This is a genomic window from Candidatus Hydrogenedentota bacterium (genome assembly GCA_019637335.1).
Lineage (GTDB): Bacteria > Hydrogenedentota > Hydrogenedentia > Hydrogenedentales > JAEUWI01 > JAEUWI01.
Map to the genome: position 1 here is coordinate 56,409 of JAHBVV010000008.1, position 115,343 is coordinate 171,751.

The window sequence follows — 115,343 nt, forward strand, 5'->3', positions numbered from 1 at the left end:
TGCGAGGAAGCGCGGCTAAGGATCGCGGACATTCTTGTCCGCGGCAAAGTGAGCTCGGGACACAAAGAGACGTAATTCCTCTGGAACAGAAACCCGGCGGCCCCGGGGAGCGGTATGGATTGGGGGCCGGGGCCTCTTCACTTACGCATCGATTACGAAATGTCTTGCGCTTGTCTTGCCACGGACAAGAATGTCCGCGATCCTTTGCGGCTTGACGGGGCGGTACAATCACAGGCAGGCCGGAGGTGCGCCGTGGCGGAAATGTTTGTGCCCCTGCCTTATTCGAGGCTGTCGAGGATGGCGCGGCAGTTGATGACTTTTTCCACGAGGTCGAGGGGGAGGTAGAAGTACTGGCAGGAGGGCTCGAAGCCGATGCGCGAGTCTTCCTTGACGAGGGTGTAGAGTTCTTTTGCGAGCGCGATCTCGTCGCGGGCGGCCTGGCGCATGGTTTCGGTGAGTGCGGCCCGCTGTTCGGCGCTGTGTTCGGCGGCGGGGTCCGCCAGGGCGTCGCGGGCGGCGACGAAGCGGCTCTGGTTGGCGACGGCCTGGAAGTGGTTGGCGGCGGCGCGGGCGAAGCGCAGATCGGTCGCCACGTCGGTGCGGTTTGCGGGCGGGGCGAGCGCGGCGGCGCGCTCCAGCTGCGGAATGCCCTCGCGGAAACCGGCCGCCACCTTCTCAAACTGCGCGGCGAACACATCGGGCGGATAGGGGCCGCGCCAGCCGTCGAGGTTGTCGTAGGGGAGGCCCCACATGGTGGCGCTGTAGCCGGTGCGCTCGGGATAGAGCGGATTGGCGGAGCCCCACTGGACGGGGCAGGTGTAGACGACGCTGATGTGGAAGGGGTACTCGCGGAAGGCCTCACTCATGGCCGTCCAGGCCTGGCGCGCGAGCGGGGCGCCCTCGGGGCCGAAGCGCTCGGCGGCGATTTCGTTCAGGACGGTGTCGATGGAGGGCGCCGGCTTGCGGCTGAGGCGCTGGGCCAGATCGATGTTGGGCGAAGGGTGGCCGCCCATGGTCCAGCCGATGAACATGGCGTTGAGGTTGGCGTCGCGGAGCAGGTTGTTGCAGTGTTCGGCGACGAGGTCCATGACGGGAAGGTAGGGGACGGTGGCAATTTCGCAGGTGTTGTTGAACTGGATCTCCGTACCGGTTTTGAGGCCGCGGGCCTGGGCGGCGCGCCAGTGCGGGACCGCGCGCGGGCCGGGGCCGACGGAGGAGATGGAGTATTCGCCGACGGTGGATTTCACGCCGCCGCGCTCGATGGGTAGATGCCACTCGCTGACGGACATGAGCCAGATGTGGTCCGGGAGTTTCTCGATGATGTCCGGGGCGTCGCCGTGGCCGCGCCAGCCCCAATCGGAAATGAGCACGTTGGCGTCCGGGTTGCCGCGGTGCACGCCTTCCTCCTGCACCGCGACCACCTCCGCCAGGATATCGGCGTCCGTGCGCTCCTTGCAGCGGGGACATGCGGACCAGCCGCCGTGCGAGGCGCAGTTGGTGAGGTTTTCCGAGGCGGAAATGGAATAGATGCCCGCGAGGCCCGGGACTTCGCGGAAGACGTGCGCCAGGGCGTCGCCCATCCACTGGCGGACTTCGGGCACCGAAGTGCAGAGGGCGGTGAGCTCGCCGCTCTGGACCCCGGCGATGCCGGCGCGTTTCTCGAAGAAGGCGTGGGGCATGCCGCGCGGCTCGTTGATATAGAGGTAGATGCCCACGCCGAATTGTTGGGCGCGCTCAACGAGGGTCCGCAGGTTGGCGAGGCGTGTTTCCCAGTTTGCGCCGAACTCGGGGAAGTGCTCGCCGCCGGGGGCCAGGTCGCGCAGGACGGCGTGAAGCCATACGCCGTTGACGCCGTTGTTGGCGAGGCGCTGGAGGAAGCCGTCGGGGTAGGGGTTCAGCTCGGGGTTCATCAGCGGATCCCCGAAGACGGCGACATAGGAGTGCACAATGCGGAGGAAGGGATCTTCGGCGGCCGGGGGCGGCGTGAAGTCCGGCAGCGGCGCGGCGAGCTTGCGCGCGAACTCGAAGCGCGGCTCGCCGGAAGTGTTGAGAGCGTCGCCGAACTCGGACTCGACCACGGCGCGAATTTCGGTGGCGCGGGCTTTCGCGGCGTCGTTCGGTTCGATGTAGCGGACGGGATCGCAGGCGGGTTTCGTGCGGCCGAGCTTGATCCAGAGGAAGTCTTCCTCGCGGAGCATCTCGTCGAGGCGCTCCGGAGTCATTTCGAGGAGCTGGAGGAGCTGTTCGTAGGGTAGGAGGTGCCAGTTGCGGCGGATGAGGGAGACGTAGCCGCGCTCGCGCATGGCCGGCGGCACGCTGGCTGTGGCCGGGAGCCCCATGGACACCGCAACGGCCGTGATGTCTGCATCGGCGGCTCCCAGGATTTGGGCGATTCTGGCGGGGGGCACGGCGTTCCAGTTACGCCAGATGAATTCGTGCATCCGGTCGGGGAAGTGCGCGCTGACAATCGCGGGTTCGCCGGGGCCGTGCGGCAGGATGGAAAGATCGGCGGGCGCGTGGGTGGACGCGATGAGAGCGAGGGGGAAAAGCAGGATGCGGGACAACGAAGACAACATCAAAGCGGTACTCCAGCGGCGGGCCGATTCCGGCGCGCCAGGTGCGGTTTGCGAAATTATTTGCCTGCGGGCTTCTTCATGAGCCAGGCTTCCGAGACGAGGGTGCCCCAGCCGCCGGCGTTGCGCCACTGCTCGCGGGACACGCGATCGCCCCGGGCGACATCCGCAGCACGATCGAATCGAATGACGAGCTTGCCGTCCGCCGTGGCTTCCTTCGGGATATCCCACGCGAAGAAGTCGCTCATTTTCAGCGGCAATTCGACATCCTGCGCGAGCACGGCGTCGTCGGCGTAGATGGTCTGCGATTTCTGATTCATGCGCATGGCGTAGCGATCCTGGTACCAGGGCCGCACGAAGGTGAAGCGAATGCGGTACTCGGCGTCGGGGTCCAGGTCGCGGTATTCGATGGTCACGCCCTGGTCCTCGTCCTGCGTGAAGTGCATGGAGCGCTGGCTGGGACGGTTGCCCTCGTCGAGCATCTCCGGGAGGTAGGGCTGGCCGTGGTCGTAGGGGTAGCCGAAGACGGCATTGGGCGCGTGATTCGCGGTGCCGAAATTGTCGTAGTGGCCGCCTTCGCCCGGGTCTTCGTAGGCGGTGATTATGCGCAGCAACTCGGCGCGCGCCTCGCCATCGGCGTCGCGTGCGCGTTCGAGCTGGCGCCGGAGCCAGCCGAGGCCCACGTAGTCGTGGTCGAGGTTGAAATAGCCCTCGCTGCGGAGCCCCATGATCTCGTTTTGCGCCTCGCCCAAGGTGCCGGCCTCGTCGCGCAGCCGCTTCATTTCCGCCGTCTCTTCGAGGGCGTCCAGGGCGTCGAGCGCGCGCTGTATATCGAATTCGGCGCGGTCGAAGGCCAGGGCCTCGATGCGCTTGAGCAGATCCAGTTGCTGCGTGGCGGCGAGCTGAACGTAGCGGTCGAGCGCGGCCTTTTCCATGTAGGCGCACCAGAGCCAGTTGTCGCGCATCCAGTGGGCGGGCATGCGGCGTCCAGCCTCGCGGACGAGGTCGTAGTAGCGCTGGACGCCTTCTTTTTCGCGGATGGTCTTGCCGGGGATTTCTTCGAGGTTTTCCTCCAGCTGGAAGAGGGCCTCGGCCATGTACGGGGCGGCCTCCGGCCCGAAGTACGCGCGCGCGTAGCTTTCGACCACCTGCTCCACCGTTTGCCGCGGCGCCCAGAGCAGGCGCATCCACATCCACTGGTTGAAATGGTCGTGGTGGCCGCTGGAGTGCGTGATATCGCCGACGCCGTAGTGCATCAGATCGCTGAAGACGCGGTGGTAGTAGCGTGGCCAGGCGTAGAACGTGCGGCGGTCGTAGACCATGGTGAGGAACTGGTCCGGGCGGCGCTCGTAGATCTCGTGGCTCCACCAGGGCGGCAGGTTCCCGTCCTTGTCGGCGCGGGGATACATCTGGATGTAGGCGTGTTGCGCGTAGCGCCAGTGGGTGATCTCGTTGAAATAGACGAGCTGGTGTTGCGGCGGGATCTGGCGGATGATCTCGCGGGGATAGGTGGTGTAGGGACCGAATCCGGGGTATTCGAAGAGGTCCATGCGGTGGTTCTGGCGGTGGCCGGGTTGCCAGGTGGTGGCGTCGGAGCCGGGGCCGTAGCCGAAGGCCCAGAGCCAGTCGCGGGGCTCTTCCCGCAGGTATGCGAAGATGGCCTCGTCGTCCGCGTTGTCGAATTTCTGGTTGACGATGAAAATGCGCGTTTCCGGGTGGTGTTTGTGAATAGTCGCCGCCATTTCCTCGACGAGCTCGATGAATTTCCGGCCATACGGATCGCAGCGGTCGCACTCGCAGCCGCCGCCATCGCCCCCCTTGAACTTGACGAGATCGAAGAAGGGGCTGTTTGCGAACTGCTTCTCGCACTGCTCCAGCATGTACTGGCGGCCTTCGGGGACGGACAGGCAGACGTAGCCGCCTCGGCCGATGGACTCCGCCGCTTCCCAGGCGGCGGGGATGTCGCCCATGGCGCGGTTGGCGTTGCCGTTTTCCATGGCCATGAGCCCGTAGGACTTGATGAAGTCGTACATGGGCCCCGGATCGGTGTCGAAGATGTTGGCGCCGGCGAGGGCGTAGTCGAGCACGACTTCCTGCGCGTCCGCGTCGGTCCAGGCGCGGACACCGGGCAGGTTGGCGGGGAGGCCCTGGCCGTATTGCGTGCCGCGAATCTCGAAGGCCGGCGCCATGCGGATGTTCAGGTCCTCGGGGAGGGAGAATCCGTCGCCGGTCCAGTTTGCCTGGCGGAGCAACTCGCCGATTGCGTACAGACAGCCGCGATCATCCACGCCCGCGGCGAGGAGCGTGTTTTCCTCGGGAAAATAGCGGAGGAGATAGCCCTCGGCGCCCGGGGCCAGGCGCGTGAGCGGCGGAATGCGGTGGGTCTCGAACACATCGGCAATGGCGGCGTGGCGATCCGGGACCCCGAGCAGGATTTGGAGGCTTGCTTCGCCCGATTCGAAGCCGCCCACGCGCGCGCTGACGCCGCTGTGGCGCTCGATCCGGGCAGCGAGCAACTCGCCCACGCGTTTTTCCACGGCGGACGCGCGTTCGCCGGTCAGGACGACGGCGTCGGTGTAGACGGGCGCATTCGCGGCGGCGCCGGCGGCGAGCAACACGGCGATCAGGGCCAGCGTGGACCGGGAGATTAATGCGTGGTGAGGCGTCATGATACAGCCTGCCTTCCTGGAGCATTTTCAAAATAAGGGAACGGCTATTGTGTGCCCGGTCGGGCGCCCTGCGCAAGTTGCGCTCGGTGGCGGCGGGAGACGGCGCTACAGGGTTTCGGTGTAGCTGTCTTTGAGGGTTCGCTGCATTCGCTCACGCAACGCGCTGGCAAGCGCTTTGAGGCTTTCCGCCCTGGGATAGGTCCTACGGTAAACCAGGGCGATATCTCGGCGGGGCGTTGGATTGCGCAGCGGGCGGATGGCGATGGGGGATGCGGCGGCGAAAGGGCCGATGGTGCTGAGCTTCGGGAGGAAGGTGCAGCCCATGCCCGCGCTGACCATCTGCCGGAGCGATTCGATGCTTGATGCCCGGTAGCCTTCCGGGTCGGCGGGGGCGGCTCCGCGGCAGAGGTTCAGGGTTTGATCGCGCATGCAGTTGCCTTCTTCGAGGAGGAGGATTGGGTCGTCCGAAAGATCCGCGACGGTCAGGGACTTTTTCCGGGCGAGCGGGTGATCGAGCGGGAGGCCGGCCACGAGCTCTTCGCGGAAAAACACGGCGTGATCGAGATCGGGCGCATCGAGGGGGAGCGAGAGAATGGCGGCGTCGAGCGCGGATTGCTGGAGCTGCTCGACGAGGCGCCGGGTCATGTCCTCGCGCAGGTAGAGCTTGACGTTGGGGTAGATGGCCTTGAGTTCGGGCAGGAGGTGGGGCAGGAGGTAGGGGCCGACGGTGGGGATGACACCGAGGTAGAGTGGGCCGGCGAGTTCCCGTGCGGCTCCGCGCGCGAGTTCGCGGATTTCGTGGACGCCGTCGAGCACGCTCCCGGCGCGCGCGAGGATGTCGCGCCCGGCGGCGGTGAGGCCGATCCGGCGCTTGCCGCGCTCGAAGAGGGGTGTGCCGAGTTCCTGCTCGAGCTTGGCGATCTGCATGCTCAGGGTTGGCTGCGTGACGTGGCAGCGTTCGGCGGCCTGGCCGAAGTGGCGGGTTTCGGCGAGGGCGATGAAGTATTCGAGGTCGCGGAGGGTCATGGGGGGTAGGCTTTAGGCTTTAGGCTGGAGGCTTTAGGCAGGGACGAATAGCAGTTGACAGTTGACAGTTGACAGTTGACAGTTGACAGCTGACAGCTGGCGGTTGGCGGTTGGCGGTTGGGGTGGTGGAATGGGTGGTTGACCGGGGTGTTTGGGTGGCTATGTCGGGCAATCGAGGGAATCTATGGTTTGAATCTAAATTATTGATTGGACGAATTGCAAGCGGGCTGGTATGGTAAGGGGAAAACGTGGCTTAGATGCGCCTGTTCGTCCGTGGGATCATCGCTTGCGCGGGCAACCGCCAGGGCGCGCGAAGCCAGCGGTACATTGGGCTTATTCCAATCAGGAAACATAAGGAGAGCTAACGTGTCAGAAAATCCGAGCAAGTGCCCCGTGATGGGCGGGGCTGATCCGCATACCGTGACGGGGTCGACCGCGAACAAGTACTGGTGGCCAAATCAGCTGAATCTGAAGATGCTGCATCAAAACCCGCCCGCCGGGAACCCGATGGGCGAGGAATTCGATTATGCGGCGGCGTTCAAGTCGCTCGACCTGGAAGCGCTGAAGAAGGACATGTACGCGCTGATGACGACGTCGCAGCCGTGGTGGCCGGCGGACTGGGGGCACTACGGGCCGTTTTTCATCCGGATGGCGTGGCACAGCGCGGGGACGTACCGCGTCAGCGATGGCCGCGGTGGCGCGGGTTCGGGGACGCAGCGATTTGCGCCGCTGAACAGCTGGCCGGACAACGCGAGCCTGGACAAGGCGCGCCGGCTGCTCTGGCCCTTGAAGAAGAAATATGGCCGGAAGATCTCGTGGGCGGACCTGATGTTGTTTGCGGGCCACTGCGCGCTGGAGTCGATGGGCCTGAAGACGTTCGGGTTTGCGGGCGGTCGCGAGGACGTCTGGGAGCCCGAAGAGGACATCTACTGGGGCCCCGAGGGCGAGTGGCTTGCGGACCAGCGCTACAGCGGTGATCGCGAGCTGGAGAACCCGCTGGCGGCGGTGCAGATGGGCCTGATCTATGTGAATCCGGAGGGGCCGAACGGGCAGCCGAGCGTCCTGGCGGCGGCGCGCGACATCCGCGAGACGTTTGCGCGGATGGCGATGAACGACTACGAGACGGTGGCGCTGATCGCGGGCGGGCACACGTTTGGCAAGGCGCACGGCGCGGCGGATCCGCTGAAGTATGTGGGCCCCGAGCCCGAAGGCGCGCCGCTTGAGGAGATGGGCCTGGGCTGGAAGAACACGTACGGCTCGGGCCATGGCTCGGACACCATCACCAGCGGCCTCGAAGGCGCCTGGACGCCGACGCCGACCCAGTGGGACAACAGCTACTTCGAGACGCTGTTTGGCTACGAGTGGGACCTGGTTAAGAGTCCGGCGGGCGCGTGGCAGTGGACGCCGACGGATCCCGCCGCGAAGGACGCGGTTCCGGACGCGCACGACCCGAACAAGCGGAGCGCGCCGATGATGTTCACGACGGACCTGGCGCTCCGGCTGGACCCGATCTACGGTCCCATCTCGCGGCATTTCTACGAGAATCCGGACGAGTTCGCCGATGCGTTCGCCAAGGCGTGGTACAAGCTGACGCACCGCGATATGGGCCCCGTGTCGCGCCTGCTGGGCCCCTGGGTTCCCGAGCCGCAGCTCTGGCAGGATCCGGTCCCAGATGTGGATCACGCGCTCATCGACGCGCAGGACATCGTGGGCCTGAAGGGCAAGCTGCTTTCGTCGGGGCTGTCGATCGCGCAGTTGGTATCGACCGCGTGGGCGTCGGCTTCGACCTTCCGCGGCACGGACAAGCGCGGCGGCGCGAACGGCGCGCGCCTGCGCCTCGCCCCGCAGAAGGACTGGGCCGCAAACGATCCCGCGGAGCTCGGCAACATCCTGCAGGCGCTGGAGAAAGTGCAATCCGAGTTCAACGGCGCGCAGTCCGGCGGGAAGCAGGTTTCCCTTGCGGATCTGATTGTGCTGGGCGGCTGCGCGGCGGTGGAGCAGGCGGCGAAGAACGCGGGCCACGCCATCACGGTCCCGTTCACGCCGGGCCGCACGGACGCGACGCAGGACATGACGGACACCGATAGCTTTGCGGTGCTCGAGCCCGCCGCGGACGGGTTCCGCAATTACTATGGCAAGGGCGTGACGCGCCCGGCGGAGGAATTGCTGCTCGATCGCGCGCACCTGCTGACGTTGAGCGCGCCGGAGATGACGGTGCTGGTGGGCGGCCTGCGCGCGTTGAACGCAAACACGGGGCGGTCGCCCCTGGGCGTGTTTACGGCGCGGCCCGAGACCCTGACCAACGATTTCTTCGTGAATCTGCTGGACCTGGATCTGGAATGGAAGAAGTCGGAGCGCTGCGCGCATTTCTACGAGGGACGCGATCGCGCCACCGGCGAGGTGAAGTGGACCGGCACGGCGGTTGACCTGGTGTTTGGGTCAAACTCGCAGCTCCGCGCGCTCGCGGAAGTGTACGCGTGCGACGACGCCGGCGAGAAGTTCGTGCGGGAATTCGTGGCGGCCTGGGACAAGGTCATGAACCTGGACCGTTTCGATATTGGTGGGTAAGGGCTCTTTTACTTCATACGACGGTACTGTGATTCCCTTTGCTGGCCTGTGCGAATATTCATTCGGCAGGCCAGCCTTCGTTCCAATTGCTCTTGATTTTCGGCTTGGTGTAGCCGCTTCCGGGTAATTGGGCCTCCGGAAAGTCCTCCCCGTCGAGTAACGCTCCAGCTCACGCCTTGGCAAAGCACCTCCTATCGGGGCGGTGCGCTCGGAGCGAAATGTGGTGGGAGCGGTTGTCTGTGATATAGAATGCAATCAAGGCTCAGCAACGGGAGAATGTATGGCGGGCAGAAACGCGATACTTAGCGCGTACGAACTGTCGGCGTTGACGCGCTTGTTTTCATCGTCCGTAATTCAGGAGTTAGCCCGAAAAGGCCGTTCGCCATTGTTGCGACGGCTGTCCTCCGCCTCTCGACTCGCGCTGCGCTGTTCTACCTCCGCACGCGTCCGTGATCTATTTGAGACTGCATTCACCATACTTAATTCCGCGGGCCGACGCGACGAGTACATTTACCGTTCCGCGCTCACTCACAAGGTGCTTTTGGGTAAGCATTCACTTCGAACCGCCGCGATGCTAAGCGAGTTCCGGGTCGGCAATTGCAGGGCCGATGCCGTCATTCTTAACGGCTCTTCCGCTGCCTATGAAATCAAATCCGAACGGGACTCACTATTTCGTCTTGCACAACAGGTTGAACAGTACCGGCGGGTTTTTGCATCGGTAAATGTAATTGCCAGCGATTCACATATTGGTGCAATTTCCACGGTGGCGCCAATGGATGTTGGTATCTTGCGCCTGAACGCTCGTTATCAGATATCGACGGAACGCGAGGCGCATGTCCGGCCTGATGGAATATGTCCAGTTGCTGTCTTTGATTCGCTGCGCTCCGACGAAGCGATACTGATTCTGAGCGGTCTTGGAATTGAGGCGCCCAACCTCCCCAATACTCAGCTCCGAGGCGCTATGCGAGCGCTCTTCAGCGATCTTGAGCCTGTCGCCGTGCACCAGCAAATGGTGGAAACGCTAAAGGTTACGCGTGACCTTACTCCGTTGTGCGAGCTTGTTGAGCGGCTGCCGAAATCTCTGCACGCCGCGATACTTTCCACCCCGATCCGGAAGGCTGACCACAAACGGTTGACGGACGCTGTGCACACACCGTTGAGCGAGGCGGAGAAATGGGTATAGCGATGTATCGACCTTACTTTCGCGGCAAACAATTCGAACTGATTGCGATACGTGAGCGGGCCGGGTTATTTGCCGAATGCGGATTTGTGCCAATTATAGAGCCAGTCAAGGAATCCATCGCCGGACTCACGAAGACTCTGGACGCAATTCGCGACGCGGAAGGGCGAGCGATCCTCATCGTGAACCCGTACCACGGTGACCATAGCGGCGGCGATGCAATTTCCACAATACTACGTGAGGTTTATAACAAGGACGATTTCGTATCCGCTGGCGTTCTATTGCGAAGCGAGATGGCGCTGAATGAGGCGCTTGCCGTCTGCAAATCTCATGCAGCACATGATTTGACCATCATACACGCGGGATTCACAGATCCGAAGGGGTTGGCTGCCCATCTCTCCGCAGAAAACGTGGCGGTATCAGAGCACATTTTCATCGACAAGTTCACGGGCCATCTCTACCGAAGGCATTTTACTGGCCCGACGCGAATTCTCGTCGGAGATGGATTCGAGCGCCGGCGCAACGCGGACTATCCCGAAACCGAGGAATTTTCCGAACTCCACGTGACATACTCCGAACTGAAAATGGATGGTTTTGGCGACTTTTTGATCGTTGGTGATGATTACTCGGAGACGGGCGGGCCAGCGTATGCGGTAGCGATTCACTTGACCTTCATCGACGATGAGAAAGATGACGTGATGTACGTCTACCATTTCGTCTCGGATACGAACGACACGCCGACCGATCCCGCGGGAAAGTTTGCCCAGGCACTTCGAAAGCTCGTCTTGAAGCTCGATTCAGGGGCCTCGAAGCTCTATGACACCACAGCAATCGAGGAATTCAGGGCATTGCATGACAAGGGACATTTTCCGGGCCTTGGCTACGTGAAGAAACTCTCGATGATTCATCATTTAGAGACTTTGGCGACTTTTCTGAGGCTCAAGCCTGAAGGACGGGAATGACAATGCTCCCGAAGTGCTGCTGCCCGGAGTGCTTCGATGATCGGGGGCTTCGCGAAAAAATATTTCCGACTTTGAAACCTGAATTTGGCACATGCAGCTATTGTGGGTCCGTGAAAGTGCAGTTGGTCGAACCAGGCGCTCTCCGCAATCTATTCGAGATTCTGACGAATGTTTATGAGTCAGATGGAGAAGGCAAGACGCTGGTTGAGTGGATGAAGGAAGACTGGCGGCTCTTTCCCGATGACCGCCTGGACGTAGCTCACGCGAAGGAGCTCCTGGCGGAAATATTGGACGATGGCGAGATTGTCCGGCGTTCGTTCAGTCCTTCATCGGCTTATCGGAGTGTGGGGCTGCTTCAGTGGGACGCGTTTCGCGACGAGCTGATGACCAGGAATCGCTGGTTTCTGGATGAGACTCTGGACATTGATCGTCTCCGCGAACTGCTTAGTCACGTATTAATCCGTGGGCTCTCGGACAGGTGGTACCGTGCCCGAGTTTGTAAAGGTGGCGACGATTTTCCGTTGAGCAAGATGGGCGCGCCGCCCAATCAGCTGGCCTCGCACGGGCGCGCGAATCCCGCCGGAATACCGTACCTCTACCTTGGCTCGGATGCGGTCACCGCCGTCGCGGAAGTGCGCCCTCACACGGGGGATAGAGTTTGTGTCGCGGAATTCGAAGTCCCAGGGGTGGTGGCCGTTGATCTTCGTGACCCCCGGAAATGTGTTTCGCCATTCTTCCTCGCAGGAGCGGACGAGATCGGCCAGCTGCGCGCAGACCTGCCCTTGTTGGAGCGGCTCGGCGCGGAGTTGACCCGACCAGTACTGCCGGACAGCGCGGCAATCGATTACATTCCGAGTCAATACCTGTGTGAGTTCATCAAGAAGTGTGGTTTCGACGGTGTTGTTTACGGTAGCTCGGTAAGTGACGGTATCAATCTTGCCTTGTTTGATCCTGTCAGAGCCACTCCCAAGTCGTCGGAATACTACCACGTGACGAAGGTTGCCATAGAGACTGTCAGGGCATAGAACCGGGTCCGGCGGTCTTCTGTTGTCTGGCGCATTGCGGTTGGTTTGCCCGCGGGTTTGCGCTCCGCGTAGACTGTGCGGCGAGGCAGCAGCCGGCAGAATGGAGTCACCTCATGCAGCATGGGCCTTCTGAAGACGAACAGCGCCGTTTGCGGAAGCTCCGGGAACTTGGAATACTGGATACGTTTCCCGAAAAGGCGTACGACGATATCACGTTTCTTGCGGCGCAGATCGCGCAGACGCCGATGGCGCTAATTACGTTGCTGGACGCGGATCGGCAGTGGTTCAAGTCGAAGGTGGGTATCGATATTGACGAGACGCCCCGGGACCACGCGTTCTGCGCCCGGGCGATACTCAAGCCGCACGAGCTGATGGTGGTGCGGGACGCGTCGCGGGATCCGCGTTTTGCGGGTAATCCGTTTGTGACGGGCCCGCCTTCGATCCGGTTTTACGCGGGGGCGCCGTTGGTCTGCGACGATGGTTCGGCGCTGGGGACGCTTTGCGTGATCGATGTGAAGCCGCGCACACTGAGCGAGTTGCAGGAGACGGCGCTGCGTGTGCTGGCGCGGCAGGTGATGGCGCAGATCGAGCTTCGCGAGGCGCTGGCGCAGGTGAAGCGCCTGCGGGGGATGTTGCCGATTTGCACGAACTGCAAGAAGATCCGCGACGATTCCGGGTACTGGGAGCGCGTTGACACGTATGTGGCGCAGCACTCCGAGGCGGTGTTCAGCCACGGCATTTGCCCCGAGTGTATGGAATCGCTTTATCCGGAGGCATCCGAGGCGATGCATCGGGGGGAGCGGCCCTGAATCAGCCCGGGGGTGGCGCGGCGCCGTCCCAAAGCGCGGCGACGAGCACGCTGAGCGCGTCGGGGTTGGACGCGGCGGGCAGATCGCGTGCGCCGGCGGGGAGATCGGCGCACTCCGGATTCCACAACACCACCTTGACGGCGCGGTAGCGTTCTTCCGCGTTCAGGCCGCGTAGGAGGCTATCGAGATCCATGTCGGGCAGATCGGGCGCGAGTACGAGGCAATCGGGAAGATGGCTCCCGATTCCGATACAGGCGGAGACGCCGGTTGGGGCGGTGGCGCAGCGCGCGCCGGGCCAGGTGGCGAGAATGGCGCTGGAGACGCCGGTCACGTCCTCGGGGCCGGCGATGGCGAGGAGAAATGAGGGGGCTTCCCTTCGCGCGGCGGCCCGCCCGGCAAGCTGCCGCGTGATGGCGCGGCCGAGCTGCCTGGGGTCGAGCGGTTTCGCCAGGTAATCGTCCATGCCGGCGGCGATGCAGCGGTCCCGGTCTCCCTGCATGGCGTTGGCGGTCATGGCGATGATGGGCACGCGCTCGCCGTGCGGAAGTTCCCGGATTCGGGCGGTGGCCTCCAGCCCGTCCATGACGGGCATCTGAACATCCATGAAGATCAGATCGTAGGCGCGTTCCCGGACACACTCCACCGCCTGCTGGCCGTCGCTGGCGATCTCCACGTCCAGCCCCAGCCGTTTCAGCATGCCCGTGGCGACTTTCTGGTTGACGATGTTGTCCTCGGCGAGCAGCACGCGCGCGTGGTTTGTGGAAGCCGCGGATGGGTTGGGATTGTGGCGCGGGATTGTGGACGGGGGTGTATCCGGCTTCACCGGGCCCTGGTCGAGCAGGCCGGCAATGGCGTCGAACAGACGTGAGGGCGTCAGGTAGGCTTCCAGGAAGGCGTTGATACCCAATTTTCCGAGGCGGGCGCGGTCAAGCGGGTTCGCCTGCGACCCGAGAGCCAGGACGGGCGGGCTGCTTTCGGGATCTCGCTCGCGGAAGGCTTGCAGGGCGGCAATCGCCCGATCGCCGCCACCGGGGTGAAGCAGTATCAGGTCCGGCGCCGAACCGGGGTGGGCGCTCCAGTCGGGCACGGCGGGATCGAGCGCGATGGCGGTGACACCCCAGCTCCGCAGGGCGTCGACGCAGAGCGCGCGTGTGACCGGGTCTTCGCAGATCACGCAGGCGCGCGCCGGCGCCATCATGCGCGGCGGGGGGCATTCGCCCGCGACGCCAAACAGCATGGAGAACCGGGCTGTGGAGCCCTCCCCCGGTACGCTGTCCACGCGAATCTCGCCCCCCATCAATTCCACGAGACTTCGTGTGATGGCGAGGCCGAGCCCGGTTCCGCCGTATTTCCGGGTGGTGGAGGCGTCGGCCTGGGTGAAGGTTTCGAAGATGGCTTCGAGCTTGTCCTGGGGGATGCCGACACCGGTATCCTCCACTTCGAACTCGAAGCGGACGGATTCGGAGTCCGGCGATCCGGCGGCGCGTGCGCGGATGGTGATGCGGCCTTCCCGGGTGAACTTGACGGCATTGCCGACCACGTTGTTGAGGACCTGGCGGACGCGCCCCGCATCTCCGACTACCTGCCTTGGCGCGGCGGCGTCGAAGTGGGAGAGCACCTCGACGCCCTTGCTGGCGGCGGTGACGGAGAGGAGTTCGCCGACGCCGTGGACGATGGCTTCCAGGTCGAAGGGGCGCGCGTCGAGGTCGAGCTTTCCCGCCTCGATCTTGGAGAAGTCGAGGATGTCGTTGACGATATCGACCAGTGCGGCGGTGGAGTAGCGGACGAGGCCGACGCGCTCGCGCTGCTCTTCGGTGAGGGGGCTGTCGGCGAGCAATTCCATCATCCCGGAGATGCCGTTGAGGGGCGTACGCAGTTCGTGGCTCATGGTGGCCAGGAACTCGCCCTTTGCGCGGGACGCGGCCTCGGCCTCCTCCTTCGCAGCTTCCAGTGCGCTGGTGCGCTCCTGAACGCGCGCTTCGAGGAGGTTGTTCGCCTCGCGCAGGGCGCGGTCCTGCCGCTGTATCTGGTCCAGCATCTCATTGAACTGGGCGGCCAGATCGCCGAGTTCGTCTCCCGTGCGGATCTCGGCGCGGAGCGAGTAATCCTGGCGCTTTGAGATGGTGCGCGCGGTGTCCGCGAGGCGCTGGACGGGCTCGGAGATAAAGCGCTGTAACCGGACGGAAAGGAGGAGTGAAAACAGGCCGATGCCGAGGAAGATGGCGGCGCCGGCGGCCAGATTGCGGCGGGTTCGGGCATGGAGCTGGCGCATATCCGACACCAGCACAATGGTTCCAATCCGGGCTCCGGCGGCGATGATGGGTTCCGCCACGCCAAGGTTTGCGCCGGCGTCGAAGGGGCCGTAGCTGCCGGGCGGGCGGCGGAACAGGGCGGCCTCCGCTTCGTCCCGCAGGTAGGTGGCGAATAGATCGCCTTGCGCGTCGTAGATGGCGGCGCCGATGATGTTGGGGTGAACGCGGAGCGCGCGCAGGCTTTCCGCGGCGTCATCGGGGCTGTCGAACTCGATGGCGGCGGCGGTGTTGAAGGCGAGAAAGCGCGCGTCGGAGGCGAGCTCGTCTACGATTTCATGCCGGTAATCGATCCGGCTGTACGTGTAGCCAATGGCGGCCGCGAGCAGGAGGGACGCGGCGGTGGTCGCCATGGCGATCAGCACGAGTTTGGCCTTGATGTCGAGGTGGAAGGCGCGTTTGAGCGATTCCGGGCGGCGCAATGTCATCGGCCGACGCGCCATTAGCGGAACACCTTGACGGCGAGCCTCAGCAGCCGCGCGCTCAGGTTCAGCGAGGCCCGATTGGCGCTCTTGAGATTGACTTCGAACTTTACTTTGGCGTCCTGGCGGACGAAGTTGATCATGCCGCCGCGCTCGGCGAAGCCTTCCTGTTCTCCGACGGTGAGGGCGCGGGAATCGCGGAGGGCCTCGATGGCGTCGGCGGCGCCGGCGTCCATGGCGAGCGCGGTATAGACGACGTGGCAATCGTGAAGATCCGCCGGGTCGTCCGATGAGACGAGTACGGCGGGGCGCCCGTGGAGTTCCAGGCCCCGGAGGAGTTCTCCGAGGACATCGCCAAAGGGGTTTTCTCCGAGAATGCCGAATTTGAAGGGCGCTTCGGGATCGGGGAAGGCGTCTTCCGGCCAGTCGATGTATTTCGGGAAGTTGACGAGGTACCCGGCCTTGATCTCGTATTCCTGGAAGCCGCCGGTTTCACCGCCGGCCACGGCGGTTGGCGCAAGTGCGCACCAGGCGGCGCAGGCGATAGCGGCGAAAAGCGCGGCGGCGCGCGCGGGATTTCGGATCAGAAGCGCCATGTCACCTTTCCGTAGACACCGCGCTGCGCTTGTGTCGGGGCTGTATTAACAAAGGAGGAGTCATATTCGAGGCGGCGGGATTCCAGCAGGTCGTGCCCCACAATCTCAATCTCGAAGGAGTCCGACGGGCTCCACGTCAGCCCGGCGTCCAGGCTTACGTATTCGTCGATGTCGAGCGCGGGCAGGCGGTCCACGTAGCGGAGCGCGAGATTGATCTGGAAGGATTCGCCGAGATTCATCCAACTTTCGACGCGGGCCTGGTGTCGCGGCTCGCTTTTCTCCATCGGCGCGGAGACGAAATCGATGCTTTCGGGGTTGATGTCGAGGTCCATATGGAGATAGGAATAGGTTGCGCGCAGGCGCCACCAGGACGTCGCCTGCCAGGCCACGTCGATTTCCGCGCCATAGGCGGTGGCGTCCATGTTGTTGCGGCCGATGGCCGGAATGGCGATGTGGAGCGGGCGCGGGCCGGCGGCCAGGTAGGGGAATCCGATTTCGGTGGTTCGGAGGTTCTGGTATCGGTTGTGAAAGAGGGCCAGGTCGAGCGTGAGAGCCTGTGTCAGCGCGGCGCGGTAGCCGGCCTCGATGGCGAGGAGTTCCTCGGAATCGAAGCCCGAGTCGCCCTCAAAGGTGAGGATAAGCCCTGGGATTGCGAAACCGGCGACGTTTGTGGAGTCATCGGTCACCGAGGGCGTTCGCACGGCGCGGGATATGGCGGCCCAAAGGGTATGCGTATTGTTTGGCGTCCAGGCGATGCGCGCGCTGGGCTGAATCTCTAGGCCGGTAAAGTCGTTGTATTCAAACTTGGAACCGAGCGTCAGGATCAGCCGTTCGTCGAAGAATGCGATCCGGTCCTGTATAAACGCGCTGTAGAGGCTCCGTGACTGCACGGGCGGGTCGTAGAACACAAGTTGCGAGCCGCGGGTGCGGTCCTTGTAGAACCGGGCGCCGCCGCCCCACAGGATTTCGTGACGCCCTCGCGCGGGCAGGAGGTACTGGATCTGAAGATCGAGCGTTTCGCGGTCTTCGTCCAGCAGAAAGTTGTTGGTGTCCGCCCGATCATAGTAGGCCTGGAGTTGTAGCTTTCCGCCGCTTTCCGCGGTGCGCGCCCAGCGCCCGAGCAGGCTGCCGCCGGAATAGAGGGAGTCCTCGACCCGCGTATCCGAAATGGGGAGTGGAATGAGGGGGACATCGTAGGCCTGGGTCGTTTCGGCTCCGTACAACTCGCCAATGACGGTGAGTTGCGATTCGCCCCAGTCCCAATCCCATCGGGCGCCGCCGCGCGCGTATTCCGCGTCATCGGCCGCGATGCGCCCCGGGACCGGCGCGCGGTTGTCCTGCCCGAGATAGCGCAGGTAGAGGCGGTAGTGGCCGTGTTCGCCGGCCTTGCCGCCGTATCGCATGAAACCGAAGCCGGGGTATTCCGTACCGGCGCCGGCGCTGATAAGGCCCCCCTGGGTGTTGGCGGCGTTGCGCGTGATGATGTTGATGACGCCGTTCACGGCGTTGGCCCCCCAGAGGGAACCGCCGGGGCCGCGAATAACCTCAATGCGCTCGATATCTTCGAGCGGAATGTCCTGCGCTTCCCATACGACGCCCGAGAAGAGTGGGGTGTAGATGCTGCGCCCATCCACGAGGACGAGGAGCTTTGTGGCGTAGCGGCCTCCGAAGCCGCGGATGGAGATGGATCGGACGCTGGCGTCCAGGCTGGCGACGTGTACGCCGGGGACGGTGCGCAGCAGCTCGGGAAGCGTTAGCGCGGGGGAGTTTCGGATATCGTCTCTGGTGATGACGTGGATGGCGGCGGCGGCGGCGGAGCGGCGCTCGGTTTGCTTGGAGACGGTGGATATTTCGAGGTCGGCGAGGTCTTCCAGGCTCATCTCGGCGAGCCGCGAGATGGGGCGGGAGGAATCGACGGTTGCGGCGCCCGGGGCGAGCGCGAGCCCCAGACAACCGAGCAGGAGCAGCGCGCGCGGGCCGCGCCCCGGGCGGGGCGTTCTTGCAAGTATGATGCTGCTCACCGTCAGATGCATGGCGGAGGACTCACCTCAGGTGTCGGAGCGGCGCCCAATCCCGCAGCGTCCGAAATAGCCGTATACCCGGAAGGGTACTGCATGGGCGGCCGAATTGCAATGGGGGGAAAGGGCAATCGCGTTTAAACTTCCAACTCGAGCCGAGCGCCATATGTACCACCTTCAATGTTAAGAAGGGCGCTTGTTGGAGCGCTGGCATTTCGTCTGCGGCGAATCCCTGACCTTGGCGGCAGAGATGCCGGCGCTCCAGACCGCTCACTTTCGTTGATTCAAGGCTCCATATCGACTCAATTTTACGCCCATATACCGAGAGCGTATAAATGTGATTGCCCTGCAATGGGGGGATAGGGCGGTGCTGCGCGCTCAGAATCGCCACGTCAGTTTTCCATATACGCCGCGCTGGACCTGGGTGGGTACGGTGTTGATGAACGTGGCGTCGAATTCGGTATGTCTTGCGTCGAGCAAGTCGTGCCCCACGATGGCGAGTTCGAAATCCTGGTGTGGCCTCCAGGCGAGCCGGATGTCGAGCGTGATGTATTCCTCGACAGCGAGGGCGGGCAAGCCGCTCGCGTAGCGGAGGGCGGCGTCGAGATCGACGTTGTGTCCGAGGTTCATGTAGCTCGCCAGGTAGGCCTGGTGGCGCGGGTAGCTGCCGGATACCGATCCGGAGACTGGGTCCAGCGTCCGGGCGTTCAGGTCGTGGCTTATCCGGAGGAGGGAATAGTGGGCCCGCAGGCGCCACCAGCCGGCGGGCCGCCAGTCGGCGGCGAGCTCGACGCCGTAGGTCTCGGCGTCGTGGTTATTCCGCGCGTGGAATGGGATGGCGATGTGAATCGGGAGGGGGTAGACCTCGACAAAGGGCAGCCCGAGTTCGAGGGAGCGGAGGTTTTCGTAGCGGTTGTAGAAGACCGCGAGATCCAACTGGAGCTTTTCGGCGGGCCGCACGCGGTAACCGGCTTCGAAGGCCAGGAGATTTTCCGAATCGTAGTCGCGATTGCCATAGAGCGCGGCGGTGACGCCGGGAAACTCCAGCGCCTGCACGCGGGCGGCTTCCTCGGCGAGCGAGGGGGTGCGCACGGCGCGCGAAACGGCGGCCCAGAGGGTGTGGCGGTCGTTGGGGGTCCAGGCGAGGCGCGCGCTGGGCTGAATTTCGAGGCCGGTGAAGTCATTGTGCTCGAATTTTGCGCCGAGGGTGAGCGTGAGGGCGTCGCCGGCGAGCGCGATGCGATCCTGAATGAAGGCGCTGAACAGGCGCTTTCGCTGATCGGCGGGAGAGAAGGAAGTGGTAAGCGATCCGCCCGTGCGATCATCGTAGTAGCGGAAGCCGCCGCCGAACATGAACTCGTGGCGTCCCAGCGCGGCCATGCGATACTGGATCTCCAGGTCGAGGGTGTCGCGGGTCTCGTCCAGCTCGAATCCTGTGGAATGCCAGTGATCGTAGTAGGCCTGGACCCGGAGCTCGGCTCCCCCGCTGTAGGCGCGCGTCCAGCGCCCGAGAACGTCCGCGCCGGTCACCCGGGTGTCGTCGTCGCGGAATTGGGGCAGGGGAACGCGCCGGGAGGTGACTTCGAAGGTCTGGCCCGTGATGGAGCGGTTGAGATTGGCGATGAGGGTGAAGCGGTCGTCGTCCCATGCCCAGTCCCAGCGCCCGCCGCCGCGCGCGTTCAAGGCGTCGTCGGCAGCGCGATCGCCGCGCTCGAAAACGGCGTCATCGCGATCCAGGAGGCGGAGATAGAGGCGGTAGTGGCCGTGTTCGCCGGCGGCGGCCCCGTAGCGGAAGGCGCCGAAGCCGCGGTACTCCGTGCCGGCGCCCAGGCTGAGCAGTCCGCCCTGGGTGTCCGAGGCGGGTTTGGTGACGATATTGATGACGCCGTTGACCGCGTTGGCCCCCCACAGTGCGCTTCCGGGACCGCGGATGACCTCAATGCGATCGATATTCTCCAGCATCAGGTCGTAGGATTCCCATTCGGTACCGGAGAACAGGGGGTTGTATATGCTGCGCCCGTCGATCAGAACGAGCAGCGCGTTGGCGTAGCGCCCGCTGAAGCCGCGGGCAGAGACCGAGCGTTTGTTGGCGTCGAGGCTGGCGACGTGCAAGCCCGGGACTGAGCGCAGGAGGTCGGGGAGCGTCACGGCGGTGGAGCGCCGGATATCTTCTTGCGTAATGACGAAGATGGCGGCGGCCGCGCCGGTGCGCGGCTCGGCGCGCTTTGAGACGGAGGAGATCTCTAGATCCGCCAGTTCTTCGAGGCTCATCTCGGCGAGCCTGGAGACGCCGCGGGGGGGCGTTTCGGGCGCGCCGGCGCCGGCGGAGGAAGCGCAGGCCAGCGCACACGCGATCAGCGCCGGCATCCACCGGCGGAGGCAACGTCTCCACTGCGCCATGATGACGACCTTTCCGGGAAGCGAAATCGCTCTTGTTCGCACTCTGCGGGCGCCAGCGTGACGCCTGATGGAGCAGGCGGACCGTGATCGCGCCGGGCGTCTGGAAACACCTGCCATGGGAAGGGTACTTCAATCGCGCGGCCTATGCAAAACGGGCCGCGATCACGCGGATAGGCGGCGTGAAATAAGAACTTGTTCATATGAATACATTTTCATATATAATTCGGGGCGTGGCCTGAACCGCGCCAGCTCGCGGATAAACACAGGGCAGCCTTGGGCGAAAACAAAGGGATAATCACCACGAAGTGCACTGGGCAGCCTCTGGCCGCAACCCAAGGAATTGATCACCACGAAGGCACGAAGAGAAAGAGAGACGAAGCATTGACCGCAGAGAACGCAGAGAGCACATAGGGTGATTTTTTTACGCAGATGGTGTGGGTGGGTGGTTGAGTGACGGCGCGTTTTTTTAACCACGAATGAACACCAATGCACACGAATACATTGGGAGCAGCCGCGGGCGGCGCTCAAGAATTGTGCCCACGGATTGCACTGATGACACGGATAGAAAATGAATTCGGTCGTTGAGGCGTGCCGGCGGCTGCGTGCGATTTTCGACGCAGCCTGTTCGGATTGTTCAGCATCGGAATTGTAGCGGGGTTGATCGGGTGGCGGGCTGCTTCTTCTCGTTTGGTTCGAGTTTCGCTTCAATCCGTGTCATCGGTGTAATCCGTGGTCAATAGAAGAATACCGGCCACGATATTCATGGGACGGCCCGGAAATTCTCCTTGGAGTTTCCAATTCGTAAACGCATTTACAGCAAATTGTCAAGGAGATATTGCGCGCAAGAACTTGGAGAAAGAACAAGAAAATGACGGATAGAGGTACGAAGGAAGAAAGTTGGAGAAGGATTGCTATTCACGCGAAGGCGCGAAGGAGATGATCGAGGGCGCGATGCGCGGTCACGGCGTGCGGGGGATTGGATTTGGAGCCACAAAGAGCGCAAAGAGCACAGAGAAATGCAATGATGACGATGGCGATCAACGAGAATCTTCGTCCCGATGGGCCAGCGCGGTTTTTTTAAGCATTTTGATACGAATATTCAGGGACGCGTTCTTCCCGCGAACCATGGGTAGTAGACCTGAAAAGCCAGAGGACCGAATGTTATGAGAACAACCTTGAAGGTAAAACGTGGGGCGGCACGGGGGGATCGGGGTTTTACCTTGATCGAGCTGCTGGTGGTTATAGCGATCATCGGTATCCTTGCGGCGATTCTGCTGCCGGCGCTTGCGCGGGCGCGGGAGGCGGCGCGGCGGGCGAGCTGCGCGAACAACCTGAAGCAGATGGGCCTGGTGTTCAAGATGTACGCGAGCGAATCGCGCGGGGAGAAGTTCCCGGCGATGGCGGACGGTTTTTCCTACGAGGCGCGGGATCTGAACCCGCTCGACCCCGCCGTTCCACCGGACTACAGCAATTACCGCGCGCCGGTGAACGGCGAGTGTTTTTACAACAACCCGTTCGAGCCGACGCCCGGCGCGGGGGGGCAGGGGGCGGTGGCGTTTACGATGGATTCACCGGCGGTGTACCCGGATTATCTCACGGATCCCGCGACGCTGCTGTGCCCATCGGATTCGAATCTGACCTCGGCGGCGGACGGGACCAGCGGCCTCTGGTACAACCAGGAGGTACTCGCGGCCACCGGGGAGGCGCAGTGGGATCCGTGCGCGTTTACACCCGAGTCGTACATCTACATGGCCTGGGTATTTACGGACGATCCTGGGCGGGACTATCTGGCTCCGGGCGCGAATCCCAATGACAGCAGCGTCAACGCGGCCAATATTGTGGGGAATTTTGTGAGTCTGGACTTTATCACGGCGTTCACGACGCAGACCGTGACGGTGGCCCTGGGATTTGGGGACTACGACACGGATATTTCCGGCGGTTCGGTGCGCGTCCCGCGCGTGCGCGAGGGGGTGGAGCGCTTTTTGATCACGGACATCAACAATGCCGGGGCAAGCGTCCGCGCGCAGAGCCAGGTCGCGGTGATGTATGACTTCACGAGCACGGTCCCCTCGGACTTCAATCACATTCCGGGCGGATCGAATGTGCTGTATATGGACGGGCACGTGGCCTTCGTGAAATACCCGGGACCGTTCCCGCTGTCGAGGGTATACACGACCTTCGTGTCACTTTTCTAATGACATCCGCCGGTTCGCGGCGGACCAACCCCGTGGAGTGGATGCCGATGTTATCCGGTACGGACACCGAAACAGGCGCGCTGGACGCGCTCGATCTCAAGGTTGCGCTGATCCAGGGGGGGGTACAGTATCCGGAGCGCGTCTACGAAGCGGTGGCTGGCCGCGCGCGGCTGGCTCCGCCCTCGAACCCGTTTGCGTGCAATTGCCTGATCCTGCCGGGGGAAGTTGCGGTTCATCTGAACGCGAACCCCTCGTCCCGGTATGCGCTTGACGTGGATGACTCGGGCGATCCGGCGCTGTACCGGGACGGGGCGCGGGTGTGCGCGATCCGGTTTCCGCGCGCGTCGGCGTATTACGAACAGGCGACGTCCTCGGGGATCCCTTATGGCGGGCTCGCCGTATTGGAAGGCGAGGGGCTGCTCGCGTTTTTCTATATGTGGGCGTGCGAGTACGTGAAGACGGGCGAGACGTGCAATTTCTGTTTCCAGGTGCGCGCGGAGCAGATGGGCATCACGTTGCCGTCGGCGACGCCGGACGATGTTGCGGAGATCATCGGCTGGTCGGTGGAACACGCCGGGGTGAAGGAAGTACAGCTGACGGCGGGGAGCCGCTTTGCAACGGAGAAGGAGTGCGCGCAATACGCGGCGGTATTGCGCGCGGTGGACGAAAAAGTGGGGCTGGACCGGATCGCTTCGGAGATCTACTGCTACATGACGGCGCCAAAGGACCCGGAATGGACCGATCGGGTTTTTGCGGCGGGCGCGGACCGCGTTGCGCATGACCTGCATGTCTGGGATCCGGAGTTGCATGCGCGGATCGCGCCGGGGCACGCGCGGGCGGTTGGGCGCGAGGCGCAATTGCGGTCGCTGGAGTACATCGCGGGAAAGCACGGCCCGAACAAGGCGTTCAGCGCGTTCGTGGCCGGTCTGGAGCCGCTGGAAAGCATGCTTGAGGGCGCGGAGTACCTGGCGCGGCGCGGCATCGTGCCGGCCTTCTCCGTGTGGATGCCCCCGGCGGGCACGGCGGGCGCGGACCGCGAGCCGCCGGGCGCGGACTACTACCGTGCGGCGCGCCGCGAGTTTGCGCGGCTCTACAGGGCGTACGGGCTGGTCCCGCCCGGGATACCGAGCGGATCGCACGTGTCGATGTGCCGCGATATACACCGGAATATGGAGGCAATCCTGGCGGAGGCGTGAGGCGGGGCTGTTCCAGAATCGGCGCGCGTTTGTGCTAGCATATAGCGCGACGAACAGGAGTATCTGGAGCGACGACATGGCAACGGGCGCGGACAACTGCGCGGCGATTCTAAAGGTGCTTGCGGACGACACGCGGCTTGCGGTGGTGCGGCGGCTGATGTCGGGGCCGCAGCAGGTGAGCGAGATCAACGCGGTGCTGCACCTGGAGCAGAGCCTGCTTTCACACCATTTGCGCGTGCTGCGGGATGCGGGCCTGGTGGAGTCCGAGCGGGATGGGAAAGCGGTGCGCTACCGTCTTGCGGAGCAGGTGTTCGCGGATGCGCGGGCGCGGGACTCGATCAACCTGGGCTGTTGCAGCATTTCATTTGACGCGCGGTAGAGGACACCGATCCGGCTTGCGTGTGCGGCCCCGAATGGCTGGGCGTTCCTTCCCGACGCAAGGGGCTGTCGGATTACTTGACTCACGCTCCACTATAGAAGGAATGGGCAGATCCGCCATCCCCGCGAACGCGGGGATCCAGCGATGCGAACGAACAAACTTCCGAATTCCACTGGATTCCCGCTTTCGCGGGAATGACGCCATAGGGCGTCAGTACAGAATTGTAGGAACTGCGCTCACCGCACACGTTAAACCGACAGCCCCCCAAGCGGTGCGGCAAGCGCCCGCAATAGCGGATCGCCCGCTTTTCCGGCATCAGCCCGGACGGTCCGCGCCATCTCCTCCGTCCCCGTCGAGCGCCCGGCGGACCTCGCGCAGCAATTCGTCTCGCGAGTAGGGCTTTTTCAGCAGGGCGAGGCCCTTGTCGAGCACGAAGTTTGTGTGGATCGCGTTCTCGCTGTACCCGCTCGCGAACAGGGCCTTCAGTCCGGGCCGGATCGCCGACATCGCGTTGAAGGCGTCGCGCCCGCCCATGCCGGGCATGACGACGTCGAGCAGCACCAGATCGACCCCATCGGGATCCTCGCGGAAGCGATCGACCGCGCTGCGCCCGTCGCCGGCCTCCCGCACGGTGTAGCCGGCGCGCTCCAGGATGATCCGCGTGAGCGAGCGCACCGAATCGTCGTCCTCCACGACGAGTATGGTCTCGTTCCCCAGCGGCGTGACGCCCTGGATCTTCGTGCCGACATCCTCGGCCTTCCGCTCGGACTGTGGCAGATAGACCTTGAATGTTGTGCCCTTGCCCACCTCGCTGTATACGTTTACGATGCCATCGTGCTGGCGGACAATGCCGTAGACCATCGAAAGTCCCAGCCCGGTTCCCTTGTGCGCCGGCTTGGTGGTGTAGAAGGGCTCGAACACGCTTTCCAGCTTGTCCCTCGGGATACCGCAGCCGGTATCGGTGACGCTGATGAGCACGTAGCGCCCCGGGCTCGCCCAGAGGTGATCCTCGCAGTACGATTCGGTCAGCATGACATTTTCGGTCTCGATGATGAGCGATCCGCCTTCCGGCATGGCGTCCCGCGCGTTCACACACAGGTTCACCAGCACCTGCTCGATCATGGCGGGATCGGCGTATACCCGGGCGAGGTGGGGGCTCAGCATCATCTCGAAATGAATGTGCTCTCCGATGAGTCGGCGCAGCATGCTGCCGAGGCGGCCGATCACCTCGTTGAGGTCCACGTTCGCCGGTTGCATCACCTGCCGCCGGCTGAAGGCGAGCAGCTGTGTCGTGAGCGCCGCCGCGCGATCGCCGGCCATGGCGATCTGCTCCAGTTCGCCCTGGTGCGGGCTGTCCTCCGGCAGGGTCGCGCGGAGGATTTCCGTGAAGCCGTTGATCACCTGGAGCAGGTTGTTGAAGTCGTGCGCCACGCCGCCCGCAAGCTGGCCGATGGCCTCCAGGCGCTGGGAGTGCGCCAGTTTGCTCTCCAGGCTCTTGATCTGGGTCAGGTCGATGATACTGCCCACAAAACTCGGCGCCTCGGGCGGGCCCATCCGGCCGACGGCCACGCGGATCGGTATTTCCCGGCCCGACTTGTGCACGCCGGTCTCTTCGCGAGTGATCCCGATTACGCGCGCTTCGCCTGTCTGCAAATAGCGCCGCAAATAGCCGTCGTGCCGGCCTCTGTGCGGCTCCTGCATCAGCACCGAGACATTCTGGCCGATCATTTCTTCCGCCGTGTAGCCAAACATCTCCTGCACGGCGGAGTTGGCCAGCCTGATCCGCCCGTCGCCATCAATGATGATATTGCCGATTGGAATGTTCTCAAACGCCGCCTGGAAGCGCTCTTCGTCCCGCTTTTCACGCGTAATATCGATCATTACGCCGACGAGCCGCGCGGGCTGGCCGGCGTCCGAAATGACGTTCACGATATCCCGGAGCCACACGGCGCGCCCGTCGGAGCGAAGCATCCGGTATTCGAAGGTATGCGCTTCGCCGCGCTCCGTGTGGAGCTGGCACGTCCGCACGACCCAGTCCCGGTCCTCGGGGTGGATGTGGTTTGGCCAGAAGTCGTGTTCCTCGATCCACTGGGAGGCGGGATAGCCCAGCACCGCCTCCGCCTCGCGGTTGACGAAGGTGAACTGAAACGTAACCGCGTCGGCCTCCCAGAGGATTGCGGATGTGGACTCGACCAGGGTCCGGTATCTCGTTTCCTGCGCGCGCGCGCGCTCCTCGCTGGCCCGGAGGGCCGCCTGCTGGGCTTTCCGCTCCGTAATATCGAGGACAATCGCGACAAAGGCCTGTTCCTCGCGGAAGTGGTGCGACTGGAGAAAGGCCTCCACCGGATAGACGCTGCCGTCCTTCCGCCGGTGTCCACCCTCCGCCCGAACGACGGCGGCCGCCCCACGGCGCAACGGCTGGAACAGGCGCTCCAGTTCCGGAGCGCCGGGCGATTCCAGCAGGTTGAAGGGCGTCATGCGCAGCAATTCGTCCCGCGTATACCCGAGGTTCTCGCACGCCGCGCGGTTGACTTCCAGAAAGCAGTAGTCGTCGGCGGAGAAGACATAGACTTCATTGCGGGATTCATCGACAATGCGCGCCAGATCCGCCTCGCGCGCCTGCAGCGCCCTCGCCTCGCTGATGTCGACGCGCTGGCCGAGGATCCGGGCGGGGTTGCCCTCGGCGTCGCGCTCCACCACGCGCCCGGTGCTCCTTACCCAGCGGTACGGGCCGCCGTCCTTGCCGCACATCCGGAATTCCGCTTCGTAGCGGTCGTTGCCGGGTGTGTTGAGCGCCCGAATTTTTGCGCGCACTTGCGCCTGGTCATCGGGGTGAACCCGGCTGATCATCGCGCGCGTGTCTTGTGGGGCCTCGGTCGGCTCGTCCTCGAACATCGTAAAATACTGCGCGTTCGCATAGATGGCGTTTCCTTCCCGGCGCCACTCCCAGACGCCCGCGCCGGCCGAATCCAGCGCAAGCTCGAGGCGCTGGGCCACCTCCTCGCGTTCCACCAGGCCGCGGACCGACTCCCGGAGCAGCGACGAAACCCGCCCGATATCGTCGAGCAGCGGATCGTCGAAAAGGCCTTGTCTCTCGCCGTCCCGGAAGCGCTCGACGTCATTGGCCAGGTGCTGGAGCCGCCGCGTGATCCGGCGGTAGACGAACCACTGGATCGGGATGGCCAGGAGCAGGACGAGTATCGAGGAGACGAGCATGAAGTTGCGCGAGGAGGCCACCACCGGGCGCACGGCGGGTTCCAGGGTGAAGCGCTGGTGTAGAATGCCGTAGTGCAGGCCGCGGAGGAAGGGTCCCTCTTCGTTGAAGGATATGCTGGCCGCGATGTCGACCCGGTCCGAATAGGGGGCGCGTTCGATCCGCGGCGCGAACGACGCGTTGAGCTGGCCGGTCAGACCCGCAAGTTCGGCCTGGCCGGCCTGCTCGATGGACTGGCCTTCGAGGGCGATGTCCGAGGAGGCGAGCACGATGCCGCGCGGGTCGACCAGGGTCATGCGCTCGAGCCCCGGGACCGCCGCGCTCGCGGACACGAAATCTCGTATGGCCTCCACGGCTCCGAGGAGCACCTGCGATTGGATGAACACGATATCGCGGGTCAGCTGCCCGCGCAGCGAGTCGGCGGCCGCCTCCCGGGCGCTCTCGACCTGGCGCGGCTGCAACACGAGGCCCTGCACGCTCACGAGCGCCAGGACCACGACCACGGCGGCAAGCCACGGCACATGGACAATCCATCGGCCGCCCATTTCACCCGGTCTCCGGGAGGACGGCGTCGATGGCGGGATCCAGGGGATGCGCGATGAGTCCACGGTCCACCATGAAGCGCCGGACCCGGACCATCGTTTCCAGGCGGAACGCCTCGGAAGTCAGCAATTGGACGCTGGCGCGCAGATCCAGCAGGTTCAGCCTGCTGTAGGCGCTCCGCGCGCCGTCCAGATCGAGCCCCATGCGGCGGCCGAGCATCGAGTAGGCGTTTTCCGGCTCGTCGGCTATGTAGGCGAGCGCGGCGTCCCATGCGGCGCCGATATGCCGGAGCGCGTCCCGGCGCCTGTCCAGCGCATCGTTCCGGATTGCGATGAGATCGACGATTTCACCCGGGATGTCGTTGCTTGTAAACACTTCTTTCCCCCCCAGCGCGAGCAGTTTAGAGCGGGTCGGATCGAAACAGACGGACGCCGCGATTTCGCCGGATTCGAAACTGCGGACATGCCGAGACACATCCATCCGTACGGCCTCAATTTCCTCCACCGGCAGGCCCGCCTGCTCCAGCGCGCGGAGCAACACATAGGCGCCCAGGGCGGTATTCTCCACCGCGATCCGCCGCCCGCGCAGGTCCGCCATGCCAGCGAGCTCCGGTTGCACGATGATGCAATCGGCGCCCGCGGAAATGTCGAGGGCCATGACGAGCGTCAAGGGGACGCCGCGTCCGGTCACGGTGAGCACTTCGTCGAGGGTCAGGGCGCCGCCATCGATGGCCCCGGTTTCCAGCGCGTGCATCACCTGCGTCGCGGAGCGAAACTCCACCAGTTTCACCCGCGCGGGATCCAGATAGCCGCGATCGCGGGCCAGGTAAAGCGGCTCGTAGCCCGGCCAGACATTGGTTCCCAGGCGAAGGGGCTCCCGCGCCGGGGCGCCCGCCGGCAAGAGGGCGGCAAGCAGCAGCCCGCACATCGCGGCGAGTCGATTTGCCTTCATAGCGGAGTTCTGTGCATTGCGCCAGCCTTTCCCCCCACGCGCACCATCCGCACGGGTATCGAGCGGTCGCGCCGGTTGCGGTGACCCCCCTCATTTTGGGGCATTGGCGCACAGGTAGTCAACGGGCGGCCCAAAAGCTTGCCGGACGCGTTGGCTATACTTTACACTGGCGGGCAGGTAGCGGTCGCAGTTGCGCGCTTGCAGGAGTCTTTCGTTGTGTCTTACCTGAGCAATTCGCCCGTACGCGTGGCCTTGATTTTATCGGCGGCGGCCGGAACATGCGCCGTCCCCGCCGGCGCGCCCATCGATTTCAACCGCGATATCCGCCCGCTGATCTCGGACAAGTGCTTCGCGTGCCACGGCCCCGACGCCAACAGCCGGAAAAGGGACCTCCGCTTCGACACGCGCGAAGGGCTGTTTGGCCAGACGCGCGGCGGCGATCCGGTTATCGTGCCCGGAGACACAAGCGCGGGCGCCTTTCTGGCGCGGATCACCCACGCCGACCCGGAAAAGCGCATGCCGCCCGCGGACGCGAATCTTGAGCTCTCCCCCGCGGACATTGACCTCCTCACCCGCTGGATTGCGGAGGGCGCCCCGTGGGCGGGCCACTGGGCCTTCGAAAAACCCGTCCGCCCGGAGCTCCCCCCGGTCAGCAACAGCGCGTGGCCCAAGAACGAGATCGATCGCTTCATCCTCGCACGCCTGGAAGCCGCCGGCCTCGCGCCAAGCCCCGAGGCCGACCGGGAAACCCTCATTCGCCGCGTCACCCTCGATCTCACCGGACTTCCCCCCACCCCCGCCGAGGTGGACGCCTTCCTGGCCGATACCGGCGACGGCGCCTACGAAAGTCTCGTCGACCGCCTGCTCGCGTCGCCGCACTACGGCGAACGCATGGCCTTCCCCTGGCTCGACGCTTCCCGCTACGCCGACACCAACGGATACCAGCGCGACACCAAGCGCTTCATGTGGGCCTGGCGCGACTGGGTCATTCAGGCCTTCAATGACAACATGCCCTACGACCAGTTCACCATCGAGCAGCTCGCGGGCGACCTCCTGCCCAACGCCACGCTGGCGCAAAAAGTGGCCACGGGGTTTAACCGAAACCACCGGATCAATGGCGAGGGCGGCATTATTCCCGAAGAATACGCCGTGGAATATGTGGTCGACCGCGTGGACACCACCAGCACCGCCTTCATGGGCCTGACCATGGGCTGCGCCCGATGCCACGATCACAAATTCGACCCCTTCTCCCAGAAAGAGTTCTACGAACTCTACGCCTTCTTCAACCAGGTCCCGGAGGAGGGCAAGGGCCGCGAACGCGGCAATGATCGCCCCTTCATCGCCGTCCCCACGGAAGAAGAAAAGGCGAAGGTCGCGGCGCTGGACGACAAGATCGCCGCCGCGGAAAAAGCGCTCGCCGGGCCCGACGAGCGGCTCGACGCGCTCCAGCGCCAGTGGGAGACCGAACTCTCCGATACCTTTAACACCCTCGCCTGGACCGAACCGGGTGAAGCGGCGCTCGCAACCGAAAACGGGACCGTGCTCGAACGTAACGCGGACGGGCTATTCCTCGCGAGCGGCCCCAATCCCGCGCGCGAGTCCTACGAGATCTCCTTCCAGGCGACCGGCCCGATCCGCGCCTTCCGCCTGGACGCCCTGCTGGATCCCGCGCTGCCGGAAACGGGACCGGGCCGTTCGCCCAACGGCAACGTGGTGCTCTCGGAATTCGAAGTCGAGCGCGCCCCCGCGGACGCGCCCGATCAGCGCGAGAAGCTCCCGCTCGCCGACGCCCTGGCCGATTTCCACCAGGACCGCGACGACTACCGCGTCCAGTTCGCCATAGATGGCCAGGAGGAGACCGGCTGGGCCACGGGCTCCCACGCGCGCCGCGAAGACCGCACCGCCATCTTCGTCACGGGCGAAGCGCCCGCCATCCAGGCCGGCGACTGGGTCACGGTCCGCCTGAAACACACGTCGTCCTACGAGCAGCACGCCTTCGGGCGTTTCCGGCTGCGCTTTTCCGCCTCGCCGGAAATCAGCGCCTGGGCGCGTCCCGTCTACGGCCCCTGGCGCCACATCGGCCCCTTCCCGCTGGAAGCAACCGATGTGAAGGAGTTGATTCACATGCCGCTGCCGCCGGAAGAGGGCTTCGATCCGGAGGCCGCCTATGGCGATGGCGATCTGCGCTGGACCGAGCAGCCCGAATGGATCGACGGCCAGGTCCACCAGCTCACCCGCAGCAATCAGGGCGCGCAGTTCTTGCACCGGACCATCGAATCCGCCATCCCGCAGCAGGTCACCCTATCGCTGGGCAGCAACGACGCCCTCAAACTCTGGCTCAATGGGGAAGAGAAGCTGGTGGTCAATGAAGGCCGCACCACGGCCCCGGATCAGGACCGCATCGAGCTGCTCCTGCCCGCCGGAAAGCACGAGCTACTGCTCAAAATCGCCAACTACGGCGGCGCCACGAGCTTTTATTTCAAGTCGATCGATGATTCGGGCAAAGCCCTCCTGGCGACCATGAAGACGCTGGAGACCCCGCCCGAACAGCGGGACGACCCCGCGCGCGATCGGCTGGCGCTGGCTTTTCGCGGGCAGGACCCCGCCTGGCGCGCATCCCGCCATGAACTCGATTCCCTGCTCCAGGAGCGCCGGGATCTGGAAGGCACCATCGCCACGACCATGATCATGGAGGACATGCCGGAGAAGCGGGACACCTTCCTGCTCAAGCGCGGCGTCTACGACGCGCCCGACACCACCGAGAAGCTCTTCCCCGGCGTCCCCGAGCGCCTCGGCGAAATGGACCCCGAACTTCCGAAGAATCGCCTCGGATTCGCGCAATGGCTGGTCGACCCGGATCACCCGCTCACCGCGCGCGTCCGCGTCAATCACTACTGGCAGATGTATTTCGGCAAGGGCCTCGTGACCACCCCGGAAGACTTCGGCACCCAGGGCGTCGCGCCGAGCCACCCCGAATTGCTGGACTGGCTCGCCCTGCGCTTCATCGAAACCGGCTGGGACGTCAAGGCCATGCAGAAGTACATCGTCATGAGCGCCACGTACCGCCAGCAGTCGGTGCAGCCCGAGGAGCACCGCCAGAAAGACCCCGAGAACATCCTCCTCGGCCGCGCCCCGCGATTCCGCCTGCCGGGCGAGATGATCCGCGATCAAGCGCTCGCCGCGAGCGGCCTGCTCCATCCCGCCATCGGCGGGCCCTCCGTCTACCCCTACCAGCCCGATGGCATGTGGTCGTCCCTCTCCTTCCAGAACATGGACGAGTTCGACACCAATTTCTACCGCGAGGACACCGGCCCGAACCTCTACCGCCGCGGCCTCTACACCTACTGGAAACGCACCATCGCCCCGCCGCGCATGCAGATCTTCGACAAGCCGGACCGCGAGCAGTGCTCCATGCACAAGCCGGCCACCAACACCCCGATGCAGGCGCTCGCGCTTATGAACGACCCCGCGTTCGTGGAGGCGGCGCGCCACCTTGCCCAGCGCATGATCCGCGAGGGGGGCGATCGCGCGGCGGACCGCGTGCGCCACGGGTTCCGGCTGGCCCTCGCCGCCGATCCGGAAGCCGAAAAGCGGGAAATCCTGATTGGCGGCCTCAGCGACTACCAGACCCACTTCGCCGCGCGGCCGGAGGAGGCCCAGGCGCTCCTTGGCGTCGGCGCATCCGACTACGACACCAACATTCCGGAAGCCGAACTCGCGGCCTACACCGCCCTGGCCTCCGTCATGCTCAACCTCGACCAATTCGTTAACCGGGAATAAGCAGTATGAACCCGATACTCGAACAAAAACTCCACATCAACCGCCGCCAGTTCTTCGGGCGATGCGCCACCGGCATCGGCGCCGCCGCGCTGGCCTCACTCGTCAACCCCGATCTCTTCGCGGCCACGCCGGACCACCCCCTCGCGCCGCGCGCGCCCCATTTCGCGCCAAAGGCGAAGCGCGTCATCTACCTTTTCCAGTCCGGCGCGCCCTCCCAGCTCGACCTCTTCGACTACAAGCCGCAGATGGCGGCCTACTTCGACAAGGACCTGCCGGACTCCGTGCGGATGGGGCAGCGCCTCACCGGAATGACGTCCGGACAGGCCCGCTTCCCAATAGCCCCCACCGTCTTCAAGTTCAAACAGCACGGCGAAAGCGGCGCCTGGGTCTCCGAGATCATGCCGCACATCGCGTCGATCTCCGACGAACTCTGCTACATCAAGACGATGCACACCGAGGCCATCAACCACGACCCGGCGATGACCTTCTTCCAGACCGGCTTCCAGCTGGCGGGCCGCCCGAGCATGGGCGCCTGGGTCACCTATGGCCTCGGCGCCGCCAACCGCGACCTCCCCGCATTCGTCGCTCTCAGCTCCCGCGGCTCCGGACGCCCCAGTTGCCAGCCGCTCTACGATCGCCTCTGGGGCAGCGGGTTTCTCCCCACCGTCTACCAGGGCATCAAGTTCCGCGGCGAGGGCGACCCGGTGCTCTATCTCACCGACCCGCCCGGCGTCGACAAGTCGCTCCGCCGGAAAATGCTCGACGACATCGCCGCCATCAACCAGCAGCAGCACGCCGCCTACCAGGACCCCGAGATCGTCACGCGCATCGAACAATACGAGCTCGCCTACCGCATGCAAACCTCCGTGCCCGATCTCACCGACCTCTCCGACGAGCCGGAAAGCACCTTCGAAATGTACGGCCCGGACGCCCGCACCCGCGGAACCTACGCCGCCAACTGCCTCCTCGCACGGCGCCTGGCCGAGCGCGGCGTCCGCTTCATCCAGCTCTACCACATGGGCTGGGACCAGCACTCCACCCTGCCCAAAGAGCTGCCCGCACAATCCCGCGACGTCGACCAGCCCTCCGCCGCACTCATCCGCGACCTCAAACAGCGCGGCATGCTCGACGACACCCTCGTCATCTGGGGCGGTGAATTCGGGCGCACCATCTACAGCCAGGGCACGCTCACCGAGTCCGACTACGGCCGCGATCACCACCCCAAGAACTTCACCATCTTCCTGGCGGGCGGCGGCATCAAGCCCGGCATGACCCTCGGCGAAACCGACGACTTCTCCTACAACGTCGTACGCGACCCCTTCCACGTGCACGATCTTCAGGCCACCATCCTCCACCAGCTCGGCCTCAACCACGAGCGGCTGACCTACAAATACCAGGGCCGGAACTTCCGCCTCACCGATGTTCACGGCGTGGTGCGCAACGAAATACTCGTGTGAGCCGGAATGGGTTCGTGGCGGTAGAGACGGCCTTCAAGCCGAAGCGCCCGCTCAGGCGCGGCCGGAGACGCACGGATAGCCCGTTTTCGCGGAGGCCTGGCGTCCAACGGCATGGAATAGCCCTGGAACGCCGGTTTAGCCAGATACCGCTTGACTCCGCGATCTGTTCGCACGGCGGGCTGCGGAAGCGGGGTTGACGGGCCGCTAACGGGCGTGTACTATGGCGGATGCTGGGAGGCGTTTCCCCTCCGGCAGTGTTCGACGCAGTGGCCCCGCGGTAGCGCGCCCGCAACTTGGCTGGGCGGCGCCGCCAATGAACTGACTGGCAAATGGACAGCGCACCCAGGCATGTGACAGGTCGGCCCCGGCGGCCGTTTCCCATCGGCGTCCGTACGCTTCCGGACCCCCGAGCGGTACTGGGCCCGCTGGGGTGGACTGGTTTTGTATTGTGGTTCGCTGCCGCCGCATTGGGATTTGCCAGCCTGGGCGCCTACGACTTCAGCGGTGGCCCTCCGCCGATCGGCGCGGTGAAATGGCGGCTCAATGAGGCCATCCCACTCGGTTCGGACCGTCCCACGCTGGTGTACTTCATTCACCCGCGATGCCCCTGCACCGCCGCGGGCATCGCACAATTGGATCGCGTTTTGAGCCGGTTTGCGGGCGCGTTCCGGCCCCATGTAGTGATTGTATTGCCGGACGATGTCGGCGAAGGTTGGGAGCGCGGGCGCAATCTCGACGCCGCAGCGCAGCTCCCCGAGGTGGCCGTTACCATTGATCGTGGCGGCGGCGTGGCGCAGCTGTTCGGGGCGGAACGATCGGGGACGCTGCTGGCTTTCGCGCCCGATGGCGCGCGGCTCTTCGCGGGCGGTCTCACCGCGTCCCGCGGGCATGGCGGCGACAGCCTCGGTAGCCTGGCGCTGCACGACCTTGCCGTGGGAGCCGTGCCGCGGCGTGATGCCACGCCGGTCTTTGGATGTCCGCTCTTGGGGGTTGGCGGGCCGGGGGACGGAGCGCGACGGCGATGAGTTCCCCTATAACGCGTACGACCGAGGAGACGATCGAGACCAGGGCCATCGAGCTGAATGCCCGCGCACACATCGAACTCTGCCGGCGCGTGGACGGCGCCTTTGTCTTATTGATGCCCCTACAATGGGCAGCGGCGATTGCCGCCGCCGTCTTCTTGACGCCGCTGACTTGGGGCGGCGCCGATAGCCGTGTACACCCGCATGTTTTTGCGGCGGTTTTTCTGGGCGGCCTCGTAACGTTGGTCCCGGTGTGGTATGCGCTTCGGCGGCCCGGCGCCACACTCACGCGTCACACTATCGCGACCGGTCAGATGCTGATGGGGGCATTGCTTATCCACCTCAGCGGCGGCCGGATCGAAACCCATTTTCACGTCTTCGGGTCACTTGCGTTCCTGGCGATGTACCGGGACTGGCGGGTGTTGATTACGGCGTCCGCGATAGTAACGGTAGACCACGCGGCGCGAAACTATTTCTGGCCGCAATCGATTTTCGGCGTGCTCACGGCGCCGCAATGGCGATGGCTCGAACATGCCGGGTGGGTCGTGTTCGAGGATGTTTTTCTTGTTTGGCAGTGTGTTCGGGGCCGTCTGGATATGCGGGCGGATGCCCGGCACCGCGCCCATCTAGAGCAGACCAATGCGATGATCGAATTGGAGGTGCGCGCGCGCACGCGCGAATTGGAAGCTGAGCGCAGACTATTGCGTGACGCGCAGGCGGACCTCGAGCGGCAGAACGAGCGCCTTGTCGAGACTACGCGCCGCGCCGAGGAGCTGGCCGAGGAGGCCGGGGCCGCGAACCGGGCCAAATCGGATTTTCTCGCGACGATGAGCCACGAAATCCGGACGCCGATGAATGGCATAATCGGCATGACGGAGCTGTTGGGAGAAACGCGGCTGGATGCGGAACAGCGGGAGTTCGCCGGTATCATCCAGCGCAGCGGCGAACGGCTTCTGGGCATTATCAACGACATACTCGATTTTTCGAAGATAGAATCTGGAAAGCTGGATTTCGAGATGATCGATTTCGATGTCCGGACGACAGTGGAGGATTGTGCCGATCTCGTGTCCGAGGCCTGTTCGGCGAAGGGGATCGAACTGATATGTATGTTCTGCGAGCCACTGGGGCACCGCGTGACGGGCGATCCGGGCCGGCTCCGGCAGGTGATCCTCAACCTGCTCTCAAATGCGTTAAAGTTTACCGCCCAGGGAGAGATTTTATTGCGGACAAAGATCCTGGAGGAGTCCGGGGGGGAGATCCGGTTGCGCATCTCGGTCGAAGACACCGGAACCGGAATTCCTCAGGACAAGTCTGCTCTAATCTTCGAGCGCTTTTCGCAGGCGGATGCCTCAACGACCCGGCATTACGGGGGCACGGGGCTCGGGCTGGCGATTTGCAAGGAACTCGCCGCGCGGATGGATGGTGATATTGGCGTGATTTCCGAGGCGGGCAATGGGTCGGAGTTCTGGTTTACCGCGCGCTTCCCGGTGGCATCGCGCGCGCACACGAGTGTTGAATTGCCACACTGCGACATCGCGGGGAAGCGCGTGATCGCGGTGGACGACAACGACACCAACCGCCTGCTCATCGATATGCAGGTGCGCCGGATGGGCATGCTCCCGCATGTCGCCAGCACACCAGACGCGGCGATCGCGGCCGTAAAGGCGGCGCGGCTGCGCGGCGAGCCCTTCGACCTGGCCATCGTCGATTTCCAAATGCCGGACATGGACGGCCTGCAATTGGGCCCGCTGCTCCTGGAGGCGGCCGGAGACACGCCGCTCCGGATGTTGTTGCTAACGTCCGTGAGCGCACGTGGCTACGCAAACCGCGCGGAAGCGGCTGGTTTTTCCGCGTACCTGAACAAGCCGGTAAAGGAGCGGCGCCTGCTCGAGTGCATCCGCGGCATGCTCATCAATGCCCCGCCCGCGCCGAATACTCCGGCGGCCATTATCACCCAGCATTCCGTTAGCGAGGCTGAGCGCGCGGCGATGCGGCACGTGCTTCTTGTGGACGACAATATCGTCAATCAGAAAGTGGGCGCGAAAATGCTGGACAAGCTGGGGTTCCGGGTCGATGTGGCATGTGGCGGCGCGACCGCGGTCGAGGCATGCGCCCGCCATTGTTACGACTTGGTGCTCATGGATTGTGAAATGCCCGAGATGGACGGATTCGAAGCTACGCGCGCCATCCGCGAGCTTAAGGAGTATGAATCGCGCCCGATTGTTGCGCTCACGGCGCACGCGGTTCACGGGACTCGTGAACGCTGCATCGACGCAGGCATGGACGATTATCTGAGCAAGCCGCTCCGGCTCGATACGCTTCGTGATCTCATGGACCGGCTGCTACCGGAAGCTGGCGCATGAGCCGATCCGCAAGGCGCTCTCGCACTCGGTAGAGGCTACCGAACGCTTGGTCTCTATCGTGGGGTCTCGACCACGAGCGGCGGACCTATAAATACCAGGGCCGCAACTTCCGCCTCACCGATGTCCACGGCGTGGTGCGCAACGAAATACTCGCGTGAGCCGGAATCAGGCTGGTATCTGGCGCTCGTAATACGTCCGCCGAACAGGGCGCCCGGAGGTGGGGGGGCTGATCATGTCGCGATGCGTCACTCTTTGTGGAGGAATATGCGGTTGCCTCGCAACCGGTACACAGCCGGGACGCCTCCTGGGGGTACAGCCACCGGCTGGTTCGGGGGTGGTTGCTGCGGAGGTGGGCTTGCTTGCCAGCCGGAGGCAGTCCCCTGGCTCTTGGGGGTACAGCCACCGGCTGGTTCGGGGGTGGTTGCTCCGGAGTTGGGCTTGCTTGCCAGCCGGAGGCAGCCCCCTGGGTGGGTTCGCGCGGCGTGGCTTCATTCGGCTAAAGTGTCGCCTGGATGGTAAGCAGAACGGCTTTGGGCCGAAAGGAAGCAGACATGAAGAGATTTCTGGTGGTCGCGTCAGCTGTGGTGCTTGCGAGCGCGGTTCGCGGGGAGTTGCCGGTTCCGGAGCAACCCCGCTATGCGATGATCGAAGACACGGTGTACCTGCAAGAGACGTCGCGGCATATCCTGTCGGATGATCCGGTGCTTGCCGTTGCGGTCTATGGGGACGCGGTCTGGGCGGGCGGGGAGGCGGGGGTGTATCGCGTGGCGGGCGATGGCCTGGTTGCGGATCGGGGTGTGCGGGGGCCGGTGCGGCGGCTCGCGGTGGCCAATGATCGGCTGTGGGCGAGTTCGGAGGCCGGCCTTTGGCGCCAGGACGGCGCGGGCTGGACGCGGATCAGCGAGCAGCCGGTGGCGGGGGTGTGCGCGTACAACGGGCAGACGATCGCCGCGTCGGGACGCGCGCTGCACGCGGTGGAGGGGGAGAAGCTCGTGGCGATTACCCCGGAGGCGCGCGGGCCGCTGCTGGGCCTGGCGGCGTATGCGGGCACGGTCTATGTGCACGACGGGCGGCGGATCGGCCTGCTGGAACAGGGGAGGATCACCTTTGATTATTTGACCGACTGGGGATCGTTGCAGCACGGCAGCACGATCCGCGACATGATGGGGCACGGCAGCCGGCTGGTGCTGGCGACGGACGACGGCCTGGCGGTATTGCGGGGGATGACGTGGTACAACGTGCGCGGGCCGGAGGGGCTCTGCTACGAGGACACGACTTCGCTGGCGGAGGGCTTCGACCGGGAGCTCTGGGCCGGGAGCACGCGCGGGGCGATGCGCGAGGTGGAGGGGGACTTCCAGTACTACGGTTACCAGCGCTGGATTCCGAACGATAGGGTGAACGCGATCGCGTCGGGCGACCAGGTGGTGTATATCGCGACGGACGGCGGGATCGGGGTTATCAGGTACGAGCCGTACACGCTGGCGAAGAAGGCGGCCTATTACGAGCGCTGGCTGGAGGAGTGGGGGATGAAGCGGCTGGGCTTTGTGCACTCGCTGAATCTGATTGATGGCGAGTGGCGGCGCGAGGTGAGCGACAATGACGTGGGCTACAGCAGCCACTATCTCGCGGCGAAATGTTTCGAGTACGCGGTGACCGGGAGCGAGGCGGCGCGCGCGGAGGCGGTGGACATGATGAAGTCGGTGAAATGGAGCGAAGAGATTACGTCGATTCCGGGCTTTCCCGCGCGTTCGATCTACAATGTCGGCGAACCGACCCTGAAGGCGATGCACGGATCCGGCGGGCTGCCGGCGGAATGGCATCGCACCGAGGACGGGGTGTGGGAGTGGAAGGGCGACACGTCCAGTGACGAAACCGACGCGCACCTCTACGAGACGGCGCTCTTTCTGGAACTGGTGGCGAACGAGGAGGAGAAGGTCTGGGCGACGGAGCACCTGCACCGGGTGTTTGGCCACATCGTGGACAATGGGTTTATGCTGCGGGACGTGGACGGCGAGCCGACGCGTTGGGCGCGGTGGGATCCGGAATACCTTCAGACGCCGTATGGGGAGTACGCGCGGGGGCTGAACGGGATGGGCGCGTTCAATTACATGACGACCGCGCTGCACTTCACGGGGGATCCGAAGTTCCGGGCCGGGAAGGACCAGCTTCTGGGCTGGAACTACCTGGGGGCGATCTTGCGGCAGAAGCTGACTTTTCATCCGGGCTACTTCACGCATTTCGACGACCGTCTTGCGTTCTACTCGTACTTTTCGCTTATCCGGTATGAGACCGATCCCGAGTTGAAGGCGATCTGGCTGCGGAGCCTGGAGCGGAGCTGGGAGGTGAAGCGGATCGAGGGCGTGCCGTGGTTTAACTTTATTTACGGGGCGCTCACGGGCAACGAGTGCGAGGCCGACCGGGCGGTTGAGCACCTGCGCGCGTGGCCGCTGGACCTGCGTAAGTACACGTTCCGGAATTCCCACCGGAAGGATCTGTACCCGCCGGACGGCTACCGGACCTATGCGGAGCGCCCGATGCCGATGACGCCGCGGGAAACGAGCCCGGAGCGCTGGGACGGCGACTTCATGCGGCTGGACGGCGGCCACAACGGCGAAGTGGTGGCGGATCCGGGCGGGTGGCTGGATGCGTACTGGATGGGCCGCTACTTCGGGATGATTTCGCCGCCGCGGACCGACGATCCGGCGCTGACCGGCGTACCGGAACGCGGTTTCCGGCAGGGGGCGGCCCCCTACAACGGGCCGGCGCGCCCGCCGCTGGAGCACGAGCGCTGAGGCGGGAGGGCAATTTGGTGCTTGCCAAACTGGCGGTTCCCGGCTTACTCTGTAAGCAGCTTGTGGGACGCGCCTCGCGGACAATGCCGCGAGGCGCGTGACGCGCGTCGCAGGGTGGCCGGACCTGGTCCGGCCGGCGTGCGCCGCCGCACCGGGGTTTGGATGGACGTTTCTTCGGGTCGGGAAGATAGTGGCGGCGAAGGCCGCATGCTTGGCGCGTACCGCCTGATCGGCGTGCTGGGATCGGGCGGCATGGGTGTGGTCCATGCCGCCTGGGACACCCGGCTGGAGCGCCGCGTCGCGCTGAAGACGATCCACCGGCACCTGCTGTCCGACCCGGCGGTGACGGCGCGCTTCCTCCGGGAGGCGCGCGCCGCCGCGCGCATCGAACACCCGAACGTGGTCCGCATCTACCGCGTGGAGACCATCGGCGACGAACTGGCCATCGAAATGCAGTACATCGATGGACAGCCGCTGTCGAAACGCATCGGATCGGCCCCGCTTCCGGCGGGCCATGCGGTGGACCTGTTGCAGCAGGTGCTGTCCGCGCTGGACGCGTGCCACGCGCAGGGGGTGGTTCACTGCGATCTGAAGCCGGCGAATCTGCTGGTCACCGAGCAGAACCACATCTATCTGGCGGATTTCGGGATCGCGCGGGCGCTGGAGGTGAGCGGATCCGAGGCGGTGACCGAGACAGCGCGATCCGGGCCCTTCTGGGGGACGCCGCGCTTCAGTCCGCCGGAGGCGTGGGACGGCGCGAAGCCGGCGCCCAGCTGGGATCTCTACGCGCTGGGCGTGCTGGTGTACGAGGCGCTTGCGGCGAAGCCGGCTTTTACGGGGCATACGCCAGCGGGTCTGATGAAGCAGATATTGACGGCGACGCCCGAGCCTATCGAGGCGATCCGGCCCGATCTCTCTCGTGAGCTGGCGTCGCTGATCACGGATCTCATGGCGCGCGATCCGGAGTCCCGTCCTGCCAGCGCGCGCGAGGCGCTGGCGCGGCTGCTCGAAGCGCCGGAGACGCGTCTTTCCCTGGCGGAGACACAGCCGCTTCCGGTCGGGCCGGGGCGCCCGTCCTCGCCGCCAGACGTGGCGGCGCGCCAGCTGCGATTCGCCCCAATCAGCCGTGTGGCCCTGGGCATGCTGGCGCTTCTGGCAGCCGTGCCGGCCTTCCTGATAGTGAAGGAATACCTGCGCGGGAGTTCGCGGTCGTCGCTGGCTTCCGTTGAGGAATCAGCGGGGGTCTTTTCGGGGCCGGGGGAGGAACTTGAGGAATCAGCCGCATCCGCTCCCGCGCCGCCCCCGCTTCCCGAGCCGTTCTCCCTCACGGCGACGAGGTTCGGGGTGATCTTTTCCTACGACGATGGCGTCCACGGCGAGGAATTGTGGGCGGCTAGTCTTGACGGGGGCATTCGCCTGGTGCGGGATTTGAATCCGGGGCCGGCGCCCTCTCGGCCGCGGCGCTTTTACCGGCGCCCGCATTCCATGGAGGCAGTGCTTAGCGCGACGACGCCGGGTGCGGGGGAGGAGTTGTGGGTCTACCGGGGGATCGGGCTGGACGAATTCAGTCTCAAGATGGTCAAGGACATTATTCCGGGGCGGATGGGCAGCGAGCCGCATGTGCTTGGCAGCCTGGACCAGTTCTATGTGTTTTATGCGACGACGCTGCACGAGGGCCGAGAACTCTGGTTGACCAACACCCGCGAACAGCAGACAGCGATGATTGCGGACATTTTTCCCGGGAGCCAGAGCTCCGCGATGCACGATCCGCGGTGCCTTATAGTTCCCGGGGGCATCTACGTCCTCGGGTTGGACGATTCGGGCCGGGGGCAGGTGTTGTTTTACTACGACCACGCACTGGGCTATGTGCGGGAGATCGCGGATGTCTGCGAGGAGACGGGGCCCATGGCGATGGCGGGAGGCGCGTTGCTGTTCGCGCACGAGGATCCGGAGCACGGCCGGGAGTTGTGGATCCACCGGATGGGAGCGGGCGGCATATCGTTGCTGGCCGATCTCTGGCCGGGCTCCGAGGGCTCGTTTCCCAACCACCTTTTCGCGTGGAAGGGCCGGGTGTATTTTCAGGCGCGGACGGAAGCCGCCGGCTACGAGCTATGGGTGAGCGACGGAACGCCCGAGGGTACGGCCCTTCTCTGTGACATTGAGCCCGGCCCCGGGGACGGCGATCCGCACGCGTTCGTGGACGGCGGCGACTATCTCTTCTTCCGCGGGGTTACGGCCGAGCACGGCAAGGAATTGTGGATGACGGATGGTACGCCCGCGGGAACGCGCCTGGTGTCGGATGTGTGGCCCGGGCCGGCGGATGGCAATCCGTACAGCATCGCCGCGGCGGGCGATCGGGTGTTTTTCACGGCGGACGACGGGGCGCATGGCGCGGAATTGTACATGTACCGCTACGGTGGTTCGGTGGAGCGGGTAACGGATCTGTGGCCTGGCGAGGGCGGCGCGGAGCCCTACGAGTTTTGCGTGGTGAGTGACACGGCGGGGATGTTCAAGTTCAAGCGGGAGGATGGGCCGGCATTGGGCGCGGTGGACTGGTCTGCGGGGGAGGCTGTGGTGACGGTGATTGAGCTGCCTCACGCGAGTAAGGGCTCCGCGAACGCATCCACCCGCGCGGCCCGGTGACAAACGTAATAGTGCGGGGGCCCACCCGGCTTACCGCCGAACAGGCCCCCGCGAGCGGAAGGAACCGATTGGACTCGGGTTTAGAGCTTCGGAAGGATCACGCTGTCGATCACGTGGATGACACCGTTGGAAGCCTCGATATCGGCCTTCACGACGGTCGCGCCGTCGATGTGCACTATGCCGTCCTTTACCTTGACCTTGATTTCCTGGCCCTGGACGGTCTTGGCCTTTTCAATGCCGGTGACGTCCGCCGCCATCACCTTGCCGGGTACGACGTGGTAGGTGAGGATGGCGACGAGCTTGTCCTTGTTCTCTGGCTTGAGCAGGTCGGCTATGGCCTCGTCGCCCAGCTTCTTGAAGGCCTCATCGGTCGGCGCAAAGACGGTGAAGGGGCCTTCGCCCTTCAGGGTCTCTACCAGGTCGGCAGCCTTCACGGCGGCCACCAGGGTCTCGAACTGACCCGCCTTTACCGCGATGTCCACGATGTCCTTCGGCTTCTTTTCGTCGCCGTATTGATCGGCTTGGGCGGCTATTCCGCCGGTAACAACCATGGCTGCCATTGCGAGGAACCCGATCCACTTGAAATTTTTCATGTTCCATTCCTTTCAGGACGAGACGGTTGGGAATGCCCAATGCACTACCATGTATTATGTCTCGGTTCTGTCTAATTAATTCCTAGACAAGGCAGTTGTATGTCAGGAGGTGAATATTTTTTGTGATTGTGTTATAAGTTCTTTTTTTGAAGGTATTTAGGTGTTTTTTTGAATGTGCTTGCAGATTGGTTCTGTATTGGACATGATATAGACAGGGGCATGGCGCTGGTAGGCCAGCGACGGGACAGCCGCGCCGGTTTTCGCTGTAGCGGGTGGGTTGGTGTCGCTTTGGGTCTGGCGCGGTCTCTTGGGGCCTGGGGTGATGGGGCGCCGCAGTCCCTGGGGTGGGCTGCGACGGGACAGCCGCGCCGGTTGTCGGCGTAGCGGGTGGGTTGGTGTCGCTTTGGGTCTTGCGCGGCCTTTGGTATCTGGGGTGATGGGGCGCCGCAGTCCCTGGGGTGGGTTGCGTGGGCTGCGACGGGACAGCCGCGCCGGTTTTCGCTGTAGCGGGTGGGTTCAGTCCCCGAATGTTGCCGGGAGGCTTTCGCGATTGCGCCTTCCCGCCGAATACCGTTATGCTTTTCGGGAAACTTGGCTGGTTGGGAAAATGCATGAGGAGTCGTATCGTGTCATTCTTTCGTGTTGTCCTTTTGGCGGGTGTGGTGTTCCTGTCCTGGATAGGTGTGGCGTCGGCGGAGTCGCGCCCGAATGTCCTGCTGATAATGGCCGATGACCTGGGTGTGGAATGTCTGGGGTCCTACGGCGGGACGTCGTACCCCACGCCGAATCTGGACGCGCTGGCGGCTTCGGGAACGCGGTTTACGCACGCGTACAGTACGCCGAAGTGCAGCCCGTCGCGGGTGAACCTGCTTACGGGGCGCTACGGGTTCCGCACGGGGGAGGAGTGGGGCGTGCTGCCGGCGGGGGAAATTACCTTCGGGAACATCGTGCAGGCGGCGGGGGTGAAGACGGCGGTGGCGGGGAAGTGGCAGATGAGCCTGCTGAAGGAGAATCCGAATCACCCGCACGAGAGCGGCTTCGACGCGTACAGCCTGTGGGCGTGGCACGAGGGGCCGCGGTACTGGCAGCCGATGATCTGGCAGAACGGGCGGTTGCTGCATGAGGAGATTGCGGATCGGTACGGCCCGGATCTGTACACGGAATTCCTGATTGATTTCATGCGGGAGCACCGGGACGGGCCGTTTCTGGCGTATTACCCGATGTGCCTGACGCATTTTCCCAAGACGGATGGTCCGTATGTGGAGCCGCCGGGCCCGGACGGTAAGTACCCTACGTATGCCGAGATGGTGGCGCAGATGGACCGGCTTATCGGGGAGCTTGTGCGCGCGCTGGAAGAGTTGGGACTACGCGAGAACACGCTAATCCTCTTCACGGCGGACAACGGATCGCCCAACAAGGTGGTGTCGGTGCGGGACGGGAAGGAAGTGAAAGGCGGGAAGGCAAAGCACACAAACGGGGGGACGCATGTGCCGCTGATCGCGTCGTGGCCCGGCGTCACGCCGGCGGGCGCGGTGAGCGAGGATTTGATCGATTTCAGCGACTTCCTGCCGACGTTTGCGGAGTTGTTCGGGGCGAAGCTTCCGGCGGACCGCCCGATCGATGGGCGGAGCTTTGCGTTGCAATTGAAGGGGCAGGCGGGGAACCCGCGGGCGTGGGCGTACACGGAGTTTGAGGGGCTGGGCTGGATCCGGAACCAGGGTTGGAAACTGTATACGGATGGACGTTTTTTCGATATGGCGTCCGATCCGGAGGAGACGAGCCCGCTCGATGTGTCCGGGCTGGATGGCGATGCGGCGGTGATGCATGCGTTTCTGAAGAAGGAGCTGGTGAACCTTCGGGGGGAATGAGGGGGCGGCGGCCGTTTTGGTAAGTTGGGCTCGCGTTGCCGCAGTCAGGAATGACCGCGATCCTGTGGCGCCTTTCGGCGCTTTGGACAGCCGGGACGGCTATCCTACTTTCCTCTTGTTCGAGGTTGATTCGGTGGGGGCGCGTGAGAGAGAGGACGCAGCGATACGGGTTGATGGCTGCACTCACCCCCCAGGTCCTTGGAAATTGCGATGTCCGTAACACTTCAGCGGTCTGGAGTGCGGAACAGTATGTGTTTTTACTAACGGAGCCGGTGTTCATGGAGCGCCGGCGGCCCGCCGGCCTTGCACCAAAGGTGCAAGAATACGTTGCCGGAGTCCTCCGACGACACGCGGCTTCTGATGCGACGGTAGCATTTCCAGAACGCTGTATTGCGCCGGCAGCGCAAACTGCCAGCGGGCCGCTGGCGCTCCATAATTGTATTGCGCCGGCGGCGCAATCTGCCAGCGGGCCGCTGGCGCTCCATAGTTTTATTGCGCCGGCGGCGCAATCTGCCAGCGGGCCGCTGGCGCTCCATAGTTGCACGTAGCCTTTATTCAGCAAGTCGCTCTGGTTTGGCCATTGTACTTCGTTCGGCTGAAGTGACACCGATGTCCTTTTGATCCGCGGCGGATCGTTGTATAGTTGAAGGCGGCTGGATGCCCGTGTGAAATGTTGGCGCAGTGATGTTGTGAGGAGACGGAATCATGGACGTTGAGATGAAATCGGGTTACATGCTGTTGTTTCGGGGCACGAACTGGGATAAGGACCTGTCGCCGGACGAGATACAGGACGTGATGTCGCGCTGGTCGGACTGGTTTGAGGGTTTGCTGGCGGACGGGCGGGCGAAGTCCGGGCAGCCGTTGTACAGCGAGGGCAAGATTGTTTCCGGGAAGAACGGCGCGACGGTGGCGGATGGCCCGTTTGCGGAGTCGAAGGAGGCGATTGCGGGGTACTTCCTGCTGACGGTGGAGACGATGGAGGAGGCGCTTGCGATCGCGCGTTTGTGCCCGGCGCTGGAGCATGGGATGCGGGTGGAGGTTCGGCCGGTGCGCGAGAGCTGTCCGGTGATGGAGCGTGCGCGCGCGTTTGCGGCGGCGCAGTCGGGCGCGTGAGCCTGCTCTTTGGGAATGTAATCTCTTGACAGATTGCGCGGCTTCCCGAATAATGGACGGCACGGCGGTTTCGAGACGTCTCGGGACGGTCGTTGTGTTCATCACCAAGACAGAAGGGAGCGTGCGGGATGGGACGATCGCAAGGGAAGTGGTTTGGAAGCTGGGCGATGGCCATTGGGCTGCTGGTCGTTCTGGCGGGTCCGGGCGCGACGGCGAGCGCGCGGGAGTGGAAGACGTATGAGAATACGAAGTATGGCTATTCGCTGAAGATACCGGCCGAATTCAAACTGGAGAGCGAAGACAAGTCGACTTCGTGGATTTTTCAGCCGGGATCCGCTCCGGGAGCGGACAAGGCCACGAAAAAGAAGAAGGGCATCAACATCGGCGCCCGGATCAAGGGCATTGATATCGGGGCGTCCCAGAGCGAGGAGACGGCTTCCGGGTCCAGCGGCGGCGGGGGGCTCGAGAGCGCGGTCAGCATTCATGTGAACTGGGCGTGGATGCCGGATGTGTCCTCCGACACGTTGTATAAGGCGAATATGGACTCCGTGAAGAAGGACATGAGCTCGCCGGATCCGTCGTACCGGGATCCGATTGTCTTCACGAAGAAAGCGGGCTATGCGCACGAAGGGAACGCGTTCTGGTACAAGGAAGTGGACAAGTCCGACGGCGGTGAGATCCACCGCTGGCATATTGGCGCGTATGGCAACAAGAGCAACTATGGCGTGATCCTTGGCGGGACCTTTGAGCAGTTCAAGGAGTGGGGCCCGGTGTTTGAGGAGGTTGTGAAGAGCTTCAAGCTCATTCCGATCAAGGAATAGCCGAGCCGATCCCTGGAATGCCCCGGCGGCAAGTATTGCGCTTGCCGCCGTTTGTATTGTTGGCATTGGCCAGCCCGCCTCAGCGTATGGCCCGAAACCTCCGCGGGGCCGCGCAGCAGCGCCCCGCGACACGCAGGAACAGTCTGTATGCAAGAGCCACAGGAACCCAGGCGCGCGCCCATTTCTCCTCCGGGCGCCGGGCGCGGTGCGGAGGCGGAGACCTCCGGGCAACCGGGGCGCGGGAAGGACGCGGCGCGGGTGGCGGAGCACCTTTTCCGGAACGAGGCGGGCAAGCTGGTTTCGGTGCTTACGCGTATGTTCGGCATCGAGCGTCTCCAGCTGGCGGAGGACGTGGTGCAGGAGGCGCTGATCCGGGCGATGCAGACGTGGCCGTATTACGGCGTGCCGGAGAACCCGGCGGCGTGGATCACGCAGACGGCGAAGAACCTGGCGCTGGACGTGCTCCGCCGGGAGCAGAATTTCCGCCGGAAGGAGCCGGGGATTGTCGCGTTTATGGATCAGTGGCCGGTGGGCGCGCCGGCGGAGCGGGAGGTCGTGTTTGACACGGAGATCGGGGACGATCGGCTGCGGATGATGTTCGCGTGCTGCCATCCGGTGTTGCCGCCGGACGCGCGGGTTGCGCTGGCGCTGAAGACGCTGTGCGGGTTGGGGACGCGGGAGATTGCGGCGGCGTTTCTGGCGAACGAGGCGGCGATCGCGAAGCGGCTGACGCGCGCGCGCAAGGCCATCCGGGATGCGGGGGTGCCGTTTGAGATCCCGCACGGGGAGGAGCTGGAGGGGCGGCTGGAGAGCGTGGAGCAGACGCTGTACCTGCTGTTCAACGAAGGCTACAAGGCGTCGAGCGGGGATGCGCTCTTGCGGGAGGACCTTTGCCGCGAGGCGATCCGGCTTGTGGAATTGCTGGCGGAGCATCCCGTGGGGGATCGTCCCCGGACGCACGCGCTGGCGGCGTTGATGTATCTGAACGCGGCGCGCTTTCCCGAGCGCCAGGGGGGCGAGGGGCGGCTGTTGCGGCTCCAGGACCAGGATCGGGGGAACTGGGACGGGTCGCTGATCGCGCGGGGCATGCGGCATCTGGCGCGGGCGGCGGCGGGCGATCGGTTCAGCGCGTACCACATCCAGGCGGGGATTGCGGCGTGCCACGCGGTGGCGCCGAGTTACGAAGCGACCGACTGGGCGCAGATCCTGGCGCTTTACGATGCCTGGGCGGCGATGGATGAATCGCCGGTGATTGCGTTGAACCGGGCGGTTGCGGTAGCGAACGTGCATGGGGCGGAAGCGGGTATGGCGGCGGTGGAGGCGATTGCGAACGGAAAGCCGCTGGACGGGTATTACCTGCGCCATGCGGTGCTGGGGGAGTTTGAGTGGCGCCTGGGGAATTTCGCCTCGGCGCGGGCGCAGTTTGAGCGGGCGGCGGCGCTTTCGGCGGTGGAGTCGGAGCGGGCTTTCCTGGCGGGGCGCGCGGCGGCGTGCGGGGACGGGGATGTAACCGAAATTGTGTGAACCGCGAATGAACGCGAATGCACGCGAATGAAGGATGGATTTGGCAGCCACAGAGAGCACAGGGCAGCCTTGGGCCGCAACCAAAGAAATGATCACCACGAAGGGCGCGAAGAGAGGAAGTATTTGAAGGGGGGCCCATGCGAAGGTGTATGGAATTGATCCGTGTCTGGATGCGGGGTTGATGCGCGGGGAGATTGGATCGGGAGCCACAAAGAGCACAAAGAAACCATCGGGGTGATGGCGACCTGGAGCGCTTGAGGTATGCGGTCAGTTCGCTTTGGATCGAATGATCGGCGCGGCATAGCTCGGGGCCAATTGATGTTCTGAGCATGCATTGCCGCGTGCGGCCTTTGGCCGCGAAGTGGACTTGGGACCACGGATTACACTGATGACACGGATGGAAACGATTCGGGGAGGGGCGTCAGTGCGTGGGGTGGTGTTCCATCAGGGGAACCGCAAAGAGCGCAAAAAAAAAGGCGCCCTCGGTTGAGGGCGCCTGTGAATCGTTGATATCAGCCTCGGTAGTAGGGGGCCTTGAGGCTCCAGCCGTTCTGGTACTTGCGGTAGGCCCAGTTGTTGGCGGTTTTGACGGCTTTCTTGTCGGCGCCGGTGAATTCCTGCTTTTCCTTGTCCCAGCCGAGCTTGGCGCCGCCGGCGACGTAGGAGCAGGTGCCGAGGTGGCAGAGGCGGGTGGTGTTGTGGATGACCTCGACGGTGGAGATGGGGTCGGCTCCGGAGCGGACGCATTCGCAGAAGTTTTCCCAGTGCGGCTCGTTCATCTGGGTGGGGCCGTGCTCCTTCGCTTCGAGGGTGGGTTTGCCGTCGACGGCGTTGTTGTCGGTTGCCCAGATCTTGTAGCCGCCGCGGGAGACCTGCATGCTGCCGAGGGTGCCGTGGAACATGATGCCGTGGTCGTCGGCGTCGGCGGGGACGTGGCTGTTCCAGACGCGGTTGGTGAAGCTCATGGTGAAGCCGTCGAACTCGTAGAGGACATCGAGCGTGTCGGGGGTGGTGCGGTTGTCCTGGAGGACCCACTTTCCGCCGTTGGCGACGACGGATTTGGGCTGGAGGCTGGGCTTGACGTCTTCGTTTTCCATGGCCCAGAGGCCGATGTCGAGGAGGTGCGCGCCCCAGTCGGTGATCTTGCCGCCGGAGTAGTCGAGGAACCAGCGGAAGTTATAGATCCAGCGGTTGGTGTTGAAGGGGACGTGCTCGGTCCAACCCTGGTGGAAGACCCAGTCGACGCCCTCGTAGTTGTTTATGTCGTCGTCGCCCATGCCGATGCCTTCGATCGGCTCCTTGTCGTGGATCCAGGTTTCGACGCGGTGTACCTTGCCGATGTAACCTTCGCGGATCATCTGCACGGCGTCGCGGAAATGCTGGCCGCTGCGCTGCATGTTGCCGGCCTGGAAGACGACGTTATTGCGGCGGACGGCTTCGATCATGGCCTGGCCTTCTTCGATGGTGGTGGCGGCGGGCTTTTCGCAGTAAATGGCCTTGCCGGCGTCGGCGGCGTAGAGGGTGCAGAGGCAGTGCCAGTGGTCGGGGGTGGCGATGACGACGGCGTCGACGTCCTTGTTGTCGATGATTTCGCGGAAGTCGTGGTGCTTCGAGGGGTCCACGCCGGGCTTGCGCGAGGCGAGGGCGTGGGCGCGGTCGAGGTTCTTGGGGTAGAGGTCGCAGAGGGCGACGGGCTGCATGTCGTTTCGCTTCATGACGAAGACGAGGTCGGCGCTGCCCATGCCGCCGACGCCGATGTGTCCGGTGCGGATCTTCTCATTGGCTCCGAGCACGGTTGCGGGGAGTATGGACTTGTATACGCCGGCGCTGGCCGATTGGGCGGCCGAGATGGCGGCGGCTCCGGCGGCGGCGGTCTTGATGAAGTTTCGGCGGCTGCCCGCCTGGGATTTCGGGTTGCGAGAATCGGACATGATGTTGCATTCCTCCAGCGAAACGGCACGAATTGCCGCGAAGTTACGGATAGAGCGATTCATGATAGCGCGGACATGGCGGAATTTGCAAAAGGGGGGTGCGGAGTAAACTGTTGGCAGATCTGTGAAGACCGTGTTACACTGCCCGACGGGAGAAAGGAGCCCGAGGCCCATGGAAGACGTTTTGGCCCACCTTCAGGACAACATGGTTGGCTATGGGATAGGCGCGGTCTGTCTCGCGCCGATTATCTACGTCACGCGCAAGTACTCCGTGCCCTTTTTGCTCTACATCGTGGAATTCTTGATCTATTCGGCGGCCCTGCATCTGGTTAGCTGGGTGCTGGTGGTGGTGACGAAATGGTTCAAGGAGAGCTCATCCATGCGGGCGTTGCGGGAGGATGGCCGCCCGGAGGATGCGCCGGAGTGGGCGACGCCGCTGCTTGAGTTCTGGAAGACGGAGGAGTACAACCCGAATTGGATCTGGAAGGCGGAACTTGCGGCGCTGGTGATTGTTCTGGTGCTGATGTGGCGCTACCGTCCGATGAAGATCCAGCGCAAGCCGAAGCGGGCGACGCAGGAATTTGCGAAAGGCAAGTATACGCCGGGGGGCGGTCGTCCGGGCGCCGGGGGGAAAGCGGGGGGCCGTCCGGGCTCTTTCCGGGGTCCGCGGGGGCGCTGACGGGGCCGGTTTGCTGCAGAATTCCAGATTTTCGCTTTTTCTCGGCGATTCTCCATGGTGTTGATGCGCAAGCGTTTGGCGTCGCCGGGCGCGGTGCGGCTGGCGGAATCAGTTGACAACCCCCCTTTTACATTTCCCTTGCCCCGTGTATAATGAAATCAGGCGGCGGCCGGTGCTGTTGCCTCGATTTGGAATGGATCGGTGTGTCGGAACAGGTCTACCTTGTTGTTTTGGTGAGCGTCATACTCGCGGTAACCATTGCGAGTGTGCCGTGGCTGTTCCGAAAGCGGTGTCCGCGCTGCGGAGCGTGGGCCGGGCTGAATGCGACGACGTGCGGAAAATGCGCCCAGGCGTTTCCCGATGAAGGATCCAAGTAGCCGTGTTGTGCGGCGGATTCCGGGGTTGCGATAGCCGCCTGGGCGGATGAAACTGGAGATTTCCCGTGGGTGCCAAGATCAATTGCTCAATTTGCGGCAAGCCCGTCGATTCGGATATGGAAAACTGCCCTCATTGCGGGTCGCCGGTCAAGGTGGGCCGCCCGATCGTGCCGGTTACGCCGTCGCCTCCGTTGGTGGCGTCGGGCGCGCAGTGCCCGTCGTGCGGCGCGGCGGTTCAGGATGGCGACATCGTCTGCGTTCGGTGTGGCGTGAACCTGCTCACGGGCCAGCAGGTGGTAAAGAAGGATGCGGCGGCTTCGGGCCCGGCCGTCCGGAGCAATACGCCGATGTTGCTGCTTGGCCTGGCGGCGGCGGTGTTGCTTGTGGTGGGCGGGGTGGCGCTGTTCATGTTCCTTCGCGATCCCGTGAACGAGGCGCGCACGATGGCGCGCTCCGGGGATTTGCTGGGGGCGACGGGATTGCTTCAGAAGCACACGGCGAGTTTCCCGGATGACGCGCAGGCTTTTGCGCTGCTGGGCCGCCTGCAACTTCAGACGCAACAGTATCCGGACGCGGCCTCGTCGTTTGACACGGCGTCGTCTCTGCGTCCGTCGGACAAGGAGCTGGGTTATCTGGCGGTGCTGGCGGCGGGCCGGATCCCGGGAGAAACGGGCATGCAGCGGCAGATCGCCGCGTTGCAGCGCCTTGTGGAGCACCATCCGGACGATCAGCGGGCGCTGCGCATGCTTGCGCTCGCGCAAGGGGCCACGGGCGCCGAGGAGGCCAGCGGAAGGACGCTGGAGCAGCTGTCGTCGGCGGGCGGCGATCCCGGGGAGGTGGCGACGTACCGCGGGGTGACCTCCGCGCTGCGGGGCGACTTTGCGTCGGCGCACGGGGCGCTGGACGGGGCTCCTCCGGACAGTGCGGACGCCCAGCTCGCGCGCGGCTATCTTGCGGGGCTGGAAGGCGAGACCATGAAGGCGGCGGCGCGGCTGGACGCGGTGGTGTCGGCGGGCGGCCCGGTGGACAGCGAGGCGCGGACGCGTCTGGGGCTTTTGCAGATGGCGCAAGGCAATTTTGATCAGGCCCTGCCGCTGTTGCGCCCGGTGGATGCCGGTCGCCCATCCGATGGCGCGCGTTTTTTCTACGGCCTGTGCCTGCAGACGGCGGGCCTGGAGGACGAAGCGCTGCAGGAGTACGAGCGGCTGGTTTCCGGGGAGAGCCGCTATGCGGAGGATGCGGCGATCCAGATGGCGATTATCTATCTGAAGCGCGATCAGGTTGATCGGGCGGCGGAATCGACGCGCCAGGGGCGGAAGTTTGGCAGTTCCGCGCGGCTTTTCACGGTTGAGGGCCAGGTGGCGGCGCGGCAGGGGGACGAATCCGCCGCGCAGGATCTTTTCCGGAAGGCGCTTCAGGCGGACCCGGACTACCCGGCGGCCCATCTTGAGAGCGGCTTGACGTATATCCGGCGGGGCGTGCTTTCGGAGGGGGTGCGATCGCTGCGCCGCTATCTGGAGCTTGTTGAGGGCGGAGTTCCCGGCGGTCGGATCAACGAGGTTGACTTGCTCGTGAAACAACTGGAACAGGCGGCTTCCCCGGGCGGCGCGCGGTCCTGACGGGCGCGCGGTCTGGCGGCGAATAGAACGGAGACTTTCCGATGATCAAGAAACTGACAGCCCTGGCGCTGGCGCTGCTGCTGGCGGTTCCGGCGGCCGCTTGGGGCCCGAAGACGCAACTTGCGATCAGCACGACGGCCATGCACCTCTTGTCGAAGGATGGGAACATACCGCTGGCGCGGATGGGCGATTCGGTCCGGCGCGGCGCGATGGAGTCCCAGGCGACGCTGGTGAACCTGTATCCGGACATGCTCTCCGGTCCGGTTCAGGCGATTGAATCGGAGATGCTGCTGCTGAAGGGCGTTCGCGGCGAGATGCTGGATCACTATTTCGCGTACCGGATGGGGCTGCTTGGGAAGCTGGTGGCTCAGATTACGGCGCCGATGCGGGAGGCGAACGCGACCTACCGCAACCTGTATTACACGGACGTGGAGCGCGCGATCGAGCGGACGCAGCTTGATCCGGGGACGCCGGAGACGGTGGATCCGGCGCTGTATTTCAGCCGCCGCATGGCGGAGGCGAACGCGAACAACGAGGTGATCGAGCGCGAGTACGAGAGCGGTACCGGCATTTCGGGCGTCGCGGGGAATCTGCTTGCGTCGGATACCAGCCGTTCGGCGCGGGCCGTTGCGGATGTGTGGCGTACGATACTGACGGACCCGAACACGACCAACATATCCGATGAACGGCTTCGGGAGTATTGCCTGAACGGTATGCGCTTTTACGTGGGGCGAAAGAACACGGCGGCGATGAAGGCGGCGGAGGCGCGGTACGAGAAGCTTGTGGCGCCGACGCCGGCGTATCTGATCGAGTTGGGGGACGCGTATTTCGAGGCGGAGTACAGCGAACTCGCGATTGAGAAGTACAAGTCGGCGCTCGCGCTCGACCCGAACCGGCGCGATGTGGTGGGCCGCATTTCGGATTACTACGTGGCGAAGGGCGAGGCGGATATGCAGAAGGAGCAGCTGGAGTCGGCGCGGGACTCGTTCGCGGCGGCGGTGGACGCGAACCCGCTTCACGAGTCGGCGGAGGCGAAGCGGCTTCAGGCGGCAAAGCTAATCCGGGATCGTGACGAACGGATGGCGTCGAACCAGGCGCTTCTGGAGCGCGCGGCGCAGTTGGGCGCGATGGCGGATCAGGAATCGATCCAGGGCCGCGGCGCGGAGGCCATCGACCTGCTTCGGGAGGCGGAGCAGGTGTACCTGGAGGTAACGGACGAGTTCCCGCAGGCGTATTCGCTCCGGGAGCGCGGGTTGACGCAGCTTCGCGGCCGGGTGCAGGAATTGAAGCAGCAGATCATGGCGAACGCGTCGAGCTACAGCGGGACGGGATACATCCAGGATGTCGCGATATTGGTGGACCGCCACGATCAGGGGCTGGATGAAGCGGGTTTGCGGGCCATAATGAAGCGATCGTACGATGCGGAGATGGATGCCTTGAATCGGGAGCTGGCGGAGGCCCAGCGGATTCAATAGGGGTGCTGCGGGCGGTCTGATTTATTCAGCCGGCGGGGCCGCGACGCGATGCGCGGACCCGCCGGCTTTTGCATTGCGGCGGGGGCGTAATGTATGATGGTGGGGACTGCCGATCGGGATCCCGCTGGCAGGACACCGTCCGGCCCGCGCAAGAAACGGGGGATGGGGGCTCCGCCAGCCGGGTATGCGCACCCGCGGCGATCCGGGCGGGAGGCCGGGTTTCCTGGCCGAGCGCCGCCGATTCACACGATATCACCTGCCGGGCCCGGCGCGAACTGTGCGCGCCGCCCGCCTCTGGCCGCTAGCTTTCCCGCAACCCGCTGGAACGAGAAGGAGAACACACCATGCCCGTCGTTGACTATAAGACCTACTGCGCGATGCTGGACAAGGCGCAGAAAGAGAACTACGCGTATCCGGCCGTGAACATCACGACGACGGATACGGTGAACGCGGCGATCGAGGGCTTTGCGAAGGCGAAGAGCGATGGCATTATCCAGGTTTCGACGGGCGGCGGCGAGCACGCTTCGGGGAACCTGAAGGACGCGGTGCTGGGCGCGATTTCGCTTGCGGAGCACTGCCACCGTGTGGCCGCTAAGTACGACATTAATATTGCGCTCCACACGGACCACTGCCAGCCGGGCAAGGTGGATTCGTTCCTGAAGCCGCTGATCGCGGAGACGGCCCGCCGCCGCGCGGCCGGGCTGCCGAACCTGTTCCAGAGCCACATGCTGGACGCGAGCGAGCTGCCGCTTAAGGAGAACATGGAGCTTTCGGTCGAGATCCTGAAGCTTTGCCACGAGAACGAGATCATCCTCGAGGTCGAGGCGGGCGTTGTGGGCGGCGAGGAAGACGGCGTGAACAACGAAGGCGCCCCGGCGGAGAAGCTGTACACGACGCCGGCGGACATGGTGGCGGTATACGAGGCGCTGAGTTCGGTGAAGGGCGCGAAGTACATGTTCGCGGCGACGTTCGGCAACGTGCACGGCGTGTACAAGCCGGGCAACGTGAAGCTGAAGCCCATCATTCTCAAAGAGGGCCAGGACGCGGTCGTGGCGAAGCACGGGCAGGAGGCGTACTTCTGGCTGGTGTTCCACGGCGGCTCCGGTTCGAGCGTCGAGGAAATCCGCGAGACGCTGGGCTACGGCGTGATCAAGATGAACATCGACACGGACACGCAGTACGCGTTCACGCGTCCGGTGGTGGACCACATGCTGGTGAACTACGAGGGCGTGCTTAAGATCGAGGGCGAGGTCGGCAACAAGAAGCTGTACGACCCGCGGGCGTGGCTGAAGAAGGGCCGGGCGCACATGGCGGACCGCATCGCGCAGGCGTGCGACGACCTGTGCAGCGCCGGCAAGGCCATGAACGGCTGAGGCGCTTCGGAACTTAGCGCGTTTTCCATGTATAATAGGGGGACGCGCGAACAGCAGTGACACGTATTCGCGCGGCCGCCCGGCAAACCGGGCGGCCGCGAATTATTTTCCCAGGAGACGGCCCCCATGGAAATCATCGTTGCGAAACCCCGCGGCTTCTGCGCGGGGGTGGAACGTGCGATCAAGTGCGTCGAGCAGGCGCTGGAACGGCACGGCGCGCCGGTTTACGTACTGAATAACATCGTGCACAACGCGCACGTGGTGCGTGAGTTGCAGGAGAAGGGCGCGGTTTTCGTTAAGGATCTGGATGAGGTTCCCGAGGGGGCGCATTTGCTTTTCAGCGCGCACGGGGTGGGGCCAGACCGCTGGGAACACGCCCGGCGCCGGAGCCATGAGGTGATCGACGCGACGTGCCCGCTGGTGGAGAAGGTGCACCATGAGGCGCGCCGCTTTGCGAAGCGGGGCTACACGATTATTCTGATCGGCGAGGAGGGCCACGACGAGACGGTGGGCACGATGGGGCAGGCGCCCGAGCATATCCGGCTGGTGACGACGGTGGAGGATGTGGAGCGGCTTGAAGTTCCGGATCCGGACAACCTGTCGTACATCACGCAGACCACGCTGAGCGTGGACGACTGCCAGGTGATCATCGACGCGCTGAAGCGGAAGTTCCCGAACATCATGCAGCCGCCGAAGGAAGACATCTGCTATGCCACGACGAACCGCCAGGCGGCGGTGAACGCGTTGACGCCGGAGGTGGATCTGGTGCTTGTGGTGGGCGATGAGGAGAGCGCGAATTCCGCGCGGCTCGCCGAGATCGCGCGTTCGAAGGGCAAACCCGCGCATCTGATTCTGGACGCGTCGTGGATCGAGGAGGCGTGGCTGGAGGGTGTTGAGCGGTTGCTGCTGACGTCGGGGGCGTCGGTGGACGACAAGCATGTGCAGGGGGTTGTTGCGTATTTGCAGGAGCGCGAGGCGTGCACGGTGGAGGAGCGGCAGCTTATCGAGGAGAACGTTTATTTCCGGTTGCCGGCGGCGATTGCGTGATGGGGAGGCTTTAGGCTTTAGGCTGTAGGCTGTAGGCTGTAGGTGGCAGGGACGGCAGGGACCTAAGGGGCGGCAGGGGAGCGTTGCCGGGCGTTGTGTGACCTGACCGGATTGGGCTGCTTTTCGCGGGGCTGTCTATTTTCAGCTTATGAGGGGTTTGGTGAGGTCCCAGGGGGCGCGGAGGGGCCGGTTGAGCATGGCGGCGGCTTCGGGGTCGTTGAGGATCTTCTCGTTATCCGGGTCCCAGTGGATTTCGCGTCCGGTGCGTATGGCGATGTCGCAGAGGTGGCAGATGGTGTCGGAGTGGAGGGCGGCCTCGAAGTGGCTCAGGGGCAGTTCTCCGGACCGCATGCAGGCGACGAGATCGCCGACGTGGTTGTCGGAGGCCCGGAACCGCATATCGGTATCCTTCAGCGTGATGGCGAGCAGTTTGGGGTCGCTGGCGTGGATGCCGGCGCGGTCGACGCTGATCCAACCTTCCGATCCGAAGAAGGTCGTCCCGTGGTCTTTCCAGGGGCGGTAGGCGCTCACGACGGGTTCGGCGACGCGGTGTCCCATGAGACGGATTTCGATGCCGTTGGCGTAGGCGCAACGGGCGTCCCAGGAGTCGATGGTGTCGTAGAGGCCCTGTGCTGGAATGCTGCCCGTGCCCGTATACTTCGCGGGGGCGGTGTGGTCGGTTCCGAGGCCCCACTGCACGATGTCGAGCGGGTGCGCGCCCCAGCCGGCGATGAATCCGAGCGCGTAATCGTAGATGTGGTAGGCGCCGAAGCAGGTGCATCGGTCGAGCGTGTAGGGCTTTTCCGGGGCGGGTCCGAGCCAGAGGTCGTAGTCGAAGCCATCGGGCACGGGGGCCGGCTCGGTGCTGCCGAATTGCGGAACATGGAAGGCTTCGTACTGGCTGGACATATCGGGGCACCAGGCCTCGACGCGTTGTATTTCGCCGAGGTATCCGTTTCGGACGAGTTCGCAGGCCTGCCGGAACTGTGGCGCGGAGCGCTGCTGGGTTCCGTACTGGAAGACGGCGCCGGACTCCTTCAGGGCGCGGCGGAGGTCCCAGGCCCAGTGCATGCTGACGCCGAGCGGTTTCTCGATGTACATGGCCTTGCCCGCGCGGGCGGCGGCGATGGCGATGGGGACGTGCCAGTGGTCGGGTGTGGCCACGATAACGCCATCGATGTCGTCGCGGCGCAGCACATCGCGGAAGTCGGTATAGGCCTCGGCGACCTGACCCTGATAGAAGGTGTTGAGCTTGTCGCGGGTGCTGTTGCGCCGGTCCGCGAAGCAATCGCACACGGCGATCACGCGGGCGTCCGTCAGCGGGGTGGCGTTGTTGAGCAGTCCGTTGCCGCGTCCGCCGGCGCCGATCAGCGCGAGATTCACGCGCTCGTTCGGCGCGGCCTGGCCGCGGGCGCGGGCGGGGAGAATCCATGGTGCGGCGGCGGCCGCGGCGCCCCACTTCAGGAAGCTCCGGCGGGATGGGCGGGACGTGATCATGTTGGTTCTCCCGGCGGTCCGGTTTGGAGGGCGGCCCGCGTCATGGTTGGGTATCGTCACTCTCGCGGCGGTATTCCGCGTCAGAATTCGATGTGGTGGTCCGCCGTACGGTTCCGGTGGCGGCCCATTCGGCGGCGCGCCGGAGGAGCGTGGCGAAGGCCTCGGGCTGCATGGCCTGAACGTGGTGGCCGAGCAGGAAATTGACGCAGCGCCCTTCGCCGTAGCCGCGCACCATAAGGATCGGTTCGTCTTTTCCGCTTCCACCGAATTCGGTGGACGAGTAGGCGGTGGCGAGGACGGCAGCGTCTTCGGGGAGGGGGACGCCGTGCCACAGTTCGTCGAAGGTCTCGAAGGGATCTATTCCCGCGGTAATTGGATGGGCGGCGCCGGTCGGTTTCACGGTAAAGTTGTGTTGTTTGCCGTGTCCCGTCGTATCGAGGTCCCAGGCGGTAATGACCAGTTGCTGGTATTCGGGCCAGTCGTAGAAGGAAGAGGAGCCCGCGTGGACGGACACGAATCCCTTGCCGCCGCGAACGAAGTCGAGGAAGGCCTTGCGCGTGGCTTCCTGCCAGTCCTTGACCGGGGCGTCGCCCCATGCGTTCCAGTTGCTTACGATGACATCCTGTTCGGCCAGCATGTCCGCGGTCATGGTCTCCGGCGCTTCCAGGACCGTGACGGCGAATTGTCCGCCGTGCTCGAGGATTTCGCGCAGCCGTGGGGTGGTTTCGCGCCAGTTGTGGTTGTTTTGTCCGCTGAGGATGAGGGCGCTCAGGGGCGCTGCTCCGGGCGCGGCGGCGAACCGGGAGGTGAGCGGAATCAGGTGGGCCGAAGGGGGGAGGGCGCCCGGGCGAGATCGCTTATGGATGGCTGCGATATGCCAGAGTTCCACGTTGCGCAGGCTGGAGAGCAGGTTGTATTTGTCCGGGTCCTGCTTGTAGTGGATGGGGCTGTATCCGAAACGGAAAGCGGGCTGGTATTGTTTCCGGAATGCGGCGCAGCGGTTCCCGATTTCCTCGATGACGGCTTCCCGTGAACCGGGATCGATCCCGTGGAATCGTTCAAGCGAGGCGAGCAGGGAAATCATTTCATCGGTTGGATGGTCCAGTATGGGTGCGCAGTCGCCCGGGTAAAGCGTGAGACACCGCCGAAGAGAGCGGAGGGCCAGAAAGACCTCCTCCGTGACCTCCCCCGGGGCGCCCCAGGGGAGCACTTCGCCGCCGAGGTAGATGGTGGGGACGAGCCCGTTGGCGACGACGACCTCGGGTATGCCGGAGAGGCGTTGGGCGCGCCGATCACCGTTGGAGGGGGGGCCGCCGAAGGGGTGGTAGTGCCCGAGGGCCACGAGGGGCCCGCACTCGCGCCAGAGCGCAACCTGGTCGCCCAGGAACGGGATTTCCTTGTGATCCAGCCAGTGGGCGAGATCGGGGGGAAGATCGCCGGGGAGGAAATCGTTCCACGTGCGAATCGGGGCGTGCACGAGGCGTCCGTCCGGGGCGCGCGCGATAGCGAAGAGCTTCCCGCCGCGGTCGTCGAGCAGATCCTCCAGCAGTTCGTCCTGGTAGCGATCGAATTGTGCGGCGGACACGAGAAAGGTGGCCAGGTCTTCCGCCGAGTCACCGTGGACGAGCGGCAAGAGCCTCGGCAGGCAGGTCTGGGCGAGGTATCCGTAGACGGCCACGGGATGGTTGGGTGCGAGGAGTGCGGGCAGGGCGGCGGCCATGAGGAGCGCGGCCAGCAGCACGCGGTGGCGGCGCAGCCAGGCGCCCGGCCTCCGGCGCTCCCGTTGTGTTGTGGCGCACCCGTGCCCGTTGTCCATGGATCAATCGCCCACGAGCGGCAGGAGGTGATCGATGCTTCGGGCCGCTTGTTCGATGGTGCCGCATTCGACCGACAGCACGATATCGCGCGGGGCCTTCCGGCACGACGCGATCACTTCGGCCCAGTCGATGACGCCATCGCCGCAGGCGCAGCCGACGGGGGTGCCGGTGACCTTGCCGCGCTCGACGTGCGACTGCTCGATGGAGATGTCCTTCGCGTGCAGGTGTACGAGGCGGTTCAAGACGCGTTCCAGCCAGGAGATCGGGTCCTCGCCGGAGAGGTAGCTGTTGCCGGTGTCGAAATTGATGCCGATGCAGGGTGAATCGACGAGGGCCTGGATACGGTCGAGGCCGTCCGGCGACTTGCTGTATTGCTGGTGCGGCTCGACGCCGATCAGGATGCCTCGAGGCTCCGCGACGGCGGCGGCTTCCTGGAGCACGTATCGCATGAGTACGTGATCTTCTTCTTCCGTGGTCCACCGGGGTTTGGGGCCTTCGTCCGTGTTGACGACGGGCGCGCCGCATTCCGCCGCGAAACGGATGGCCTGCTTCAGGTACTCGGTGCTGATTTCGGGCTTGCACAGGGGGGTGTGCGCGGAGAGTCCCGAGAGCCTTACACCGACGTTTTCGCAGGCTTTCTTCACGCGGTAGGGATCGTCGAGCATGGAGACGCTGTGGAAGTAGCCCGCTTCGCTCAGGAGTTCGCGTCCCCAGTGCACCATGGGCTCCACGAAGGTATAGCCGAGCGCGGCGGCCTTTTCGACGCCCCATTCGAAGGACTTGTCCGCGTGGCGGACGAATTCGAGATTGATGCCGATGCCTATCATGACTGTTGTACCTCCGTCCGCTTCCGTTTTATGCCACCGAGATGTTTTCCCACGCGACGCCGAATCGCCGCGCGGCGAATCCCGCTTCCTTCAGGTAATCGCCATAGGCCATGACCCAGTGGGAGTCACGGACTTCGTCGAGGAGCTTCTCCCAGGCCCCATCGACGCGCACGTCTTGCTGGGAGCGGCATATTTCGAGATAGGGATTGTCGATCACTGAGCCTCGGAGCCCGACCCAGCGCGGGTTTGCGTAGTCGGGGTTAATAAAGGAGAGTTCCTGTCCGAGCGGCATCTCGATCTTGGGGGCCGCGCCGAACTCGGACTCGTAGTGGGTCATCAGGTCGGTGGGTTCATAGCGTTCGCCGTTCATACGCCGTGGGCCGGTGCAATGCGCGCAGGTGACGACGCCGGCATGCGGGAAGGTGGAATTGTGCTGGAATACGGGCTTGCCCGCGATGTAGTAGAGGAGAATGCCGGTCGGAATAATCACGAAGTCCGATTCGCAGAAGGCTCCGAGGCCCTCGTCGTTCAGTAGGCTGAGCGTGAGGCAGGCCGTGGTGTCGGACATCGGCATGATGGTGCTCATGCATTGTTGGATCGTGAAGAGGGAGGCGCCGTGCTCTTCCATGAGGTCCTTGAAGACGCCGTAGAGCATGAAGGCATTGACGATGTAGTTCCGGCCGGTCGAGAGCGTGGTGCCCGGCGTGGCCAGGTAGGCGTCCGCCCATTGTTCCGATTGCCGCATGCAGCGGGCGTCCGCCAAGGCCGCCTGAATGCGCACGGCGAGGTCGTCGTAACTGACATCGAGGATTTCCATGCCGTAGCGATCGCGGGCGACCTGGGGGGCTTCCGGCGCGTACTTGCCCATGGGGCCGCCCACGGCGACGATGCGGGCGCCGCGGAGGTTGGCCACGGCGTAGAGGGCGCGCAGGCGCCAGGCGAGGTCCGCCAGGTTGTCCACGACGACGTCGTCCACGGAGAGGAGGCGGTCGCCGGTTGGGGCGGGCTGGGCGGCGGCCTCGGCCGCGGGCCGGAGGTAGCGGGTGCTGAGCGCCTCGTACCAGTAGTATGCCGGGCCGGAGCGGTGGCGGGTGAAGATGACCGTGTTTTGATCGGGAATACAGGCGCGGAGCATTTCGCCGGAGCCGGTCGCGGGATAGACGACCGTGGCGTCGCGCGGGGTGGATGCGAGGGCTTGGGCCTCTTCCACGGTCTTGACGCGGGCGACCGGCAGGATTTCGAGGGGTACGGCGTGTTGGCTCTGGATACGCTGCAATTCCGCGGCGATACGCGCCACTTCCTCGTTGGCGGCGCTGTCGGTCTGGACGCCGCCCCAGGATTTCCAGGAGGTCTTTTCGCGCGGGGTGGGCGTGCGGTACATCAGGACGGGAAGGACGCGGAGCGGACGCGCGGGCATGGCGAAGGGGCGTCCGGGGTCCCACCGGTCATCCGCCCAGGCGGGCGGTGCGGCGGCGGCCGAGAACCCGAGGGTGCTTGCGGCCACGAGGCCGGAACTGGTTCCCAGAAACTGGCGGCGGCTCAGATGTGCGCAACACATACCTGTTCAACCTCCGCGCGGGCCTGAACAGCCGGGCCATAGCCTGGCGGCGTTCCACCGGCTTGCTGGTGTACGTAACCTGCGTTGTACCAGGCAGTTCCACCCGCGCTTGTCGCGTTGGCGATCTGTTTGGAATTCCGTGTGGCGTTGTACTTCTGTCAAGGGTGGTGCATTTAGCGTGCCAGAACAGGAGCGGGGTGAGGGTGAAGCAGCGCGGTGGTATCGCCGGCGGGGATGAGGGGCCGCGCGTGGCGCTTCAGGGGGTGGTTTCCGCGTGGAGCGCGTAGAGGGTCCGGAGGGTGGTCACGTAGAGCACACCATTTGCGGCGACGGGCGTGCAGGCGACCGGCGCATCCAGCTGGACGGTGGCGAGCAGTTCCTTCGCCGGCGCCGCTTGGAGGATGACGAAGTCGCCACCGTGGGAACCCACGTACACTTTCCCGTCCGCGACGAGGGGCGAACCCCAGATTTCGCGCTTCAGTTTGTGGGTCCAGTGTGGGGCTCCGGTCTCCGCATCGAGGCAGTGAAGCAGGCCGGCGCAGTCCGTGATGAAGAGGAGGCCGTCGGCGATAGCCGGTGTGGAGCAGCAATGGTGCGCCATGGGATAGGACCACCGTTCGCCGGTGGAAGTAATGTCGCCCTTCCCGGCGGCGTCAATGCACTTGAGCCAGGACTGTTGTTTTCCCCACCAGATGTCACCGCCCCCGGCGACGTAGATTCGGTCCTGATGGAACACCGGCATGCCCTTGATGTTGCTCGGGCTGACCTCGCGGTTATTGAGGTAGCCGTGTATGTTTTCCTTTGGTGCGTCCGGATCGATGTCGAAGCGCCAGACCAGGTTCAGGGGCTGAATTGTTTCCGGGACGGCGTTCGGATCGAGGGCCTCAAAGGCGTAGCAGACGCCATCACCGCCGCCGAAGAACACCAGGCGCTTGCCGTCCACGGCGCCTATGGCGGGGGAGGACCAGGTGGCGTGGACCGTTCGCGGTCCCATCATTTCGACATCGCGCGCCACCACCCGCCCCGTGGTTTTCTCCAGCACGATCAGGCTGGGGGCATCCGGGCTGCGAATCACCTGGTGGGTATTGTCGACGCCGTTTCCCGTATTGAGATAGAGGTAGGGGCCATCCAGCAGGATCGAAGCGTAGGCGGAGTCGTGGGGGTAGACGCCGAGCTCGGCCGGCATGTCGAGCAGCCAGAGAATGTCGGCGTCTGTTGGGGTGATCGGCATCGGGGCTTCGCCGGCGGGGACCATATGGGCGCCTTCGTCATACCAGGGTCCGTCGTTCCCGTTCGCCTGGCCGTTCAGGTCGAGGCAGACCACTTCGAATCGGTTCGTCACGGTATACACGCGGTCGCCTTCGACCGTGGGCGGCGACGACATGCTGATCATCGGCCAGTCCTTGTACTTGTCGTCCGCGAGGCGCGGCACGACGAGTTGCCAGCGGAGGCTGCCGTCGGATTCGTCCAGGCAGAGCAGGATGCCGCGGTCGCCCTTGTGGCGCGGATCGCGGGGCACGATGTTGTTGGCTCCCAGTAGCACGTTTCCATTTGCGATGACGGCGGGGGCGTAGCTGTGATTGCCGAGGTCCACGGTCCATTTGACGTTGTGGCCTGTTTCGGGGTCGAACGAGGCCGGGAGCCCGGTTTCCGCGGAAACCATGTTGCGCGTGTGGCGTTCGGCCCATTGCGGCTGATCGGCGGCGCGCGCGGTCGAGAATGAAGGCGAGAGCAGAAGCGCGATTGCGATGGCGCACCGACCGTGGCGGCGTGCGTACATGACGGGAACTCCCGCGGCGGATCGCCGCAATTGCAGCCCGGCTACATGCGCCGGGTATTGCGCCGAAAGCAGCTTTCCATGGTGCATATGGCGCAGCCGTAGGCGCGTTTTTTTGCGCGCTCTCCGATGCCGACCACGCCGCTGACCGATTTCTCGGGCTGCATCAACGCGGATTCGGTGAGCGTGATGCCGCAGAAGTCTTCGGGCAGTAGCGCAAAGAACTGGTGCTGTTCGGAGACGCTCCAGCCGCAGTAACCGGGGCTGTAGCGGTTGGTGGTGTGCATGTCGTGGGCCTCGGCCCAGGCGATGATCTTTTCCTCGATCCAGTCGGCGGCCTTTTCGACCAGTTCCGAGCCGAGCGCATCGACGAAGAAGGCGTGAATGTGCGCCTGATCGGCCATGAGGTCGCGGGTCCAGCGGGTGATGCCGGGTCCGGCGGTGACGGCGAAGAAGGCGAGGGTGTCGACGCCGCGCAGGGGGCCGGCGATAATGCGCCCGGTATCGAACCACGCGCCTTCGACAGAGAAACCGTCCCGTTCAATCGAAACGCTTTCGGGCGGGAACACGCGGAAGCCGCCCTGGACCGCCGCGTGTTGCGGGGCCCCGGCGGCGAGCCCGTCCAGGTCTTCGCCGAAGGGGGCGGCGCTTGCGCCCTCGGTGTAGCCCATGCCGCGGGCGATCGCGTCTCCGGTCAGCCCGAGGGGCGCGCAGGGGATCTCGAAGTGATACGTGATGGGTTCGACGAGCAGCGGGTTTCCGTGCATGGGTGCGACACTCCCGGCATGCGTTCGTCCGGCGGGGCGGCGGGCCTCGCGGGGCGGCAGGCCGCTATGAGCTTCGGGCGGCGAGGAATCCAAGCGCCGATTGCGGGTCTCTGGAGTAGTGATCCGCGCCAATTTTTTCGCAGTAGTCCTGGGTCAACGGCGCCCCGCCCACGAGGACCTTGGTTTCGGGGTGCTTTTCCTTGATCGTGCGGACAATCGACGCCATATTCGCCATGGTGGTGGTGAGGAGGGCGCTCAGGCCGACCACGCAGCCGGGGTGCGCTTCGATCGTCTCGAGGAACTTCTCCGCGCTGACGTCCACGCCCAAATCGATGACTTCCCAGCCGCCGCCCTCGACGATCATGGCGACGAGGTTCTTGCCGATGTCGTGGAGGTCGCCCTGCACGGTGCCGATGACGAAGGTGCCCTTGTGGCGCGTGATCCCGGCCTCGAAGAAGGGTTTGAGGTGCGCCATGCCGGCGTTCATCGCGCGCGCGGCCATGAGTAGATCCGGGACGAAGGCCTCGCCCTTGCCGAATTTCTCGCCGATGCGGCTCATGCCGGTCATCAGGCCTTCCTGGAGCAAATCGTTCGGGTCGATTCCCTCGGCAAGCGCCTGGGCGGTCAATTCATCCGCGCCGTCCTCGCCTTTGAGATCGGGCGGGTAGGGGGCGTCCCGGTTGACCTTCCCCCGTTCCGTACAGAGCGCAATTCTTTCAAGCAACGAAGCCATGGTGCAGTCTCTCCCGTGGCAGGGGCGCCGTGGCGTTGCGCGGCGGCGCGCGCCTGCCGAACCTGGACGCGTTGTTGCGTCTTTACCTGAATGATACTCCGTGGCGTGGCCGTTGCGCCAGCTTTGATTTAGGCTTTAGGCGGCAGGGACGGCAGGGACGGCAGGGACGGTGGATTGGGGATGGGTACAGGCACCCGCGATTCGGGGGGGGCTGTGGGCGCTTTCGCGGCTGGGCTGGTTTTGTCGCGGGAGCCAGTCCCCGGGGGGGCGCTTTCGCGGCTGGGCTGGTTTTGTCGCGGGAGCCAGTCCCCGGCTTGCGTTCCTTGGCATTGTAATGCGGGCGATAGTGTAGTACGATGGACTGGCCGGGTGCGGTTCGGGGGAACCGCCGGGCGATGAGGGGAATTGCATCATGGGGAAAGACACCGCGCAGCGGTATACGGAGCGGCTCAACCGTTACGTGACCGCCCTTCGCAATGGCCGGCCCGATTGTGTGCCGATCCGCCCGTTTGCGGCGGAGTTTACCGCGACCTACGCCGGGATGTCCTGTCAGGACGTCACGCATGATTACGACCTGGCGTTCCGGGCGATGCGGCGCTGCGCCGCGGATTTCGACTGGGATGCCGTGCCCGCGAGCATGGTGTATGTGTGGACCGGGCTGACGCAGGCGATCGGGCTTCGCTATTACGCCACGCCGGGGCTTGAAATTCCCGCGAACACGGCGTTTCAGTTCCTGGAGCCGCCCGATGGCGAGGCCTTCATGAAGGCCGACGAGTACGACGCGCTGATCGCCGATCCGACGGGCTTCCTGTTGTACGTGTGGCTGCCCCGGGTTGCGCGGGATGTGCGCGCGCCGGGCGCGCCCTGCACGGCGGCGAACAACCTGTCGTTCCTGAAGGGCGGCATGGCCATGCTGTCGTACTTCAATGCGTTTCCGGGCGCGATAGAACAACTCAAGACGGAATGCGGCACGGTATCGGCCATATCGGGCATATTCAAGGCGCCGCTGGACATTATCGGGGACAAGCTTCGGGGATACATGGGCCTGACCATGGACCTGCTGGAGCAGCCCGAGAAGGTGCTGGAGGCCTGCCGCGCGCTCATGCCGCACCTGCTGCATGTGGCCCTGACCACGGCGGACCCGGACAAGAACGTGCCGGTGGGGTTCTGGCTCCACCGCGCCGGCGTGCCGTTTGTGAAGCGGGAGCACTTCGACACGATCAACTGGCCCACGTTGAAGCCGATCATCGAGGCGCTCTGGGCGCATGGCCACCAGACCATGTTCTATGCCGAGGGAAACTGGGACGCGCACCTCGAGGCCTTTGCGGAATTGCCGGACCGCAGCATTCTTTACCACGTGGATCGCGGCGACATCGTCAAGGCGCACGAGGTTCTGGGCCGGAAGTTCTGCCTCAGCGGCGGCATTCCGAACGCGCTGCTGGCCTACGGGACGCCCCACGAGGTGGAGGCGCATTGCAAGGCGATTATCGACGCTGTGGCGGGGGAGGGGGGCTACATCATGGACGCGAGCGCGATTATTCAGAACGACGCGCGCGTGGAAAACATGCGGGCCATGACCGATTTTACGCGGTCGTATGGCGTGTACTCGGCCACCGGATCGTATACCGTGCCCGAGAATCCGGCGCTGAACCCGCCGATCAGCATTGCGGAGGCGATGGCGCGGATTCCGGGGGGAACGGTTCCCGCGGGCGCCTGCGATCCGTGGTCGCGGAAGCGCGAAGAATTCGACCGGATCCAGGGGGACGAGAAGACCTTCGAACGGATCTGGGACAACATCGACGCGCTGGCGAACATGTACGTCTGGCAGTGTCTGCTTTCATTTTGAGGGGGCCTGGAGCGCCGCGAAGATGACGGGTCGTGAACGGGTGCTAACGCTGCTGGCTGGCGAACAGCCGGATTCTCTGCCGCTGATGCCGATCACGATGATGTTCGCGGCGGATCACGCGGGGGTGCGCTATCGCGAATACGCCACGGATCACCGGGTGCTCGTGGAGGCGCAATTGCGCGTGGCGGAGGCCTACGACTTCGACCAGGTCTCATGTATCTCCGATCCGGGACGCGAGGCGGCCGATTGCGGGGCGACGGTGGTCTATTTTGACGATCAGCCGCCGGCTATTGACGAGTCGCACGCGCGGCTGGCGAACCGGGCCGACCTGGCCGGGCTCGCGATGCCCGATCCGCTCGGGGGCGGGCGCATGCATGATCGGGTGCTCGCGGCGGCGCTGTTCCGGGAGCGCGCCGGGGACGACAAGCTGATCGAGGGCTGGGTCGAGGGGCCTTGCGCGGAAGGCGCGGATCTCCGCGGGATCAACGCGCTGATGGTGGACTTCTACGACGACCCCGTGTTTGTGCACGACCTGTTCGCCTTCAACGTCGAGATGGGAATCGCGTTCGCGAAGGCCCAGGTGGAGGCGGGCGTTGATATCATCGGCGTGGGAGACGCCGCCGCGTCGCTTGTGGGCCCGCATATCTACGAGGAATTCGTCTTCCCGTATGAGAAGCGGCTGGTGGACGGGATCCGCGCGCTCGGATCGCGCGTCCGCCTGCACATTTGCGGCAACACGTCGTCGATACTGCATGGGATGGGGCGGCTTGGCTGCGAAATTGTGGATCTGGATTATCCCGCGTCGCTGTCCGCCGCGCGCCAGGCGATGGGGCCGCGCCAGGTGCTGCTGGGGAATATGAACCCGGTGGCGGTGCTGAAGAACGGCACGGTGGACGAGGTGGCGGCGTGCATCGCCGAGTGCCATCGGGACGCGGGGGATCCGTATATCGCCGGGGCCGGCTGCGAGATACCGCGCGGGACGCCGCCGGAGAACGTGCACGCGCTGCGGGAGTATGCGCGCGCGCAGCGGTTTGGGTGAAGGGGATGCGATCGGGGGCGGATCAACGCGGCCCCGGGGTCTTGACAAACCTTGAACTTCAAGGTATAGTGCTCTCAGAACAAGGAGCGCCGTACCATGACGTCCAACAAAGAGCTTATCGGCGCCAGCACGCGCCTGCTCATCCTCTCCGTGCTCGCGCGCGAGGCCAACTACGGCTACGCCATCATCCGCGCCATCAATAAGGAGGCCGAGGGGCTCTTCACCTGGCAGGAGGGCACCGTCTACCCCATCCTCCACAAGCTGGAGAAAGAGGGCCTCGTCCGCACCCAATGGCAGGAAGCCGACACCGGCCGCAAGCGGAAGTACTACTACATCACGGCCAAAGGCCGGGAGGGCCTCGCCGAAGGCACGAAGGAGTGGACCGGCTTCCACAGGCTCATCACCGCGCTGGGGGATAGCGGCCATGGCTGAGACGACCGTAAAGAAGACTTGGGCACGCGCGCAAAGGATCTTTGACATTCCGTCCTGCGGCGGACCTGCGAACTGTCCGAGGCAGCGACTGTTCCAATACCAACAGGCATTGCGAACTTGTGAAGAAGTCGGAAATCTCGTCATCCCCACGAAAGTGGGGATCCAGACACGCTGTGGGGTGCACTTCACATATGCACTGGATTCCCACTTTCGTGGGAATGACGTTGTTTACTCTATAGTTGCGCTACATATCCTGGGGGCCTTCTGCAAATGGCGCGACTTCTGCCTCGGACAGGAATGTCCAAGATCCTTTTCGGCGCGAGTCGTTGGGCACTTCTGCAACTTCAAGCGGCATGTGGGTACATCAACAGAAACAAAAATCACGAGGGCAACATCATGAACACCCCGCTCAACGACGACACCCAGCAAAAAGCCCGCGAGCTGGCCCGCCAGATTACCGTGGCCCACGACCTCGACCCGGAGATCCAGGAAGAGCTCTACGGGCACATCGAGGACAAGCTACTGGCCTACAAGAGCGGCGAGGAGCGGGTTTCGGATGAGGATGCGTTTATCCTGGTGCGCGAGCACTTTGGGAACACGGCGACCCTGAAGGGGTTGTTCCAGGACGTTCATCGGGGGATGGTGGAACGAAGTATGCTTCGCAGACTCTTGGTGGCGGCGATCACCACGTTGATATATGTTCAGGGCGTGGCATGGCTGGCCCACGTTATGGATCTGCTGTTCGGTAGCGCGAACGCGAACCGCCTTCCCTGGGGCTATACCTCCATGGCGGTCGCGGCTCTCGCCTGTCTCCTGCCATGCGTCTGTTTTGTGCGTTGGAAGCGCCGGATGCGCCGGGGTGAGCCCGTCTGGTTTTTCCGATGGTCAACGCCGGCACTGGCGGCCATGGCATTGGGGCTCTTTGCGGCAGGCCTTGTCTTGCCTGGTTTCTGGGCGCCGTTGCGCAAAGTATTCGAGATCCCTTATACGCTTCATCTCGTCTTGTTGCACAGCTTTCCACCGCATACCCGGATGGACTACGCGATCTATCCGGTAGCTTTCATCGCAATCAATGCCCTGCTATTGGCCATCCTGGTTTGGGGTTGTATGCGTATCGGGTCCGCACGACCGGAGCACGGGACGGAAGGTGGCACTTCCCGTTGGATGCGCGTGACCTGGCTTTGGTTGGCCCTGGCGCTTCTCGTCTTCGCGGATTTCGTTGTACTTGGCCGCATCGCGGCCAACGACACGAACGGCAGTACGATGGTTGTCAAGACGCTTTTTCTCGCGTGCGCGCTGGGGAGCGTTGTTCCGCTGGCGTTCTGCGCGTCCTGGGTCTGGTGGTGCGATACGCCGCCGAGGCTAACGCGAAATACGGCGAAGGTGGCGCTAGTCTGGGGGGGATTTGTGGGCTTGTACAACGCGCTGCCAACCCTGAAGGCGGGGTTGGCGCTGGGGAAGGACGCATGGGCGCTCGGTGCGGGCACTACGTGGTTCAAGCTCAATGTCCCGGGAACGGATATGTGGCTTTATCTCGGCAGGTCCCCGCACGATCTGTTGTACGAAGTATCGTTGTTGCCGACTCTGACGGCTTTTGCCGTGTTTTTTGCGGTGACCGTGACGCTCACCTATCGTATTCTCGATCGAAAACGCGAAGTCGCCGTTGCAGGGGAGTAGCGAATGGTGGAAGGTTTCCTGATATACCCGAATCGACCGAAACCGGCCTCCATTCCCGCGGAGAAATGACAAGAGCCAGATATTCGCGCCTTCGGCGCGATGCAGGCGAGCCGCCTGCGCTCCCAGCGGTTGCCGATACTATTCTAAAGTAAACTATTACACTGGCGTCCCGAGGCCATCGGTCCGGCCAGCAGCAAATACAGGGGCACACCATCATGCATGAGCCGCTCGAAGATTCGACCCAAGCCAAAGCCCGCGAGCTGGCCCGCCAGATTACCGTGGCCCACGATCTCGACCCGGAGATCCAGGAAGAGCTGTATGGGCATATCGAGGACAAGATGCTGGCCTATAAGAGCGGCGAGGAGCGGGTTTCGGACGAGGACGCCTTCATCCTCGTGCGCGAGCACTTTGGGGATGCGAAGGTGATTCGCGGGCTGCTGCGGGAGGTGCATGCGGGGGCGGTGACACTTTCACTCGGACGGCGGATCGGCGCTGCCTGCATCATCACGCTGGCCGTAGCTTGGTTGTGTCGCCTGCTTGCGTTACCGTGTCAGGGAATAGCGCGCGCCCTGGTTGGTGACGGTGAGTTTTCGAGTGCGAACGGCGCTCTGGCATTCATGCTGTACTATGCGCCCTTGCCGATCTTTCCCCTCGGCGTTGCTTTGGTGTTCCTATACTGGCGTAAGCGGGAGGATGCGGGCAATTCCCTTTGGTTCCACCGGTGGCGGGTTCGCACGTTTTTCCAGACGGGCGCCCTGCTCATGACCGCGACTCACATTACGCCCGCCTTTGAGCAACTGCCGTTTCATGCCCTTGCCGATGAACTCGCGGAGATCGAGCTCGGCGAGGCCCATACCATTGTGGTGACATGGGTGCTTTTCTGTTGGCTGTGTGTGTCCTGGCTCTGGTGGTGCGATGTGAGCCTGCGCCGTCCGGGTGGCGCCTTATATTGCCTAGCGGGCTGGATGGGGATGATGATGCTTGTGCGTCACGTACCCCTTCAAGTGGCGCTATATGCCGCAGGGGATTCGGGCATCGGCGCGAATACGGCCGGCCAGTTCACGCTGTTCGGTATGCCCTACCGTTGGTCCTTTCAGCTCGAGTCAGTAACCTCCATCATGCACAATCTTTCGCGAGATTTCCTGCTTGTTCTGCTGATCGGGATAAGCAGTCTCCTTCTCTACGCGCTCTACGCGGTAGAGACACATTTTCGAGTCTTCACAAGAGCGAACGCGGAATACCCGCGCCCGGTCACGGGGCCTCAAATCACCGGTATATGCTTCTTATCGACGATGACGCTTTGGACACTCTTCAGGGACCAGCCGTGGACCAAGGCTGTTATGTTGGCGGTATTGGTCGCCTCAATTTCGCTCGCAACGTTTGCCGTCATAAACCTGGTCCACGTACCTCGCGCAAGCGCGAGCGGGATCCCGTCCCGTGCGCGCGCGCTGCGGCACACGGCCAACGGGTTCCTATGTCTGGCGCTCCTTTTCCCGCTTTACCATCACGATTCGGATTCAACCGCGGATGGCATCGAAAGATCCGCATTTCTTGCCGGGACCGCGGTGGCTATTCTTTGGATTGTCGCCTCCGCACTCACAAGCTGGTGGAAGTATCTTGTTTCAAATCAGGGACGCGATGCTCTCGTTCGAGAATGATTCGAGCGCAGTCTGGCCGCCGCCATTGTATTTGTGGCATTTGTGGACGGGATCGTATCGAAGGTCGGTGGGGGACCATCGAACTTGGTTGAGCGGGACCGGGGGTATTGTTACCGCCATGGCAAGATTGCGTGGCGGGAATACCACGGCGCACTTCGACAAGGGGTCGAACAAAACCCCGAGGAGCCTGCGCAAGGATTGGCCCATGGCGGATGGTGACTTTGCCTGTCACGCGATTGACGAGCGATCGCCGCAAGTTTCTATATAGAATGGCAATCCTGTAGGATGGTGGGTATAGACATCATCTTCCAACACTACGGGCACAGGGGCACGAGGTATGGACCGGCCGCACGCTAACGAATCGGCGCATCATCCTTATGAATCGATTCCGAATCCTTCCTCCCATTTCCTCACCCGACGCATCCTCGTTGCGGCGATCACCACCCTGATCTGCGTGCAGGTCGCGGCGTGGTCAACCCATGGAATCGCCACGCTTTGCGGCCTTTCGAGATGGGACCGCGAACTACTTCCCCTCTTCGTGTTGTTTCCCACCAGCCTGGCCTTTGGGGCGTCGGCGGCGCTCTTCTCACGCTGGGCCGCGCGCATGGACCGGGGCGGACGAGTCTGGTTTTCCTCGTGGAGCACGGTCTCGCTGTTCTTTTGTTGCGCCCTGCTGCTCGCAACGGGTACGGTTGTCCCCGGCCCCTGGGATCTCCTCCGGTCGGTATTCCATATCCCCCAGTCATTCCAATTCTTCTGGACCTTCGGTTTTCTATCTTCCGGCGTAGCCCGGTGGGGCTGGACGGTCCTGGTGACGCTGCTCGTGCTGAATTATTCTATACTGGGCTTGTTCTGGCTCGCTTTCCGTCGCGCCCGACGTAAGCCTGGATCTCTTCCAACCTCCGTTGGCGCCTTTGCAGCACTGGCACTGCTCTGGTCCTCACCCGCCTTGCTCTACGTCATTGAAGTGGTGGCGCTACGCTATTGGTCGGGAATGGGCGACCAGCGGCACGAACTTGCGGAGGTTCTCCGGACACTTCCGGTGCAGGTAGCCACTATCGCGGTCGCGCTGCTCGCTTGTTGTTCCTGGGTGCAGTGGTGTGGCGCGGCGCGTTCTGGTCGGGGCACGATCAAGGTCGCGGCGGCCTGGGGCGCGCTCGTACTCACGCACCTGGCGCTGCCCTCGATTGGGGTTTACCTGGCTGCGACCAAAATGGCGGATTGGTCGCCCTACAGCAGGGCTTTTTTTCAGTGGCCCGTCGCGAACACCGATTCAGCGTTATACCTCGTGCTCATGCAGAATTTGGAACAGGGGCTTTTCTGGGCGCCGATCGGCCTGGTTTTCATCGTGTTTCTCGTTGCAATCGTCGTCCTGACCGTTGAAACCACCCGTCAAAAACCTTGAAACCCGAATCGCCGAACGCGCACGATCTGGTACACCGGGCGAGGGCGGCCGTGCGAACCGAGATGAAGGCCCTGCGACGCACACCCCTGACGTTCGGGACTGTCCCATTCCCAGCCATGATTCAGCGGGCCGGCGCCCCGCCCCAACCCCGGCCAGGCATGTTCCAGCGCGCCATTCAAATACGCCTTCGCGCTTTCGATGGCCGCCTTGAGTTCCAGGCCCTAGTCGAGTTGGGTGGTATCTGGCGGGCGGGTTGGCCAGCGGCCGCCCCGCCCGCGCGTGAAGGAACCGTATTGATAAGCGCTACCGATCGGTGGCGGTTTCCTCGAATATTATCTTGCGGTCGAATTCCGCCCAGACGGTGTAGCTGATTTCCTCGACTTTCTTGAAGTACGCGGGGGTCAGGTTGCCGTGTTCCGCGATTGCGTCCTGAATATGGCCGGCGATTCGCTTTTCATACTCCGGCTTCAGCCTCAGTGTGACGGCGCGATCCTGGTAGGAAAACTCGGCGGCGACGGCGGGTTGGTCTACCGCGGGTGCCTCGATGAGGTTCTGGCCGAGGGTGCTTCCCAGCCCGACCTGGAGCCCGTCGATCATGCACGCCAGGGGCTGTTTTGTACCGGTCAGGGATTTGACGGACACGGCGCGCATGGGGGCGTCGAGGATTTCCCGTGCGCGTACGGCCATCTTGGCGCCCAGCAGCGTGTAGATGCCGATGTGCTGGTGTACTTCGTGGGTGAGCACGACGGCGGACCATTCCTCGCTTCCGTAGCGCCCGGGGACGCCGTTTCGCGCGAGCTCCGCGGTTGGCCCGCGGTAGAAGTCCTCCGTTTCGGGCAGGCTCTGGATAATGGTCATGGGGCGGCTGGCGCCGGCGCTGTCGGGCGCGTGTCCGGGGTGGCCTTGCAGCGCGATCAGCGCCGCGATCAGAATGTGCATGGTTTTACTCCTTAATGTTCATCCGAGGCCGAAGTGGCCGATGGTCCGTGGAAGCCCGTAGTTGTTTTCCTCATCGGAGACGACGGGGAATCGCTCGGGGTACTTGATGAAGGCGGCGTGCCCGTCCATGTAGAGTACGTTGCACCCGCCGGGCAGGTGGTTGTACACAATGCCGCCTGCGGCCATCGCGGCGTCTCGAAAGTTGCCGAAGGTATCGAAAAGAACCACCATGCCGCTCTGGGCGACGGCGCTTGCGCCGGGGTTGTTGATGTCGGTGATGGCGAATCGTTCGACGCCTTCTCTGAGTCGCAGCACGGTATTGCCGCCGGCGAAGCCGGTACCCAGGATCGCGACCCACGGGAGCTTGGTGGCCAGCGCCAGGTCCCCGTCCCAGTTCTTGGGGGTGACGGGCGCGGCGAGCGGCGCTACCCCGGCGATGGCGCCCGCTGGGATAACCGGTCCGGAGGCGGGGGCGGTTCCGGCGCCGTTCACAAGCCCGTAGAACTCCTGAATGTTGGTCATGGCGTAGCCCTGGTACCAGTAGGAGCGGCCCAGGCAGGCCGAGCGGAAGTAGTCCTCGCTCAGCCGGTCCTTAGCCGCTTCGGCCGCGGCGATATGGGCTTCGATCGCGCCGTCGGGCAGGCGGGCGGCGATCATGGCGCCAGTCCCATCGGCGCCGGTGTCCGAGGGGCACTTGGTTGCGGCGAGATCCGTAAGGTATTCCGGGTAGACCTTTTCCGCGTGTGGCGCGGCGAAGATGGGCACGCCGTTGGGGTTGGCGTAGGGGGCCATGGGCGGGAACTTCCCCCCCTCGCTTTCGTTGGCGTACATCTTGAATATTAAGCCCAGTTGCTTGAGGTTGTTCTGGCAGCTTGCGCGCCGGGCCGCCTCCCGCGCCCGCGCCAGCGCGGGCAGCAGGATGGCGGCGAGTATGCCGATGATGGCGATAACGACCAGCAGTTCGATCAGGGTGAATCCGTGTCTGTGTAGACGTATCATGTTTCGTTCCTCGGGAGTGCCGGGCAGGCGAGTCCAGACGCCCGCCTTGCCGCGTATTCGCGCGTGGCGGGGCGGATCGCGGGCGCCGTGGCGCCGCGCCCGGAAGTGAGATGGGAAGAAGTGAAGCTAGAGGACGGCAATCCCGAGAGGCGGTGCGCGCGCCCGCCAAGCGCCGGAGAATTCCCGGCCTGGCGCTCCCTCGCCATGCAAGATGGCGGTTTGCAGGCCTGGCGGAAATCCCGGCGGGGGGATCGGGCCCGCTTCCAGCGCGGCGGAGGCCGCCGCGCAGTAATAGGTGGCTTCGTGCTCTTGCGGCGCGCCGTCCGGCGTCGCGGGTTTTCCGCCGCGGCCTTTTTCCTTCTCCTCCGTGTGGCAGGCTTGCGGGAGATGGCGGACGGGGATCGTGATCGTGTAGCCGCCATCGGGCGATGGTGTCTTGGGAAGGGGGCTCCGGCGCGCGCCGCCGAGATGGGCGTGCGTATGGCGGTGTTCGGCGCCATGACGGTGAAGCAGGTTTGCCGTGTCCGATGAATGGGAGTGTGCTATGCCGCCGGAAGCATGGCTGTGGTGCGCCCCGCCGTGCTGGTGTGGCGCGTTCGCGGCGGGGAATGCGGAGAGAACGCGGAGGGCCAACGCGGCTGCCATAGCGAACAGGGCCGCGGCTTTTGTAAGCGCGAGTCCCGAACGGAGAATAGCGGAATCCGTATCGGTTGGTCGCAGCTTGGCCAGCAGGCGAAGCACGGTGCGTCGAAATCCCCGGCGGCGCGTAGCTGGAAGGCGGGGTTGCGGGGAATCCGCGGCCCGCGCGACCGTCGCGCCTGGAAACAGTGTATCAATTGCGGGGGCGGACGCGCAACGCGTGAATGCGGTTTCTCTTCGGCTTATTGCACGGGCGTCACGGAAAACGGCGCTGCGGTAGCCTGGGAATACTTGGATAATGTCTCTTTTGGCTTTGCGTCACCCGTAGCGGATCGGAAAGGCCTTTCTGATTGATCCGCAATCAGCGCATAGCCGAGACGACTGTCCTACGTTGCGCACCGAGATTCAATCCTTGTCGGGTGTAGCAAGGCGTCCTGATCGGCTGTTCAGCCGGGTTGGAAGGCTTATCTCGCGCCGGGGTCGGCGTCCATCCAGCCGTGATTCAACGGTCCGGTCCCTTTGCCGAGGCCGGGCCAGGCGTGTTGGAGGGCGCCGTTCAGGTAGAGCTTGGCGCTTTCTATGGCGGCCTTGAGTTCGATGCCCTGTCCGAGGCGGGTGGCGATGGCGGAGGCGAGGGTGCAGCCGGTGCCGTGGCCGCCGGCGGTCTGGATGCGTGGGGCGCGGAATTCGGTCCATTCGGCGCCGTCGAAGAGGTAGTCGACGACCTCGTCGCCTTCGCGGTGGCCGCCCTTGATGAGGACGGCGTTTCCGCCGAGATCGTGGATGATGTGGCCGGCGGCTTCGAGGCTTTGCTGGTCGGTGATGCGGAGGCCGGTGAGGGCTTCGGCTTCGGGGAGGTTGGGGGTGATGAGCGCGGAGCGCGCGAGGAGGCCGGTGATGATGGACTCCTGGGCCTCTTCGTCGATCAGGCGGGCGCCGCTGGTGGCGACCATGACGGGGTCGAGGACGAGCGGGATGCCGGCTCCGCGCTCGTCGAGCACTTCGGCGATGGCGTCGATAATGCGGCTGTTGAGGAGCATGCCGGTCTTGATCGCGTCGACGCCGGGGTCGTCGAGGACGGCTTCGAGTTGCTGGGCGACCATGGCGGCGGGGATGGCGTGTACGCCGAAGACGCCGAGGGTGTTTTGCGCGGTGATGGCGGTGAGGGCGGACATGCCGTAGCCGCCGAGGGCCTGGATGGTCTTGAGGTCGGCCTGGATGCCGGCTCCGCCGCTGGAGTCGCTTCCGGCGATGGTGAGGATGCGCGCGGGCAGGTTCATGTGAGTACTCCCGCGACACAGGCGGTGCAGAAGCAGGCCAGGGTGCCGGCGATGAAGGCTTTGAGGCTGAGGCCCGCGACTTCCGCGCGCCGTTCGGGGATCATGCCGTCGAGGCCGCCGATGAGGATGCCGAGGCTGCCGGGATTGGCGAAGCCGCAGAGGGCGTAGGTGGCGATGGTCTGCGCGCGGGGGCTGAGGGCGCCCTCGGCAATGAGGGGCTGCATGTTCTGGTAGGCCAGGAACTCGTTGAAGACGGACTTGGTCGCCAGGAGCTCCGAGACGGTTCCGATGTCGGCCCAGGGGACGCCCATGATAAAGGCGAAGGGCCGGAAGGCCCAGCCGAGAATGGCGGTGACGGTCATTCCGGTGAGGGCGGTGGCGGCGAGGTCGACGAGGTAGATCAGGCCGACGAAGACCATGATGAGGGCGGCGACATTCAGCGCCATATTGAGCCCGTTCTGCGCGCCGCGCGCGGCGGCGTCGAAGATGTTGCGGCTTTCCACGGGCAGGATGATGCGCTCGGCGCCCGAGGTCTGCGGCGTCCCTGTTTCGGGCACGAGCAGCTTCGCCATGACGAGGCCGGCCGGCGCGCTCATGAGGGAGGCGGCGAGGAGGTGTCCCGGCTCCGCGCCGAAGCCCGCGTAGGCCACCATGACGCTGGCGGCGATGGTGGCCAGGAAGCCGGTCATGAGGGTGAAGATTTCCGAGCGGGTCATGCCCTTGAGGTAGCCGCCGAGCGCGCTGACGGATTCGATGCCGAGGAAGATGAGCAGCGCGGCCCCGAATGTTTCGGCGCCGGAGGTCTTCAGGGTGCGGCGCATGACCCAGGCAATGCCCTGGATGACCCACTGGACGACGCCGAGGTGGAGAAGCATGGCGGAGAGGCCGGCGACAAAGATGATGACGGGGAGGACCTGAAAGGCGATGACCCCGGCGATGAGGAAGGGGCCCTCCGACTGGGGGGCGCCCTCGGGGCCGATGCTGAGGCGATCCACGAAGAAGACCTGGTTGAGGTTGCCGAAGACGAAGCCGCCGCCTTCCGCGCTGGCGCGGGTGAGGATGTCGAAGCCCGCCTTGACCCACTGGAAGAACACGACGCCGGCCTGGGTGTGCATGACGAGCAGGCCCAGGGCGAATTGCAGGCCCATGCCCCACGCCACAAGCCGCCAGGAGACGGCCCGGCGGTTTTCGGAGAGGGCCCAGGCCAGCGCGACGAGTAGCGCGAGGCCGGCCAGGCTGATGCAACGCAGGTAGAGGGTGTCCATGGGGTTCCCAGCGGTTCTTACGCCCCGATTCTGGCTTCTATGTAGCAGTATGGGCGGGCGCAATGCAATTCGGGGGTGGTTGCCGCGACGCGGAGGGTGGGAAATCGACCCGTTTGGACGAAAAAATGGGTCCCGTCGCCGGATCCGGCGGATCGGGACCCGAAAACGCCGCACCCAGGCGGGATCCGGCGTCAACGCAAGGCGCACGGTCAGGGTAGCAGCTTGAGGTGTATTTTGTGTGTTGGTGCAGATTTAGTTGGATCAAAATACCATATGTTGTGTTTTGGTAAGGCTGAATCATGGGCGGGGCGTGGGTGGGTAGTCGCCGCCGCAGAAAAAAATTCCACTACAATCTGTATGGTGTGGAGCCGTGGGAGCAACGACCCGTAGTGGGTGTTCTGCGGGCGATTTGGTAGCGGCCAGGCGCCGGAAGGGCCTGAAAAAACGGGGTTTTCGGGGGCATTCCGGGGGGGCATTCCGGGGCGAAACGGTGGGTGGAACAGGACCTTCTTCAGGTGGGTGCTCGAAAACAAGACACTATACAAATTCATCTATATGTTGTATAGTTTAGAAAATAAACTACAATATATTGCTATATGAAATGCTTCTTGTGCGTGTAAATAGTGCGAATACGCTGATGATGTATCCCTCAAAAAAAGCGCTTTACAAAGCCCCGTCAAGGGCCTATAATGCGGGTTATCGCTTCTTGCGATGCGGCGCCCGGCGGCGCGGCATGGCGGTGATAGGGAAGTCTCGGGATCACCGTTTCCAGAGTATTCGTGGTCGTAACCCACTCCATCGACGGGCGAGCCATGTTCATTCGGCGATGGTGTAAATAGTGAAAGAAAAGAGAATTCTGTGCAACTCGTAAAGCCGAAAGTCTTCCTCGTTGGCGAAACCCGGATTATTGAACAGGGGCTCCAGGACTACCTGGCGCATGTGGGAGCGCCCGGGTGGAAAACGGATGCGCCGAGCGATTCGGAGAAGCTGGCGGAGGTGATGGGGCGGCTGTGCTACCGTTCGTTCGAGCCGGGGCTGAATCCGAATGTGACGCGGGTTCGCGAGGGGAACCAGCCGTACCTGGCGAACATCATCAACGTGGGGCACGGCAGCGTGGTGGAGCATCCGGTGCTCAATTTCATTTTTGCGGATGTGAGCCGGGTGGTGACGCACGAGCTGGTTCGGCACCGTGCGGGGACGGCGATGAGCCAGGAGTCGCTGCGTTTTGTGCGGCTGGACAAGCTCTCTGCGTATATGCCGGTGTGCATAGAGGAGAACGACGAGGGGATGCGGATCTTCGTGAAGACGATGGAGCAGCTTGAGGCGCTCCAGCGCACGCTTGCGGAGGTCTACGACATCGACAACGAGCAGAAGTTTGCGGTGAAGAAGAAGTTGACGTCGGCGTTCCGGCGGCTGGCCCCGATCGGGCTGGCGACGACGATCGGGTGGTCGTGCAACTTCCGGACGCTGCGGCACGTGCTGGAGATGCGGACCGATCCGCACGCGGAGGAGGAGATCCGGTATCTGTTCGCGGAGGTGTATCACGCGGTGAAGGATCGGTACCCGAACCTGCTGGGCGATTACACGGTGGAGATGGTGGATGGGCTGCCGCATATCACGACGGGGCACCGGAAGATCTAGCGGGCGGCGGCGACAGTTGAAGAAGTTCGAGGGTCCGTTCTCCGTTGCAGGGACTACAGAGACGGCAGGGACAGCAGAAATGAATTATTCTTCTGCCGTCCCTGGAGTCCCTGTCGTCCCTGCAATTTACGAGAATGAATAGAATGCGCGCGCGGCGACCGGGGGGCGTTGCGCGGCTTGATTTAGAGGTTTACGGCGACGCGGAGCACGCCGAGGAGAAACGCACGATGTATACGGGACACTCAACAGCGGAGACGGGAGTTATGTTTCAGGTTAAGGAGCACTTCAAGCTGGCCGAGGGCTTTCTGGCGCAGTATCGCGGTCAGCAGCCGGACTGGGGCCCGCTGGGCTATATCACCTTCAAGCGGACGTACGCCCGCGTGGTGGACGCGGAGCAGAACCGCACGGAGGAATACTGGGAGACGGTCCGCCGGGTGGTGGAGGGGTGCTACACGATCCAGATGAACCACTGCCACGCCCTGAAGCTGCCGTGGAAGCCGGACAAGGCGCAGCGATCGGCGCAGGAAATGTTCAAGCTGATGTGGGACTTCAAGTTTCTGCCCCCGGGCCGCGGGCTCTGGATGATGGGGTCGGACTATATCTACATCCGCGGTTCCGCGGCGCTGAACAACTGCGCGTTCGTGTCCACCGATGAAATCGACACCGACTTCGCCGAGCCCTTCTGCTTCCTGATGGACATGTCGATGCTGGGCGTGGGCGTGGCCTTTGACACGAAGGGGGCGGGCCGCCTGACGATCCAGGATCCGCAGATTGCGGAGTACACGCATGTGGTGGAGGATTCGAAGGAGGGCTGGTGCGACCTGATCCGCGTGGTGCTGAACGCGTACGCCGGTCGCGGCAAGAGCCCCGCGCATATTGACTACTCCAAGATCCGCCCGATGGGCGCGCCGATCAGGACCTTCGGCGGCATCGCGCCCGGCCCCGGCCCCATCATCGAGTGCATCGAGAACATCAAGAAGATTCTCGGGCCGCGCGCCGGCCACACGATCTCGTCCACGGACATCACCGACCTGATGAACGTCATCGGGAAGTGCGTGGTGTCTGGCGGCGTGCGGCGTACGGCGGAGCTGGCGCTGGGCGATCCGAACGACGGCGAATACCTCAAGCTGAAGGACCCGAAGCTGCACGGCGACAAGCTGACGGCGTGGCGCTGGGCGTCGAACAACAGCGTGAACGCGGTGGAGGGGATGGACTACACCAAAGTTGGCGCGCAGACCGCGAAAAACGGCGAGCCGGGCTACTTCTGGAAGGAGACGGCGCGGGCCTACGGGCGCCTGAAGGACGGGGCGACCTGGGCGGACGCGAAGATCGCCGGGACGAACCCCTGCGCCGAGCAGAGCCTGGAGAGCTACGAAATCTGCAACCTGGTGGAGACCTTCCCGAGCCGCCACGCGACGCTGGAGGAATACAAGCGGACGCTGAAGTTCGCCTACCTCTACGCCAAGACCGTGACGCTGATCCCGACGCACAACGAGCGCACGAACGCGATCATGCTGCGGAACCGGCGCATCGGGCTGAGCCAGAGCGGGATCGTGGAGAGCTTCCAGCGCCACGGGCGGCGCGAGCACTTCCGCTGGTGCGACCTGGGCTACGACTACATCTGCAAGCTCGACAAGATCTACTCCTCGTGGCTGTGCATCCCCGAGAGCGTGAAGAAGACCAGCGTCAAGCCCAGCGGCACGGTGTCGCTGCTGCCCGGCGTGACTCCCGGCATCCACTACGCGCACTCGGAATACTACTTCCGCACGATCCGCGTCGACCGCACCAGCCCGCTGGTGGAGCACATTAAGAAGGCCGGCTACCGCGTGGAGGACTCGGTCTACGGCGACAACACGCTGGTCGTGTACTTCCCCGTGCATGAGGAATTCTTCGACCGCTCCAAGACCGACGTCTCCGTGTGGGAGCAGGTCGAGAACGTCGCCCAGATGCAGTACTACTGGGCCGACAACCAGGTCAGCGCGACGATTACGTTCCACCCGCAGGAAGCGAAGGACATCCCCTATATCCTCGAGCTGTACGAATCCCGGCTGAAGTCGATCAGCTTCCTGCCGCTGACGGACCACGACTACGCCCAGGCGCCCTACCAGGCCATCACCCGCGAGGCGTACGTCAACGCGGTGGAGAAGCTCAAGCCCCTCAACTTCGAGAGCCTCAACACGGACGAGGCCCAGGACCTCTTCTGCGACGGCGACAAGTGCGAGATCAACGTCGCCCCGCACCTGCCGGAACAGCAGGAGGTGGAGTTCGACGAGAAGGAGGAGATCCGGCGCGGGAGCGGGAAGGAAGTGGGGGTGTAAGGCGGTGATGCGCGGGGGCGATGAGAAAGCGAGATAGAGTGCCCACGGGGCGCGCAGTGCGGAGGCGCTGCGCGCCTTTGTGTTTCTTAAACTTTCTGGCTTCGAAGGGTAGGTGTTTGTGTGAATACAAGCAGATCAGTTGACTTTTACTCAAGGCCGGTGAAGGAAGAAGCCTAAAGCATGAGTGTAAGCGATGACATGCAGCAGCCATTTTCCAAGCGTCACTGCTTCGGAGCGAATACCCCTGAGATTACTATCTGGGAAGACGCTCCTGAGGCGCTACGCTCATGTTTACTATTCGCGGCGAAAGAGACTTGCGATCTCTCTCCGAGTACCCTTCGCGGGATCGTATGCCAGGTGCTGCGGAGACGCCCCGATCCCTCGAATTGGTCAGAATACCCTAACATCTGGGGAGAGGTTGAGAATCTAGTTTACAGCTGTGACTGGTTTTGCGTTTACGACATTGTAGAGGCAGTTGCGCAGCACCAGCAAAGGACTTATCACCGTAACAACGACGCTTACGAGCACGAAATCAACGATTGCCTCCGAGAAATGGGGATTGGGTGGCAATTGGTGGACGGCCACGTTCTAGGGCGCGGGGAAGAAACCTACGAGAGGATCGTAGCTCAGGCAAGAGACGCACTGAACGCGGCGGCCTTGCCTACCGCTCACAGCGAACTGGCCGAAGCCCTGAACGACCTGTCAAGACGCCCAGACCCCGATCTATCAGGGGCTGTTCATCACGCCATGGCAGCGCTGGAATGCGTGGCGCGAGAGCTTGCCGGACAGCCGAACGCCCCACTGGGAAAGATAATCGCGGACAAGAAGCACCTCTTCCCAAGGCCTCTGGATGAGGTGCTGAGCAAGGCGTGGGGGTATGCCTCAGAACATGCGCGCCATGGCAGGGAGGAGCGGAACTTAAGCCGGGCTGAGGCGCAGTTGATTGTAGGACTGGCTTCTTCCGCAAGTATGTATCTAATTCAGAAGTTTGATGAAAGCGAGTCTTGAATAGGAGGATGTTCCCATGCCAACGAGGCGACGCAAGATTGAAGTCCATCGCCTGACGATTTCGGGGCTGCCTGAAGGCACGCCTTACGGGACCTTCCTGCACAATTTGCGCGGGCGGACGCGGCCAGTTGCCCTTTCAGGACGAAATATTGAGGGGGACTCCGAACCCCAGGCGATGCGTGGGGCTATGCTGCGCTGCCCTTCGGGGCGACTCTTGGGTACGTTGCAGGTTGGCGTTTGGCCGGGCGCGCGAACGCGCATTTGGCGCGATCGTGCGGCACAGTGTTGGGTGGTTTGGGTTGGGACGTGGTGATGGGATGTTGGTTGCTTCTGTTGCCGCCGGCAGGAATGCCCGCGATCCTTTTTGTGCGATGGCGTGGCACAGTGTTGGGTGGTTTGGGGTTGGGGGAGTCGCTCGTGCGGGGTGGTTGGGTTGGATTCCAGGGAGCAAGGAGAATACGCGGCTCTTGAGAGGCGCCATACCGACCCATTGAACCAGGGTTGGATCACGCACGACGCCTTGTTCATTCACAACCCAAACGCATCAAACCCGATTTCGGATCGAATCTGGGACGTTATTCCCCATCTCGTGGACATAGGCGGGCGATGGCATTGGAGTGACCAACTCGGCGAGCAGCCGTCTTAGCTTGGCCCTACGAGCTCCAGGTGCAGACGTTTCCCGAGGGCGTGGGCGGCGCGTTGGAGGGTGTGCAGGGTGACCGAGGTGTTGCCCGGGTCGAGGAGGCGGTCGAGGGCCGGGCGGCTGGTTTTCATGCGGCGGGCCATGGCGGATTTGGAGAGGCCTTCGGCCTCCATCGATTGGCGGATCTGCATTGCGAGGACTTCTTTGAGCGCCTGGGTTTCGCATTCGGCGAGGAGGCCCTCTTCCGCGAGGAAATCATCGAAGCCGGAACCCACGTGTTTGTTCTTATTCATAATTATTCTCCGGGGCGGCGGCGAAGCGTCGCGAATCGTTGCGCGGCGAGGTTCAAGTCTTTGCCGGGTGTTTTCTGCATCTTCTTGATGAATCCGTGGAGCAATATGATTTCACCGCCGTGAATGCCGAAGATGATCCGGGCGATTCGCTTGTCGGAAATGTTACTGCGCACTTCCCAGAGTCCATTGCCGAGGGAACGGCACACGGGCAGGCCAACCGGCCAGCCGAATTCCACTATCTGGATATCCGTTCCGATGATACGGCAGTCGTCGCGACTGAGGCGTTTGAGCCAACGGCGCACCGGCTCATCGCCAGTTGCCGTTGCATAGAAGCGCGCCACAACTTTCTTCGCGGATGCCATGGCTTAATTTTGCACCAAATTTGGTGCATTGTCCAGTGCTCGAATGGCCCCATCTATGACGTTTCCGAACAAGTGAGTATTCCGACGATTCCGCCCACCTAATCCGAAGGAAGGCGGCCATTCATCGGAGCGTAGCGACGCGGGTGGTTCAACTGTTTGGTTTCTTGTATCGTATCACCCGGCGGGAGTCAATGGCTTCTTCTTGCGCATGGATTCTCCCTTGAGGGTGATGGTGTAGGCGCCGTCGAGGAGGCGTTCCTTCATTTCGCTGCGAATCGCGTAGTCCGGGTAGCGCCGGTAGACCTCGCGGATGAGGTGGTCGCCCCGGAGCGGTTGCTTTGCGAGCCAGTGGATTGCGCGCGCCCGCTAGGCGCTTTCCGAACAAGCCCTTGACGCCCTGGCAACCCAACGATATAATTGGGTTGATGGTTCCGGACTTCGATAGCCGGGGTAACCTGCCGCCCGGTGTTCACAGTGCCACCTGGACGGAGTTTATCGAACGATTTGGGTACACCGCCCATCGCCGAACGCTTATTGACGGGATCCGGAGCGCTATTCTGCCCTTGAGAGCGGCGGGATGCAGCACGATCTACATCAATGGCAGCTTCGTAACGGATAAGGCGGCGCCGCTGGACTTCGACGCGGCATGGGCGACGGAAGGGGTGGATCTGGAGCGCCTCCTGGCGTTGGTGCCGGTCTTTTTCCGGTTTGAGAACAAGCGGGCTGCCCAGAAGGCGAAATTTGGCGGCGAGTTCTTTCCGTCGACCACAACGGCAGGACCCGCCGGCCGGACTTTTCTGGAATTCTTTCAAATCGACCGGGGCGGGCGTGCGAAGGGGATTGTACGTATCAACCTCGAGGACATCGCGCTATGATTCAGAACGAACGCGAATACCGCATCACGAAATCGCAGGCGGAGAAGTTCGCCCGGGCGCTGGAAGGATTTGGCGCGAATGGCGCCAGCGATTTGCCCCTGGCGGAACTGCAACGGTCTGCCCTGGCGAGCCAGTTGGACGAACTTCGCGAGCAACTGGCGGAATACGACGCCCTGAAGTCCGGCGGGATTCGGGAGATTGCCGTTCATTCCCTTGAGGAGTTGCCGCTTGCCCTGATTCGCGCCCGTATTGCGACGGGCCTTAGCCAGAAGCAACTCGCGGAACGCCTGGGCCTGAAAGAACAGCAGATCCAGCGATATGAATCCAGTGCGTTTGCCGGGGCCAGTCTGCACCGGCTGCAGGACATTTCCGGGGCGCTGGGGTTGCGGATAACGGGCGCGATCCACCTGTCAGCGCCGGTTCCGCGTTGAACCGCGCCATCGGTAGATCGGCCTTGCGAGCCAGCGGGTTACGCGCGCCCGCTCGGGGCTTTCCGCCGCCCAGGCCTGACCCGCGAGCGGCGTGCGGAGATCAACCTGGTTGCGCCCGGCCGCAATCCAGCCCCGTTTGACCATCAGATCCAAGTCATTCGTGGCCTGGAACGAGTAGCAGCCGTATTTGCAGGGCACGAAGGTGTAGTGGGGCGTGCCGGATTCCCGCACATAGAGGAAGAGTAGCTTTTGCAGGTCCAGCTTGCTCAGGCGCCCCCCGGCGGCATGGAGCAGGAAGAGGAGCAGTCGCCTGGCGGTGATAGACCGGATCCGCCGCGGAAGGCCATTCGGGCTCTCTGCAGGGCAATCGCGTTTAAACTTCCAACTCGAGCCGAGCGCCACATGAACCACCTTCCATGTTAAGAAGGGCGCGTGTTGGAGCGCTGGCATTTCGCCCGCGGCGAATCCCTGACCTTGCCGGCACAGATGCCGGCGCTCCAAGACGCTCACTATCGTTGATTCAAGGTTCCAAATCGACTCAAGTTTACGCCCATATAACGAGATCGAGTTTAAATGCGATTGCCCTGGGGCTCTCTGGGAACCGTGCGCTTGAATTTGTTGTGTTGTGCTAAACTTCGCGCGGGTTGATTGCTGCCTGGATCCCCTTCCTTGCAGGCGTTTCGTGTTGTTCCTCCGTGACCATTGTGCGCTATCAATCCGCCCTTATTCTGAATTCCTGTGGGATGCCTGTGTTCCGGGAGAACGTATTGATGAAGCGCTGGGCCTCGAGTATAACGGTTCTATTGGCGTTGCATGTGGCGATCGGCGGCACGGGTTGCCCCCCGCCCGGCACATCGGTTGCGGTCCCGAATCTGGTGGGGTTGTCTCAATCCGCGGCGGAGGCGGCGCTGGAGGAAGCGGGATTGATCCTCGGGCCGGTGTCCGAGGCCTTCAGCGATAGCGTTGCCGCCGGGCTGATAATCTCCCAGCGACCGTCCGCAGGCTCAACTGTCGCATCCGGAACCTCGGTGTCGATTACCGTTTCGCTGGGGCTTGAACCCGCTGTTGACGACGGGGAAGGTGTCCCGCCGCCACCGGTGGTGACGGCGCCGTCGCTGGAGACATCGGAGAACCGTATCCGGCTGACGGGCCAGACGATCGCGCGGGGGGCCATTCGTGTGAACGGTGGCGCCGCACTCGCCGAGACGTCCGCGGACGCCGGCGGCGCGTTTGCGCTGGAAGTCGCGTTGCGCCCGAACCGGAAGAATCAGCTGTTTGTCATTGTGCGAAACGCCCGCGGCCTGGAAAGCCCGCCCGCTGTCATTCAGGTCGTTCAGGACGCCGAGGCTCCGTCGCTGCATATCGACTTTCCGCCGGATGGCGCCACGCTGACGAACGAGTCGATAACGGTCGCGGGGCGCGTGTCCGACCTGCTCAGCGGGTTCATGGGGCTTGCCGTCGAGGTAAACGGCGCGCCCGCCGCCGTGGCGATCGGCATTGGATCCAATGGCACCTTCGACCGCCCGAACGTGCCGCTGGCCCCCGGCCTTAACCGCATCACGGCCGTGGCGACGGATGCGCTGGGCAATACCGTGGAGCGGGGGATTACCGTGACCCGGGTGGAGCCTGTTGGGACACGCCTGTCAACGGTTTCCGGGGACGGCCAGTCGGCGATGGTTTACAACCGGCTTCCTCAACCCTTGCGCGTTCGAATGATTCAGCCGGACGGCACGCCGTTTGCCGGGAAACTGGTCACGTTCCGGGTCACGCGAAGCAACGGCTTACTCGGCCCGCTTCCCAACGAGATCGACGCGCGCGCGCGCGCTGTCCAGGTGGCCACGAACGCGGATGGGGAGGCGGCGGTTTACTTCTGGATGGGCAGCGACGCCGGCTGCGGCAACAATCGGGTCGAGGTGACGAGCACGGACATCAGCGGCACGACTTTTTTCTGCGCGACCGCGTTGCCTGGCCCGCCCAGCCAGATCAATATTGGCAGCGGCAACTACCAGCGCGGGGAAGCGGGCGCGCCGCTTCCCGACCCGCTCCGGGTCTGGGTCAATGACGGCTGCAACGGGATAGGCGGTACTCGGGTCACCTTCACCGTGATTTCGGGTGGCGGGCGCGTTAACGGCCAGGAAAGCGTAACCGTGGAAACAAGCGCCACCGGGCACGCCCAGGTGAGCCTTGAGCTGGGGGCCCGCGGCGGAAACAATCGGGTCACCGCGACATTCGCTGAGAACCCGGGCCTCGCCGCCACCTTTGAGGCCTACGGTCAGAAACGAAACAGCACGTTGCCGACAACCTTCACCGGGGTCGTGATCGACAATGCGAGCCAGCCCATTGGGGGCGTTGGCTGCACCCTCCTGGTGAATAACACCACGCTTTTCTCCGGCGTCAGGACCGACGCCGAGGGCCGGTTCCACTTCGACGGCCTTCCCCCGGGACCAGCCCAGTTCTTTCTGGATGGTCTCCAGGCCACCGAAGTGGGTGGCGTGGCGGTCCCTCCGGGCTCGTTTCCCGGGCTTTCCTACAACCTTGTTATTGTTCCCAACGCCGCCAACAGCCTGTCCACGCCGGTGAAGCTTCCTCCGCTCAATCCGGCGAATGCCGTGCTATACGATGGATCCCGGGATATCACCCTGACCATCGCGGGCGTTGAGGGCCTCGAAATGCGCATCAAGGCCGGCAGCATGACCCGCCGTGACGGGACGCGCCCGAGCCTGGAATCGCCGCAGGTGGTGTCGCTGGACCAGGTCCACCACGATGCCGTGCCCATGCCCATGCCCGACGGCGTGGCGCCGCCCTTCGCCTGGACGTTGCAGCCCGCCAGCGCCACCTTCGACCCGCCCGTGGAAGTGATCTATCCCAATATCACCGGCCTCGATCCGGGCGCGATTGCCTACTTCCTGAGCTACAACCACGACAATGAGCAGTTTGATATCGTGGGTTCGGGAGCGGTCAGCGAGGATGGGAGCGTCATCCAGTCCGATCCGGGAAGCGGGCTCACCATTTCCGGCTGGGGCGGCAACTGCCCGCCCTATGCCGTGACCGGCGATGTTAACGAGAAATGTCCAGACGAGGACTGGGGCCCGAACGGCTGCGGTTCGCCGACAGTAGAGACGCCGGTTCCCATTCCGCAGAACGTTGTGGTGCCGGGCCTCCTGGGGCCGGGATACTACGTGCCCTTGCATCCCGCGTGCGACAACCACGATATCTGCTATGCAACCTGCGGGAAGACCCAGACCGAATGCGACCTAGACTTCCTGTCGGATCTGCTCAAGCAATGTGACCAATACATCCCCGCGCTGGATATCGTGGCGAGGAACCGGTGCGCCGTGGTTGCGGCGGCGTACACGACGGCTGTTGCCACCTTCGGCGAAGAGGCGCACCGGACCTCCCAGGAGCGGCTGCAGGAATGTGGAAAGTGCGGCAAGGCCGGCGGGCCGGGCGTCAAACAGGATTCGCTAGAGTCGCTCTACGAGGACTATGACCGGGATCTCATGCCGGATGAGTGGGAGCTGGAAATGGGCCTCGATCCCAGCACGCCGGCGGACGCCTTCCTGGACCCGGATGGTGATGGCCTTCCGAATTTCTACGAATTCCTGATGGGAACGGATCCCCTGCTGGCGGACACCGATGGCGACGGGATTGACGATTTCCAGTTCACGATCGCGCTGCAGCCCGAGTTGCCGGACCGGCTTGACCCCACCTGGCGCCTGAGCCTGCTCGGCCAGGTGGTGACGCCCGACGCGGCGGGCATCTTCCGCTTCAGCAATGTGTCCGCTCCCGACGAATTTGGTCCCGAGGGCCCCGGGACGCCGCCCGATTTTCTGAGCGACGACTTCGCGCGGATTACGGGGATCTCCAGCACGGTACGTGGGAACCGGTACGTGTACAGCCCCCCGTTTCGCATACCTCAAGGTGAGACCGTGGAGATTGATACGAACGCGCTGATCTTTTCCAACAGCCCGCCGCCGGTACCGCAGTCGATTCATCTGGGGGCGGCGTCCGCCTTGCTGGAAGTGGGCGTATCAATACCGCTGGCCACCATCGGCGTGCTTCTCGACGGCAACGAACTCGACGTCACGACCGTGGAGACCGGGACAACCTACCGCGTGAGCAATTCCGGCGTGGCGCGCGTGGACGATCAGGGCATACTCACCGCCCTGGCGCCCGGTGTCGTGTTGGTTACCGCAACCAACAGCGGCGCCACGGCGATCAAGCGCTTCGAGGTGGCGCGGGGGCTCCGGGATGCCCGAATTCAGGGCTTTGTGCGCCAGCCCGATGGGGAGCCCGCTTCCGGGGCGCGGGTATCGTGCGCCATTGGCGGCGCGATAACGGACGCTACGGGATTCTTTGAAATCAGCGGCGCAACCGGCGCCAGCGTTTCCGAGTTAACCGTTTTCGTCGACTGGGAGGGCGATGCCGCCTTCGGCGCCGCCAGCCGCACGGTGGCGCTCTCCGAGGCCGGCGTGTCGGACGCGGGTATACTGGTCCTGGAACTGGCGGATCCATCGCTTCTCGTGCGATGGACCGGTGGGAACTCCGGGCGGTGGGATGACCCGGCCAACTGGAGTTCCGGCGCCGCGCCGGGACCGGGCGCCATCGTGCGCCTGGGATCGCCGGAAGAACCGATCAACGTGACTGTCGAGTCATTTACGCGGTGGGAAGACATGCGTGTGCTTGCGGGGCAAAGCCTCGTTACCGTTACCGGCAGCGGATGGCTCCAGATTTCGGGTGAAACCCGCTATGAGGGTACGTTGCTGCTCCAGAGCCAGGCCAGGCTCGTCGTGTCCGGCGGCGATACGGTCTTCCAACTGGATGGCGACATCGCGCCGATAGCGGGCGCCATACCCGGCGGGCAACAGATCTACATTGAAAACGGCGCGCTTGCCGAAATCGGGCGCCTCTCGGGAAGTGCGGATCACCGCCTGGCGCTCAACGTAAGCGCTCCGGGAAGCCGCGTGGTTATTACCGGGCCGGGAGATCTGGAAAACAGTCAGATCGCCATTTCAGGAATACTGTCCCTGCCGCAGGTGGGCGAGATGACATCCACATCGATCACCGTTTCCTTCGGCGGTCACGTGGACGCGCCGATACTGGAAGCCGCAGCGGGGGCTGAGGACCGCGTTGACCTGATTCAGGTGCTTGATGGCAGCACGTTTTCGGCGCCCGGACTCCGCTCCCTGGTGAACATGGGTCTCGTCGCAACAAACGGCGGCGCGCTGGAGTTTCCCCTGTTGACTGAATTCAGGGTAAACTACGGATGCGGCGATGTATTCATCTCGGCCAATGGTGTTCGCTTCCAGGATGGGCGCCGCAGCTCGATATCGCTGCCGGCGCTCGAACACATTGAGTATTCCCCGTCATTCCCGTTCTGCACCGGATTTCTCGTGTTTGCCGGCAGCGGGGCCCGGGTGGATTTGCCGATGCTATCGGAGTTCACCCTCGGTTCCAATGTCACAAGCCATCATACGTTTCGCGTGTCTGGCGAGGGATCCGAGCTGGCTGTTCCATCGCTAACCTCGCTCGGCGACACCCTGGCCTTCTACGTGGAGACCGGGGGCGTGCTGACTTCCCCGAACGTGACCGAACTCCTGGGCAATGTCCAGGTGCTCGCGGGCAGCTCACTCGCCCTGCGCCAGGTTGTGCGCGCGCGGGGAAGCGCGTTTACGGTTTCGGGCGCGCTGGATCTGCCCGCCCTGGCTGAACTGGAGGCATGCACGATTAACCTCGCGGGCAACGGGCGATTTTCGCTTCCGGAGGCGCCCGGCTCCACCGACACGAGCATCACCGCCACGGGAAACAGCGTTCTCGAAATCCCCAAACTCGCGTATCTGGCGAGCGAGGGCGTCACGCGCACCATCTCGGTTTCCGAGAACGCGTCCATCCAGGCGCCCGCGCTTTCTTCACTGCGGAACATGAAGCTCACCTCGAACACCGGGGGGCAGCTGACATTTCCCGCGCTGGAGGAGTTTGCGTTCGACGCGGCGTGCGCCGATCAGGTTATCAGCGCAAGCGGCGTATATGCGGCGGATGGAAGGCCCGGCGCCGTGTCGCTTCCCCGGCTGGAGGAGATTGTGTACGAGGCCCCCGCCTATTGCGGCGGGATCACCATCTGGGCCAACAGTGGCGCCGTGGTGAATCTGCCTGCGCTCGTGGCGGTGTCCCGCAATCTGGAGACCCCGTATGACCAGGTATTTCGCGCCTCCGGTGCGGGCAGCCTGATCGATGTATCCTCCCTGGAGGTGCTGGAACGCGGATTGGCCTTCTATCTGGAAAGCGGCGGAACCATACTCAGCCCGAACCTCACCGATGTGGCGGGCAATCTGACCATTCTGTCCGGGTCCGAGGCCGATCTGCCCGGGGCGACCCGCATTGGCGGCCAGATAGTCCGTGTCGGGGGCGTTCTCCGGTTGCCCGCGCTTCAACGCCTCGACAACGGAACGGTTGAGCTCACCGCGACGGGGCGGATCGATGCGCCCGAGCTTTCGGAGATAACCGACACCAACGTGTCGATATCGGGAAGCGCCGCATTCGATGCGCCCCTGCTCCAGACCGTGAGCGGCGGCCCGGACCGCACGCGCGCGATTACGGTAAATGGCGACGGCGTGTTCCTCGCACCGGCCCTTGTATCGCTCGTTAACGTAAGATTGACCGCGAACAGCGGGGGATGGATTGAATTGCCGGCGCTGACCGAGTTCTTCTTCGATGCCGGATGCGGCGATCAGATCGTCCTTTCCTCCGGCGTGCATGCCGCGGACGGGGCGCCCAGCCTGGTATCGCTTCCCGTGCTGGAGGAGATCGCCTTTCTCGTGCCGCCCTATTGTGGCGGATTCACGATTTGGGCCACCGCGGGCGGCGTCGTCGAGCTACCGATGCTGGCGGCGCTGGAGCGCACGGCGGAGAACCCCCACGACCATGCGTTTCGAGCGTCGGGCGCGGGGTCCTTGCTGGACTTGCCGTCCCTGCCGGCGCTCGGCGGCGGATTCAGCCTCTATCTGGAGCATGGGGGAACCGTGAACGCCCCGGCGCTGTCGCTGGTTCAGGGGAATATATCGGTGGTGGCCGGTTCCGAGGCGACGTTGCCCGCCGCAGAGACCCTGGACGGGGTTGTGCTGACTGTAAGCGGGCGCCTGAGCCTGCCGGCCCTGACTACGCTCAACCGGTGTACCGTCAACCTCTCGGGCGACGCCATGCTGGAGCTGGATATCCTGGCGTCAATGGCCCACACGTTGCTGAATATCGGCGGGAACGCGGTCGTCGACGCGCCGAATCTGGCCAGCGCCGCCGCTGCGGCGGACGGGAACGGCGCGATTTCGGTCTCGGGCGGTGGAGCATTTCTCGCCCCGCAATTGTCGTCGCTGGTGAATATGCGCCTATCGGCTTCGTCCGGGGCCGCGATCGAACTCCCGGCCTTGACCGAGTTCCGGTTCGACGGGGTTTGCGGCGGCCACATCATCAACGCGCAGGCGGCGGCGCCGAACGGCGATCCAAGCCTGATCGCCCTGCCGGCGCTTCAGACACTGATCGTTCTCGCGCCCCCGTTTTGCGCCGGGTTTACGGTCAGCGCAGTCAGTGGCGCCCAGGTGGACCTCTCGCTGCTCTCGACCATCATCCTGAATACGGAGAACGCCTACAACAGCGCTTTCAGCGCTTCTGGCGCGGGATCCCGAATCGATCTCCGGGCCCTGGCCACGGCGCCCTCGCTGGTCTTGTTTCAGGAACCGAACGGCGGCGTCATTGTCCGCCCCGCAAAAGAACAGGCCCGGCTGGATACTGAGGGTCCGCTCGGCACGGGCCCCGTGACCACGCGCGCGCAAGATACGGCCCAATATGCCCTCGCTGCGCCACCACGCCTGAGCAATGTCCGGCCCGCGCATGCGCGCGAGGCCGCCCGGAGAGATTGACCCATGCGACTTCGGTATTGGGCATTCATCGCGGTTATCCTGCTAGCCGTCGCGCCGGCTACAGGCGCGCAAACCCACTCCGCGGCGCGCACCTGGAACGAGGAGCTGCTCTCCGCCATCCGGCGGGACCAGGCGCGGCCTACGGTGCATGCGCGGAACCTGTTCCACGTGTCCATCGCGATGTGGGACGCCTGGGCGGCGTATGATTCCCATGCGCGGAACTATCTCATTGACGAGAAGCGCTCGGCGGCGGACCCCGACGCGGCGCGATCGGAGGCCTTGAGCTACGCGGCCTACCGGATACTGCGGGTGCGCTTCGCGAACTCGCCCGGTGCGGTGGCGTCGCTGGCCGCCTTTGACGCCCGGATGGATGCGCTCGGATACGATAGGACCTTTGAGTCGACCGAGGGCGACTCGCCCGCCGCGCTGGGCAATCGGATTGCGGCGGCGGTGCTGGCCTTCGGACTGGCGGACGGATCCAATGAGCAGGGCGGCTACTCGACCACGAACGGCTATCTGCCCGTGAACGAGCCGCTGGTGGTGGCGCTCCCGGGCACGGAAATGGTCGATCCGGACCGGTGGCAGCCGCTGGCGCTGGAATTCTTCATCGATCAGGCGGGCATTGTGCTGGGCGGTTTTCCGCCCCACCTGACGCCCCACTGGACCGACGTAACGCCGTTTTCCCTCCTGGAATCCGACCGCGCGCCCAACACCCACTTCGACCCCGGGCCGCCGCCCTACCTCCTGGGCGAGGGCAGCGAGGAATTTATCGCGAACACGGTGCACATCATCGAAGTGAGCAGCTACCTCGATCCCGATGATGGCGTCTTCATCGACATTTCGCCCGGCGCGCGCGGCAACGCGCCGCTGGGGACCTACGACGGTCCGGGCCACGCGCTGAATCCGGTGACGGGTGAACCCTACGCGCCGAACGTCGTGAAGCGCGGCGACTACACGCGTATCCTCGCGGAATTCTGGGCAGATGGTCCCGATTCCGAGACGCCGCCGGGTCACTGGAACACCGTGGCGAACTACGTCTCCGATCACCCGCAGTTTGAGAAGCGGATAGGCGGCGCGGGGCCGGTGGTGGACGATCTGGAATGGGACGTGAAGCTCTATCTGGTGCTGAACGGCGCGTTGCACGACGCGGCGATCTGTGCCTGGGGGGCCAAGGGCTTCTACGATACATCCCGGCCCATTTCCCACGTGCGCTATATGGCGGGACTCGGCCAGTCCAGCGAACCGGAAGCGCCGGACTACCATCCGCTCGGCCTGCCTCTGGTTTCCGGCCTGATCGAACGGATCACGGACGAATCCAGCGCCCGAGGCGAGCGGCACGCTCATCTGTCCTTTCATCGTGGAGAACTGGCGGTTTTCGCGTGGCCCGGCGCCCCGTTCAATCCGGAAACCCAGTACAGCGGCGTGCGCTGGCATCGTGCGCGCGATTGGGTTCCCTACCAGCGGCCCACGTTTGTCTCGCCGCCGTTCTCCGGCTACGTTTCGGGCCACAGCACCTTCAGCCGCGCCGCGGCGGAGGTTTTAACCGCGATCACGGGCTCCGAATACTTCCCCGGCGGCATGGGCGAGTTCTTGGCGCCCCGGAACGATTTCCTGGTGTTCGAAGCGGGTCCGAGTGAAGATGTAGTCCTCCAGTGGGCCACCTACTACGACGCCGCCGACGAGTCGGGACTTTCCCGCATCTACGGCGGCATCCACCCGCGCCACGACGACATCCCCGGGCGCATCATAGGAAGTGAGGTCGGAGCGCGCGCGTGGGCGCATGCGCAGGCGTACATTGGCGTGACGGCGGCTGAGGGCGAAGGCGAGGGTGAAGGGGAAGGTGAAGGAGAAAAGATCCCGGTCAACTGCCAGGCCCTTCCGGGCGATTCATCCCGCCATCCCGGGAGCGATCTGGCGCTTATCGGATTACTCGTACTTTTTCTCTCCGGAGTGCGCCTTCGGCGCGAGGAACGCACCGGGTTATGACTGTAGGCGAGGGTGTATCGATGCGCCCCAAGCCCGTTCCGCGCGGGGGCGTTGCCGGCTATTGCGCTGTGCTCGTGGACCAGGACACAAGGAGGTCCCAGTCCTCGGCGCTTCGGTCCCCGGACTCGGCCACGGCCAGGTACGCCGCCAGGACCGCGCGCGCGGCGCCCAAATCCCCCTGTTCCGCGAGCATACGCGCCCATTCAGCCTGGGACGCATGCCCGGGATCGATAGCGTCCGCCTCGCGGTACGCCTCGCGGGCCGCGTTGTAATCGCCGGCGCGATACGCGATGCGCCCGAGCATCGCGGCAGCGTCCGCCCGCGCGCGCGGGTCCGTTCCCGCCTCGTCCCGCCACCGCTCCGCCACTGCGCGCGCCTCGGCGTCGCGATCCAGCGCCAGCAGGGTCTCGGCGAGCGGACCGTAGCCGTTCAGGCTGCGGTGCGGGCCGGTTTGCGCGCGTTGGAGATGGGGCAGGGCCTCCGCATAACGCCCGAGCCGCATCAAGACGACGCCCGCGCGCTTCTCGCAGTGGTTCCGGTTCTGTGGGCCGTGAAACCGCCCGGCAAGCGCACGCTGGTAGTGCGCCAGCGCCGCTTCCAACGCGCCCGCGGCCTCGTCGCGCGCCGCACGCTCCTGCGCGATTTCGCCCAAGCCCTCGGCCATCCCGGGCAGCTGCGCATCGCTCCAGCGCAGATACCACAGACTCCCGGGAACAAAAAGCCCGGTAAGAACCAGGGCCATTCCGCAGACGATCCATGGAAGCCTCTTGTCGAAGCGAGACTTGTTCATGGCGCGCCCCCCGCACCCCGGTCGAGCGCCGCGCGCGCTGACGCCAAGGGCGCCGCGTAGGGATGATCCGCCGGAAGCGAACGCGCCAGCGACTCGAAAAGAAAAGCCGCCGCTTCCGTCTCGCCCGAATTCGCCAGCGCGCGCGCCAGCTGCCAGCGGTGCGCCAGGGGCGCATCCGGCAGGCGGGCAGCCTCCCGCGCAAGCGCCAGCGCCGCGTCCGGTTGATCAAGCGCCTCGAGCGCCCGCGCGCGGTCGTAGAGCAGTGCGCCCGACGCATGCGGCGGCAGGTGCGACGCCGCCTCGGACAACAGACGCTCCGCCTGGCCCGGCGCCCCCGCCTCGAACCAGGCCCCGCCCAGATCGGCGAGCACCGGCGCCAGCCGGGCGTCGGGCAGCGCCATCGCGCGGACGCGCCCCTCCAGCGTGCGGACCAGCGATTGATAGACGGACGCATCCGCCCCCATACGCGCGCCGCCCGGAACGGTCGCCAGCGTCTTCAGCAACGCGGCGGACGCTTCCGCCAGCGGGGCGAGTTCCGAACCCGCCAGCGCGGCGGCCATCCTGCCGATCACCTCGGGTGCGTGGCCTCCGGGGATGCGCGCCGCCATTGCGGGCAGCGCTGACGCACGGCCCCCTTCCTCCACAAGCGTAAGCCACGCCCCCCAGAGCGCAAGCTGCTCTGGATTCCGCTCCAGGACTTCTTCCAGCACCGCGCGCGGCACGTCCAACACGCCCGGCTCAAAGGGCGCCTCCGCGATGCGGGCCGCCCATATCGATGCGGCTTCCGTATCCGATTCCGCGCCGGCCAACTGGTGTATCAACGCCTGCCGGTAACGCGCCGGCCAGCCGCCACCCGCGCGCGACGCGGCGTCCCGAAAACGATCCCAGTACGCCGGAATCCCCGGGGCCTGCGCCACCGCCCGCGCACCGGCATCGGCGGCCTGTTCCCACGCCGTCAGTTGAGCGTAGGCCGAAGCCAGCGCGGCGTTCACGTTCACATCGGTCGACGCGCCCAGCATACGCGCGTGTTCGAAGGCCGCCGCCGCCGCCCGCCACTCCTCCGCCACGCGGGAGTCCTCCGCGCGGCGGTACGCGATCCAACCGATCATCTCCCAGGCCTCGGCTAGTGCGGGGACACGTTCGAGGGCCGTGCGCGCCGCCTGTTCGGCCGTCTGCAGCGCTTCCGCACGATCCGCGCCGTTCCGCCGCGCAGCCAGCCGAATGTGCGCACGCGCGTATTGAACATGCAATCGCGGAAGATCGGGAAACAGCGTCAGGGCGCGCTCGTACGCCGCCAGCGCCGCTTCAACATGACCCCGCGCCAGCGCTGCGTCGCCCGCGAGCATCGAAGTCCGAAAATCCCACGGCGTATGGCGCGCGGCGCCCGCCAGGTACGCCGACGCCGCCCGCGCGGACTGCTCCGCCGCGTCCACGTGTCCCGCAGCGCGCTGTTTGCGCTCCCACGCGATCGCGCCCCGGGCTCGCTGTTGCAGGGTCTCCGCCTGAAACTGCCGCCAGGCCCCGAACGCCAGGGCCAGCGCGAGCAGAATGGCAAGCGGCGGCAGTACGCGACGGCCGCCACGCAACGCGCCGCCCGATGGGCCACCATGCTGAACCGCAAGCACGAAGAACAACGCCGCGCTCGCGGGGGCGTGCAGGTTAAAGCCTGTGCAGGCGTCAACTGCCACCGCGACCACCGACGCCGGCGCGGCCACGAGCAGGGCGCGCTCCCGGGCCGCGCCAAAGCGAGGGTGCGCGAAGGCCCCGGCCACCGCCGCCAGGAACAGCGCGATCAGCGCCGCCAGGCCCGGCAGCCCCGACTCGGCGGCTGCTTCCAGCCATTCATTGTGCGCGTGGAAATTGCGCCGGTTTTCCAGCGCGTACCACAGCGATTCGAATTCCGTCCAACGCCCGACCGCGTGGATGGCGTAGCCGCCGGGTCCGACGCCCGTCCACGGGTGATCGAGGAAGATCGCGGCCGCGCCGCGATACCCGTGCAGCCGGAGTTGCAGCGCGCTGTCGAGCGAAAGCCGGGGCGCCAGCACGACGGCGGCAACCGCCGCCAGGAACAGCGCGAGCACGGCCCCCGAAAGCGCTCCGAGTCCGGCGCGGGCGGACGCCACGCCCCGCGCGGACATGAAGACGTATATCGCCGCGAACAGGCCCGCCATGGTCAGCGCTGCCAGCCCACCGCGCATCCCGCTCGCGTACAGATGCCACAGGAGCAGGGCCCCCGCGACGCCATACAGCGCCAGCGCGGAAACGCGCCGGCGGCGTCTCCACGCATCCGCCACCAGCCCCGCGCAGAGCACAATCGCAATAACAATGGTGTGGCCGGCGAGGTTCGGGTTTCCGAAGGTCGCCGGAAGCCCGCGGTACTCCTCCACGCTCCGGTCGGACCACGGGAAGGGGTCCAGGCCCCAATGCTGCGCGAGGCCGTAGAGGCTCGAGAGCGCCGTGGCCGCGACAATCGCCCGGAAGAGTAACCGCAGATGCCGGGGCTCGGGAAAGGCCTGGTGGATCACGAAAGCCAGCAGAGCAAACACGCACCGCGGCAGGGTGGCGGCGTAACCGCGCGCGGGCGTCTCCGATAGCAGCGCCGCCACAAGCTGCGCCGCCAGGAACACAAGCATCAGGAGCAGCGCCGCGTTTGGCGGGCGCACGGGGAGCTGGCCGCGCGCCGCGCCCACGGCCCAGATCGCGCAGAGCACCAGCGCCGCGACCGCGCTGACGAGCACCTTGATCGGGGCGGCGGGGTCTTCGGTGTAGGGATACAGCGCCAGCACGAGAGTGAAGACCCAGACCACGGTAAGCCCGCGAATCCAGCGAAAGTAGCGATTGTCCGGCCCGGGCGCGATCATTCGCTCGCCCCGCCGGAATCCCCCGCGAGAGCGCGTGCGGCTTCGAGGACCGAGCCCTCCTCCGGCACGATCGCGCAGGCCAGCCGCCCGGCCCCCGACACGCGGCGCCGCGCGATCAGCACCGGCGCCGGTATAGCCACCCCGAATTGCGGAAAGCACCAGCCCTGATCGGGCGCCCGCATGCCCGATACCAGGTTGATCGCCTCCGCGCCGGCGATCACCACCACGATCGCGCCGCCGTTCCACGCAATACGCCAGGCGCTGCACGCAGGCGGAAGCGGCGCGCCCGATTCGCGCGTGACCGCGCAATCCGGATGCAGGTGAAGGAAGGCCGCTACATACATCTCTTCCCGCGTGTGCACCGTGTCCTCGATCCGCCACCATCCGCGCGGATCCCACGCGAACTCGCGCGAATGGCGCGGCCCGTGCAGGCAGCGGTACGACGCGCGCAGACGATGCGCGGCGGGATCCCACGCCTCCACCACGGCGTGCACCCGGCGCGCAATCCGGAATACCGACCAGTGCTCGTGCTGATCGCGCCCGCCGATTTGCAGCGTATTGTGCGCGGTCGCGCCCCGGCAGTAATTGCGAAACTCGCTCTCGGCGTAGCCGTGCGTTCCCGAATTCACGAGCACGCGCTGCGCGCCCACGCTGAATTCAAAGCTGAGCAAATCGCTGTGGGCGTGTCCCGGCTGGCTGTCGAGCATGGCCTTCCCCGCCTTGGCGATCAGGAGTCCGCTGCCGCCACCCGGATCGATCCTGTAGATCCCGCTCTCGGGCCAGGCCCGGGTCCCTTCGCGGCGGGGCGGTGGCGGAAAACAGGTCTCGGCGAGCGCGATCACATCCAGCGCTGGCAACCCCTCGTCCGCCGCGCCATCGTTGAACTGCGCGCAGCGCCCGTCCCCGTGCAGCAGCCCGCGCAGGAAATCGATAGCGCCGCCGCCCGCCCGGACAAGCCACCCCGGCGCGGGATCCAGCGCGGCGGAGAGCACCGCGAGGTCCGCGAGCGCCTGCGCGTGGTACATCGGGCTGCGCTCGGCGTGCCCGCCGTCCGGCAGGAACTGCGCGGCGGCTTCCCGCTCGAGGAGGGCCACGCCGGTGCGCCGGTGCGGGCTGCCCAGCAAGGTCCCGGCGGCGGCCAGGGCGCACGCGTTTTTCAGGAGGTGGTTACCGCGAAGATCATACTCGAGACACCGCCGGAGGCAATCCAATTGCGCGTGCATGCGCTCCCGGATCAAGACGTCGTCCCAGCCATATACCGAAACGACAAGCGACCAGTTCAAAAGCCGCTCGGACAGCGGGTACGCATCCCACGCCGGCGTTTCCGGGCGCGCGTTGCGTTCGGCCCAGTCGATCATCCAGCCGCGAACGCGCTCGGCCTCGGGACCCGACGGATCGGGCTGGAGCAGCGCGATATCCCGCGCATACGCGAACCCGTGCAGGTGGTACAGCCACAGTTTGGAGACGTCGAGGCCGCTCCAGCGCGGGCGCGAACTCTGGACCGTCTTGTTCAGGAACGTGAAGCGGCCGGACAAAAACGCGGCGACCCGATCCGGATCCGGCGGCGCGGCGGCGGACCAGCGCCGCGCCAGATCCCGCAGGCGCGCCTGGGCCGCTTCGTCCACTGGCGGCAGCGGGCGGGGTGCGCTATACTGGCGCGCGTGGCCGCTGCGGAGACGGTATCGCAGCCGCCAGTAGAGTTGTAATGGCGTCAGGTGGCGTATCGTATGCGCGTACAGAAGGACCCGCTGCAAGCCTGGCGCCATGGATGACTCCCCGATTGTTCGCCTCGCCATGACTCTAATCGGGAAACCCTGAACCGTTCAACTGGAAGCCCGCGTGCGGATATTGTTCTTCTGCCAGTACTTTCCCCCGGAAATGGGCGCGCCCGCCGCGCGCACCCACGAGCACGCGCGGCGCTGGGCCTCACAGGGCCACCAGGTCACCGTGCTCTGCGGCCTGCCCAACCACCCCGATGGCGTCGTGCCGCCGCAATACCGGGGAACCTGGCTCTACCGGGAGGAGATCGACGGCATCCGCGTGCTGCGCTGCTGGTTCTTCATCGCGCCCAACCGCGGCGTCCTCAAGCGCTGCCTCAGTTTCTTGTCCTTCATGATCTCCTCCATCCTGTTCGGCGTCTTCGCCACGGGAAAATGCGACGTCGTCGTCGGGACCACCCCGCAGATGCTCTGCGCGCTCGGCGGCTACCTCGTCGCCTGCGTGAAGCGGCGTCCCTTCGTGCTCGAAGTGCGCGATCTCTGGCCCAAACACATCGTCGACCTGGGCACGATCACCAATCCCTGGATTATCCGGGGCCTGGAGCGCCTGGAGATGTTCCTCTACCGCAAGAGCCGCGCCGTGGTGGCCGTGGCCGAGGCGTCCCGCCAATACATCGAGGACCGGGGCATCCCCCCCGAAAAACTCCATACCATCACCAACGGTGTGGACGAAAACTTCTTCATCCCCCACGAAAAGAACGGCATCCGGCGCGATCGCGGCTGGAGCGACAAGTTCGTCGTCCTCTACATCGGCACCCACGGCCTCTCCCAGGGCCTCGCGACCATCCTGGACACCGCGCGGATGCTCGCGGAGGACCCGCGCTTCCACTTCGTCTTCGTGGGGAGCGGCGCCGAATGGCGGGCGCTGGAAGAGGCCGCCGCGGCCCGGGGCCAGCGCAACGTCGAATTCCTCCCGCACCAGCCAAAGGCCAGCATGCCGGCGTTCTACGCCGCCGCCGACGTGTGCCTCGTGCCCCTGAAGAAACGCGACGTCTTCCGCTACAACATCCCCTCGAAAATGTTCGAGATCATGGCCTGCGCGCGACCCATCATCCTCGGCGCCACCGGGCAGGCCCGCCAGCTGCTCGAAGAAGCCGGCGCCGGTGTCGCCGTCGAGCCCGAGAATCCAGCCGCCTACCGCGACGCCATCGTCCATCTCGCGGAACATCCGGATCACTGCGAAGCCTTCGGCGCCAGCGGCCGCGCCCACGTCGTGGCCCACTACACCCGCAACAGCAAGGCCGACGCCTTCCTGGCCTGCCTCGAACGCCTCGTCCACCCGGCGCAGGACGAAGAAAAGGCGTAACATTTCAGCCGCCTGACGCAGCGCCTCCCCTGGACCGCACTATTTGCCCACGGATAACGCAGGGCAGCCTCTCGCCGCAACCAAAGATAATGATCACCACGAAGGGCACGAAGACCACGAAGAAGAGAAGATAGAGAAGGAGTGGTATTCACGCATAGGCGCGATAACGCAGCTGAGTTGGCGCAGGTTCTATATCTGGTTGAAGAGAGAGAACCACGTAACACTTTAGCGGAACGAAGTAAAGTGGTCAAACCAGAGCGACTTGCTGAATAAAGGCGACGTGCAACTATGGAGCGCCGGCGGCTCGCCGGCAAATTGCGCCTCCGGCGCAAGACAGCGTTCTGGAAATGCTACCGTCGCATCAGAAGCCGCGTGTTGTCGGAGGACTGCGGCAACGTGTTCTTGCACCTTCGGTGCAATGCCGGCGGGCCGCCGGCGCTCCATGCAATCCGGCTCCATTGGTAAGAGCACATACTGCTTCGTACTTCAGATGGCTAAAGTGTTACAGAACCACGAATTCACACGAATGGACACGAATGAACATTTGAACCGGGGGACAATATACCGGATCGCCAGAAACATATCGACGGATTTCTTCGGCCCGCTCAAACCAGTCGTCCTCACTTGATTTTTCTGTGTTCTTTGCGCTCTTTGTGGCTCGAAATCCAATCCCCGCCTGCCGGGGTTATATTCCGACCGGCAATGGTGTAGAATTGCCCGCTGTGACCGCCGCCGTCCGGAATTTCGCGCGCGCCCGGGAAGCGAAGCGCGCGATGACGCCGGGCGTCAACCCAGCGGTCCTCCGTAACCTCCAAGGAGCACAGGTAATGAGATTTGGTTGTCGTCCCCTTTCTTTTCTGCTCGCGCTGGCCGCATTCGCCGGCGCCGCAAGCGCGCCGGCGCAGTTCCATTTTGAGCCAGGCGACCATATCGCCTTCCTCGGCAACAACCTGGCCGACCGCATGCAGCATCATGGCTGGCTGGAAAGCTACCTGCACAGTGCGAACCCGGACAAGAGCCTGGTGATCCGCAACCTGGGCTTCTCCGGCGACCAGGTGGCCCTCCGCCCGCGCAATGAAAACTTCCCCAGCCAGGATTTCTACCTCCGGCACATCGGCGCGGACGTAATCTTCGTCTTCTTCGGCTACAACGAGTCCTACAGCCGCGATCCCGAAAAGTTCAAATCTGAGCTGCGCGCGTTCATCGATGAATTGCAGGCCAACCAGTACAACGGCGAATCCGCGCCGCGGATCGTGCTCTTCTCCCCCATCGCGCACGAGAATCTGGAATCGCCCAATCTCCCGGACGGCAACGAAAACAACCTCTGGCTCTCGATCTACACCGACGCCATGGCCCGCGTCGCCGCCGAGAAGGGCGTCGGTTTCGTCGATATCTTTGCGCCCTCCCGCGATCTTTACGCGCAGAGCGGTGCGCCGCTCACGATAAACGGCGTCCACCCGAACAGCGACGGCAACCGGGCCATCGCGCGGGCCATCCTGGCGGGCCTCGGCCAGCCGGTGGTCGAGGATCACATCGACACCATCCGCGCGGCCGTGCTGGAGAAAAACTGGTGCTGGTTCAACCGCTACCGCGCCACCGACGGCAACGACGTCTGGGGCAGCCGCTCCACCCTGACCTTCGTCGATGATCAAACCAATGCCGAAGTGCTCCAGCACGAACTCGTGATGCTCGACGTCATGACCGCGAACCGCGACCAGGTGGTATGGAGCGCGATCCGCGGCGAGTCGGTTCCGCCGGACGACAGCAACGTCCCGGACCCTGTGCAGGTCATCACGAATTTCGACAGCCGCCCCAACGGCGGCAACGGCTCGCTCGACTTCGTCCCCGCCGAGAAGGGCGTCGAAACGCTCACCCTGGCCCCGGGCATGAAGGCCAACCTCTTCGCCTCCGAGGCTCAGTTTCCCGAACTCGTCAACCCTGTGCAGATGGATGTCGACCCCCAGGGCCGCATCTGGGTCGCGGCGTGGCAAACCTATCCCAAGTGGCAGCCCGACCAGCCCATGCTCGACCAGCTCCTCATCCTGCCGGACGACAACCGCGACGGCGTGGCCGACCGGGCCATCACTTTTGACTACGTCCACAACCCCACCGCCTTCACCTTCTGGAACGGCGGCGTCATCGTCGCCTCCGCGCCCAACATCTGGTTTCTCAAGGACACCGACGGCGACGACAAGGCCGATCACCGCGAGATTCTCTTCAGCGGCATCGATTCGGCCGACACGCACCACGCCGCGAACAATTTCGACGACGGCCCCGACGGCTACGTCTACTACCAGCGCGGCGTGTTCCACGTGAGCAACGTGGAGACCCCCTGGTCGGTCGCGCACCTCTCCGGCAAGACCGGCATGTACCGCTTCAACCCGCGCACCTTCCGCTTCGCCTTCCACGCGGACAACTCGCCGAACCCGCACGGCGGCGATTTCGACTACTGGGGCTACCAGTTCGCCACCGACGCCACCTCCGGCCGCGCATTCCAGGTGCGCATGGACGGCGGGGGCGGCTATGAAATGCACGAGCTGCTGGAGAAAACCGTGCGCCCCGTGCCCTCCAGCGGCATCCTCTCCAGCCAGCACTTCCCCGAGGAAAACAACGGCAACTACATCATCCTCAACTCCATCGGCTTCCTGGGCATTAAGCAATACACGCTGGAATATAAGGAAGACGGGACCGTCTGGGGTACGGAAACCGACGACCTGCTTGTCTCCAGCGACGGCAACTTTCGTCCCGCCGATTTCGCCATTGGCGAGGACGGCGCGCTCTACGTCGCCGACTGGGCCAACCCGCTCATCGGGCACATGCAGCACAACATTCGCGATCCCAGCCGCGACCACAAGCACGGGCGCGTCTACCGTATCACCGTCGAAGGCCGTCCGCTCGAAGATCCGGCAAAGATCCACGGCGAGCCCATTCCCGCCCTGCTCGACGTGCTCAAGCACCCGACCAACAGCGTGCGCGTGCGCGCGCGGGCCGAACTCAGCGCGCACCCGACCGAGGCGGTGATCGCAGCCGCCGCCGAATGGATCAAGCAGTTCGACGGAACCAAAGCCGACGACGCGCACCACCTCCTGGAAGCGCTGTGGCTCCACCAGCAGCACAACGTCGTCAACGAAGGCCTCCTGACCGTGCTCCTGCACTCGCCGGAGCGCCACGCGCGCCACGCCGCGCAGCGCGTCAAGTACCAGTGGGAAATCGATGGCATGCTCGGCCGGAACGACGTTGTCGACATGTCGCACCACGCGCACATGGACCACTCCGCCGAGGACGCGGTCCGCGCCTCGCAGGATTTCCGCCGCCAGGCCCCCTCCCCGAACCCGAAGATGGACGGCGACACCCTGGTAATCCATATTCAGACGCTCAAAGAGCAGATGAAGTACGACCGCAGCGCCTTCGCGGTCGGCCCGGGCATGAAGGTCCGCCTCGTGTTCAAGAACCCCGACGCCATGGATCACAACCTGATCATGGTGCAGCCCGGCGCGACCGCCGAAGTCGCCATGGCCGCCATGATGCTCGGCGCCGAGGGCATCGCCAAGGGCTGGACCCCCGAGAGCAACAAGATCCTCTTCGCGTCCGAGATGCTGTCCATCGGCGAGGAAGAGACGATCGAGTTCGTGGCCCCGACGGAGAAAGCGATCTACGAATATCTCTGCACCTACCCCGGCCACTGGACGCTGATGAACGGCAAGATGCACGTGGTGGACGACCCGCTCAAATGGATGGCCGACAACAAGGCCACCACGGTGACCACGGGCGGCGCGCGGGTATTTGTGAAAGAGTGGACCGCCGCCGAACTGAAAGGCGCGCTGGGCGGCCTCGATTCCGGGCGCGACCTCGTGCGCGGAAAGCGCATCTTTGAGGAGGCCTCCTGCAACCAGTGCCACCAGACCGGCGAGGGCGACGCCCTCGTGGGGCCGGATCTCGCCGGCGTTCGCGACCGCCTCGACCCCGCCGCGCTTCTCGTGGAAATCCTCGAACCCTCCCACGTCATCAACGACGCTTACAAGTCCTGGCAGATCGAGATCGAAACCGACGACCTCCTCGCGGAGACCTCCATGGTCGGCCTCATCGCCGAGGAGACGGACGAATATGTCCGCATCGTCGCCAATCCGCTTCAGGATGCCGAAGGCGTGAAGATTCCGAAGGATCAGGTCGGCGAACGGACCGCATCGCCCCTCTCGGCCATGCCCACCGGCCTGCTCAACAGCTACCAGCGCGGGGAAATCCTGGACCTGATGGCCTATCTGCAATCCCTGAAGGCCGCCGAATAGGGAGGTTTGGCGCCCGGCCTGACCCATCATTCATCGGAATACGCAACGCGCGCGATCAATCCCGATCGCGCGCGTTTTCTATTCCGTAATTCTTTAGCGGAATGAAGTTGACTTGATTACTCCACGACACAAACCCGCCCCGCAACGGAAGGGCGGACCAATGGGAGCGCGGGCGGCCCGCCCGCATCGCGCCGAAGGCGCGAATTTGATCAACGGGGGTGGTCCGGGTACAGTCTTCCTCCCGATCAAATGTGCCGACATTGCGAACACGCTTTGCACCTCCGGTGCATTGCAGGCGGGGACGCCTGCGCTCCCAGCCTTGCGCGCTCTCCTCGTAGTGTCGCGGCAAGCTAGCAAAAAGACTGGCTCAACTTCAGACGGCTAAAGTATTACCATTTCCCAGACGTGCCGCGCGATCGCACCCGAAGGGTGCGTTCGTGCGCACGTGGCAACAGAAGCCCCACACCTCCAGCATAAACCCACACGCACCCTCACCACCCCAAACGTGCCGCGTGATCGCACCTGAAGGGGGCGTTCGTGCGCATGCGGCAGCAGGAGCCGGATACCTCCGGCATCAACCCGCACATGGTTCCGGCGCGCCCATCAGGGACCCCCGTACGCCGCCTCCAGCGCCGCAATATCCAGCCGGTCCATCGCCATGATCGCCTGCATCACGCGGTTACGGCGCGCGGGGTCCGGATCCCGCATCATGCGCCCCACCGCCGCCGGGACCACCTGCCAGGACAGGCCGTACTTGTCCCGCAGCCAGCCGCAGCGTTGTTTCTCGCCGCCATCCGAGAGGTTCTCCCAGAGATGGTCCACTTCCTCCTGGGTCTCGCAATGGAGGATGAACGAAACCGCCGGCGAAAACTGAAACATCGGCCCGCCATTGAGCGCCAGGAATTTCTGTCCCTGAAGCGTGAATTCCACCGTAAGTGCCGTCCCCGCCGGCAACGGCGCGCCCTCGCCATAGCGCACCACCTCGCCAATCTGCGAATCCTCAATAAGGGAGGCGTAAAACGCGACCGCCTCCTCCGCCTGCGTGTCGAACCACAGGCACGGGGTGATTCCCTGCATGGTCATGTCTCCTTCATTGTAGGCCACCCTATATCCTGACGACGAACAACGGCTTTCGGAAAGGACAATTCAACGGGCGTGGGCTGCGGGCATTCGGCAGTCCGTGTTTGATACCGTAGGATAGGCGGAAATCGGAGAATCAGCTGCAGAAGGATACTTTCGATGAGAAGACTGCCCACAATTGCCACACTGACCGCCCTGGTTGCCGGTATCACCGCCGCGCAACCAAAAGACTTCAATGCCTACCCGGAACACATCACGCCCTACCTCCAGCGGATGTTCTCCGATGGCCAGGGCAAGTTTGCCTGGCGCGACAATTACCCCGGCGGCGTCGACGCCTGGCGGAACGAAACGCGGGCGGCGCTGTCCGACCGGATCGGGCTTGGCGCCATTGCGGCGCAGGCGGGCGCCTTCGAACCGCGCGTGATCCTCAGCCCGCCGGACGACATGGGCGGGTACACGCGCCAGCAAGGCGCCATTGAAACCGAGCCCTCCGTGACCGTGGCGTTCTGGCTCCTGAAGCCAAAAGGTGACGGCCCCTATCCGCTCGCGCTCCTCCCGCACGGCCACGATACGGCCGGCCACGACACGCACATTGGCCTGGCGCGCAGCGACGGACACCGCAAGAAAATCGAAGAAGAAGACCGCGATGTGGCGGTGCAGGCGGTCGAACGCGGCTTCCTCGCCATTGCCCCCGCCACGCGCGGTATGGCCGCCGGCGGCGTGCCGGATCTCCACGACCGCCACGGCAAACGCGACTGCCGCGCACAGCAGATGCACTGCCTGCTCGCCGGCCGCACGGCGATGGGCGAGCGTGTCTGGGACATGATGCGCCTGATCGACTGGGCGGCGGCGCGGGACGATGTGGACGCCTCCCGGATCCTGGTCATGGGCAACTCGGGCGGCGGCATGGTCACCATCTACACCGCCGCCCTCGACACGCGCGTCACCGTCGCCGTGCCCTCCTGCTCCTTCTGCGCGCTGGCCAGCCCCTCGGGCTACATCTACCATTGCGACTGCAACCTCGTTCCCGGCCTGCTGGATTTCGGCGACCTGGCGGATATCGCCGGGCTGACGTCGCCGCGCGCCATGCTGGCGGTAAATGGACGCGAGGATCCGCTCTTCGACCCGAAGGACGTCGAGCGGGCCGCCGGGCGCACGAAAGCCATTTACACCGCCGCCGGCGCCCCCGATCGCTTCGATCACCAATGGGGCCACGCCGGCCACCGCTTCTACAGCGACTTGATGTGGCCCTTCGTGATGGCGCATATCGGCGAATAGGGGCTGGGCCGCGGCCTGGAAAACCTTGCACCGCCCCCGTGTTCCCGGGCATGCTGATGGCGCAGGCAGCCGTGCTTTCGCCCGCATGAAGTATGAATCGATACAACCAGAAAACGAGGTGCGCCCATGGACCGACACAAGACCCCCGCCCGCGCCGCGCGCGGCATCACCCGCCGTACGCTGCCCGCGCTTGCCCTGATCGCCACCATCGCGCTCGGAGCGGGCGCTTCCGACTGGACCCAGTTCCGCGGCCCCGGACAGGATGGCATTGCGAACGCCACCGGCCTCCCCGCCACCTGGGACGACACGGCCAACATCGCCTGGAAGACGCCGCTCCCCGGACCGGGCGGATCCAGCCCAATCGTCGTGGGCGATCGTGTGTTTCTCACGTCTTATTCGGGCTATGCCGAATCCATCGAGAATCCGGGCAATATGGAGGATCTTATGCGCCACGTGGTCTGCCTGGACCGCGCCACAGGCAAAGTGATCTGGCAGAAGGATTTCAAGGCGAAGATGCCCGAATCGGCCTATGTTGGCGGCAACAACACCCGCCACGGCTACGCCAGCAGCACCCCAACCAGCGACGGCGAATCCCTTTTCGTCTTCTTCGGCAAGTCGGGGGTGTTCAGCTTCGATCTGGACGGCAACGAGCGCTGGACCGCGGACGTGGGCGAAGGCACGGATGGCTGGGGCTCCGCCACGTCGCCCGTGCTGCACAACAACCTCCTGATCGTGAACGCGGGGGTGGAGAGCGGCGCGCTTATCGCACTGGACAAGGCCACCGGCCAGGCTGTCTGGCGCGCGGGCGACGTCAGCCGCACCTGGGCCACTCCGGTCCTCGTCGAGGCCGGCGGACGCACCGAGGCGGTCCTGAACCTTCCCGGAAAAGTCGCCGCGTACGACGCCGAAACCGGCAAAGCGCTTTGGCATTGTGAGGGAATTCCCGACAGCTACGTTTGCCCCTCCGTCATTGCGCACGATGGCGTTGTGTACGCCATTGGCGGGCGCCGCAGCCAGGTAATGGCGGTGCGCGCGGGCGGCAGCGGCGACGTGACGGGTTCGCACATTCTCTGGCGCACGGAAAAGGGCAACAACGTCACTTCGGCGGTACTCGTGGACAATCATCTCTACTGGTTCCACGAATCCCGCGGCGTGGCTTACTGCGCGAATGCCGCCACGGGCGAGATCGTGTACGAAGAAAACCTCGAGCCGAGGCCCGGGCTGATTTACGCCTCCATTACGGTGGCGGACGGCAAGCTTTACGCCACCTCGCAGGACAACGGAACCTACGTGGTCGCGGCGAAGCCGGAATTCGAGCAAATCGCCGTGAACACCTTCGCCAGCGACTCTTCGCGCGTCAACGCGTCGATCGCGGTGGATCGGGGACAGCTCCTGCTGCGGACCGACCGGGCAATCTACTGCATCGGCAACAAATAACCCCTGCACGCAAAAGCATCAGCGCGGGCGGACCGGATTCTCTCCAGTCCGCCCGCGTTTCTCATAACCCGAAATCCGCGTCGCTCGCGGGAAACCAGCGCGCCAAATCCGCCTTCACCGACGCCAATTCATCCCGGCCCGCCAGGTTCGTCCACTCCAGCGGATCCGCATCGTGATCGTAGAGCTCCTCGCTGCCGTCGGCATACCGGATATAACGCCACCGCGCGGATCGCGCCGAATGGTTGCCTCGGCCATAGGTCGTCACCGCCGGGCGTTCCCACGCCGCCGCGGGATCCTCAAGGAGCGGTCGCAGGCTCCGCCCGTCGAGCCCGTCCCGCGCCGGCAGCCCGCACAAGTCGGTCAGGGTCGGGTAAATGTCGATAAGCCCCACCGGCGTCGCGCAGCGCTGTCCCGCCGGTATGCCCGACCCCGCGAAAATCATCCCGTTCTTCGTGGCCTCTTCCCACAGCGCGAACTTGCGCCAGTGCAATTTCTCGCCCAGGTGCCAGCCATGGTCCGACCACAGCACCACCAACGTGTCGTCCCGGTGCGGGCTCGCGTCCAGCGCGTCCAGCACATGCCCCACCTGCGCATCGGCAAAGCTGATGCTCGCCAGATACCCCTGCACCGCCCGGCGCCACTGATCGTGTTCCACCACCCGCTTGTGATCCGAGTCCGTCCGCGCCATCGCCCGCCCCGCCGCCGGCACGTCGTCCAGATCGTCCGCCCGCGTCTCCGGCAGCGTCACCTCGTCCAGCGGATACATATCAAAGTACTTTTTCGGCGCGTACCACGGCAGGTGCGGGCGAAATATCCCGCACGCCAGGAAAAACGGCTGTTCCCGCGGCTTCGACAGCTCCGCCGACACCCAAGCCGCGACCTGGCCGTCCCCCATGGCCGAATCGTCTACGTCCAGCGGCCCCCAGTCAAAGTGGCGGCTCGCCGCGCCCCCGCCCTGCCAGGGGATCGAAGGCGGATTCGGGTCATCCGGTTTGCAGGTGTCCTGCGACGGCCAGTATGCCTGCCACGACGCGGGATGCTGGAAGGGACCATGGTAGATCTTGCCCGCGCCCCGCGCCGAATACCCGTTCGCCATGAAATGCTGCGAAAGCGTGGCCGCCTCCGACAACACCGGGCTCTTCCGCCAGTCCTGATCGTTCATATAGACGCCCGAACGCGACGGTATGATGCCCGTCATCAGCGCCGCGCGCGACGCATTGCAGAGCGGCGCGGGGCAATACGTGTGCGTGAACGCCGTGCCCCGCGCGGCAAGCCGGTCCAGGTTCGGCGTCTTCACGTCCGGGTGGCCGCCCTGGTAGCCCGTCCAGTCGTTCAGATCATCCATGGAAATGAACAGCACATTCCGCGGACGGCCCGCGCCGCCCGAAGCCGCCCCGCCGCCCAACACCAACGCGCCCGCCGCCGCTGACATCAGAAACGCCCGCCGTGATTGCCCTGGATTGCTCATATCGTTCTCCTCGCCCGCTTACATTGCTGAAACGCAGTCATTCCGCGGCAAATGTAGGATAGCCGTCCCGGCTGTCCACGGCGCCGAAAGGCGCGACTTCGCCATCCTACCACAACCCATCCGCGCGTTGATCCCGCCCCGTTCCGCGCTATACGCTGTATGCCATCATGAACTCCGTCCAAGCGACAACCACAAGAGGAAGTACCATGCTCCACTTCGCACTCTGCGGACTCCTGGCCCTCGGCGCCATCGACAACAAACCCGAGCCCAAGCCCCCCGTCAAGCTCATCTACGACACCGACATGGGCAACGATGTCGACGACGCCCTCGCCCTCGGCGTCATCCACGCCCTGCAGGATCGCGGCGAATGCGAGCTCCTCGCGGTTACAGTCACCAAGGACGAGCCGATGTCCGCACCCTTCATAGACGCCGTCAACACCTTCTACGGCCGCCCCGATATTCCGATTGGTGTTGTGAAGGACGGCCCCACGCGCCAGCCCAGCAAGTTTACGCCCATCGCGAAGTATGAGGAAAACGGCGCCCTCAAATACCCCCACGACCTCGCCAGCGGCGACGACGCGCCCGACGCCACCATGCTGCTGCGCCGCATCCTCGCCGCCCAGCCCGACGGCTCCGCCGTCATCGTCCAGGTCGGCTTCTCCACCAACCTCTCCCGACTCCTCCAGAGCGAAGGCGACGACTACTCCCCCCTCGACGGCAAAGAGCTCGCCGCGCGCAAGGTCAGGTTCATCTCCGTCATGGCCGGCGCCTTCAAACCCTTCAACGGCCAGCCCCACCCCGAATACAACGTCGTCAAAGACATCCCCGCCGCCCAGCATCTTACGAAGGAATGGCCCACGCCGATTATCTACAGCGGATTCGAGATCGGCATCGAGACCGCCCTCTACCAGGACAGCCTCAAGTTCGACTACAACTACCGCAAAGATCACATTCTCGACGTCGCATACCACCACTACCACGATCAGTACCGCGACCAGCCCTCCTGGGACCTCACCAGCGTCCTGTACGCCGTCCGACCCGACCGCGGCTACTTCGATCTCTCCGTGAAGGGCCACGTCCACTACGACGACGAAGGCTACACGTTCTTCCGCGAGCACCCCGAAGGCAAACACCAGTACCTCATTGCGAGCCCCGGCCAGGCCGAGCGCGTCAAAGAGGGCCTCGCCAACCTCGCCAGCCAGCCACCCGCCAAGTGAACAACCCCGCGCCCCCGGGCCGCGCGAACAGCCGCCGGTCCGGGGGTTTTGATTTTCGGTAACTATTTAGCGGAATGAAGCTGGCTTGATTCCTCGACGATACAATCCGCGCCTCAACGGAAGTGGGGACGAATGGGAGCGCGGGCGGCCCGCCCGCAACGCGCCGGAGGCGCGAGTCTGTTAAACAGCGGTAGTCCGGGTCCGATTGTCTCGCCGATCAAGTGTGCCGATATTGCAAACACGCCATGCACCTCCGGTGCATTGCAGGCGGGGACGCCCTCCTGCGGCGCGTCTTCGACCTGCGCTCCCAGCCTTGCGCGCTCTCGTCGTAGGATCGCGGCATGACAAGAATGGGCTGGCGCTACTTCAAACGGCTAAGGTGTTACGGATTTCGAGGCGCCGGCCCGGCGGGATGTCCAGCGTGCTGGAGGAGATGGTGGGGTTAGCGGAAATAGACTTTCAGCGTCTTGATTTCGAAGGGGGCGATGTTGAATTCGGCGGTGTCATCGCGGGTTTTGAGGGGGGTGTCTTCTTCTTCCATGAGGTTGCAGGAGACGGCCTTTTTCACCGGGCGGCCGAAGCTGATTTCGACGGGGCCGCGGGTGTTTCCGGCTTCGTAGAGGCGGATGATGACGGCGTTGTCGGCTTCGGCTTTTTTCACGGCTTCGACGAGGACCTTCGGGTTACTGACCTGGCAGAAGGCAATCG

At 64.4% G+C, this 115,343-nt stretch carries 73 protein-coding genes (1 of these 73 only partly in view); 41 read left to right on the forward strand and 32 right to left on the reverse strand.

The features are described from left to right. Nucleotides 1-278 precede the first annotated feature (278 nt). The 3 genes from KF886_11105 to KF886_11115 form a co-directional block, all read right to left on the reverse strand. Nucleotides 279-2,576 (reverse strand): hypothetical protein, encoded by a 2,298-nt coding sequence (locus KF886_11105; GenBank protein MBX3177901.1) that lies wholly within the window; start codon nt 2,574-2,576, stop codon nt 279-281. 56 nt (nt 2,577-2,632) lie between these two features. Then, a complete protein-coding gene (locus tag KF886_11110; protein ID MBX3177902.1) occupies nt 2,633-5,242 on the reverse strand; it encodes a hypothetical protein in 2,610 nt (869 codons plus the stop codon). A 105-nt stretch (nt 5,243-5,347) separates the two neighbouring features. Continuing rightward, nucleotides 5,348-6,268, reverse strand: a complete 921-nt coding sequence (locus KF886_11115; protein MBX3177903.1) for a LysR family transcriptional regulator — start codon at nt 6,266-6,268, stop codon at nt 5,348-5,350. Between the two features lie 396 nt (nt 6,269-6,664). Here KF886_11115 and katG point away from each other — a divergent pair, with 396 nt between their 5' ends. The 5 genes from katG to KF886_11140 all read left to right on the forward strand — a co-directional run bounded on the left by katG (nt 6,665) and on the right by KF886_11140 (nt 12,812). Next, nucleotides 6,665-8,836 carry a catalase/peroxidase HPI gene (katG, locus tag KF886_11120; protein ID MBX3177904.1) on the forward strand — a complete coding sequence of 724 codons (2,172 nt, stop codon included), beginning with the start codon at nt 6,665-6,667 and terminating at the stop codon, nt 8,834-8,836. A 280-nt stretch (nt 8,837-9,116) separates the two neighbouring features. Then, nucleotides 9,117-10,019 carry a sce7726 family protein gene (locus KF886_11125; protein ID MBX3177905.1) on the forward strand — a complete coding sequence of 301 codons (903 nt, stop codon included), beginning with the start codon at nt 9,117-9,119 and terminating at the stop codon, nt 10,017-10,019. A gap of 2 nt (nt 10,020-10,021) precedes the next feature. Then, on the forward strand, nt 10,022-10,978 hold the full coding sequence (locus KF886_11130; protein MBX3177906.1) for a sce7725 family protein: 957 nt from the start codon (nt 10,022-10,024) through the stop codon (nt 10,976-10,978). Nucleotides 10,979-10,980: 2 nt separating this feature from the next. Then, nucleotides 10,981-12,003, forward strand: a complete 1,023-nt coding sequence (locus KF886_11135) for an RES family NAD+ phosphorylase (protein MBX3177907.1) — start codon at nt 10,981-10,983, stop codon at nt 12,001-12,003. A gap of 113 nt (nt 12,004-12,116) precedes the next feature. Then, a complete protein-coding gene (locus KF886_11140; protein MBX3177908.1) occupies nt 12,117-12,812 on the forward strand; it encodes a GAF domain-containing protein in 696 nt (231 codons plus the stop codon). A 1-nt stretch (nt 12,813) separates the two neighbouring features. Here KF886_11140 and KF886_11145 read toward each other — a convergent pair whose 3' ends face one another. The 4 genes from KF886_11145 to KF886_11160 all read right to left on the reverse strand — a co-directional run bounded on the left by KF886_11145 (nt 12,814) and on the right by KF886_11160 (nt 20,557). Continuing rightward, the gene (locus KF886_11145) at nt 12,814-15,549 is read right to left on the reverse strand and encodes a response regulator (protein MBX3177909.1); all 2,736 of its coding nucleotides are present in this window, start codon (nt 15,547-15,549) and stop codon (nt 12,814-12,816) included. A 14-nt stretch (nt 15,550-15,563) separates the two neighbouring features. Then, entirely contained in the window at nt 15,564-16,139 is a 576-nt protein-coding gene (locus KF886_11150) for a YfiR family protein (GenBank protein MBX3177910.1), read from the reverse strand. Beyond that, on the reverse strand, nt 16,127-18,172 hold the full coding sequence (locus tag KF886_11155; GenBank protein MBX3177911.1) for a TonB-dependent receptor: 2,046 nt from the start codon (nt 18,170-18,172) through the stop codon (nt 16,127-16,129). The genes KF886_11150 and KF886_11155 overlap by 13 nt, the downstream gene beginning before the upstream one ends. A gap of 363 nt (nt 18,173-18,535) precedes the next feature. Then, the gene (locus KF886_11160; GenBank protein MBX3177912.1) at nt 18,536-20,557 is read right to left on the reverse strand and encodes a TonB-dependent receptor; all 2,022 of its coding nucleotides are present in this window, start codon (nt 20,555-20,557) and stop codon (nt 18,536-18,538) included. Between the two features lie 1,163 nt (nt 20,558-21,720). Here KF886_11160 and KF886_11165 point away from each other — a divergent pair. The 3 genes from KF886_11165 (at nt 21,721) to KF886_11175 (ending at nt 24,327) form a co-directional block, all read left to right on the forward strand. Beyond that, nucleotides 21,721-22,752, forward strand: coding sequence for a DUF1559 domain-containing protein (locus tag KF886_11165; GenBank protein MBX3177913.1), 1,032 nt, complete (start codon nt 21,721-21,723; stop codon nt 22,750-22,752). 47 nt (nt 22,753-22,799) lie between these two features. Beyond that, entirely contained in the window at nt 22,800-23,948 is a 1,149-nt protein-coding gene (locus tag KF886_11170) for a radical SAM protein (protein ID MBX3177914.1), read from the forward strand. 76 nt (nt 23,949-24,024) lie between these two features. After that, complete coding sequence (locus KF886_11175) at nt 24,025-24,327, forward strand: winged helix-turn-helix transcriptional regulator (GenBank protein MBX3177915.1); 303 nt, start codon at nt 24,025-24,027, stop codon at nt 24,325-24,327. Nucleotides 24,328-24,642: 315 nt separating this feature from the next. Here KF886_11175 and KF886_11180 read toward each other — a convergent pair whose 3' ends face one another. After that, the gene (locus KF886_11180; GenBank protein ID MBX3177916.1) at nt 24,643-28,086 is read right to left on the reverse strand and encodes a PAS domain S-box protein; all 3,444 of its coding nucleotides are present in this window, start codon (nt 28,084-28,086) and stop codon (nt 24,643-24,645) included. 1 nt (nt 28,087) lies between these two features. Further along, a complete protein-coding gene (locus KF886_11185; GenBank protein ID MBX3177917.1) occupies nt 28,088-29,035 on the reverse strand; it encodes an ABC transporter substrate-binding protein in 948 nt (315 codons plus the stop codon). Between the two features lie 216 nt (nt 29,036-29,251). Between KF886_11185 and KF886_11190 the strand changes: the two genes are divergently transcribed. The 6 genes from KF886_11190 (at nt 29,252) to KF886_11215 (ending at nt 43,092) form a co-directional block, all read left to right on the forward strand. Further along, nucleotides 29,252-32,815: a DUF1549 domain-containing protein gene (locus KF886_11190; protein MBX3177918.1), complete on the forward strand. Its 3,564-nt coding sequence runs from the start codon at nt 29,252-29,254 to the stop codon at nt 32,813-32,815. A gap of 5 nt (nt 32,816-32,820) precedes the next feature. Next, entirely contained in the window at nt 32,821-34,272 is a 1,452-nt protein-coding gene (locus KF886_11195; protein ID MBX3177919.1) for a DUF1501 domain-containing protein, read from the forward strand. Between the two features lie 446 nt (nt 34,273-34,718). Beyond that, complete coding sequence (locus tag KF886_11200; GenBank protein ID MBX3177920.1) at nt 34,719-35,297, forward strand: hypothetical protein; 579 nt, start codon at nt 34,719-34,721, stop codon at nt 35,295-35,297. Further along, complete coding sequence (locus KF886_11205; protein MBX3177921.1) at nt 35,294-37,657, forward strand: response regulator; 2,364 nt, start codon at nt 35,294-35,296, stop codon at nt 37,655-37,657. The genes KF886_11200 and KF886_11205 overlap by 4 nt, the downstream gene beginning before the upstream one ends. A gap of 551 nt (nt 37,658-38,208) precedes the next feature. Next, complete coding sequence (locus tag KF886_11210; GenBank protein MBX3177922.1) at nt 38,209-40,449, forward strand: hypothetical protein; 2,241 nt, start codon at nt 38,209-38,211, stop codon at nt 40,447-40,449. Between the two features lie 162 nt (nt 40,450-40,611). Then, entirely contained in the window at nt 40,612-43,092 is a 2,481-nt protein-coding gene (locus tag KF886_11215) for a protein kinase (GenBank protein ID MBX3177923.1), read from the forward strand. Nucleotides 43,093-43,172: 80 nt separating this feature from the next. Here the strand turns inward: KF886_11215 and KF886_11220 are convergent, their stop codons facing one another. Next, nucleotides 43,173-43,685 (reverse strand): fasciclin domain-containing protein, encoded by a 513-nt coding sequence (locus tag KF886_11220; protein ID MBX3177924.1) that lies wholly within the window; start codon nt 43,683-43,685, stop codon nt 43,173-43,175. Nucleotides 43,686-44,311: 626 nt separating this feature from the next. Here KF886_11220 and KF886_11225 point away from each other — a divergent pair. From KF886_11225 to KF886_11240, 4 genes are all read left to right on the forward strand, one after another. Beyond that, entirely contained in the window at nt 44,312-45,553 is a 1,242-nt protein-coding gene (locus KF886_11225; GenBank protein MBX3177925.1) for a sulfatase-like hydrolase/transferase, read from the forward strand. Between the two features lie 705 nt (nt 45,554-46,258). Beyond that, entirely contained in the window at nt 46,259-46,666 is a 408-nt protein-coding gene (locus KF886_11230; GenBank protein MBX3177926.1) for a hypothetical protein, read from the forward strand. 128 nt (nt 46,667-46,794) lie between these two features. Further along, a complete protein-coding gene (locus tag KF886_11235; protein MBX3177927.1) occupies nt 46,795-47,487 on the forward strand; it encodes a hypothetical protein in 693 nt (230 codons plus the stop codon). 147 nt (nt 47,488-47,634) lie between these two features. Further along, a complete protein-coding gene (locus tag KF886_11240) occupies nt 47,635-49,011 on the forward strand; it encodes a sigma-70 family RNA polymerase sigma factor (GenBank protein ID MBX3177928.1) in 1,377 nt (458 codons plus the stop codon). Nucleotides 49,012-49,523: 512 nt separating this feature from the next. Here KF886_11240 and KF886_11245 read toward each other — a convergent pair. Next, a complete protein-coding gene (locus KF886_11245) occupies nt 49,524-50,942 on the reverse strand; it encodes a Gfo/Idh/MocA family oxidoreductase (GenBank protein ID MBX3177929.1) in 1,419 nt (472 codons plus the stop codon). Nucleotides 50,943-51,114: 172 nt separating this feature from the next. On the opposite strand from KF886_11245, the gene KF886_11250 reads away from it, so the two are divergent. The 5 genes from KF886_11250 (at nt 51,115) to ispH (ending at nt 57,512) form a co-directional block, all read left to right on the forward strand. Then, nucleotides 51,115-51,621, forward strand: coding sequence for a hypothetical protein (locus KF886_11250; protein MBX3177930.1), 507 nt, complete (start codon nt 51,115-51,117; stop codon nt 51,619-51,621). Between the two features lie 442 nt (nt 51,622-52,063). After that, on the forward strand, nt 52,064-53,617 hold the full coding sequence (locus KF886_11255) for a tetratricopeptide repeat protein (protein MBX3177931.1): 1,554 nt from the start codon (nt 52,064-52,066) through the stop codon (nt 53,615-53,617). 41 nt (nt 53,618-53,658) lie between these two features. Next, on the forward strand, nt 53,659-55,092 hold the full coding sequence (locus KF886_11260; protein MBX3177932.1) for a hypothetical protein: 1,434 nt from the start codon (nt 53,659-53,661) through the stop codon (nt 55,090-55,092). 344 nt (nt 55,093-55,436) lie between these two features. After that, on the forward strand, nt 55,437-56,465 hold the full coding sequence (gene fbaA / locus KF886_11265) for a class II fructose-bisphosphate aldolase (protein ID MBX3177933.1): 1,029 nt from the start codon (nt 55,437-55,439) through the stop codon (nt 56,463-56,465). Nucleotides 56,466-56,591: 126 nt separating this feature from the next. Then, the gene (gene ispH, locus KF886_11270) at nt 56,592-57,512 is read left to right on the forward strand and encodes a 4-hydroxy-3-methylbut-2-enyl diphosphate reductase (protein ID MBX3177934.1); all 921 of its coding nucleotides are present in this window, start codon (nt 56,592-56,594) and stop codon (nt 57,510-57,512) included. Nucleotides 57,513-57,653: 141 nt separating this feature from the next. Here ispH and KF886_11275 read toward each other — a convergent pair whose 3' ends face one another. The 7 genes from KF886_11275 to KF886_11305 form a co-directional block, all read right to left on the reverse strand. Beyond that, entirely contained in the window at nt 57,654-59,009 is a 1,356-nt protein-coding gene (locus KF886_11275) for a Gfo/Idh/MocA family oxidoreductase (protein ID MBX3177935.1), read from the reverse strand. A 40-nt stretch (nt 59,010-59,049) separates the two neighbouring features. Continuing rightward, nucleotides 59,050-60,825, reverse strand: coding sequence for a ThuA domain-containing protein (locus KF886_11280; protein MBX3177936.1), 1,776 nt, complete (start codon nt 60,823-60,825; stop codon nt 59,050-59,052). 3 nt (nt 60,826-60,828) lie between these two features. Beyond that, nucleotides 60,829-61,653 carry a sugar phosphate isomerase/epimerase gene (locus KF886_11285; protein ID MBX3177937.1) on the reverse strand — a complete coding sequence of 275 codons (825 nt, stop codon included), beginning with the start codon at nt 61,651-61,653 and terminating at the stop codon, nt 60,829-60,831. A 28-nt stretch (nt 61,654-61,681) separates the two neighbouring features. After that, a complete protein-coding gene (locus KF886_11290; protein MBX3177938.1) occupies nt 61,682-63,211 on the reverse strand; it encodes a sugar isomerase in 1,530 nt (509 codons plus the stop codon). Between the two features lie 256 nt (nt 63,212-63,467). Continuing rightward, nucleotides 63,468-64,991, reverse strand: coding sequence for a PQQ-binding-like beta-propeller repeat protein (locus tag KF886_11295; GenBank protein ID MBX3177939.1), 1,524 nt, complete (start codon nt 64,989-64,991; stop codon nt 63,468-63,470). Between the two features lie 41 nt (nt 64,992-65,032). Next, a complete protein-coding gene (locus tag KF886_11300) occupies nt 65,033-65,755 on the reverse strand; it encodes a hypothetical protein (protein ID MBX3177940.1) in 723 nt (240 codons plus the stop codon). A 64-nt stretch (nt 65,756-65,819) separates the two neighbouring features. Beyond that, nucleotides 65,820-66,488, reverse strand: coding sequence for a corrinoid protein (locus KF886_11305; protein MBX3177941.1), 669 nt, complete (start codon nt 66,486-66,488; stop codon nt 65,820-65,822). Between the two features lie 412 nt (nt 66,489-66,900). Here KF886_11305 and KF886_11310 point away from each other — a divergent pair, with 412 nt between their 5' ends. The 6 genes from KF886_11310 (at nt 66,901) to KF886_11335 (ending at nt 74,545) form a co-directional block, all read left to right on the forward strand. Beyond that, nucleotides 66,901-68,334, forward strand: a complete 1,434-nt coding sequence (locus KF886_11310; GenBank protein MBX3177942.1) for a hypothetical protein — start codon at nt 66,901-66,903, stop codon at nt 68,332-68,334. Nucleotides 68,335-68,356: 22 nt separating this feature from the next. Further along, nucleotides 68,357-69,373: a uroporphyrinogen decarboxylase family protein gene (locus KF886_11315; GenBank protein ID MBX3177943.1), complete on the forward strand. Its 1,017-nt coding sequence runs from the start codon at nt 68,357-68,359 to the stop codon at nt 69,371-69,373. 96 nt (nt 69,374-69,469) lie between these two features. After that, nucleotides 69,470-69,805, forward strand: a complete 336-nt coding sequence (locus KF886_11320; protein ID MBX3177944.1) for a PadR family transcriptional regulator — start codon at nt 69,470-69,472, stop codon at nt 69,803-69,805. A gap of 297 nt (nt 69,806-70,102) precedes the next feature. Beyond that, nucleotides 70,103-71,482 (forward strand): hypothetical protein, encoded by a 1,380-nt coding sequence (locus KF886_11325; protein ID MBX3177945.1) that lies wholly within the window; start codon nt 70,103-70,105, stop codon nt 71,480-71,482. A 215-nt stretch (nt 71,483-71,697) separates the two neighbouring features. Further along, entirely contained in the window at nt 71,698-73,140 is a 1,443-nt protein-coding gene (locus KF886_11330) for a hypothetical protein (protein ID MBX3177946.1), read from the forward strand. A gap of 337 nt (nt 73,141-73,477) precedes the next feature. Next, the gene (locus KF886_11335; protein MBX3177947.1) at nt 73,478-74,545 is read left to right on the forward strand and encodes a hypothetical protein; all 1,068 of its coding nucleotides are present in this window, start codon (nt 73,478-73,480) and stop codon (nt 74,543-74,545) included. Between the two features lie 303 nt (nt 74,546-74,848). On the opposite strand, the gene KF886_11340 is transcribed toward KF886_11335, so the two are convergent. From KF886_11340 to KF886_11360, 5 genes are all read right to left on the reverse strand, one after another. Further along, complete coding sequence (locus KF886_11340) at nt 74,849-75,484, reverse strand: hypothetical protein (GenBank protein ID MBX3177948.1); 636 nt, start codon at nt 75,482-75,484, stop codon at nt 74,849-74,851. Between the two features lie 18 nt (nt 75,485-75,502). After that, a complete protein-coding gene (locus tag KF886_11345) occupies nt 75,503-76,483 on the reverse strand; it encodes a DUF1559 domain-containing protein (GenBank protein MBX3177949.1) in 981 nt (326 codons plus the stop codon). Between the two features lie 126 nt (nt 76,484-76,609). After that, on the reverse strand, nt 76,610-77,224 hold the full coding sequence (locus tag KF886_11350) for a hypothetical protein (GenBank protein ID MBX3177950.1): 615 nt from the start codon (nt 77,222-77,224) through the stop codon (nt 76,610-76,612). 362 nt (nt 77,225-77,586) lie between these two features. Further along, complete coding sequence (thiD, locus tag KF886_11355) at nt 77,587-78,402, reverse strand: bifunctional hydroxymethylpyrimidine kinase/phosphomethylpyrimidine kinase (protein MBX3177951.1); 816 nt, start codon at nt 78,400-78,402, stop codon at nt 77,587-77,589. Further along, on the reverse strand, nt 78,399-79,667 hold the full coding sequence (locus tag KF886_11360; GenBank protein MBX3177952.1) for a NupC/NupG family nucleoside CNT transporter: 1,269 nt from the start codon (nt 79,665-79,667) through the stop codon (nt 78,399-78,401). The genes thiD and KF886_11360 overlap by 4 nt, the downstream gene beginning before the upstream one ends. Nucleotides 79,668-80,525: 858 nt before the next feature. On the opposite strand from KF886_11360, the gene thyX reads away from it, so the two are divergent. From thyX to KF886_11375, 3 genes are all read left to right on the forward strand, one after another. Next, nucleotides 80,526-81,308: an FAD-dependent thymidylate synthase gene (gene thyX / locus KF886_11365; protein ID MBX3177953.1), complete on the forward strand. Its 783-nt coding sequence runs from the start codon at nt 80,526-80,528 to the stop codon at nt 81,306-81,308. 263 nt (nt 81,309-81,571) lie between these two features. After that, nucleotides 81,572-83,626, forward strand: a complete 2,055-nt coding sequence (locus KF886_11370; protein MBX3177954.1) for a hypothetical protein — start codon at nt 81,572-81,574, stop codon at nt 83,624-83,626. 198 nt (nt 83,627-83,824) lie between these two features. Then, complete coding sequence (locus tag KF886_11375) at nt 83,825-84,634, forward strand: hypothetical protein (GenBank protein MBX3177955.1); 810 nt, start codon at nt 83,825-83,827, stop codon at nt 84,632-84,634. Between the two features lie 642 nt (nt 84,635-85,276). Here KF886_11375 and KF886_11380 read toward each other — a convergent pair. After that, the gene (locus KF886_11380; protein MBX3177956.1) at nt 85,277-85,570 is read right to left on the reverse strand and encodes an XRE family transcriptional regulator; all 294 of its coding nucleotides are present in this window, start codon (nt 85,568-85,570) and stop codon (nt 85,277-85,279) included. A gap of 2 nt (nt 85,571-85,572) precedes the next feature. Beyond that, nucleotides 85,573-85,932, reverse strand: a complete 360-nt coding sequence (locus tag KF886_11385) for a type II toxin-antitoxin system RelE/ParE family toxin (GenBank protein MBX3177957.1) — start codon at nt 85,930-85,932, stop codon at nt 85,573-85,575. Between the two features lie 425 nt (nt 85,933-86,357). Between KF886_11385 and KF886_11390 the strand changes: the two genes are divergently transcribed. Both KF886_11390 and KF886_11395 read left to right on the forward strand, forming a co-directional pair. Then, nucleotides 86,358-86,807, forward strand: a complete 450-nt coding sequence (locus tag KF886_11390) for a hypothetical protein (protein ID MBX3177958.1) — start codon at nt 86,358-86,360, stop codon at nt 86,805-86,807. Further along, a complete protein-coding gene (locus KF886_11395) occupies nt 86,804-87,238 on the forward strand; it encodes a helix-turn-helix transcriptional regulator (protein ID MBX3177959.1) in 435 nt (144 codons plus the stop codon). The genes KF886_11390 and KF886_11395 overlap by 4 nt, the downstream gene beginning before the upstream one ends. Here KF886_11395 and KF886_11400 read toward each other — a convergent pair. Next, nucleotides 87,218-87,688, reverse strand: a complete 471-nt coding sequence (locus KF886_11400; protein MBX3177960.1) for a hypothetical protein — start codon at nt 87,686-87,688, stop codon at nt 87,218-87,220. The two genes, KF886_11395 and KF886_11400, sit on opposite strands and share 21 nt — an antisense overlap. Before the next feature lie 320 nt (nt 87,689-88,008). Between KF886_11400 and KF886_11405 the strand changes: the two genes are divergently transcribed. Further along, the gene (locus KF886_11405) at nt 88,009-95,148 is read left to right on the forward strand and encodes a PASTA domain-containing protein (protein ID MBX3177961.1); all 7,140 of its coding nucleotides are present in this window, start codon (nt 88,009-88,011) and stop codon (nt 95,146-95,148) included. Between the two features lie 3 nt (nt 95,149-95,151). After that, nucleotides 95,152-97,134, forward strand: coding sequence for a vanadium-dependent haloperoxidase (locus KF886_11410; GenBank protein MBX3177962.1), 1,983 nt, complete (start codon nt 95,152-95,154; stop codon nt 97,132-97,134). A gap of 58 nt (nt 97,135-97,192) precedes the next feature. Here the strand turns inward: KF886_11410 and KF886_11415 are convergent, their stop codons facing one another. From KF886_11415 to KF886_11425, 3 genes are read right to left on the reverse strand one after another with little or no spacing between them, the layout of a single operon-like run. After that, nucleotides 97,193-97,876, reverse strand: a complete 684-nt coding sequence (locus KF886_11415; GenBank protein MBX3177963.1) for a hypothetical protein — start codon at nt 97,874-97,876, stop codon at nt 97,193-97,195. Between the two features lie 44 nt (nt 97,877-97,920). Next, nucleotides 97,921-100,785, reverse strand: coding sequence for an O-antigen ligase family protein (locus KF886_11420; protein ID MBX3177964.1), 2,865 nt, complete (start codon nt 100,783-100,785; stop codon nt 97,921-97,923). Further along, a complete protein-coding gene (locus KF886_11425) occupies nt 100,782-102,551 on the reverse strand; it encodes an alginate lyase family protein (protein ID MBX3177965.1) in 1,770 nt (589 codons plus the stop codon). The genes KF886_11420 and KF886_11425 overlap by 4 nt, the downstream gene beginning before the upstream one ends. Nucleotides 102,552-102,624: 73 nt before the next feature. Here KF886_11425 and KF886_11430 point away from each other — a divergent pair, with 73 nt between their 5' ends. Then, a complete protein-coding gene (locus KF886_11430; GenBank protein ID MBX3177966.1) occupies nt 102,625-103,869 on the forward strand; it encodes a glycosyltransferase family 4 protein in 1,245 nt (414 codons plus the stop codon). A gap of 827 nt (nt 103,870-104,696) precedes the next feature. Continuing rightward, entirely contained in the window at nt 104,697-108,155 is a 3,459-nt protein-coding gene (locus KF886_11435) for a c-type cytochrome (protein MBX3177967.1), read from the forward strand. Nucleotides 108,156-108,758: 603 nt separating this feature from the next. On the opposite strand, the gene KF886_11440 is transcribed toward KF886_11435, so the two are convergent. Continuing rightward, nucleotides 108,759-109,238, reverse strand: a complete 480-nt coding sequence (locus tag KF886_11440) for a VOC family protein (protein MBX3177968.1) — start codon at nt 109,236-109,238, stop codon at nt 108,759-108,761. A 156-nt stretch (nt 109,239-109,394) separates the two neighbouring features. Between KF886_11440 and KF886_11445 the strand changes: the two genes are divergently transcribed. Both KF886_11445 and KF886_11450 read left to right on the forward strand, forming a co-directional pair. Next, on the forward strand, nt 109,395-110,513 hold the full coding sequence (locus KF886_11445; protein ID MBX3177969.1) for an acetylxylan esterase: 1,119 nt from the start codon (nt 109,395-109,397) through the stop codon (nt 110,511-110,513). A 126-nt stretch (nt 110,514-110,639) separates the two neighbouring features. Continuing rightward, nucleotides 110,640-111,950, forward strand: coding sequence for a PQQ-like beta-propeller repeat protein (locus KF886_11450; GenBank protein MBX3177970.1), 1,311 nt, complete (start codon nt 110,640-110,642; stop codon nt 111,948-111,950). Nucleotides 111,951-112,011: 61 nt separating this feature from the next. Here KF886_11450 and KF886_11455 read toward each other — a convergent pair whose 3' ends face one another. Beyond that, nucleotides 112,012-113,418 carry a sulfatase gene (locus tag KF886_11455; GenBank protein ID MBX3177971.1) on the reverse strand — a complete coding sequence of 469 codons (1,407 nt, stop codon included), beginning with the start codon at nt 113,416-113,418 and terminating at the stop codon, nt 112,012-112,014. A 206-nt stretch (nt 113,419-113,624) separates the two neighbouring features. On the opposite strand from KF886_11455, the gene KF886_11460 reads away from it, so the two are divergent. Then, on the forward strand, nt 113,625-114,635 hold the full coding sequence (locus tag KF886_11460) for a nucleoside hydrolase (GenBank protein MBX3177972.1): 1,011 nt from the start codon (nt 113,625-113,627) through the stop codon (nt 114,633-114,635). A 442-nt stretch (nt 114,636-115,077) separates the two neighbouring features. Here the strand turns inward: KF886_11460 and KF886_11465 are convergent, their stop codons facing one another. After that, on the reverse strand, nt 115,078-115,343 hold the 3' portion of the coding sequence (locus KF886_11465; protein ID MBX3177973.1) for an alpha-mannosidase. 2,863 nt of this gene lie beyond the right edge of the window; 266 of the gene's 3,129 nt are visible here — the last part of the coding sequence; the start codon falls outside the window, past its right edge; it ends in the stop codon at nt 115,078-115,080.

Excerpts from the sequence above, each read along its gene's own strand:
- KF886_11105 (MBX3177901.1), bottom strand. The coding sequence starts at position 2,576 with ATGTTGTCTTCGTTGTCCCGCATCCTGCTTTTCCCCCTCGCTCTCATC.
- KF886_11110 (MBX3177902.1), bottom strand. The coding sequence starts at position 5,242 with ATGACGCCTCACCACGCATTAATCTCCCGGTCCACGCTGGCCCTGATC.
- KF886_11115 (MBX3177903.1), bottom strand. The coding sequence starts at position 6,268 with ATGACCCTCCGCGACCTCGAATACTTCATCGCCCTCGCCGAAACCCGC.
- katG (MBX3177904.1), top strand. The coding sequence starts at position 6,665 with ATGGGCGGGGCTGATCCGCATACCGTGACGGGGTCGACCGCGAACAAG.
- KF886_11125 (MBX3177905.1), top strand. The coding sequence starts at position 9,117 with ATGGCGGGCAGAAACGCGATACTTAGCGCGTACGAACTGTCGGCGTTG.
- KF886_11130 (MBX3177906.1), top strand. The coding sequence starts at position 10,022 with ATGTATCGACCTTACTTTCGCGGCAAACAATTCGAACTGATTGCGATA.
- KF886_11135 (MBX3177907.1), top strand. The coding sequence starts at position 10,981 with ATGCTCCCGAAGTGCTGCTGCCCGGAGTGCTTCGATGATCGGGGGCTT.
- KF886_11140 (MBX3177908.1), top strand. The coding sequence starts at position 12,117 with ATGCAGCATGGGCCTTCTGAAGACGAACAGCGCCGTTTGCGGAAGCTC.
- KF886_11145 (MBX3177909.1), bottom strand. The coding sequence starts at position 15,549 with ATGACATTGCGCCGCCCGGAATCGCTCAAACGCGCCTTCCACCTCGAC.
- KF886_11150 (MBX3177910.1), bottom strand. The coding sequence starts at position 16,139 with ATGGCGCTTCTGATCCGAAATCCCGCGCGCGCCGCCGCGCTTTTCGCC.
- KF886_11155 (MBX3177911.1), bottom strand. The coding sequence starts at position 18,172 with ATGCATCTGACGGTGAGCAGCATCATACTTGCAAGAACGCCCCGCCCG.
- KF886_11160 (MBX3177912.1), bottom strand. The coding sequence starts at position 20,557 with ATGGCGCAGTGGAGACGTTGCCTCCGCCGGTGGATGCCGGCGCTGATC.
- KF886_11165 (MBX3177913.1), top strand. The coding sequence starts at position 21,721 with ATGAGAACAACCTTGAAGGTAAAACGTGGGGCGGCACGGGGGGATCGG.
- KF886_11170 (MBX3177914.1), top strand. The coding sequence starts at position 22,800 with ATGTTATCCGGTACGGACACCGAAACAGGCGCGCTGGACGCGCTCGAT.
- KF886_11175 (MBX3177915.1), top strand. The coding sequence starts at position 24,025 with ATGGCAACGGGCGCGGACAACTGCGCGGCGATTCTAAAGGTGCTTGCG.
- KF886_11180 (MBX3177916.1), bottom strand. The coding sequence starts at position 28,086 with ATGGGCGGCCGATGGATTGTCCATGTGCCGTGGCTTGCCGCCGTGGTC.
- KF886_11185 (MBX3177917.1), bottom strand. The coding sequence starts at position 29,035 with ATGAAGGCAAATCGACTCGCCGCGATGTGCGGGCTGCTGCTTGCCGCC.
- KF886_11195 (MBX3177919.1), top strand. The coding sequence starts at position 32,821 with ATGAACCCGATACTCGAACAAAAACTCCACATCAACCGCCGCCAGTTC.
- KF886_11205 (MBX3177921.1), top strand. The coding sequence starts at position 35,294 with ATGAGTTCCCCTATAACGCGTACGACCGAGGAGACGATCGAGACCAGG.
- KF886_11210 (MBX3177922.1), top strand. The coding sequence starts at position 38,209 with ATGAAGAGATTTCTGGTGGTCGCGTCAGCTGTGGTGCTTGCGAGCGCG.
- KF886_11215 (MBX3177923.1), top strand. The coding sequence starts at position 40,612 with ATGGACGTTTCTTCGGGTCGGGAAGATAGTGGCGGCGAAGGCCGCATG.
- KF886_11220 (MBX3177924.1), bottom strand. The coding sequence starts at position 43,685 with ATGAAAAATTTCAAGTGGATCGGGTTCCTCGCAATGGCAGCCATGGTT.
- KF886_11230 (MBX3177926.1), top strand. The coding sequence starts at position 46,259 with ATGGACGTTGAGATGAAATCGGGTTACATGCTGTTGTTTCGGGGCACG.
- KF886_11235 (MBX3177927.1), top strand. The coding sequence starts at position 46,795 with ATGGGACGATCGCAAGGGAAGTGGTTTGGAAGCTGGGCGATGGCCATT.
- KF886_11240 (MBX3177928.1), top strand. The coding sequence starts at position 47,635 with ATGCAAGAGCCACAGGAACCCAGGCGCGCGCCCATTTCTCCTCCGGGC.
- KF886_11245 (MBX3177929.1), bottom strand. The coding sequence starts at position 50,942 with ATGTCCGATTCTCGCAACCCGAAATCCCAGGCGGGCAGCCGCCGAAAC.
- KF886_11250 (MBX3177930.1), top strand. The coding sequence starts at position 51,115 with ATGGAAGACGTTTTGGCCCACCTTCAGGACAACATGGTTGGCTATGGG.
- KF886_11260 (MBX3177932.1), top strand. The coding sequence starts at position 53,659 with ATGATCAAGAAACTGACAGCCCTGGCGCTGGCGCTGCTGCTGGCGGTT.
- fbaA (MBX3177933.1), top strand. The coding sequence starts at position 55,437 with ATGCCCGTCGTTGACTATAAGACCTACTGCGCGATGCTGGACAAGGCG.
- ispH (MBX3177934.1), top strand. The coding sequence starts at position 56,592 with ATGGAAATCATCGTTGCGAAACCCCGCGGCTTCTGCGCGGGGGTGGAA.
- KF886_11275 (MBX3177935.1), bottom strand. The coding sequence starts at position 59,009 with ATGATCACGTCCCGCCCATCCCGCCGGAGCTTCCTGAAGTGGGGCGCC.
- KF886_11280 (MBX3177936.1), bottom strand. The coding sequence starts at position 60,825 with ATGGACAACGGGCACGGGTGCGCCACAACACAACGGGAGCGCCGGAGG.
- KF886_11285 (MBX3177937.1), bottom strand. The coding sequence starts at position 61,653 with ATGATAGGCATCGGCATCAATCTCGAATTCGTCCGCCACGCGGACAAG.
- KF886_11290 (MBX3177938.1), bottom strand. The coding sequence starts at position 63,211 with ATGTGTTGCGCACATCTGAGCCGCCGCCAGTTTCTGGGAACCAGTTCC.
- KF886_11295 (MBX3177939.1), bottom strand. The coding sequence starts at position 64,991 with ATGTACGCACGCCGCCACGGTCGGTGCGCCATCGCAATCGCGCTTCTG.
- KF886_11300 (MBX3177940.1), bottom strand. The coding sequence starts at position 65,755 with ATGCACGGAAACCCGCTGCTCGTCGAACCCATCACGTATCACTTCGAG.
- KF886_11305 (MBX3177941.1), bottom strand. The coding sequence starts at position 66,488 with ATGGCTTCGTTGCTTGAAAGAATTGCGCTCTGTACGGAACGGGGGAAG.
- KF886_11310 (MBX3177942.1), top strand. The coding sequence starts at position 66,901 with ATGGGGAAAGACACCGCGCAGCGGTATACGGAGCGGCTCAACCGTTAC.
- KF886_11315 (MBX3177943.1), top strand. The coding sequence starts at position 68,357 with ATGACGGGTCGTGAACGGGTGCTAACGCTGCTGGCTGGCGAACAGCCG.
- KF886_11320 (MBX3177944.1), top strand. The coding sequence starts at position 69,470 with ATGACGTCCAACAAAGAGCTTATCGGCGCCAGCACGCGCCTGCTCATC.
- KF886_11325 (MBX3177945.1), top strand. The coding sequence starts at position 70,103 with ATGTCCAAGATCCTTTTCGGCGCGAGTCGTTGGGCACTTCTGCAACTT.
- KF886_11330 (MBX3177946.1), top strand. The coding sequence starts at position 71,698 with ATGCATGAGCCGCTCGAAGATTCGACCCAAGCCAAAGCCCGCGAGCTG.
- KF886_11335 (MBX3177947.1), top strand. The coding sequence starts at position 73,478 with ATGGACCGGCCGCACGCTAACGAATCGGCGCATCATCCTTATGAATCG.
- KF886_11340 (MBX3177948.1), bottom strand. The coding sequence starts at position 75,484 with ATGCACATTCTGATCGCGGCGCTGATCGCGCTGCAAGGCCACCCCGGA.
- KF886_11345 (MBX3177949.1), bottom strand. The coding sequence starts at position 76,483 with ATGATACGTCTACACAGACACGGATTCACCCTGATCGAACTGCTGGTC.
- thiD (MBX3177951.1), bottom strand. The coding sequence starts at position 78,402 with ATGAACCTGCCCGCGCGCATCCTCACCATCGCCGGAAGCGACTCCAGC.
- KF886_11360 (MBX3177952.1), bottom strand. The coding sequence starts at position 79,667 with ATGGACACCCTCTACCTGCGTTGCATCAGCCTGGCCGGCCTCGCGCTA.
- KF886_11370 (MBX3177954.1), top strand. The coding sequence starts at position 81,572 with ATGTTTCAGGTTAAGGAGCACTTCAAGCTGGCCGAGGGCTTTCTGGCG.
- KF886_11375 (MBX3177955.1), top strand. The coding sequence starts at position 83,825 with ATGCAGCAGCCATTTTCCAAGCGTCACTGCTTCGGAGCGAATACCCCT.
- KF886_11380 (MBX3177956.1), bottom strand. The coding sequence starts at position 85,570 with ATGAATAAGAACAAACACGTGGGTTCCGGCTTCGATGATTTCCTCGCG.
- KF886_11385 (MBX3177957.1), bottom strand. The coding sequence starts at position 85,932 with ATGGCATCCGCGAAGAAAGTTGTGGCGCGCTTCTATGCAACGGCAACT.
- KF886_11390 (MBX3177958.1), top strand. The coding sequence starts at position 86,358 with ATGGTTCCGGACTTCGATAGCCGGGGTAACCTGCCGCCCGGTGTTCAC.
- KF886_11395 (MBX3177959.1), top strand. The coding sequence starts at position 86,804 with ATGATTCAGAACGAACGCGAATACCGCATCACGAAATCGCAGGCGGAG.
- KF886_11400 (MBX3177960.1), bottom strand. The coding sequence starts at position 87,688 with ATGCCAGCGCTCCAACACGCGCCCTTCTTAACATGGAAGGTGGTTCAT.
- KF886_11405 (MBX3177961.1), top strand. The coding sequence starts at position 88,009 with ATGAAGCGCTGGGCCTCGAGTATAACGGTTCTATTGGCGTTGCATGTG.
- KF886_11410 (MBX3177962.1), top strand. The coding sequence starts at position 95,152 with ATGCGACTTCGGTATTGGGCATTCATCGCGGTTATCCTGCTAGCCGTC.
- KF886_11415 (MBX3177963.1), bottom strand. The coding sequence starts at position 97,876 with ATGGCCCTGGTTCTTACCGGGCTTTTTGTTCCCGGGAGTCTGTGGTAT.
- KF886_11420 (MBX3177964.1), bottom strand. The coding sequence starts at position 100,785 with ATGATCGCGCCCGGGCCGGACAATCGCTACTTTCGCTGGATTCGCGGG.
- KF886_11425 (MBX3177965.1), bottom strand. The coding sequence starts at position 102,551 with ATGGCGCCAGGCTTGCAGCGGGTCCTTCTGTACGCGCATACGATACGC.
- KF886_11435 (MBX3177967.1), top strand. The coding sequence starts at position 104,697 with ATGAGATTTGGTTGTCGTCCCCTTTCTTTTCTGCTCGCGCTGGCCGCA.
- KF886_11440 (MBX3177968.1), bottom strand. The coding sequence starts at position 109,238 with ATGACCATGCAGGGAATCACCCCGTGCCTGTGGTTCGACACGCAGGCG.
- KF886_11445 (MBX3177969.1), top strand. The coding sequence starts at position 109,395 with ATGAGAAGACTGCCCACAATTGCCACACTGACCGCCCTGGTTGCCGGT.
- KF886_11450 (MBX3177970.1), top strand. The coding sequence starts at position 110,640 with ATGGACCGACACAAGACCCCCGCCCGCGCCGCGCGCGGCATCACCCGC.
- KF886_11455 (MBX3177971.1), bottom strand. The coding sequence starts at position 113,418 with ATGAGCAATCCAGGGCAATCACGGCGGGCGTTTCTGATGTCAGCGGCG.
- KF886_11460 (MBX3177972.1), top strand. The coding sequence starts at position 113,625 with ATGCTCCACTTCGCACTCTGCGGACTCCTGGCCCTCGGCGCCATCGAC.